This is a genomic window from Rubripirellula tenax (assembly GCF_007860125.1).
Lineage (GTDB): Bacteria > Planctomycetota > Planctomycetia > Pirellulales > Pirellulaceae > Rubripirellula > Rubripirellula tenax.
The window spans coordinates 740509-853177 of record NZ_SJPW01000004.1; the positions used below are offsets into that span (position 1 = coordinate 740509).

Below are 112669 nucleotides of genomic sequence, written 5' to 3' on the forward strand. Positions count from 1 at the left end.
GGCATGATCCAAGCGTTCGCGACGCGATGAAAAGCGAGAGATGTTAGTCATGCGTTATCCAATTCGTTGGTTCCGAATCAAATCACGCAGCACCCGCGCCGAGGCCGCTTCTTCAGGACGAACCTCTTCGAGCCGCTTGGCAAGGTAGTCGGCAAACTCCCTAGCCATTTCTCGTTGGTTCATGTCACCAAACCAATTCGGGACGTTCATCGTCAGGTGGGCCAGCACATCATCGCCCTCTATATCGCCGGTTAATTCCATGACCGCGTATAAGACCGCACGGAGAACCGATTGATGCAGCTCCGATCCTTCGCCCATTTCTGATCGTGCCAATTCGACGGCGCTCTTGAGCCGTGCCGAGTTCGCGCGGCGACTAGCCATGAACGCTTGGAAGTCACGCACCTTGAAAGCTTTGGCAAAGTTCTGGTAGTTGTCCAGCGTCTTGAAGCCGCGAGCCTCCATGTCGATCATCTTCAAGATAAATCGCTCCGCCCCCATCAGTTTGTCCCAGTGCGATTTCGCGACGCCTTGCGGGACCAAGCACTGATTAGCTGTGTTGACTGCGTAGCCGATCAAGTCGTCCACGAACGTGATTTCACCTTTGACGCGGGGGCGGATAGATTCGCTGGCCATGTCGCGTCCGTCGATCGTCGAGTAACGCGTCAGCACACGTAGGGCGGCAGCGTAACCAGCCATCTGAATGTCGGCATCCTCGAACACGTTTTCATCGCGGTATAACCCTTTGGCTTGCTGGTTCAGTCCTGTCAGTGATTCAACTTGCGACTGCACTTCTTCCTCGATTTCCCAAGCCAATTCATCGCGAGTCGTCTTGTGCTTGCCGAGTCGCTTGCGGCAGACCAACAGCACTGTTCCTTTGACGTTATTGCCATCCCGCAACGCGCTTTCTGTCTCGGTTACGACATACCAAGCGGCAGTGACCTGCAACCCAGAGGCCCAGACAATGTTCGCCATGTCGGCCCAGATCGAGCCGGACTGGTGAGTGAACATGATGACTTGAATGCCGTGATCGGGCATGCACTCGGTCATCCGTTTGTAGGCCGCAACCATTCCACGACGAAAGTCCTCGTCTTCGCCTTTGATCGCCATCGACCGCCGACTATCCCAAACCCAATCAGCAAACTCGGCAGGTGGATTCTTTCGCAGCCATGCGATGAAGAATTCGAGAATCTCCTCATATTTTACCGCGTCGCCATACGGCGGGTCAGTGACGTAAATGTCATGCATGCCGTCGATCTGGTCGCACGGGTGAGCATTGACAGTCACTGAAACGCCATCAACGAACGCAAAGTTCTTAAAGTTTTGAGTTAAGAATGGAGCCGCGTACTTGAACCCTCGGCACCCATAATTGGAAAGAGTGTTCAAGGCTTGATTGTCGAAGACGCCCTTGACGATCCCACCGCCTCCGCGAGTGTTGTTCCATCGGCTCAGACGAGAGTTGACGTTCATCATTTGCGAAAAACCAAACGCGAGACGCGCATCTTGCCCAATGCGACTTCGTACCATCATTCCCAGCAGCAACTGACGCGGGTTGAATAAGTGGTGCCAATAAGTCCATCCGCGTGTGCGAATCGGCTCGGAAGTCTTCTCACCGATCTCAATCTTCATATCAGGAATGAAACCTTCGGATTGCCATTCTGTAAGGTGTTTAGCAACCTCAGCCTCGACCACCTTTTCTCGTCGCAAGTCATCTTTTGTAACGCTGCGAAACTCGTAGTAAAAGCTCCGCCCGCTAGCCTTCGGTTTCATCCACTCAATTGCGAATAGCCGTTCTTGATATAGGTCATCTTTGTGCGGAACGAAATCTGAACGATTCCATTTCCGTAGTTTGTTTCCGGACTCTCCGCTGTCGTCACGAAAGTCACCGCGAAGAGTTGACAGTTTTGTGCGATGTTCGACTCCGTCGACGGAATGAGATAGATAGGGATCTGCTCCGCGCCCATCCGAGCGAACAGTCCCGATGGCTGCATCCTTCATGTCTTCGGCGTCACGTATAGCGCGAACCTCAATTTCATATCGCTTGTTTTTCGGATCGGGGATCAAATCAACTCGTGAATGGTATCCAACGCTTACAACCAGTGTCGGCAAAAGTGGCACCATCCATCCGGTCTGCGGACAACGCACTTCAAAGCAATACAAAAAGACCTTGGCACTCCATCCGTCACCGTCAGATTCAATTCCAAGCTGATCAATTTCACGTTGCACATCTTTAACGAGAGTTTTTTGATTCGACGCGAGATCGCGTATCCCTTCGGACTTGGAGCCAACAATGTTGAAATTCCCCCACGTCAGCATGCACGCAATAGGGTTGATATCCGATGCGTACGAATTGCAGCCGATTCTCGCTGCTTCAAACGGTATCTGTCCCGAACCGGCGAACGTATCGGCAAAATTAGCTCGATGGCCAAATCGCATGACTCCGAGTTGCTCAACAACTTCTTGAAAGCTGTTCGCATTAGTCCCGAGGTGAGAATTGACCGAAGCCCAAATGTGGTCATTGACGATCTCCGCCACTTCCTCTGGGCGGCTAACCTGGGCCACCAACTCACGGTAGGTTTCATCAGGTAGCATTTTAACCAAGAGCTTCCGTTGGTCTAACTTAGAGAGGTCGTCTCGCCATTGAACGGCTACACCTTCATACGCTTCATCACTCCAGTCGATCGGTGAGGACTCCGGTAGCGAGCCATCAGGTTCAACGATAAAAAAATCGCGAATGTTTTTGATTGATAGCTTCTCCAATATCTCTTTGGGTCGATGGTCTCGCTTCCAACGCGCGGCGAGCGATTCAATGTCCATCGCCATGAGCTGCTCGAAAACAATCAGGTCTTGAGAGGGATTATCTGTTGCCGGCATCAAACATCCCAAGATGCAAGCTCGATTCAGAATCAGCGGCTTTCGACCTTTCCAGTAAGATCCCAGCGACGTCAAGGTTTTTCCAATATGAGCCATTTGCTCCTTGTACGACTCCGCCGACAGCTTCTGCACAGGGAACAATTTTTCAATCAACGATGGTGCGTCTTTCAACGAAAAGGGGACGATCTTGTTGCTCATTCGGCTTCCTTGAACAATGGCATCAGAGTGCGTTCGACAGGGCGACGACGCTTCTTGGCTGGGTTGGGTTTTTCTCCATCAGAGAGCGCGTGGTAGAGCGCTCGTCGCCAACCACGCTGAGTGTCCTCGGGCAGTCCTGCTTCGGCGACCGTCATCGCAAATAACCACCAGCGTTCTTCCGGCCGCAAGGCGGCCCACTTGCCACAGATCACGGGCAGTTGTTCCGCGGTTGCTGTTTCGGCGGCCCAGGCCAACACACAGAGTTCCTTGCCGAGCAAGCGGTCGACCAGGTTTGTCCCCGAATGCCAGCGGCCCGTCGTCACCTTTGCAGCTTTGAGGCGCGTATTGAACTCGGCTCGCGATGCCGCAGTGATCGCGGACCAAGTTGGTCGTTTGAGACGAACGCGGTCTTCGTCTTGCGGCGATCCGTTCTCCATCCCGCCATAACCATAGTCCTCGACAATCAAAATCGACTCGTTGCGTGACGACGGAATCTCGACACGAAACAAGTGTGCCCCGAAAGTATCGGGGGCGCCAAAATCAACAGTTTTGGTTTTCTTACTCATCCTTGCTCAACGTCTTCAGTTTTCAATTCAATCCCTAACTTGCCGGCAAATTCCTTCAAATCATGGCCCGATGAAAAATGACCTTTGCGGAATGACATCGTCACTGGCGTCTCGGGAGTGAACTTCGTTAATACTTGAGTCAAAAGCGCCTCGATAAAGTCAGCTTCTACAGCGACCTCGCCGATGTTGACACCGATGACTTGGTTGCCTTGCCCAATCGTCAACTGGACGCCCTCAAACGTGACTTTCTTTTCGGCGGCCCGCGTCAGACCATCGAACACTTTGTTACGCGAGTCAAGCTTGCGACCGGTTTTGGAAATCATGACGCCGGGCTTAACGTCATCAATCTGTACGCCCGTTTTGCCAACAGCGGGAAACTTGAAATCTTTCTTGACCGATATGTCCTTGAATTCATCGACTTCGGCAAAGGCGCGTACCAACACATCCCCGTCCTCGATGGCAAACGGTTCGGTGTACGGTGTCCCTTCCCGTGGCTCGCTACCGTTGGTGGTGTAACGGATCGTTCCACGCGGTGCGACGTACAAGGCGATCTTGCGCCCCGGACCCGATCCGATTTCTTCGGTTCGCAACACAAGCTGGTTGGGCCATTCAACGGGGTCACCGGTTTCGTACAGCCCGGACGGGTCGGCAACGAGCAAGTTCAGCTTCAACGCCTTGGTCTCGAAATAGGCATCGCTCAGTACGGGACTCTTCTCGGTCACTGGGCCGTCTTCGGCATAGTGAATGCGAGCGGCGGGACCAGCATTGAGAGCCGAAATACGCAACCTGACTTTGCCTTCGTCATCGGGTCCGCTCTCGGGCGTGACTTGCGCGGACGTGCGTTTCTTCTTTGGGGATTTGGTCACATAACCATTGCCCAAGTCTTCCCACAGGCCGCGGTTACACGCGATCATCTTGAGGCTTTCAAGCCCCTTGGGAACGAGCCAGCACATCCCGGACTTCTCCGCTGACCGTTCGACGACGTCGGCCCAACGTGCTTCGTCTTGACCGTCGTTCCACAGCAGGTCTTGGGCCTTATCTCGGACGGTATCAAAGTCGGCTTCGACATCAAGGAACAGTTTGATCGGGTTGGACGTGAGCGTCTTTTCGATTTGCTCTTCGCCATCGAACGGCTTGCTGGTGTCGCGGGCAGACTCGAGTGGCTTGTGGACGAGTTTTGGCTGCTGGCCACTACGCTGGATCGGAAACAGCACCTTGTCGAATAGGTTCAAAATGGTGCTGTTGAAATCTTGCTCGTAAGACTGCTGCTTTTCTTCGAGATCTTTTCTTTGCGGGTGACCCTCAGGGATACGTTTGTCGGCGACGCCGGTGGCATAAAATTGGCGTGCAGCTTTGTCGATGCTTCCCATCGCCGATTTATCGCCGGTGAGGATGCATAGATTGTTCTTCCGAGTAAGTCCGTCAAAGAACTTTTGAACTTCCTCGGGCGGGATTTTTGAGTCTGGACTAACGATCAACAGGACACGTCCTTTGCGAACACGATCAGCGACGTCTTCAAGTTTTGGCAACGGCAAAACATCGTCGTAAACGGTCTTTCGGGTTGGTGCGAACATCTCCTTGAGTCGTTTGTCGATCAGGGCATCAATTTGATTTTGTGGTGCCTTTTCAGCGAGACTCTGCAATAGCTTGGTCAGGTTCTCTTGGCGATCGAAGTAAAAGCGACCTTCACCGGTGTGGTGCAGATACCAAGCGATTTTTTCGAGTTCATCAAAGGCGCTGCGAAAGTCGGACGGTTCACGCAGCGGCGAAATCAAGCACTCGACCATTTCCTCCACAGTCAACCCTTTGACGGAATTGACTGCGGTCGAAAGACTGGCCGTCAGCAATAGCGATCCCACTTGCGAAGCCGATTCCTGTCCGCTTTGCAAATCAATGATTTGAGCATGGGCGGATTTTTGCTTGTCCCAAAGATCTTTGGCGATAACATCGCGGAAGCCGGATATCTCGGTCAACTTCTCGCGAACTTCCTTGATCGAAAGATCGAAGTGCTGAGGTCCGATCAGGAAGACGTCATTGGCGTCGCGTTCCCAAACCGATCGCAACAGACGCGAGACCAACTCAATCAGGCCGCGTGTTTGACGAAAGTTTTCGTTCTCTTTGAACAGTGCGATGACGTTCTTGAGTTGCGGATGAAACGGATAGGTCGCGGAAATCTCATCGGCGATCGCTTCCGCTCCGCGATTGACACTCTTGCTCTTGGCGGCTTCTTCAAGTTTGCGTCCGAACGCATCGGCGATATCCTCGATCTCCGCGATGTCGGGTAGCGACGCGAACAGGCGTTTGCGAAGGATGTCGTAGATTTCGTTGTTGGATAAATCGACCGGCGTGATACTGCGTTCCTGTCGCCCCAATTCATTGCGGGCATCGGTGAGCGCTTTTTGGATCAACTTTCCGCCGGTGTCGTATGCGGCATCAAGGTCGGAGACGACGATGCATACGTTCTTCTTTTTGCCAGCCGCAGTCAGCAAATTGGCGAACGCGCGGGTGACAATGTCGGCGACGGTGCCGTTACCGACGCTCTGCGTGTCGTAGTACTGGAAGTACGGTGGCATTTCATCGAGCAGAATCAATACGGGATCGTCGCCATCGAGTAATTCCAGCCAAGCCTTCTCGTCGGGCGCTTTGGGGCCGTTGGTCCAGTACTTATTGAAGGTCTCCGCTTTGTCGAGTTGCTGAGCGATTTCTCCCCAGAAAAAATGGTCCGGGTTGTTACGGCCATTGAACGCCGCAACATTGGCAGACGCGAATGCATTTGCGGCAGACGTGTCGGTGCAATATTTGGCACGCAACTCGGGATTCGTCGCCAATAATCCAAAGCCAACGAGTAAGTGCGTTTTACCGCCGCCCATGGCCTGCTTGAGGTGGAAGATGGCTTCGCTGGACTGGCCAGCCAAGCGAGACATCCCCACGCCGATCAAATCCTGCATCCCCTCGGTGATGAACGTCTTGTCAAAAAACGCGCTGCCGTCGCCTTCGGACTTGATTAGTTCGTCGAGCTGCTCAATTTGGTCGCTCAGTTGGATCTTCAGAGCGTTTGGCTGCAGCTTGCAGGCATCACGGACTGTCTTCATCGAGGTGTATTCTCCAGGTTGCCCTACGGCAGATCAATCAAATGTATGAAGGTGCGTGCTATCTTGGTTTGAGCGGCTTTGCCACTTCCGCCAAAAACTGCTCCAGGTCAGCACGGCGAAACAAGCGGTAGCCATTGGCGGGATTTTTGTGCATCGGGATCTTGCCGTCTTCTGCCCAGGCCCGCAAAGTCGCCTGTGCTACACCGAGAATTTCGGCAGCCTCGGCAACTTTCACGTATTCGCTCAACTTTTCCATGTGCGTTCATCCGGATGGGAAGTTAGCTACACAAACCATGTCAAAGTCTATCGAACCCTGTAGCGAACTGCTAGCAGGGCACATGATGAGTTGGAAAGCTACAAAAGCCTAGGCTGTCCGCGATGAAACCAAAATGTAGTGAGAGAAGATTGGAGATTTGAATAATCAAGGCCGCAATTTTTGCGGCATGAATCGTCAGAGAATGGTAAATACAGAGTTCAGAATCCGAAGCTGGCGGGATTAGTGAAGATTCAAGGCGATCTCATCGACCACCTCAATTCCTAACGCGCTCTTCAAGTCAAAGAGTTCAGTCGGCAGAGCAGACTGAAGAGCAAGAATTACGCGAATATCCGCGGACTCGCTTTGCGTTGACCGCCATGCTTTGAGTACCGCGTCGTATTTCACACACTGGAATAGTCCCCTGGTGAGATCGACGCCATCGGAAATAGACGACTTCACCTCGACCGCGATCCAAACACTTCCCTTGCGAAACATCACGTCGACCACGTCACCCGACGGAAGAGCGAACTCAACCGTGCCTGGGCTAAGCGATGCGGGTAACCCGACAAGCCGTGGGTTCGCGGCAATTGCTTCCTTGAACAACCGATGCTGCTCACTTTCGCCTCCGCCGCCACGACGACGAGCTTCTTCGACAAGCTCGGGAAGGATTGCGGGTGGCGGAGGAAGCTCAAGTTCCGCCAAAACCTTCAGCCAATGTGTGTATGCGAAAACCGTTGCGAGCGTTTCATTGATAAGGGCTTCGCGCTGATGCTTGGTTAACGACTCGAGGCTTTCAGTCAGAAGCGCATCGACGCCCCGACCCGGCATCCCGGTCGACTTGTTAACGACCAACAATGCGATTCGAGGGATGGGTTGTACCCATCGGTCACCCAATTCGGCGAGCGTGACACCGATACTGCCGAGCACATAGTTGAGGTTTCGTGCGTTGGGCATCTCCAATTGCCGAGCGAGCTCCTCATAGGTCACGACACGTTGAGCAAAGGCATATCGCACCAATAAGGGCAGCGCAAGTCGGGCACGCTGCTGATATAGCTTGTCGCCGGACATGTTGTCAGCGACTTCGGCGGTTCGTTCGTCGGCCAATCGAGTCTCACTGGGTGTCAAGATGCGGTCGTACTTGCAAACTTCGGGCTGCGATCCGTTTACGGAAGTCGCTCCAAGACCAAGCGACGATTCACTTGGCCTGCTTCAACCGCAGACTGCGACTCGAAACCGAGAATACAGTCAAGGCATGCGGTTTCGCATCGAGCGTCGTGTTCGGGGGTACCGCGAAGCAACTGCTTCGCAGCTGCAAACCAGTTCTCTCCATCCGCGATCAGCTCTCGAGTGTGCCCTGCACCACCCGGCACATTGTCATAGACCACAATATCGAGTGCTCCAACTTGAGCTGGCACCAAGCTGGCACCTAATTCACGAGGGTCAAGGTGAAGGAGTTCCGCGCCTGCCCGATGGAGTGCCATCTGTAGCGTCGTCAAGAATGTTGGGTCACCGCTAGGAAGGGCTGTTTGAGCAAAACTTAACCGCATCATGTCGGTTGGTTCGGTAGAACCCAAGACCTGTTGCCGAAGTGGTGTTGCTTCGTCGGCTTGAACACAGCCGTAGTCGGCGGCGGCTCCTCCGATCATCCAAAGCGGCAGATGGCGGCGAAACGAATCCGGCAGAGGTTGACCGGCACGTGCACCACGACGTTCACTTTCGGCGTATCCACAGCGAGTGCAGATAATAAATCCGTTCTGGAACTCGCCACTGTTGAGAACAACTAACTTGCTGTCTTCGCGATAGATGGCAAGTAAGCCTGGAATTCCCGCAAAATCCGGAACTCGAATTTCCTCTTCGGTGCGATTCTCACGCGGATCCCAGTCGATTTGTGTCGTGCTCCAACTGAACAACGATGTAATGTTACCCGCCCGTTGCGGTGCATCCCACGCGGCTGTGCTGAATCCGTGTCGAGGTAAAAGAACATGTCGCTTGGGTCCATTCCACGTCGTGGCTTCATTGCAACGATCACATGTCTCGGGGATTTGTGAAAGCTGTCGGAAATGGAAATGACCGTGCTGACATGTGCGTGTCTCTTTGCGTTCACCAAATGACTCGTACTGATCGCCAGCAAAGGGCAATCGGTTGAGTCCTCGGGAACGAACGAATTGGCCACCGACCATTAATGTCGCCCCAGGAACATACTCTCGCATAGCGAGTAATCCGCCTCGTTCAAGACGATACTGCTCTTCTTCACGAACGCGGCGGGCTTCGTCATCCCAGACACGGACCACTAAACGGTGGACGTTGATAGGAAAACCGTATCGAGGCAAGAACTGTCGATTCGATAACGACTCAATTACACTCACGCTTGCCAAGGTCGCTAATTGTCGATTGATCGCGTTGGCTTGACGCAGGTTGTCTCTTGTGCCGTCCTCGATCAATTGCCAAGCGGCCAGGAGGCTGCTGTAGTCTGTGTTCCAGTCCTCCACGGCATCGCTGAATACTTGCTCTAGTTCAGAAACAAGTCCATTCCAATCTTCCATCGCGCGTCGGTGCAGCGGAGTCTGGTCGAGCAGTTCGATCGCTGAGAGTTTCAGTTCATCTGCTGAATCCCGAGCCCAGCCAAGGTAAGCCAAGAAGGCATCCGCGACGGTCTGTTGATTTCGATTCCACGGCGCATCATCCGGGAGTGCTACCATCGACGGTCGAGACGGCTCAGGCTTTCGCTGGTTGGAACGCCACTTGGCTGGCTGCATAACTCGACAGAACTTCCCCATGTGACCGAAAGCGTCCATGGCGCCCGTTCGCTCACCCCGGTCACGAATTTCACTAAAGAACATTCCTAATAGCCAGGCACCGAACTGACGCATCGCCAGCTTGGGACGGTCGACGATCACTCGGGGGCGACGCAAATCTTTGGTCAGATACTGACCGAAGTTGTAGAAGACAGCACGCTCAAAGGGACGACTCTGGCAGAAGGTGATCACCGCCGAAGAACCATCGCTTCGGCGGCCCGCACGACCAGCGCGTTGCAGGTAGTTCGCCTTTCCGGGTGGAACATTTCCCATCATCACCGATGTCAAACCGCCGATGTCGATCCCCAATTCCATCGTGGTTGTGCAGCTGAGTAGATTCCTGGCTCCTTCTCGGAAAAGTGACTGAAGTCGCCTGGTTTCCTGTGGAGCAAGTTGAGCCGAGTGCTCTTCGGCCCAAAGACCTCGTTTGAATACCTCGCGTTCGACATAATCGCGGCGGACTCTATCAAATCGCCGCAAATTGGAATCTCCACCCGCTCCATCACCGAGGAGCTTGATCGGGTGCAATGGACCTGTTCCCTTTTGAGGAACGCAATTTAATGCAGTTCGACTCCAGATCCATCCGTTCAATTCGCACTCGTACGCTCGGTCGATCGCCTTCAACCCGAGACGTGAGAACTTGAACCGAAGAGCCGGAACCTCAGCTCCGCCGTCAGCAGGTCTCTCGGCAGTTTCAAGCCAATCCAGTTGATGACCTGCCGCGGCATGAAGTGACTGGAAGACGGACTCGAGCAGGTCTTTTCCTAATTGTTCAGCGCTGTCTTCACCAATGCCAGCATTGATCAGCACGCGAGCAGCAAAATCAACATTGGTTTGTTGACGTGATTGGCCGATAAGTTTCTCAAGTCCCCGCCCCGACGATGTGCTAGTGAGCCAGCGGCCAACGGGCGTTCGATACCTCGCTATTTCTTGGTTCAGCTCAGCCGACTCAAGATCGACGCATCCCAATGAACGAATCGTGTCACAGATCAGATGGCACAAGTCAGTGTAACAGCCTTCGATTGGTTCAATCGCACAGCTGGGCAACCGACCAAGAAAGCGATCATCAGGCTTCAGTGATTCAATTCCAGGATACGCTACAGCGACTATTCCAATCGTTTCCGCACTCGGCTGCGAACGCGTGGGCCGCGCTAATTCGGCCGCCAGCATGTAAGGCACGCGCATTCGCGCGTGTTCAAGGTTCTTCTCCCAGTCCAATGTTGACCAAGCACGCTGTCCCGATGCATCGTCAATCGTCTCAGGCTGCTCTTTCGCAATCTCAGGATCAAGGAATTGTGCAATCTGCGGATCGTTACTGATCTCTCGCTGCCATTGTGCAATGGTTCCTCCTGCCAGCATGGCTCTCAGCTTGGCTTGCTCGTCGTCAAGTTTGCTTTGGTAATAGTCGCGATCGTCAGCGTCCAATGAATTGTCGGCGAGCTTGCTCTCCAGCTCGGCGATTTCACGTTCAACTCGCTTTTGGTGAGTTCCCTTACTGAGTGATACTTGAGCATGGCGTGCCAGCATTGCCCGAAACATTTGCGTTTCGTGCTGGGTCGCAAGTCGCGGACCTAGTCTCGCAGCAGCCTGCCGAGAGTCACTGAATGTAAGAAGTCGACGCCCTTCTGCCGGCCGATACGTTCGACCTCTGGGGATCGCGGGTAACTCAGAAAGCAGCGTCTCGGTTGCGATGGAAAGGGCCAGTGAATCGACGGTCGACAACCATCGGTACTCGGACACAGGCTCCTCGCAACGCGGACATTGCTGAATCTCCAATAGTCGGCTTCCGCTTGCTACTGCCAGGCTGCCACTTGAAGAATCGACAACATGAAGCACTCCCGGTTGATGTTGACCTTGAATGTTCTCTACCGGAATCATGACGCGATCTGTCATTTGTGGTGATAGGCCTCGGGCCACGGCCGGTCGCAGGCGATTTCGCTCAATCGTTGCACCGATTCCCCAGCATCCACAGTTGGAGCATCTGGCTATCGGAAACGATGGAGACTCGCAGTTCTCGCAAGTGCCGGTCTGATCAGTGGTGACGCTTCCGATCGGTGGCAGTGGGATTGAACCAGGCTGACGGCACCCAGCGAACAAGCACGCTGAGATCGAGGCTGGAGCTCGAACCTGCAAATGCAAACGATGGGGAATGATCGGCAAGCGATCAGACAAGAGGCGAGCAGAGGCAGCCAATCGCAAAATCTGGGTTGTCGCTTTCTTGCATACATCATCCCGTTTGCCCCACACCGCTTCCGAAAGTTCGTCAAGTGTCTGCACGGAAGATCGCGACATTGCCGTGGCAACTTGATGGATCAATTCACATTTTGGCAACACGTTCCAAAGCAGAATCGCGGGCGTATCGGCGGAATTAGATAGGCCATCGCGGATTGTGCCCTGGTCGGCAATCAGGCCTAGTTGCTCTGCAAGCCTTTGATTGGCTTCCTGGTCAACCAGCAGTTCTTGCTCTCCACAATCTATGGTCATGGTCCCACTGGAGAGCCAATTAGTCTCAGCGATCTTCTCCGCATCTACTTCATGTTTGACTGGAACAGGATTATCTAGCTCAAAATCCGCAAACTTACCTTGGATAATCTGCGTCGAGTCTCGTTCCTTCGAGAACAGCATAGAAATGAAGTCTTGTAGATCGTCTTTGTCACCACCGAGTGTTGCACTGGTCGCAATCTGGAGTACTTGATTTGAAGAGACTCGGCAACGCAGCATCATGCGTCGGAGCAGCATCATGATCTCGGCAGCTAATGTCCCCGCATACAGGTGAGCCTCATCGAGAACTACAACTTCCAGTGCTGAACTGAGCAGCACGGCATCTTGCGGACGACACATCATGTACTCGAGCATCGAATAGTTGGTCACTAAGATATCCGGCTGCGGTCCGGTTTCAGTTTTGTTTCCGAGGCCATCCTCCTTGCCTCGAGCCTGCTGACGTGTGCGAAATCGGTGCGGTGCTGACGGAAGTGCTCCCTCATTGTCTGCTTTTCGTGCGTTCTCAGGCGTCTCGCTAGTGAAGTGAAAGAAACTGAGCCGCGATTGTCCTGAAAGCCATCTTTCAAGTCGCTCGACTTGGTCATTTACCAGCGCGTTCATCGGATACAGAATCAACGCGCGGATACCGCTTTGCTCTCGACGCGGATTGGAGACTAGCTGGTTCAGCATTGGTAACAGAAAGCTCTCCGTTTTACCGCCACCCGTTCCGGCGGTCACACCAATTGCAGGCCGTTCTGTATCGCTGGATTCATTCGACGCCTGTATGGATTCAAGTTGGTGCTGGTACAGCTTCATCTTGTCAGTCAACGCTCCCACGTCTGCCAGATGCTCTGCCAATTGACTCTCAAAGTCGCCTTGCGACGCGATGTCACGAAGCGAGCGCCCGCAAGATTTTGACGCTCTAGATGCTTCGATCCAGATGTCGCCAACGAGACCGTCCACACCCGGTTGCTCCCAGACTCGACGCATAGCGTCAGAAAGGTTTGGATCGCTAGTGAAGGCTTGCGAGACGCCAAAGTCGACGAGTCGGTCTCGAAGTTGGTCAACGAGGGAAAGTGCGTCTAGCTGGGCCATTATTTATCACGATTACAGGGGGCATGAACCGTCTGTTGACACCGAGCGTTTTTGGCTGGGTGAACAAGTTGCGCGGCGATCAATCGACAAAGCTCACTTTGATTGTGAGATGCCTCAAAGTTTCCGGCACCGCAACCCGAATAGGTAGGCTGGGATGCGTATGAAATCAGTGTCTCAACATATGCTTCATCAAACGGAAGCCACGGAACCAACGGGTGCGAACCTTCGATCGGGTACTGATCGCAGAAGTCTTCCGCTCGTTTTTTTAACGGATCGCACAACTGCGAACATAGATAACTTCGTAGTTGATCTTCATTGCTCTTAATTGCTTGAGCTTCCATCCAGGCTGAAACAAAATTACCAACAAAGAATGGCATGGTCGTAGACAACCCCATGACCAGACTTTCCAGCGAATGAACACTCTCGGTCTCCATGATGTCTGGAGCGATCTGATTCGCTTCGTCAGGCGTTGGCTGCCAAATGGACAGAAAAGAACGCACAGTTGCTGACCATCCGGGTTCATCTTCATTTTGCCGAAGCAGGTCGAACGCGAAAACGGGATCTGTTTCTCGATGCTCATTGAGCGATGCTGTTGGCCCAACCTGGCTGCTTGGCTGAAACTGACACCACTGATCGAATACCGCCGCTCCAAAATCACTTACCAGTTCATCAACGCATTTTGAGCGTTGACGCAGTGGGAGATAAAACCATCGCAAACAACTTGCAACCATTGCCGCTGCTTCACTGCTGTCCACTGTCGTGATTGGTCGCCACCAGTCGTCGGTCCACCAGCTTCCTAGACGAACGCCCCGATAAGCAACGGCAGCGGCAACGACCAAATCTTCGTAGTCAACGCCGACGCTTGCAGGGTCGACTACCCACGAAAGCTGATCACAGCGAATATCGTCAGCACCGAAATTAATCAAGCGTCCTGACTCAGTCCATAAGACGCAGTGGTGGTCATTGCCTGGATCGATTCGATCAGATAACTCAATCCGGACACATCGCGACCCTGGAAGTTGAGCAGCATCTTGAACGATTCCGCGATCAATGACATTCGCGGCAAGGACTCGCAGGGAACTCGAGTCAACTCGATTGAACTCGTGGTCAGTGACGCGAAGAGGCCATCCACGGCAACCGAGATCGGTCATTCGTTGAGACTTGCAGGGTGATAAAGCGATTCGACGAGAACCCTCGATCAGAGTCCATCCTTCACCACGATTTGTGGTCCCAGGTATAACTACTGATTGAGTACGAGACATTCTTGTCGCATCAATTGCATTTTCAGCTTGATGTGTCTGCCAACGCCCCTTTCGTAAAACCACCAAGCCTTCACGCTCGATGCGTATTACTCGATTGATAACACGCGTGTTTTGACGCTTGGCCAGAATCCTGATTCTTGTAGAACCCTCATAGCCAAGTGATGAAACAGAAATGAGACCACTGACTATCAATCCAACTTGTTGGCTGTAAATTGGGCCTTCGTTGCCGTCGACACGAAGACTAAGTACCTCGACATCGCTATCGCGAACCTGTAGTCGCACCCGAAACTGCGTTCCTCCTGCCAACAATTCAACACTAGACGACACCGATTCAGTCCAGGACGCTACTAGCTCGTCCTTTTCTTGCAAAACAGGCATCGCAACGGGGTCACCAGGCAACTGAACCGTTGCTGTCTGGGACCAACCGGGCCGCAATTGAACCCACCAAGATTCGTTCAACAAGAATCTTGCCTCTAAATCTTCATCTGGCTCAAATTTGGATCCAATCGGCAATCGCAATGTGTAGCCACGCTCAGTCGCCATTTGGCCTACCGAGACGCTCTTGCCATTTGTGCCGAAGGCCTGGAAATCATCTTCGTGTTTAAAGAGTTCCAGCAGTTGAGATGTGACACCCCGGCCACCTCCATCCGAAACGGAAATTAGCACTTGCCGTCTGTCAGTAGGAAGCGAGACCTGGAGCTCCCTCGAAAGGCTGCTGTAAGAACCGTCAGGTTGCTTTCGGAGAACGTCAAATCCCTCATCGTCCAAACTGATGAAATAGCAGTCCTCAGCCAACATCGAAAGAAACTTAGAGTCGTAATTCGCAACCCACGTAACTTGATTGTCACGCCAAACGATCCGCGGTGTTGTCAGCACCTCAGGATCCTGATCTAGATCTTCCGCGGGCCTAGTCCGTTCGTCACTTGTTGGTGAGGCAGATGAAGCAACGGTGACGGAGTTGCCTACCGGTCGCAGTGCTGCGTCAAGCAGTTCGTCTCCCCATGCTGCCAAAGTCCATGGTGATTCTGCGATCACTCGCATCGCGGTCGGTCGACGAACAGCACCTGTTCGGAAGTCTCGAAGCGTCTTCCATAGATCTGCAAATGAATCGGAGCGGACAACGGTTCCTTTTGCTTTTGATGTGGACTCGTTTGAGAGAAGCAGATCGATAGCCTCCGTAGAGACACCGGCTAACCAGTGATTTAGCTGATCTTTTGCACCTAGTAACGTAAAACCGAATTGCAGTTTGATCGTCAGGTACCACGGCTGGTTCGTTTGGGAATCAAAGGCATGCCGAAGTCCGTAAGTTTTGCACGCCTCCTCGATGGACTCACGCACCGATATTTGCGGGTAACCCGTAGGAGTGAATAATCGTTTTCGTGCCAGCTCGTCCCATTCAAACTCATTGAACACGCCATAGATACCTCGTTCGTGTCCGTAACGACGGCACCATTCCGAAGCAAGTGTTAATAGCAAGAGCCCGAGACCAGCCGGCCGCCCATGGTATCGAAGGTTGACGCGGACCTGCTCTTCGTGGAGCGACGCGGCCCACGAACGTAGCCATTCAAGATCGTCCTCGTCGAGCAGCAACTCGCAAATCGACCACGTTCTCCCTGGAGCGATCTTTCTGGCCTGCTTTACAATCGCATCAGTGGCGCGTCGAATTGTAAGAATGTGCTTGTCAGGTGGAACCTCACTTAGAACTCCCATCAGAAAACCCCTTAAGCAAACTCGTTTTTTGGAAGATCAATTAGGATGAGGTGCGACTTTGCCCGAGAAAGAGCAGCGTAAAGAATCCGTCGTCGCTCTGCTTCGTCGGTAGGTAACTGATCCAACTCACCGACAACAACGACTGGTTTCTCTAGACCTTTGAAGTCCTTAACGGAAGCAAGTAGAACGTCTTTCCCGTTAGGTTCCGGGGCAACCCGAAGAGAACGCCCGTCAGCAAGACTTAAATCGGATAGCGTCGACAATGTGGTTTCGAGAGGCGTCAGAACAACTATATCCGACTCTTGAAAACGCTCCGCCTTCAAAAGATCGCTGATGACCTCACGAACTTTTTTCGGAAGATTGCCTTCGCTATTTGCTTGCTCGACATGTCGTCCGGGCGGGCCTTGAGGCCTTTGCTCTTGGTTCCCTTTGTAGAAGCGAGACATGTCCTTGTGAATAGCGCGTGTCGTGCGAACATTGTCTTCCAACTGCACTGGAACCAAATTGGCAGGGAGTTCCGTGTCGCGATTGCTTAGTTGCTGATTGTCATCGTAAAAGACATAGAAGATTCCAGCCTTCTCCGTACCTAACAATGATTCGACGAATGGCCATTCTTCTTTGTTGAAATCCTGACCTTCGTCGACGAATACCGCGTCAAATGCAAGTTCTGGGTGATCGGAAATGAATGACGCTAACGTCCAAGCATACTCGTCGTCAGATATCTGCTCTGAGTCAGGATCTAGCCGACGCAGCAGATCTTTATAGGAGCAAATCGTGAGTTGATCATGCCTGTCGGTTGTCTGCTCTAAGTGCACTGCGAGAGGAATGCTCTTGCACATCAAGAGCACCTTGAATCCTTCATCGGCAAGCTGAACAGCGCGTTTCCGCGCGAGCCAAGTTTTACCAGAACCTGCACCGCCAGCAATTGCAGCTCTTGGGCACCTGGAAATCGCAGCAATCACGGCGAACTGGGAGTCCGTGAGTTTTTCAATTCTCGCTGAATCTTCTTTCGCGGTCTCAGCGAGTGGCAGTGTGAAAGTTCTTGGCTTTCCAAATAGGTCAATCAACAAATCACAGGCGTGAGGGGCTGCAGGATGCTGCCAACTTCCTCCATACCAAAACCTACACGCCTTTAACAATTCATCGACGATGTTTGGCATCCCATCCAGATCCGTCACCATCGCTTGATCATAGTAGGGAGGAAAAACTGCATTGCGAGGTGTCACCGACTCTGGAAAAATGACCCATCTCGCATACTTGTCCTTTTCAGACCCACCATCCCAGCGCTTCATCTGCTCAAATTTCCAGCAGAGTTCATAAGCGTTTCGTCCTACCTGCTGAAAGGGGTCAATCTCGTGGCGTCTTCCCCCTTTGTCACGGGAATACCACTGCTCACCCTCGAATTCAATCTGGCCTCCTTTAACTTCAACGATGACCAGTCCGTGTTCCGGGTGTGCGAGCAGGAAGTCAGTTTCGCCTATCCGAGGTGGCTCGTTCCGATGCCGCTTTGCCATCCAATTAGCAGAATACACCATGACCCAGTCACGCTGCTTGTGATTGAGTTGCTCCAACAGAGCGTCGTAAACTAGAACTTCACCGCGTTTGTGCGGTGCTTCGCGAATGCGGAGCGGAAGTTGATTTGGAATGAAGCGATTCTGCTTCATAGTTGGATGCCCCCAAGCTGCAATAAAACGGTCCGATCGAGTGGTAGTAGGATATTCCCCTGCAGATGTTCGTTCAAGCAGCCGAGCACACTTTGGGAGAGTTTCGAGGCAACTCGAAGCGTCTGTAAGGCCTACGGGAACTTTCATGCAAAAAACAATGCGGATCAACGGAGACATCATTGCTTCTCGCTTGCTTCATGCCATGACGAGATCATCCCGAACGACACGAGGGAATCTCAATCAATCCCAATGATTTCACGGCACTTCGGGTAGTTAGTACACGCCCAGAAGCGTTTGCCGGCGTGTGCTCCTTTGGCTGCTTTGCGCTGGACCATTGCGGTGTGGCATTTTGGGCAGGCGGGTTCGCTTGATTCCGCTGGCAATAGCGGTGGAGCTGACATGGTGGACGCAGTGTCGGGAAGAACGCTCGCGATTTGTTGTTGGGCTTCGGCAATCGAATAGGTGTGTGCGGCTTTGATGTGCAGAATGGACAGGCCAGCGGCGGCGAGGGCTCCGTCGAGGAACGCGTCGCGATCTTGGCGATCCTTGCGGTTGTGGCTGGCGTCGTCGAGCTCGATCGCGAGGACCGGCTGCATCGTGGTGAGATCGCAAAGCAGGAAGTCGATGTGCTTGCTGCTGATCTTGTTTTCGTAAGTGCGGCTGTCGTCCTGTCGTGGGACGTACAACACGTCCCACAGTCGCACTTTGTTGTTGATCGAGTAGGTTTGCCCGACCGCTTGCTCAAGGACGCGATAGAAGGCCAACTCGGCGGCCGACAGGAAGTTGTCTCGTAGTCGGTACGGGAGGTCGTTCTTTCCTCTTCCCGATCCAGCACCTGGACCGATGCCAAACAGTTTCAGAAAGAAACCAAGACAGCCACTTTGCTGCGATTCCGCCATATTTATTTACCCCAACATCACGTAATGAATTTAGCGGAGAAGTCTACCAAATGACGAATTCGGCTGACATGACGGATAAGCACTGAACCTCGATCAACGTATCGACTGTCAGACCATCGCATAGATCCGTATTCTGTGGAACTTGAGCGCCAGTGGGTTCAATACACTGAATTCCATCGAGAAAACTCTACATGAAGATTTGGTTCATTTCTGACACTCACAACGAGCACCTTGGATTGCAGGTTCCTGAAGTGGACTTGGTGATTCATTGCGGCGACGAGTCGACGCATGGCAATGCTTGGATGAATGAACCCGAGGCGAGACGTTTCTTTGATTGGTACTCGGCGCTAGACATCGCAACCAAGGTGTTTGTGCCGGGGAACCACTCGACTGCCGTGGAGCAGGGACTGATCCGCGCCGAGGAATATCCCGGTGTTCGGTTCCTGGTCCATGAGTCGATGCAGTGGAACGGGCTAAAGTTGTTCGGTTCGCCCTACACGCCTCGTTTTCACGATTGGGCATACATGAAGAAGCGAGGACAGCTTGATCTCGTTTGGCAATCCGTTCCCGATGATGTGGACATTCTCATTACGCACGGTCCGCCAAAGGGTGTCTTGGATATTACGCACGACATCGAGTCAAAGGAACTCGTTCAAGTCGGCTGCGCTGCCCTGCGCCGACAAGTCGAAGAACGGATCAAGCCGAAGATTCATGCCTTTGGGCATTTACACGACGAGAAAGGCATCAGCAACTACGGGATGTTCACTCGTGGTGCGACGCAGTACATCAACTGTTCATGCTGCAATCTCGCGGCAAAGTTGAAGAACAATGGGTTTGTTATCGAGATGTAACCAACGTGAAAACGCCCGCGGGGGATTGCTCCTCCGCGGGCGTTTCGGATTTCAGTTCGTCTTTCGACTTACAGTTCGACGGATTCGACTTCGCGGACGAAGCGGGATGCGTCGTTTTCTAGGAACGATGAGACGACGTTGAACACGGCGTCACTGAAGCCGCCGATGTTTAGGATGTCGTCTCGCTCTGGTGCCTGGCTGGTTCCGTAGGGTTGGATGTCCAAGCAGACTAGCTTTGGATCGGCGATGCCGTGTCCGCGCTGGGTCTTCTTGAACTTCTCCCACTGCGTCATCACTCCGGTTGAACCGTTTTGACCGTAGCCACTGTAACCATTGTTGAAGTGGGGACGTCCCGAGGTGATCCAGCTTTCGTTGTCGCTGACCAGCACGATGCCAGCAAAGGCTTGCTTTGCGTAACGCGTGTTGGCTTCGACAAATGGCAACGAGCAATCCGTTCCTCCGCCACCGTACTTCGACAAGCGTGCTGACAGTGACAGGATCGAATCGCTTGGATCGACCTGAGCCTTGTAAGCCTGCGTATCGAATGGAATCACGACGCTGTCTGGGTTGCGACGCAGGATCGCTGCTGCGAACAGTGCCGCAACATCGACGCATCGCATCTTCGACGTTCCGCCCCTTGGACCATTGTTTGGGGCACGGTTACCCGTGACTGGGCATCCCATCGAACCTGACGTGTCGAGTCCGATGATGACTGGTCCAGGCAGCGTTGGTACGTTTCCGCACGCGATCTCGGCAGCGTCATGCAACGCCGTCTTGATCTTGCTTGGAACCTCGTCCGATGCGTTCATGTAAGCCGCCAGGAACTGGTACGGGAACTGACGGCTGCGAGCGATCGCGTCGCGGTCAGCCAGTTGGCCGGCCACGTAGTGGATCATCGCGTTGTCGGTACCCGCGAATCCAAGGATTCCAGGCTTCTTGAATGCGTCGTGACGCAATAGCGTGTTGAGGTTCATACGCAGTGCTTGCGGTCCCATCTGTCGAGCAATTGCCTTCCAGACGAGCGGACCCTTGGCCGCATCGGCCAGCAAGTCCCAACGAACCTGCAGGTCGCCCGCGATCAACGTCTGAGCCTCGGCCGTGTCGGCGCCACGGTACGCGATCAGTGACTGAACCGTTACCGGCAAGTCGGTTTCCGTTGCCGGAGCCCACTTGTCGACGGGCTTGTCGGTCAACCACCCGAAAAGTGCTCGACGCGCGTCATCCTTTGGCGTTGGACGTGCCATTCGCAAGATGTCTCGCAGGCTTGGATCGTTTCCGATCGAAGCTGAGAGCAACTTGCCAACAGACGCGTCGTTCAGCCAACGTTGGAACGCACGTTGCAGCGAAGACGACAGACCCTTGCGACCGAACTGTCCTGAACGAGTCATTTGGAAAACAGTGCGCAGAACGCGGCCGTTGTCGGCGACTCGGTCGAAGACTTGGTGCATGAGCTTGGTGTCTCGCGTCGACAGTACGACCAGCAACGCTGCCGGCATGTCCTTCATGTAAGCACGCTCACGTGAGTAGACGGCCAGCTTTGCCAGGAACTCGTTGTCGTCGATCTCGTCGATCAGCTTTCGCATTGCGTCAAGTTGGTTTTGCGCGGACGCGTAGTAGACGTTGCCGAACGTGCCGGTCGCCGCCATTTGGGCGAGCGCATGCTTCGCTGACAGCTTGTACGCTGGGCCGCCTGCTTCGTTGACGACGGTTGCTCGTGGCAGGATGCTAGTGATGCTTTGGAATAGAGACTTGTTGGCCATGTTTGACCTCCTACGAAAAAGCAGCGGAACCAACACTGAATGGTCCCACGAAGTGAAAAAGCACTCGACGAATTTGTGGACAGAGATCTCGTCCGTTAGTTTCAAAGCGGACGAGGCGGGACTTGAACCCGCTGAACCTTTCGGTCGTTATCCATGTACTCCGTTCCGGCAGTCGAGTGTGTCTTGGTGCCGCAATGCATCCGCCCCACGAAGTTAGGGCAGAGTGCAATGCGGCATTTGGTTTGATTGACAAAAGGTAGTGATGCACGGTGTTCGCATTGAAGAAAAACGCGATCGACGAAGTTGTGACCAGAGAGTTTTACGGTGCTCTACCACTGAGCTACGGCGCTGCGTTCTTGCGAATGCAGCCAGCGCCGGTGGGACTCGAACCCACGACACCCGGCTCCTGAAGCATGTACTCCGAATCGGCAGTCGATCGTGTGCGCTTCCTATTTCGTTTTCTTCTTCGCAGCCTTTCCCATTTGTTTCCAAAGGGAACGGCCGTTGTCTCGGTCGAGCCGGACAAGTTGTTGCTGTCGCGTGTCGAAAGCGATCAGGTTTCCCTTGGGTCGCTTCGCGTAAACGAACGGCAAGCAAACGGCGACGACTTTGTGCGGTTCGCCGGCTGCGCGAGGCAAGTAGCGAAGTCGAACGAGTTCGTCGATGGGTTGCGAGATTCCTGAGCAGTCCCATAAGTAGGACGGAAGCTCGATGATCTCGCTGAGGATGGTGACATAGTCACCTTTGGCGATGTCTTCGCCTGCGATCCTGGCCGCGACGGTGGTCACGGTTTTTGATCGCGTTTCGGTTGTGGTTTTCATGGTTCCGCAATCGTTGAAAGAATAGGTTGTGCATGTGTGTTCTCTGTTGGGCTGCGAGTTGGATCACTTGCGGCCGGTCGTAATGGCGAAACAGGAATGTAAAACACGCATAGTTCAGTCTCTCGAGACGATTGTGGAAAACGCGACTAACGAAGTTGGTTAATCAGACAGTTCGATGCTCTACCAACTGAGCTACGAAGCGAACGCGAGGTTCACTTCGGTGGGACTCGAACCCACGACAGTCGAGGTGATGTAGTCCGATTGGGCAGTCAATCGTGTATTGGTGGCGACGAAGTTTTGGTCAGACGTTATTTACTGAGCTACATGCGAACACTTGTCCGCTGGCGGGGCTCGAACCCGCGACCTCGCCGCATTGCGACGCGCTCTCACCATGTAGTCCGAACCGGCAGTCGCCGTGGTTTGGTTGAAGACGGATCGACGAAGGGACAACTCAGATGGTTCACATTTGCAATGTAATCCGAGTCTGCAGTCGATCAGTCAGAAACGCTGGTGGGAGTCGAACCCACTTAAACCGGGTTGCAGCCGGCCGCCTAGCCATCTGGCTCCAGCGTTAAGATAGGGGTGAGTCTTGAGTAGTGAGTCCTGAGAAAAATGGGTTGAGAAATGCGGGATCATCGAAAGCTACGAGCGTTCGAGTTGGCGGACCATCTTGTTATGTCGGTCTACTCAGCAACGAGGACATTCCCGAAAGAAGAAATGTTCGGGCTAACTTCGCAACTTCGTCGAGCCGCCGTCTCGATCGCATCCAACATCGTTGAAGGTTGCGCCCGGAACTCAGAGGCAGATTTCCTGCGTTTCCTCGACATGGCATTTGGGTCCATTCGAGAGGTCGAGTATCAACTGACGATCGCTCGGCGGCTCGAATACACAAACGGCGAAACCGCCGAACAACTTGCTAGCCAAGCGGATGAAACAGCAAGGGTGCTCGCCGGTCTCATCCGCTCACTTCGCTCGTCTTCATGAACCTCAATGACTCAAGACTCATCCCTCAGGTCTCATTCCCTAAAAGTAGTCGTCACGATTGACGCCATCACAGACGCCCCGATCGTAGGCAACAACGTTTGAACCGCTGGCCGCTGCCGCATGGACACAGGTCGTTGCGGCCGAGCTTTTCCTCGAGTTGCTTGCCTTGGATGATTCGGACTCCGCGTTTGACTTTCGTTTCCGACGGGTAGCCTTTACGACGTTTGCTCATTGGCTCGAAAGCATTGGGCGTTGTCGTCGTCATATTGGTGTTCGTATCGCATCGTTCTGCTCCGGTTTGAGTGCATGACATTCGTTGACAGTAAGTGCTCTCGCCAGGAATCGAACCTGGTCCACGACCTTCGCAAAGTCGCGTGCGAATCCGGCACACTCCGAGAACATTTTGAAAAGCGACTTCGAGTTGAAGTCAAGTAACCCGCCCAGGAATCGAACCTGGTCCGACAGTTTCGAAGACTGTCATGCTCTCCAGCACACCCGCGAGTCATTTGAATGTTTTCCTCATTCATAGTCACAAGAACCGACGACTGGGTTCGCACCAGCATGGGTCGCTTTACAAGAGCGGTGCCTTTCTACATCGAGCCACGTCGGCTTGGTTTGTCGCATCAGTAGCCCGACCAGGAATCGAACCCGGAACTTCTGGTTAGAAGCCAGAGATGATGTCCGTTTCACCATCGAGCCGATTTGAAAGCGAGCGGAAGGCGAGGGAGTCGAACCCTCATGACCCCGAGGGGTCGCACGGTATAGCAAACCGGCCCGGCGAGCCGTATCCGGCTACCTTCCGTAAACGAGAATTGCGAGAGGTCCATCCGGGAATTGAACCCGGTCTTCGTCCATACCACAGACGCGTGCTGCCGCAACACTTACAGACCTTGTCGTTTCAGTGATCGCGGATGGAATCGAACCATCGGTCTCCTGCTTGTCACGCAGGCGTCTTAGCCGCTGGACCACGCGATCGTCGAAGAAGCGATTAACCGTTAGCTTTTTGCCATTGGCTCCTTCATGCTGAGCTAACAGCCAATCGCTATTTGCTAACAGCTTCTTTCAGTAGCGGGTTCGGGGGTCGCACCCGACGGTCCAGGCTTATGAGGCCCGGATGAGCCTGGCTCACCCGCATCGTTGTTCGCATTTGATGAGTGTCGAAGGCGATCGGATTGCTTTTTGGTATCATGAACCAAAACCATTCGGACAAACTCGATGAACACCTCCTTCTTGATTCTGTTTTTCGTCGTAGGTGGCCTTCTCATTGGCTTGAGTCTGCCGTTGATTTACGGCAAAGTCCCACCGAATCTTTGGTACGGGTTTCGCGTGCGTCGTACTTTGGATGACCCCAGCATCTGGTATCCGGCGAACGCCTACGCTGGTTGGCAAATTCTCTGGGTCGGAGTCGTGGGAATGGTTGTTGCCGTTGCCACTTATTTGATTCCCAATGTGGAATTGGGCGTCTACGCTTCCATCGTTGGCGTCACTTACGGAGTTGGCGTGGTTGTCATGCTTGTTCGGTCGTTCGTGTACCTGGGGAAGTTGCCGAAGTAGCGAGTTCGATCCCCAGTAGCTCAGGTGGGACTCGAACCCACAGCATCCCTGGTTCTAAGCCAAGGTGGTCTGCCAATTGCCTACCGAGCCATTTCAAGAGAGTGGAGCACCGGGGAATCGAACCCCGATTTTCTGCGTGCAAAACAGACGTCTTCCCGTTGGACGAGCGCCCCATGAATGAAGTTAGAGGAGTGAAGGGTTAATGGTGAAAATGGTTCGCGTCGGATGTTTCAAACTTCACTCTTCAAACTTCTGCTAGTGCCCAGAGCAGGAGTCGAACCTGCAAACACTCGGGTTACAGCGTGTATTGTCCAAGGGGCTCGGCCGTTTGGCGCATCTAGGCATTGTTGATTGGTGCCTTCGGGAAGGACGCGACCGACCGCGTCCTTCCCTTGGCTGCCAACGTGTTAAGCATTCAGTCGCGGAACGCTATCGCCCGTCGACTTGCGATGGTTGCGGATCGCTCTGCGGTAATCCGGCACGCTATCGCCTTCGACGATAAGGTCACCGACACATTCAACGACCCAGCCATCCACCCAACGGTCGCTGTCATCTCTCAACTTCAGCACTTTGCCGAGTTTTGCGAACGGCATCGGAATGTACGACGTTGTTCGCTCTGATCCGCCGGCGATGATGCGTCTCATCGCACATTGCACGTACTTCACATTTCTGGACATCGTCGTTCTCCTTGGTTAATTGCAGACCAGCGTCACCGTGACGCCGGCAGTAGTCCCGGATGGAGTTGAACCATCGTTTCCTGCGTGTAAAACAGGTGTCGTCGCCGTTGGACCACAGGACCATGTTGTCGATCCGAAGAGCACGTCCCCAAGGATTTGAACCCTGACTAACTGGTTTGGAATCAGCAGTGCTACCATTACACCAGAGACGTGTAGCATTTCAAAAAGTGGGAACGCAAGGAATCGCACCTCTCGCCGACTACCACACAATTAAAGGCAGAAGATTTACAGTCTCCCGTGTGGAAACGCTCCCATGTTGTCGAGCGGAAGCCGTGGGACTCGAACCCACAACGGTTTTTGACCGCAGCTGTTTTCAAGACAGTGTCCTCATCCGGCCGGGTGACTTCCGTAGTGCGTCATCAAACGCAGTGACGTGAGCGGGAATCGAACCCGCGGACTCCTGGATGAAAACCAGACGATTCTGCCAGCAGAATCTACCACGCCGTTTTGTTGCTTCGATCGAAGCGAGTACCGCATAGGAGTTTCGATCTCCTTCCTGCTGCCTGAGAAGCAGCCGACCTAGCCAGTAGTCGAATGCGGCAAAATAGTTCTCAGTCGTCAGTTGAGAGTCGACAGCAAAACAAGCGCTGGTAACGAGGATCGAACTCGCCACGACCTGATCGACAATCAGGCACCACCACCAGGTGGCCTCACCAGCGAAAAACTTCTGCTTCGACTCTTCCTGTCAACTGTCCACTGAAAACTGAACACTGGAGCGAAGCGACTCAGGTGACCGATCGGAATTGAACCGACATGGACTTCGTTCACAGCGAAGTTCCTGAAACCAATACAGGACGGCCACAGCACCGGAGACTGGAATCGAACCAATGAACTCCTCGTTCAGAGCGAGGTGCAGCGTCCAACAACTGCTACTCCGGCGTTTGGTCTTCAATCAATAGCACGGGCGGAAGGAATCGAACCTACATACCACTGCTTCAAAGGCAGCTGGCTTACCGTTAGCCGACGCCCGAGTGACATCGTGGAGGACGTATCTCGAAAGAGTGCCCTGCGGGAATCGAACCCGCCTGATCGGATTGGAAGTCCGACGCCTTTGCCGATCGGCCAAGGACACGAAATATGCGGAAGTCTGAAGGGTGAGGTGTGAAACGAAGCGAGGTATTCCACACTTCTCGCTTCACCCTTCAAACTTCGCGAAGCTCCGGCGGATGGACTCGAACCATCACTCGTCTCCTTAACAGGGAGCCGCCTTACCATTGGGCCACACCGGATTTTGCAAAGCACCCAGTGGGAGTCGAACCCACACTTCCGCCATGGCAAGGCAGCAGGCTACCGCTACATCATGGGCGCAAAAATGCATCACTACCAAATTGTCAAAGATCAATAACGCCGAAGCGTCAAAAGAGCACCGAGCCGGAATCGAACCCGCATTACCTCGTTACGACGGAGGAGTCTTGCCGTTAGACCATCAGTGCTTGCTCTGTTAGTGTCATGGCGAAACGTTCATCGAACGGCTCACCGCGACGTTAAAACTTTTTCATTCAAGTAGGACCGCAGGGATTTGAACCCTGACCATCCGGGTAAGAACCGGACATGCCACCGATAACACTTCAGTCCCATGTGTTGTTGTCGTTCTCGTTTCAGTCGGCGTGGCGGGAATTGAACCCGCGACCGTCGCCTTATAAGGACGCCGCTCTCACCCCTGAGCTACACGCCGATGCGTAGCCAATGGGGCCGAAGGGAGTTGAACCCTCACCGAACGGATTAAAAGTCCGTCATGCTGCCAGTTACACCACAGCCCCGATGTTCGATCGCGGCTATGCGTTTCAATCGCAGTGCAGGCAGCATGTTGGTTTCCTTTTGAGTCGTTGTCGTAAGTGGTAGCCCCGAGGATCGAACTCAGCGCGACCCGCGTATCAGGCGGATTTGGGCGACCAGCCCTCGACTACCGTTGTCGTTTCAAAAGTCGGACACCTCGGAGTCGAACCGAGACCCTCCTGCTCCCAAAGCGGACGTGCTTCCATCTGCACCTGTATCCGATGTTGTTTGTTCCTCTCGCCGCGGTTGATTCCGTCGGCGCATATCTTCCTTGTCAGTGGGCCGGGAGGCGCTCGAATCCTCGTCTGCGGTTCTTCAGACCGCCGCTAGACCGTCTCAGCTACCAGCCCAAATTGGGTTCGTTGTTGGGGTTGCCCGTTCGATGCGGACACGAAAAAAGGCTCGATGTCTTGGTGACACCGAGCCTTCATGAAGAAGTCGTTCGCTAATGATAGCGAGTGTCACATCAGACGCGGATACGCCGGGGCATTATCTGTATTCAACGGTTGCCCGCCGAAGAGACTGCCTTCGTGTATCTGTTCGAGTCGACTGGATTGATTTTTTGATAACATCAGAAAGCTCGTTACTCGCTCGTCTGTGAATGTGACTTGTAGTTCAGGGAGATAGACGCGCTCGCGTCACGATGGTTCGCTTAAAATCTCGCTTTCACAAAAATAGAGATGCGCGAGACCGCGATTCTATTTCCTCAAACGCAGAGTTTTTTCAGAAGTACTCTCGATCAATTGCGAAATCGCCGTAGTCATCGAGCGTGTTGCTTTTCTGCAACCCTGCAATCAGAGCTTCAATTACTTGACCAAAAGACTCTGCTCTTTGTCTTTTGGCTAACGTCGGCGACCGCCAGCACGTTTGAGTCCTTTGGCGACGAAGTCGAATGCTTCAGCCGGTTTGTAGTCTTCGAGGACATCAAAAAAGCACGCCAGCACTCGCTTGGTCTCAGCTACATTGATTTTCACGCCGTCTGTATCTGCTTTCCGGGCGACTTCATTGTAGATGTCGTTGAGCGTTGACGCCTTCTTCTTGGCAGGCGTTTTCTTGACGGCTGCTTTGGTTGCTTTCTTCTTGGCCACTTCGTGTCTCCATGTTGAAATGAAACGTTTTGTTACGAAGTGCTAGTTGTACATTCCCTCCGACAAATCGAATACCGGCGGTGCCAAACGACACAAGCCAGCATGAGGCTGGCTTGTGTGTAAGAAGGTTTGTCGTGACTACGAATTTCAACCGTCGAGGATGTCGGGATAGCTGGGCCAGTCATCTCCCCAATCGCCGGGATAGTCCGGCATGCCAGGATAAGCTTCGCCGGGGTGACCTGGCGGAAGGTTGTCGGGCGCAGAGTAGCCGGGTGGAACGTGATAGGGATGATCCGGCGGCAGTCGCGGCCAGACGTGAATCGGTGGCGGAGACTCGATCACGACAGGTTCTTCATTGGGCGGCGGCCAAGGGTAATCGTCCGGCCACCATGGCGGACGTGGGCCAGGATCGGGAGTGCCTAGCGGATAGTCGTTGGGCCACACTGGCGGAGGCGGCAACGGCGGCGGAGTGAGGATGATCGGACCGTCGTCTTCCTCCTCGGGATCGTATGGCGACTCGCTGCCGGGCGGATCAAATGGTGGGACGAATGGGTACGGTGGCATTTCGGGATAGTCGGAAGGATACGTCATTTCATAGCACTCCGTTGCAGAGGATTGGGATGGGAGAAGGCGGTGCGTTTGCTGGGACACAATCCGCACTGCGGGATGGATTTGGTCTCGAGGAAGGTTTGCAGTTCTTCATCCGTCGCGCTTTCTGAACACGCTTGGTAGTCGCGGAAGAGTTGCCACTGCGGCAAGTCTTGCAGTCGCAGTTTGGATTCGAGCTTGGCGAAGTAGGCCAATGCGGGACATTTCCAAAGCTTGCCCTCGTAGAGCTGCGTGCAGGTTTTCTGCATGCAGACTTTGAATGCGGCGTCGGGCCGGGAGTTGAACGGCATCGGTTTGCCATTGGCCACCTTGTATTGACGCATCCAGCCGCGGTGCGACTGTCGAATTTTGATGCGGACGCCGGGAAACTGTTCTCGCCAATGCCAAACGAGGTGTTTGACTTCGCGAAAGCGTTTGACATATTCGTCGTGCGTTCCGTGCTGGCTGACTTCGAGCCGGCAGTTCGTTTCGATCAGCACTTTCGGCAGCTCGGGAAACCGATGAAGGAAGAACCCGTTGGTGACAAGCATCAAGTCGCTGTCCCAATGCTGCCTAGCAAGCTTGATGTGTTCCAAAATCGCGGGATTCAACAGGGGCTCCCCGCCGAGCAACGCGAATCGAGCCGGCTTCAGACGATGCGACCATTTCTGGTAGTCGGCATCGGCTTGCTCGATCGTGGGCATCGCACCGGGTAAATGATGGTCGCTGTAATGGCTACATTGTTGGCACGACAGATTGCAACCGTGAGCCAGGTGATACTCAAGTGCCGGCAAGTTGTGGCGTTGCATTGGCGTCCTCCATAACGCGAAGTCGGAACCGTCGGGCGTTGATACCAAGCTGCAGCAAAAAACGGGTTAGCACCAAGTGCGACGAACCAGTTTCCGTATGACTGAGCATCCGCCGATCCAATTGGTATGGTTCGTCTGACCACTGGCCTGTGACAATCAAATCTGGATAGATGGCCATAAGATTCGCGGCGAGTTGCGGAGTGAATATCGGGCCGATGTCGTATTCAGCCGGAGGATCATCTCGCCATTGCTGAATCAGTTCTTGCGTTTGCCTCTGGCTTGGAAATGGCAGCTCCGGTGGATCCCGACGTTGCCAACGACAGGAATCAATGTGAGCTTTTGACCGACCAACAAAATGGTAGACGTAAGTTTGCATGACCGGATTGATGGCCCAGGCGGGCGAGTAGACCATGCTGACGTTAAAATCGGGCGGCAAGAATTTGATGTAGCCAGGATGGTCGTTGTAGAGCTGGTTGACGATCAACGACTCGTCGGTCGCTTGGTCGCTGGCACCCCAATTCGGTATCAAATGCTGGATGATGCGAGCGAACATTGGCCCGTACATTTCTGAGCCATACAGATACAGTCCTCCGTTAGGATGCAGCCATGTGGGTGCCGGCCGCACACCGCATCGCCGAGCCCAAATCTCGTGAGCCCGCTGTTGCCAACCGCCATTGTCGATGCGATTGTTTGCAGACTGACGCTCGGCCACCAATCCAAACTGGTTCGGAGTCAGAAAATCAAATGGCGAAGGGCAGTCCGATCGGATCAGCATGTCGTTGTCGAGTTGCAGCACGTGTGCCGGCCCGAACATTCGTTGCACGTGATCGCAGACAAACATCTTCTGCCAGAACGGATGCACAGGTTGTAGGTGCTCGCAAATCCAAAGCACCTCCGCGCCCCATCGTTTCGCGGCAGCCTCATAGCTTTCCCGTACGTTCTGCTCTGCTCGCCTTGGTGGCAAGTCGAGGACCGCAATAACTCGTTTCATTTCCATACGACTTTCTCCAATCCGTGTTTGTGCAATCCAGCTTTCAAGAACTCAGGCCGGCGGCGAACGTAGCCTGGCGGGTCGACGTGTTCGTGCTTGAACGAGTGGTTCAGATCGACCGCGACGTTCATGCCGGCGATCTTCGCTCGCCAGAAGAAGTCCCAGTGTTCTTCGACTTTGAGCGATTCGTCCCAGCGGATCGCTTGAAGGATGTCGCGATAGGCGACGAAGCAATTGCCGACGTAGTGGCACCAGCGAACTGAGCGATGCTTTTTGTAGCTGCCATGGGCGATTCGCAGCACACGGTCCTCGACACGCAGCATTTTCGGACGCTCTTCGTCGTTGCTAAGTGCCGCCAGCAAATCGAGATCGTGATGCTTGTTCAGCGTCCCGATCAACTCAGGCAACCGCGTTTGATTCGTGACGAGATGATCGTCATCAGTGAAGATGACGATCGGAGTGTCGCCGGCGTCGAGCAGTCGATTTCGACCGGCGGACAATCCGATGTCGTAGGGAGTGATGATGACCTTATCGACCATTGTCGCTTCATCGGGGCACACAGCCGAAAATCGCAGCTCGGGTTTTCCATCGTCGAGGACGTGGATCAGCGGGCGGTCGTCGCCGTAGTGGTCGTGAATGCTGCGAACGAGTGCGGCACAGCAATTCGGGCGATGGATCGTCTTAATGCAGAAAGTGGCTTGATTACGCACGGACGATTTGACCTCCTGGATAGCGCATCGAATGGAAACCGTGTTTGCGAAGCCCAATCGCTCGGAACTTCGATCGACCACGCAAATCGCGATAGCCAGTGCCGGCGACATGGGCGTGGACGACCGAACAATCCGTGGCCACTGCGATTTGCAGCTTCGCGAGGTGACTGGCTCGGTAGAAGAACTCCCAATGCTCGTAAGTTTTCAAGGCTTCGTCCCAACGCAACGTTGCGATTGTTTCCTTACGAGCGAGAAACGCGTTGCTGACCATGTCACACCAAGCGACAGCGCCGACTCGCTTATGTTCGCCGCGATGCATCCAGATGCGTTTGCCGTTCATCAGCGGTGAAAGCATCGTCGGCCGACCGCCTCCACCCTGGCGAACGGCCAGAATGTCGAGTTCGTGCTCGGCGAAGTACTCGCAAACGCGGTCGATATGAAAGTCCGCGGTGATTACGTGATCGTCGTCGAGCAGAAAGATGTACTCGGTCTGCGCCGTGTCGATCGCTGCATTGCGTCCGACTCCAACGCCCACATCGTGCCGATCTAGATTGATGACCGTGCAGTACTTGGCGATTTCGGGATACTTCTCACTGAAACGAAGCTCAGGCTGACCGTCGTCGACAACGACAATGTTTGGCTCGGCGATGTGTTCGCGCAGCGACTGGACCAACCGGTGGCACGACCACGGACGGTGTATCGTCTTGATGCAGAATGTGATGTCAGAACTTCGGATAGCCAAAGAGGGTTCCTCCCTTGTTTAACGACATGTTTTTCTACCGGCGACTCATAGCATGCGATTTCAACTGTTGTGGAATCAGCAGAGCTAAGCAGAGGCTCGCTCTTCTAATTCAAGTGTTCAGCCGGATTCGTCCGCATGAGATTGGTGACTGTCGTAATGTTCGATCGACTGGCATAGAGGCGTCGAGCACCTGCCAAAATACGAATAACAGTCCACGCCTCGACGCCCTTTCGGAATCCAGGGCTAGAGTCTTGGTGGAGCGGTGACTCGGTCGCGGAGTACCGTAACTCCGGAAAGATGATTACGTCCGGCTTTCGTTTCTTTACATAGTCGATAAAAGACTGCTGATCCGTCTGTGCTACTAGCGGGCCGTTGGCAGCATCAAGGATTGAGTCGTATCGCTCGAAGGGGACCGGACGTCGCTCGTTCTTTTTGTCCGTGCCGCGAAAATAGATGCAGTCGTACTCAACGCCCTGTCCGATTCGGTAGTTGATTCGTTGTGTAGCAAAGTGATCGACTGCCTCTCGCGGCTGCACGAATGACTGAAAGGTGGACCGCGATTCATAGTAGGTCAAACACGGCACCTTCTGCCTTTTTCCAAAATCAACGGTTAGCTCGGGGCACTCAGCTGCTTCTGCAACGGAATGTTGCTGGTGAAAGAACGTGTCCCAAACGTTCTCACCATCGTAGGTGCGGTACAGTTGCATCGACTTCCGGTGGCGATAGTCGACCACAGGAATCAAACCTGCCTCAAGAATCGCAGCAACGGTGTCAATCGTAGTGAGAAGATAGGATCCAAATCCCGCGTTCGGCCAGCGGCGGACTACTCGGACGAAAGAACTCATTGGCTTGCTCGCAGTTTTAGCGGAGGAAGTTTTTGCGTTTATGTTGTTCACCCAAACTTCCGGAGATCAGGATTGACGTGTTCGATCGCCGACTGGATTTCATCCGGAGTCGGCGTGATGCCAAGGAACTCGATCAGATTGCCGATCACTTCCTCGGGATACGTCACCAACTCGGCGAACTCAATCCGGAACACCGGCACGTTCGGATGGTCCGCGATGAAGTTGTCTCGGTGGTCGCGGAGACTGCGTTGCAGATCCTCGCACTCCTCATCGTTTGCCGCGAACCATTGGCCACGATGTTTTTCGCTGCGATTCCGCAGCGAACGAATGGACGCTTCGATGTCTCGTTCGACGGAGATGATTCGTAGCGAATCGCCGAGCCCGGCGTGCAGATGACTCACGAAGCGACAGAGGTGCGGATACTTCGCTCCCGAAACCGTTTTATCCCGGTTGGCTTCTGATTTGCGACTGACAATCCACGACTTGAGCATTTGGGTCAGTTGGTCGTCGCTGACATTGGGGTCCGTCGCCGGGAAACGCATCACCTTTTCGCATAGCTGTGCCAGCCCGACTGCCTCGCCGCCTCCGGTCGCCTCGTAGCCACCAAGCTGGTTCCCCATGTGGACGCCCAGGTGGTGCATGACCATCGCGACGCATGACGTGCCGGCGCGGTGCGGGCCGAGGACGGCAAAGAACGGTGCGTCGGAGTGATCCGCGTTTTTGGCATCGTTGAAGAACCGCGTTTGACTCCATTTTCGACCGCAGATGTTGGACTTTGTCGGCAGTTGACCAACGAGCCAGCGATCGGGCGTGTAAACCGCGATGGATTCCTTTTGGATGTTCTTTCCTTGCACGAGTGCTTGGTAGCGACGCTGGATCAATCGACCGAGGTGATGGTCGATGTGATGCTTGGTGTGCCAATCGTTCCAAGTGAGATGGCGATACAGTGTCTTCATTGCTTCGCGTCCGCGCACCATGAACGCGTGCGTGCGGTTCACGTTGTACGGACGATAGACGTGTTCGCTGACTTTGTGCGGTGGGTTTTTGCCGGCATAGAGGTGTTGGCCGCCGAGATACGCCATGCCCCAGTCGGCTGGCAACTCAGAGATAAATTCCTGTAACCGCTCGCAGAAGTCGTCGCCGAATCCCGCGTCGTCTTCAAAGACAACATACGAGTCGATGTGTTCGAGTAGGCACTTTTCGAGAATCAACAAGTGTGATCGGTAACACCCCCACGCTCCGTTGCCTGCTCGCCACTGCGGGGGCGTGGCCACGCGGCGGCCGTCGATCGCGGCGAACCGTTCGGGTTCGGGGAACGGCCAGGGATCGGGAAGCTGCCGCATCCACTCTTGCATTCGATCATCGCGGCGATCGAGGTTCATCAGGAAGCAGCGTTCAACGATCGAATTCGTCCTCCGGATCGTCTTGGTCTGGTTCGGGTGCCCCTTCGGGGAACTTTCTCTCGTACTTGCGGATGGCAGTGCTGACGAGACTGCGGGCGACTTTTGCTGTAAACCTTCCATGCGGGAGTCCTCTTGCTTGGGCTTCTTCGAGTAACCAATCGACGATCGTGTCAATGTTTCGGCGGCAACCTTCGGCACCCCAGTCGTTCATCGTGTCGACGCGGGTTTCGCAGTTGCATGTTTCGCTCGGCTTTGCAAACCAAGCGATCATCTTCTTGAGTTCGTTGCCGGGGCCGGGCCGGTAGCTGCTCATTTTCAGCGTCGCCGGCATCGGGTCTTCGTCCGGCAGGTAGTTGCGAAGCAGAGCTTCCAACTCGGTGATGTCTTGTTTGCGTCGCTTCTTGTTGACCAATGCCATGCCGATGGTGACGACGTTGATCGCGCACGGGTTGTCGTTGGTCTGGCACGCGTTACAGGCGGTCGGCGTGGTTTGCACACGACAGCCAGCGAGTTGGCATGCAACCTCGCATTGGTTGTCGGGCGTTAAGTGAGGGCAATGCATCATGCTGTCATCCCCGCTACCGCTCCATCGAACGAACCGGACGAACTAGGTGGATCGCCGGGGTCTTCACAATCGCTGCTCACTAGTTCCCAACCGCACGACCAAATCCAGGTGCTGTTGCAAGGCTCACTCGATCCGCTGCTGTCTTCGGAAGGTTCCTCGGTTGAATCGCTTTCACTCGGACGGTCGGAGCCGTCGCTGCTATCGGACGCACTTTCGCTGGGGCGGTCGGAACCGTCGCTGGGTGGGTCTGGCTCGGATGTTGAGTCGTTGCTTTCGGATGGTTGATTGCTGTCGCTTCCAGATGAATCACCAACACTCGGGTCGTCGCTTTCACTGGGCCGATCGCTATCTGAGCCTTCCGATCCCGAGTTGCTAGTCGACCTTGAAGTTGAATCGGAACCAGAGACACTTGATGACGTCGGAACACTGGTCGAGTCATCGCTTCGCGAGTCACTGCCAGAATCCGATGTGCTCGTTGATCGTGAATCAGAGGCCGATCCGCTTCCGCTATCTGATTCGGATGCACTTACGCTGCCTGATCCTGAATCACTGCCTGAATCTGATCCGCTGCCTGATGCAGAACCACTTTGGCTCCCGCTGGCGGAGGCACTGTCCGAGTACGATGCCGACGCACTCGCTGAGTAGCTTTGCGAGTCCGAACTGCGGTCGATGCTTGATTCACTTTGGGATTCGCTTCCCGATTCGCTGGCTGATGGCGACGTCGAGTCGGATTGCGACTGGGATTCCGATGCGGACTCACTTGATACGGAATCGCTTTCGCTACTCGTTGACGAATTCCAACTAAACGAGGGCACGCTCTCCGAGTCTGACTCGCTTCGTGATTCACTTTCGGATGTGCTCGATTCGGACTGGCTCGATTCTGAAGTCGATGATTCGCTGGTTGATGATTCACTCTCGGACGCCGATGACTGCGAACTGCTGACGGACGGCGTGCTGGTTGATTCGCTTGATTGCGAGGTGGACGAATCGCTCGACGAACCGGAATCGCTCGATTGTGAGTTGCTCGACGACGAATCACTCGCCGACAAACTGGACGCGGACACGCTTGGCAGGCTGATCGACGTACTGGAATCGCTCGATTCGCTTGTCGATGAGTCGCTGGACTGGGAATCGGACGAACTGTCTGACGAATCACTCGATGCGGACGACGATCCTGCGGAGCTTGATGATCCGCTGAGGCTGGGCAGACTGGTCGATGTACTCGAGTCACTGTTGGATGAATCGCTCGATTGTGAGTTTGACGAGCTGTCCGACGAATCACTCGATGCCGACGAGGAACCGTCAGAACTGGATGAACCACTGATGCTCGGTAGACTCTTCGATGTGCTCGACTCGCTGTTGGATGAATCGCTTGACTGAGAATTCGACGAACTGCCTGACGAACCGCTCGATGAAGACGAGGAACCGTCGGAACTGGATGAACTGCTTACGCTCGGCAGACTTGTCGATTTGCTCGAATCGCTGCTGTCCGAGGAATCGCTCGATTGACTACTGCTGACGCTGCTTGATGAGGACGTTGAACTGTCGCTTGAATCGCTGCTGCTGGATGCGGACGAACTAAGAGAAGAACCGCTACTGTCGGATGACGAGGAGTTGGAGGATGAATCGCTACTTGATGATGACTTCGATGACGATGACGAACTGCCGGAACTGCTGCTCGATGACGAACCACTGCTTGATGAGGACGATGGGCTGCCGGACGACGAGGAAGACGACCCGCTACTCGACGAACTAGAACCAGAGGAACTGCTGCTGGATGACGACGGGGAACTGCTGGAACTCGACGACATGCTCGATGAGCTTGAACCGCTCATGCTCGAACTACTCGACGAGCCACTGCTACTTGATGGGCTACCCGATGACGAGGATGAAGATGACGAGGGCGACGACGAAGAACTGCTGGACGATGAATCGCTACTAGAACTGCTGCTGGAACCTGAACTCGACGAACTGCTGGAGCTTGATGAACTGCTCGAACTGCTGCTGCCATCGCAGCAGCGGCAACCGATCGTCAAGTACGCCGACGTGTCTTCGTGGAAATGGCAGACGATCTGTTGGCTGGCCAGCAACGCGTAATCGCACACGTTGTAAACCGAGACGGCAGGGCCAATCGGTTTCCATCCGCCATCAAAACGTAGCTCGCGAGCCGTTCCCCATGACTTTGCTTTGATTCGTTTCGATGGCTTGCATAGAAGCGTTTGTTTTGGCGGGTCGATCACCCAGGATCGCTGGCCGTCGAACTGCACTTCCAAGTATTGTTTCGGCGAATCAGCGATCGGACCGCGAATACGCTGTGCCGAATGATTCCGAGCGGTAATTCGTACTGTGTCGCCAGCCGGATCCGTAACCGCTTCGATCTCGCCGGCTTTGTCGATGTGATGAAGGTCGCAGTCCGCGCTACCCGTCCGCATCCCTCGGCGGCCAGCGATCCCACCAATCGGAACCTCGACAAGGTAAACCGGATCAGCGGGTCGGCCGACCCGAACGACTGCCCATTGGTCACCGAGTTGGTTGAGGTCGCGTCGCCACAGAATCTGTGCCGATCCATCTGGTTTCGATTGCAGCGTGTCACCGGCCGATTCGCCAACGTCTGCAAACTTGTGCCAAGTTTTGACGACGTTGACTCGCGCGGCCACGACGCCATCGAACACCACGCGGCCGACCTTGTCTTCCGCGATCGGTTCGATGGCGACCCCAACGCGACCTGTGTGATCGTCTTCTGTCGGACGCACGCACTCAATTGTCGCATCGCGAACGAAGCGGGCCAGTTCCATTGGGCCGACGGTCGGATCGGTCAGCGGTGACTCGAAGCCGACAATTCCGCCGATCGGAACTGTGTTTGCCGACAGGTTATGAACGCGAACGGTTGCGGCGTTTCGCAAATGCGTGCGAGGGCCACCGCCGCCCGGCAGTCGGTTGCGATGCGCGGCTTCGGCAGCAACAAGCAATCGGTTGTATTCAGCGGCGGTGATCGCAAACTGATCGCCTGGTTTCACGCGTCGGGTCATTAACTGATCCCCAACACGTTGAAGTTTCCTCCGTGATAGACCTGTTCGACGTACGCTGCCTCAGGAACTTGCAGCACACGGTCTCCGACCACCTTCTCGCCGTGTTTGACCCACAAGTAGTCCCAACCCTGCTTGCTGATCCCGGTGATGTTTCCAACCGTCATCGAGAACTCGTTCGGTCGAGCGGCGAAGTGGTAGGTCACGTCGACCCAGTTCTGCTCGTCCTCGCCACCCTCGCCTCCGAGAAACAACGCTTCGCCGGGAGCGAAGATCGACCACGGTGACGAGTTCACTCGGCCGGTCATCGAGACCATCGCAAGCAGATAGCCCGTTGAAACGAACTCAAACTTCTTACGAACCGAGAACTCAAACGCGGGGACCGTGATGTCGACGCCGGAAACTCCAGAATCACTGACTCCGATCGCTCCGTGATAGACGGGGGCTGCGATTCCCGGCGCGGAGTAGATGCCCCGAGTCTGTAGCGATTGATTCAGATGGGTTGTCGCTCCGGTCGTACTGAACGAAACCGGATCGAGCTTGGCTTTGTTGATCGTTACGCTGACCAGAGCGTGCTTCTGGTTGATGAACTCCGAGTCGATTTGCAGATACGGGATCAATTCCTTGTGATTTGCCTTGTAGTATTGATACAGAGCACTCGAAGCAGCAGCCGGATCAACAGCCCCGCCATTCGTCGCGACGTAAGAAGTGAAATCGGAGTGCGATTTCCCACGCGACGCCTTTTCGGTGAGAGCCGCGACCTCGAATGTGTATCCACCAGAGGAGATTGACATCAGCTAAACACCATCCCTCCCGACTGCGAACGCTCAACAAGGCGTCGAGTGTTCTCAGCGGTTTGAATGATTGCCCGTTTCATGTCCTCGCTGAATTCGCCACCTGACATCGCCGGCAGTTGCAACTGCGACGTGCTATTGGCGATCGCGGAGTCAAAGGCTGCTAGGGATCGGCCAACGGAAGCGAACGCTTCGGTGATCGCGGCAACATCCAATGTCGGCGAGGTTTCGAGATCAGTCGAACTGTCCAAATACAGCGGCTCAGACTGACCGCTAGCTTCTGGTAAGTCGACCGTCGCATCGCTTTCCTGAACGACTAGCGGCTCGAACGATTGCGAATCGCTTTGCACCGAGACATTCGGCGGGCCTTGCGCCGGCGACTCGATGTTGATCGGTTGATTGCGGATCGCGACCGAGGGCGAACTGACGTCTGGTACAGCGATCCGTGGCAAGGTGACATCGGGCGTGTCCAACGCAGGAACGTTGACGTCAGGTGACTGAACATTCGGCGAGGCGATAATCGGATCGCTCGCAGCATTCACGACGACATCCGGTGCCGGCACGATCGGTGCGTCCTCCGCCACGACCTCGACGTTCGGAGCATTGACAACAATGTCGGCTACGTCGTTTCCTGGATCGTCGAGCGGTTTTGGTTCGTCAGGTTGTTCGGGCTGCAGCTTCAATTGTGGCGCGACAATGACTTCGATGGGATCATTCTGTGCCGCAATTGGATCAAGTATTTTGAGCGGTTCAGGAGCTTGTTGCGGAATCGTCGACGCTCCACTGCCGAGCCCCAATCCCCTCGCATCAAAATTGCCGGCGACTTCGGTTCGATCAGTTTCGGGACCGTTTGCGAACTGGTCCATCGCCGCTTGCGCGTCAGGGTTCAGCTCGAGACGCAGATCTTTCGCATTGGGCGGTTGCAACTCGGGATCGTCGATTCCGGGGAGATCGACCTTGGGGATATCGACTGCGCCGGGCTCAGGCATCTTGGGCGGAGCGACTGGTGGTTCCGGCGGGGCAGCGTCTTCAGGTTTCGGCTCCGCGTCCGAGGGCGCAGTTGCATTGTTGGCTCGTTCCACCGCAGCATCGAACTCGGCCTGTGCGGTTGCGATTTGCTCGTCTCGTTCCTTATCGCGATCTTCAGCGGTTGGCCGACCTGCTTCGCGCGCCGCTTTCGCTTCCGCTCGCATCTGATCGAGCGTGCGTTGCACTCCGACGGTCGTGTCGTCGATGATTTGTTGACGATTCGACTGCGCCGCATCGTTTTCGCTGAACTGTTGTTCCTTGGATTGGTCGACAACTGCATTCTTCGCATCGGTCTCGTCGTCGATCGCCCGCATGTCGGCGTCGATGTCCGTACCTTCGCGAGCCTTGCGGCGTGCCTCGAGTTGTGAAGCGATGCCTTTCTGCATCTCAACCCGGTTGGCCTCGATCTGCTCCTTTCGTTTGGATCGGCGGCGCTGACGCTCGATGATCGCTTGTTGCCGTTGTTGCTCTTCAGCGGCATCGGCCGCTCGAGTGTCAGCGTCGATCTTCGCCATTTCGACATCGACGTTGATGTCGTCGTCGAACAGAGCTTTGAGTTTGATCCACGCCTTTTTGAGGAACCCCACGGTCGAGTTCCACATCGACTTCACTTGACCAACGAACACGGTCCATGTGTCGGCAAGGTAATCGACGGTTTCAACCCAAGCGTTCTCGACGCCGGCCAATGCGTTGATGAGCACTCCGCCGATCTGTACCGACACGTCGCCCGCAATGTCAACGAGTTCGTGAAGTTTGAGGAATCCTTTCTTGAGAAACCCAATTGTGTTGTTCCAACCTTTCTGTACGGCGGACGTGAGGATCGTCCAACCGTCCGCCATAAAGCCGAGCGTACTGTTCCAAACGCCAGCCAGCCCAGACAAGGCACCAATCAGAACATCCCCGATCGCGTAGGCGGAGTCGGCCCACACGTCAGAGATATACTGAGTGAAGTCCGCCCAGACGCCTTTGATGTAGGTCGTGCCTTTGACCCACTGGAGTTTCAAATACGTCCACAACACATCGGTGGCCGCAGTGATGTCACCAGCGGCGAGTGCATTGGCAATCGCACCGAATGCGGCGAGCGTGTCGGCTTTGAGTGTTTCAAATAGACCTTTGAGATACTCGACCGCCTGGCCGGCGATACCAGTCGAATATAGAAAGTATCCACCGAGCGCGGCGACCGCTGCGACAACAAGGCCAAGCGGGGTGAAAAGCAGTCCGACCGCCGAGACGATGACGCCGATTGCACCGCCGATGAATGAGAAGATCGTTGCAAGGCCGCCAACCGCGAATGATGCAACAGCGGCGAACGAACCGAGAGCGAATAATGCCGCGCCGATCGTGAAGATCGCGATCGCACTCGTAGCGGCAATCTTGACGATCTTCTGGTTCTTGTTGATCCACTCGATCAAGCCGGACGCGGCGCGACTGAAGGCTTGCACCATCGTGGTGACGCTGCCTTCCAGCGATTCACCAATGGCGATCGCGACTCCCTCGATGGAAGACTTCAGGATTCGGAACGCTCCGCCGAGTCCGCCTTCCATTTCCTCAGCAGTCTTGCCGGCGATGCCGCCGGCCTTTTGAAGCTCGGCATACAACTCGCGGGTATCGGCCACGCTCTTGCCGATCGAGCTGGCCGCGGTGATGCCGAGCAGTCCGAACACCTCGTTCAATTTCTCAGCCTTGTCGGCCGTTCCCATTTTCTCGGTCGCAGCGGCGACTTCGCCAAGGATGTCAACGAGCGATCGGGCGTTGCCCTTGGCATCCTTGGTCGTGACGCCGAACGTGGTCTTGAATTTCTCGCTTTCGGCCGCACTGATCGTCAGAAGGCGGCGCATCGCGTTACCGGCCGACGATCCTTGGATGCCCATATTGCCGAGCGTACCAAGGATCGCGAGCGTCTCTTCGAGGCTCATGTTGGCATCGGCGGCGACGGGGCCGGCGTAAGACAAGGCCTCGCCGAGAGATTCCACCGTGTTGAACGACTTGTTGGCTGCAGCGGTCAGGCCGTCGGCCACTCGCGTCGCTTCGCCGGCTTCCATCCCGAACTGGCGAATAGTGGCTGCCATGATGCCGGAGGCCTGTGTGGCATCGGTACCGGTGGCGCGGGCCATGTTCATCACGGCGGCTGTCATCTTCTCGATCTGGTCCGGTTTGAATCCGGCGCGACCGAGTTCGGTCATCAATGACGCGACTTCGCTCGCGGAGTAACTGGTGGTTGCTCCGAGGTGCTTTGCCGTGTTGCGAAGCGACTCAAGCTGCGATCCCGTTGCCTGCGTGATCGCAGCGACGCCACGCATGGCATCGTCGAAGTTGGAGAAGATCGCGACACTGCCGGCCAGTGGTGTGGCCGCGGCCACGCCGAGTCCCATAAGTTTGGTGCCGAGCAAACGCGTTGAAGCACCGAACGATTCCAACCGCTTCTGAGCGGACCGCAGACCTTTTACGAACGCGGAATCCTTGGTCAGCAGTTCGACGTAGGCGGATCCGGCTCGGACTTGGGACATGTGTCAGAAGTTTGAAGTGAGACGGGTGAAGGGTGAAATACTGCGCCGAGCAGATGGGCGACCTGTTCAACAGTGGCTTTCACCGGAACAGAACGAGTGACCGTGTAGGGATTGAAGTCATCCGGTTTGAACGGTTTTCGTCGACGTTTGCGATCGCGATTGATCTCGGCCGTCAGTGCCATCACGCTGCTGGCAATGTGCCAGTCGTGTTGGCGTTTCGCTTCGGCCATCTGGACGAGTTGCCTTAGCGTCAGTGGTCCGGGGTCGACTCCGATGATGCCGGCGAGTCGGATGATGAGTCGCTCGATGTCGGCACTGCGAGCTTGCGTTCCAGGTCCTCCACAATCCGGTCCACCAGATTCGGATCGTCCAGCCGTTTCTCGATCGCTGCCAAGCCCCGCGTCTCGATCATCTTCTGTTTGTCGGCCGCCTTCCGCAGAAGACGGCGACGGGACTCCGGGAAGTAAGCGACCAACGCATCCACCAGTGCCTTGCACGCTTCGTCGATCGAGTCACCCGCTAGACCCTCGGCGAACGCTTCGTCGTCAACGTCCTGTTGGTCGGCTTGTGGTTTGCAGATCGCGAACAACACATCTCCCAGCAGCAACGGATCGCTGGAAAGTCGCGTGACCAAATCTCCGTCGATCGCGTCGAGCAATCGCACGTCGGTGAGTGCTTTTACGCGGCGCAGTGTCGTGTTGTCGATGTCGACGATCCAAACGCGACCGCGGCGATCAATGAATTTCTGCATAAGCTTGCGATTCCGTTCGGAGGATGATTATGGAGTGCCGCCGCCGACGTTCATACCGCCGCCGGTTGACGATTGTGTGGGTTTCAAAGTGACGTCAGCGGAAACGACTTCTTCAAGGTTTTGATTGACATTGAAGTTCATGACCTCACAGGTGAGCGTCAGCGAGCCGCCGGCATCCGTGATGCCAACGTCACAGGGCGTGCCACTGCTCCAAAGTCCTTGCAGCATCGCGAATGAGGTGTCACCGTTCTTGTTCAATACGGTGAACTCGATCGACGCGTCTTTCAACGTACCGACTGTGGCTCGCCAGCCGTTGTTTGCACGCGTGCTTGCGTCGGCTTCGGCCTTTTCGAGATTGACCGTCAGGTCCTTGACGTTCGTGATCTCGGCACCATCGATCGTCAGGACGGCATCGAGACCGAGTTTGACTTCTGCTGACATGTTTCGATTCCATCCGTGGTCGAGAGACTATTTCACCGAGTCACGCCAGAACTTTGGGAGGCGAGCTTGGTTGGCAATGAGGGCAGGTTTCATGAACGGTCGTGCGGGATAGCGGCGTGGTTTGCTGGCACCGCGGCGCTCGTTTTCTTGTTCGATCAGTCGTGTGGCTCGGCTAGCTTGGGCGATGGTGAGCAGTTTGATGCGGGCAAACTTCCCAGGTTGCTTCGCACGGATCGGCCCAAACTCACCGACACGAAACCGATGTCGCTTCAGCTTGCGTCGTTTGGTGACAACGCCACCGAATTCATGGAGGTTCCACAGTCGGCCAGCGATCTCGTTGACCGGGCCAATGATTGCTTCGCCGCGATCGCGATTGACTTCGTAGCGAAGCACACGACGCAGCATTCCGGTCGGCGAACTGGGCGGCGATCCTGGGTTGGATGGTTTTTTGCGTTTGCGTATGGATCGTTTTGCCGTCATTCGGATGGTGCCGGCGGCATGATTCATGCTTTTGAAAGTCGCTTGGTTGACCTTCTTTTTCAGTTGGCCCGGTGTGAATTGCACGCGAGCCCTGATGTGCATCATTTTGCGAGCTCAAACGTCAATGTCAGCAGACTCGTGAATTGATTGAACTGGGTCCAATGCTCAGAAGAGTACAGGACTGAATTCTCGACCTTGACGCAGCGGGCTGCAACGAACGAATTGAGTCGTTTGAGCCGGAAGTAATCGGCCAGTTCCTCGACGAAGAACACCAATGGGTCAATTTCCTTGGCATCGCCCTTGCTGAACTTCTTCTGAACTGCGACGTCGATGGTTGCGTGATACTTGTTCGATGCTCGATCGAGCGGCAAGTACTCAACCTCGCGAGGCACCACGGTGACTCGCAGTTCCTTCATGTCTTCGAGATCGAAGTTGGGAACGTAGAGGCGCTGGGCCGAAAGGTTTGTCTTGCTGAAGTCGCCGGCGTTGATTTCCGCGACGACGCTTTCGGCAATCTGAATGACGGTTGCGGGCGTTGCTGTCATGTGATCGTGTCAACCAGTTTGGTGTGAATGCGGAGTTTGACGCGGAAGGGATCGCTGTATCGCCACGGCGGTTCGTTGCCGATTGACATCAGTTCGTAAACGAATGTCGTGTCGCCATCGGTTTCCAGGATGCGATCGCCGCGGCGAGGCCAGGTGCCGATGGCGGATTGCAGCAAGTCTTTCGTGTTAATCAGAAAGTCGCGGACTTGAGCACGAGTGATGACGCCGTCGCCGTCGTCCTGTTCGTACTCCGATTTGCCAATTGTGGCGGATAACTCGACGGAGACATCGTCACGCTGATACACCACGTCTCGCGAGGCATGCTTGGTCAGTTTCTCCGCTAACCAAGACTGCCCACGGTGCAGCATGTCGGTCACGATTTGCGTGCCGCGGGTTTCGCTGGGGCTTTTAAGAGCGTCGATGCCTTGTCGCTCAACTCGTCTAGCCACGCTTCGTTCGATCGGCGTTGATACTCGCTGGCGATCGCTTCGGATTCCTCCTGCAATTGCTGCTCACGCAGATTGACTGGCTGCGGGGGCGAATGGAACGGATTGATTACGCTGGCTGATTGAGCACCATCCTTGTCGCGTTTCTTCGACGGCAACAAGGCGACGGCGATCAACAGCAGCACAACCACGGTTGCGATTCCGGTTAGTAACGTCATTGGTTCACATGCCTCGCTTGATGAGAATGAATCCGAGTAGAAAGACGGCCAACACGATCATCGCGATCGTTGCCAGTTCGCCTGCCGATGCCCAAAGCAAGGCATTACGAGTTTCGTTTGCCCTGTCGAACAACAGATCGCGAGGACTGTCACGATCTCGGTCGCGATCGAACGGCCGCCAATTGTCGGATGGCTCAACGGGACAGTAACCGTCAGGACAATCCTCGGAGTTGAGTTGCAATTTTGGGGAGATCGCGTCGTCCCACGAATAGCCTCGCGTTTTCAGTGCGCCGGTTTTCTGGGCCTGCCGAGTCTGTTGATAGAGTTGGTATCCCTGGCGAAGATCGGCGTAGAGTTCGGCCGCAGTGGCGGGCAGCATGGCTCGGCCCGCGGCGTGAACGTGTCCGCCAGTGTTGTCTTGAAACAGCACGACGGGAAACTGTTCGACAGGGACGATGCTCGCGAACCTGGTTTGATAGAGTGAATTGCCAGACGTGTAGACTTGGAAATCACAGTCGTTTCGCAGCTTGTATAACTTCGGGTCGCGATTAAACCAATCAAGCAGTTGCTTGCTCTTGGAATCACCGCCGATGAACAAAGCAATTTGATACTTCTTCGTCGTTGGCTGAGGCTGGGGTGCAGCAATCGGCAATGAAGGTTGAGGTGCGATTGCCGGCGAATAAATCGTCGTCGGTTCGCATGTCGGGCAGATCGAAACTGACTGCTGTTTGATTTCGCCTTGAGCACTTAGATTCACTGACTGGGGCTCGTCAAACTTCTCGATCCTGCCAACGCGTGGAGCGGGCGAAACGGCATTGGGTACATTCCATGTGTCGTCTTCCGGTTGCGTGGTCGGACATGGTCGCAATGCCGTGAACACTCCACCAAGCAACAGCGCGTGGATGATTGCCAGCGTGACCAGACCCACGCTCAATCGAATCCGAATTCCATCGTTCATTGAATCACCTCATAACTTCGATAGGGCAAGGAGCTGGCCGGGTCGTCGAGGACCGTGAGTGCGAATCCGCCATAGCCAGCCCAAAGGCGAACGAATTGTTCGCGTGGCGTGAATTCAAACCGGCCGGGATAGTTGTTGTCGAGAATCGCCGCGTATTGCCGGCCGTCGCGATTGACCCAGCCGACGAAGGTGCAACAGTGGGCTGGTTTCCACCACAGAATCGCTCCGCGCCGAGTCGCAGTCGCCCAATCGAGGAATCGCGGATCGGCTTTGACGGTGTAGCTGTAGTCGATGTCGGCAGCGTCGAGTCGGCTTCGCAATCGCGAGTCCCATTCGCCGTCGCTGTAAGTGGCACGCCAGCGTTCCCCGAGTTCATACTCGTTCAGCCAACGCAAGTGATTGACGAGCGAAGCGTGAACGCAGCTGCCCTGATTGAGCCTGCCAGTCCAATTGCGTTGATGCAATTTGTTGGGCAAGTTCGCGGCGGGTTGCTCCGGCGCGGGGGCCGGGAGCGGTCGCACCTGAACAGGTTGCTCGGGCAAACAGCCGCTTGCTAGACACAGGACGCACGCGGCGATGATGGCTCGCAATGTTGCGTTCATGCAGTGAGTGCTCCTTAACTCTAAAAAATGACCCAGAGGATCGGATTGATTTGTTCGACGGTCGAAACGAAGCGAATAGGCAGTCCGCACATCACTTCCGACTTCAGGTACAACGGTTTCGACGGATTGAAAAGTTTGCTGCCCGTTGTGGACGAGCGAACGTAGTAACCGAGCTGGACGACTTCTTCGTCGGGAAGCAACGCTTGCACACGCCATGTCGCTTCGGTCGAGGCGACGGCAATGCAGAAGCACGTTGCGAACGGCGATGCTCGAAGCCACTGGCTCGTCTTGCGATCTTCGGCAAACACCAGACGTTCGATCGCCTTGGCCCGGTCGGCCGTTACTTGGCTGATCGACGCCATAACCATCCTTATTGACTTAGTCGAACACGGACGGTGGGTGTGTTGGTGCCGGCGGAAAGCACGGCTTTGCCGAGCAACTTGTTGCCGGTCGCAGTCGTGACCGATTGGCCAGCGGTCGCGTCCCAGTAAACCTTGGCACCGGCCGAAACCGAGATCGCGGGATCTTTGGCAACATCAAAGACACCTTCGACGCTGATTGCGCCGAGCACATTGGCTTTGATGTCGTGCTTGGTGATGCCGACCAGTTCGCCTTGCACGACGACACTACCGGCGGGGAGATCGGCGTCGGGCGTGTAGTCAACGGCCGCTCCCTCTTGAACGAAATCTGCTGCGGACATGGATTGTTAGACCTGAGGTTTGAGACTTGAGTTTTGAGCGAGAAAGTTAAACGGGGATCACGCTTCACCGGTGACCTTCACGGCGGCACGATGATCTTGCGAGTTCACACCGAAGTCGATGAAGGAGCGGAAACCCATGCCGAGCATGTTCGGTGGCATTTCGACTCGTTCGATCACCGGAGTGCGGCGACCATTGAGGAACACGATCTCGAACGCGGGAAGGATGCTCGGGTTGGCGAACAAATACCAAGCCTTGCCACTCGCGCCGGTGTAGTACGAGTCCGACAAATGCGGCGTGCTGATGACGCGGTACTTGTTGCGGTGTGGGTTGTCGACTGGGATCTTGGTCGGCGAACCCTGGGCGTCGATCATCAACTGAGCCGAACCCATCAACAGTTCCGCTTCGGTTTCCAGCTCGACTGGAACGACCAAGTATTCGGGCCGAATGTTGATCGGCTTTTGATCCTTCGGCTTGTTGCCAGGACCAGCCTTCTGCTTGCGGAACGTCGTCTTGGCAACCGTCAAACTGTCGGGACCGAACTTCGTGTCGGTTCCGGACAACAAGTTGCCATTGCCGCCAGTGAAGAAGCCAGCGTTCTTGAGCAACAAGGTGAAGAACAGATCGTCGATCGACTCGGCACCCGATCGCCCCATTTGACGCGGGATGTCCATGAATGCCGACAGGTCATCGTTGATGATGTCCTGTCAAGTCAGCATCAAGATTTGACCATAGGTGTCGGCCTTGTTGCTATACTTCTGCTCGGACAACTTTCCGTGCTTCAGTTCGCCATCGGGAGCGACTTGTTCAAAGCCGCCGGTACCGAGCAAACGGTAACGCGAGACTTCCTTGAAGTCCGACACGGTGCCGACGCTACAGAGATCAAAGGCAGCGATCGGCGTGTTGGTGTAAGCCGCCAAAAGCGTCTTGTTCATCACGTTTTCGAGGATGCTCGGCAAACTCATCGTCGAGAACCCGGCACGGATCGTCGCGGTTCCGTCACCAAAGACACGCGGAACGTCGATCCCTTCCATGCGAGCGCACTCTGCGACCAGTTCTTTCAAACCGATGTGTCGCATCGGATCCGCCTGGTTCAAAGTGCGTTCACCGTAGCTGGCCAGCAGTGTCTTTTCGTCGATACCGACCGACAAACATGCCGCGGCTTCGAGCACTGCACGAGTGAATCCAGGTTTCGACGTTCCCGATTCAGGAGCCTTTGGTCGTTCACTTCGCAACACAGTCAACTCCGTTTTCGTGACGCTCCATCCTTGTTCGATTGCATCGGCTTCGATCGACGCATGTTTGTTGTCACACACCTTGCGAATGCCGGCGATACGACGAGATTCGCGGGCGGCCTCGGCTCGCATTTCAGCGACAGGAGAATCCGCAGGTTTGGATTGCGTCTTTGGCTTCGTGCTCATGTTCAAACTCGCATTGACGGGTTCGAGGTCGTCGGTATCTTCATCCGTGTCGCTGGGATCATCGCCCTCGGCGTAGTTGCCGGCAGCGACGCGAGCCTCGGTATCGTCGTCAGCACCCAAGGCAACGAACGAAACCTCGCCCAGCGTTGACTTGCGAGCCACATAGACTGGCCCTTTGAACTCGCGTCCGTTGGCGTTTGCCGTTTTGCCTTCAGGGATGAAAACAACCTTGTCGGCACTCGCACCCAGCGAGGCTTGCCAGGGAAAACCGTTCTCACTGGTCGCGATCACTTCCTGAGCCGTCGCACCAACCCCTGAGATCACGCCGGCGACTTCGAGCGATTTGTAGGTGATCGCAATGTCGTCGGTGTGTCCGACAATGCTTCCCCGATCGTGGTCTTTCAGAATCGGACGCGACTTGCGAGTCACTCGCATGCCAGCCAAGTCAACGACAACCGGATAAGGCCAACCGCCAAGCCGCATCGCGCCGCCGGTATATGCGGTCATCGAGAACTTGCGAAGCGACGGCTTGCCTTCTTCCGGCGTTTCGGCCGCGGCGAGCGTAATCGTCGCCGCATCATCACAAACGATTCGCAACGAACTGGGAACGGATTCGGCGTCGGCTTCAAGCGGCGCGTGCTGTGTCTTCGGCATTGTCTTCCGTGACCTTGGTTGAGGTTTGGGGTTGAGTTTCATCGCTGGCCGACAGACCAAGCTCACGCATCAGCGACACTTCTTTGGCACGCTGTTTGAGTTCCGTCTCCCAATCACGCCCCTGCCGCGCAAATTCGATGGCCAGAGTCGTCGTATGATTCGAGAGACGGATCTTTTGGGCGTTGGCTTCTTTGGCGGGATCGACATGCTCATGTCCGTCCCAGAACCATTGGTGCTCGAACGTTGAATCGAGCGTGCGAAGCGAATTGGGCAGATAGCCCTCGATGAGAATGGCTTCGCGAAGCCAAGCAATCAAAATGCGATCCAGAACGACGCGAGCAAGCTGGGTTTGCTCAACACGGATCGACTTGAAGTAGGTTTGGTGGTCGAGTCGCCCACTGGCATAGTTGTAACCGCTAGAATTTCCAGCGGCGACGTTGAATGGCATGTTCAAACAACGAGCGATCTCGTTGAGTATCTCTTTCTTGAACTCCGCATACGTGGTCGATGGTTGCTCTGACCTCATTTGAGCCATCTTCCAACCACCGGGCATCGTGAGCAGCATTCGCTTCTCAAGTTCGATTGGCTCGAATGGCTCCGCAGCGTCCGCTTCGCCATTGGCCGGCGCGTCGGTGTAGAGGATGCCGGCGAAGTCGGCCGCAGTTTCAGCAGCAGCGAGCACCGCGAGCGTGAACCGACGAAGTTGTGCAAATAGAGGCAACGCCGGCGTGATATCGGGAATACCGCGAATCTGACCTGGACGATCGCAGCGGAAGTAGTGCAGCACCGCGGCGGCCGGCACCGTGTCGAACTCTTCGTCGATCGTGAACGTCACATCGCCAGGATGTTCACGCAGCACGTCGTAGCTGAGCGGGTTTCCGTCAGCATCAAACTGAATGCCGTCAAGGTAACGAGAGCGATCCGCAACCAGCGTCGGTGAGGCCACTTGGTCGGCTTCGATCAACCGCAAATCCAGTTTCACTGTCGCGTCGATGCGTTCGTTGCTGGTCAGCAAACCAAACGATTCACCGTCCGAAACGCGGGCAAGCCGCATCGTTCGCAGCTTTTCCGCCAAGCCGACCGCTTCCGCCCAAGCAAAGAATTCCGCTTCAACGAAACGATTTGCAGCATCATCCGGCGTCAGCATTTGCAGTCGCGGCCCAGTACCAACAACGTCATTCGCCAGCGTCAGCGTGATCCCGCGAGCGTAACTATTGTTGGCAACCTCGTATCGTGACCGATTGCGAAGCGTTCGCCGAACATCAGGACTATTCGCGGCGGCGGACGACAAACCATCGGCTCGCGACCAATGCTTCATGTTGTCGAGCGTCGTATTCGCGGCGTCGTACCTCGCACGAAGCCGCGAGAAGAAGGGCTGCCGGGGCGAGCGTCCCGGTGCGGATGAAGAGTGAGAAGCTCCGCCGCGCCATGCTTGCTCGATAATCCCTGACAAACGTTTCAACATCCGTGTTGTAATCCTATTGCCGTCCCCGGCAGCCCTACTGTACTTCGTAAACCAAAAAGAAAGATCAACCAGCTGAGGGTGGAACGATCTTGTTGAAACGCAAACCACGATTGGGTTTGCTAACGGCGTCCTTGCCAGCGAGATGCTTATCTGCAGCAATTTGCTCCGTCAGCTTGTGCTGCTCAACGGAACCGGCGTCGCCCGAAGCCTTCGCAGGCCCAGCAGCGTTCTCACGAATCTCGTCTTCGAGGTTGTCTGCCAAAACTTGATTCCACATTGAGTGATGCAATGTCTCACTGTTAGTAGACCTTCCGACTTTTGAAGCAAAACGGCGACGCTACGAGATATTTTTTAAGAAATAGTTCGCAATCAGCTTCGTTTTCGGTGCTGCATCTCCTTGAAGCTGATTCGTTTCGTGGTTGGCATACGTTCGATATCCGTTCCAAACAACAATGCACCTTGCATCGACGCACCGACGGCGGTGCCAACCAAGCAATCGAGCCAGTGATTGTCGGGCTGCTCTGGGCGGGCTTTCCACTCGTCGACTGTTCGGCCGCGCCCCTCGGTTTTGATGAAATACTCAGCAGTGACTTGCTCGGCGAACATACGGTGTTGTTCCAAGCGATCACCGAAGACAGAAAGGCATCCTCTATCGCCCATTGCGACAGCCAGTCGGGCGTGAGTGAAGGACTTCCACCAGTTTGTGTCGTAGATGATGTGGCGGATCGCTCGCTTGCCGTGGACGCTTGGCACACGCCAATTGAGTCCAACGCGATCTCCGGGGCGGCGTTTGTATTCGCTGAATGGATTGGAGGACGCGCCAACAAAACGTCCATGAGACGGAAGCAGTATCGAGGCATGTGGACTCTGTCGGCAAAATTGATAAACGACGTTTGTCGAGTGTCCCCAGTTCGCGTCGATCAAACACCGACCAATCTTCATCGCGGCTCCATCGTCGCGTAACCATTCACGGCCAAGCAAATCTGTGGTCAACGAATCGAGACCGGCATAGATGCTTCCCTCGAGCCCCGTTCCATCCGACGCAGACGCCAGCGTGTGCCGCGCATCGCGAAGCGTGAAATACGGGCGTTGTTGATCGGGGTACGTTCCATAGTCAACAACGTATCCTGTGAAATCGTCTTCCCAAGCGGCGACAACGTAGAACAGCAACTTGCCTTGGACGTCGATAAATGTCGTGAGATGATTGCCAGCGATCGGAACAGTTCGACGCGGCATATTATTGAACTTGCCAGCCACCTGATCGGCGGTCAATTGATCGGCATCAACTGTTTCTACGGGAAGTGGTTCGTTCTGATACTCGGCGAAAAATGCGGCTTCGTCCTGCAATTTCAGATTCATTGCGTGTTGAATCGCCGAGAGCTCGTCATGATTAAAGCGTTCTTTCCACGAAACGTCCGCTCCCTCGTCCATCGCCGCTTTGTTTTCGCGATAGAACTCAGTGCCAGCCTCTCCACCATCTCCAGCACGCAATCCCTCGGCACGAATTTCGGCATAGCGTTCCCATAGCGTTTCGTTGGTCGGGAAAGAGTTGACCATTCGCGTGCGTTCACCATTCCATTCTGGGTGGCGATCACGATCGAGGATGCTGTCGGCCATGTCGCCTGGACGAATCACGGTGCATGGCATGATGCCAGAGATCTTCCTGCCTGGGCCTGCGAGTCCCAGCACCGCGCCGGCAAGAATCGCTTCGCGATTTGCACATTGCGAGAGCGAACGTGCAGATTCATCCGTTTGAGGATCATCGAGGACGACCAACGAGGGCCGGACCGTTCGGCCGTCAGGACGTTTAAACTTCATCCCTCGGATTCGTCCGGTGAGACCGGCAACTTTGATGATCGCGCCGCTCGCTTTGCTGCCGGCAATCGTTGGCAAGACGACCTCTTTCGCCGTCCAACCTATTTGCGTCCGCTTACCTTGATAGAGCTGCCCGTTGGCGCGGTTTGCGATCCCATCGAGCGATTGAATCGGAAAGCAAACCTCGGGATAGTCGGCCAGGAGCAGTTCGTTGGCATCGAGTTCCGTTTTGATCGAATCAAGCATGTCGCAGGCGTGGCCTTCGTCGCTTCCGATCAAACAAACGAAATCGCGGTAGCCATTGAGCACTGCCCAGATGCACGCGACCTCCGCGAGCGAACTCTTGCCGCTTCCACGTGCCATTGCAAGCGAGAATAGACCACCGCGAACAACTGCCTCTTCGATCTTTCGCATGACCTTCAAATGGTCAGGGGACCACAACAGATGGAAGGTCAATTTGAAATAGGTCTCGCAAAAGTACTGGAAGCTGCCCGTAGCATTAGCTTTTCGATCCGGATCTTCAATCATCGGAAGGTCGCCGATGTCTCGACCGGCGAGTGCAACCGCAGCATTGCGGGCGCGTGCCTTCTCTTTGACCTTCGCATACGGATCTTCGTCGGCCGGCGGCTTTGGCTTATGTCGCTTTTCGATGAGCCACGCATTGAACTGTAAAAGGTTCACGTGCGTTCCGTCACCAATGCGGATGCCCGCTTCGGTTCGATAGCGATAGAGCTGGCGGTCGTTGATGACCGTTCCGAGGGAAGTGCTATTTAGCGTTCGGCAGCACTCGCTCGGCTTCATTTTCAGGACATCAATCGCCACGGTGCTTCTCCTGCAAGAGCCATGCGGTGTAGTCGACGACGTTCACAGTCCCGTCGGCATTAGTCGGCGCGCCGGCATCGATGTCGGCTTGAATTTGCTCGATTGGCACGCGTTGTCGATACGCATTGCTCAACAAACTTGATAGTCGATCGACCGGCATTCTCTTGATGTCGATCTGGATTGGCTTGTCTTCCATGACGGACTCGTTAGTAGGGATCGCGACACGCCGCACACGACGACGACTGTCGCGAAAGCTCGCTTGTTTGGCATGGTCGGCCGCATGTTCGTGCCGGCGACATGGGGCCAAAACTGGCGGCGTGTGGGGGTAAAAAGAAAGCTGGCGATTACTGAAACATTACTGCCGGAACTGAGTTGAGGTGTTCCGAAACGCATGGCTTCATGTGCATTCAACAAACGAATTCACACGCCTTACGGAGACCCAACCATGCACGCAAACAACATCGCCTTCGGTATCGAAATCGAAACCCACATGCCCGGCACCGACACCACGCCGATCGGCGGATACCACAACGGCTTGCCGGTTGCCTGGCTGCCCTCGGGTTGGAAAGCAGAACGCGACGGAAGTATCCGCACGCCGGCCGGACGCAAACCCTGCGAGTTTGTTTCGCCGGTCCTTCGCGGCTACGAAGGACTCGCCAACGTCGAAACCGCGGTCGACGCGATCAAAGAACGCGGCGCACGGATCAACGAATCTTGCGGACTGCACATCACGGTTTCCTGGAACGGCGACGCCGCGGCCCTGGCCCGCCTGATTTCGCTGATCGCGAACCACGAAAGCGCGATCTACGCTTCGACCGGCACCAAACGCCGCGAACGAAACCAATGGGCTAAGCAAATCAAAACGTACGGCAACAAAGACGCCGCGAAGACACGCTGCGAACGAGACCGCTACCACCTTCTCAACCTGACACATTTGGCCGCCGGCCGAAACCGGATTGAGATTCGGGCCTTCGCTGGAACGCTCAACAAAACGAAATTGATCGGATACATCCAAATGATTCTGGGCTTGGTAGAACTCGCCCTCAATACGCGGCGCTGCAGCGGATGGGACTACGCAAAGAAACCCGGCACCAAATCTTGCTGGGACCGACCGGACGCCGGCCACGGCGAAACGGAATTGAATCGGCTCTTCTACCGACTCGGTTGGACGAAGGGTTGGTACAAGGGCAACCTTCGCAACAAACGCTTCGGCGAACTTTCGGTCGGCGAACAAACCTGCGATTGGAAACCGATCAAAAAGAAGCTTCTCGACCTCGCCCGCAAATACGATCAAGCGGTTTAAACGCCGGTTGGATTCCAACAGCGATACGCCGCGAGCCAGACCGCGGCGTTTTCTCGTTTTCTTCCCGCGACGTTCGCCACACGTCGCGTTTTCTCGGAAGGTCAAAGGTAGGCGGGCGACTTTTGCGACAACGCGACTTGCCCCGTTTGTCGGCCTCGTGGGGCATCGCAAAAAACATTGAGAAAGACTGCAAATTGCTGTCGGAATCAACTTGCTGTGCCGCGAAACGCATGGCTCATGTGTGTTAACGCAAGACGTTCTAGCCAACGGAAACACAGGGAAAAACAAATGACGCAACGCAAAGCCCACGAGATCAAACCAGGCGACCGAATCAATGGGGGCGAAGTTTTCGACACCGTTCGACCGACCTTCGGCGGCTTCTATATCCCGATGGTGGATGGCACGCGGATCAACGTCGCAACGATCGATTCGCCAGTCACTACCGAGTAAGCCCAAACACCTTTCACTCTTTTCCAAAACGGAGACACAAACATGACCATTTCCCAACTGATCGAGTTGCTCGAAGACTTCCGCGAACAACACGGTGACGACACCGAGGTGCGTTTGATGACGCAACAAAACTGGCCCTTTGAAAACCGTATCGCCGGCGTGACCAGCGGCGCGGAGATGAACGAGGCGAGCGAAGAAGACCCCTGCGAATATTTCGACGACCAGGACGTTGCCGAAGATGCGATGGTCTACATCGTCGAAGGCGGGCAGATTTGCTACGGCAGCAAGCGGGCATGGGAAACCTGCCGCGATTGCTAATGGCCGTCCAACAAAAGAAGTTCGGAGAACATTCAAAACGTTTTCCGAACTTCGCTTGTTTGATTCGGAACCGCATGGCTGATGTGTGTCACCGAAACGATTCTTTCCCTTTCCGCAAACGGAGACACAACCATGGCCAACCCAAAAAACCGCCAACGAGTCGAAGACGCTTACACCGCCGCACACATCCGGGCGCTGACGTTGCTCGAAGACATGCACCAAACAATCGAGGATATGCCGGCTCCCGACGACGAACATTCGATCAATTGGGAACACGTCGGTTCGCTGCAATACGTCTGCGAGAAGCTCAAGGAATTGAAGGACTTCGTCACACCGGCCGGCGAATAGGTTTCCATTGGCAACACTTCGGCCGCGCCAGCCAGCGCGGCCGTTTTTCGTTGGACCGCCGCCGACGTTCGCCCGTGCCGCGTTCGTTCGCAACCACTCGGCAAACCATGCCGAACTGTTTCGTCGGCCCACAAACGCCAATTTCGGCGGTGTTTGGAAACATCGAGAAAGACTGCGGATTACTTCCGAAATCCGCTTGAGCTGTTTGTAAACGCATGGCTCATGTGTGTTAACGCCGAACGACGGCGAACAACAAACCTTTTCCCCGGAGACAGAAACATGCCGATGAACGAAACCAAAACCGCCCGCGCAAACGCCCTTCGTCCGCTCTTCCGAAACATGGACCCGCACAAGGCCCAAGAGATTCGCCAAGCGTACTACGCCATCTCGGACAACCTCGGATCTTTGTCCGAGGCTCTTGAGATAGCCGACCTCGACAACGGCGGACCAGCCGGCCCGCTGCTCGAAGAGCACTACATCTTTTGCGAACTGTTGCGAAAGTTCGACGAGAGCGTTTTGGGCGCGATCCTCTAACACGCCGGCCGAAAGGCAAACGCCGCGAATGGAATCGCGGTTCGAGACGCAAGGACGAAAGCCGAAACGCAATCGGGCGTTGTCGCGAGTGGTACTCGCGGCCTGACGATGGCAGCCAACCACGAACGAAACCCAAACGGAGAGACGAAGATGAAAAAGACAGACGTAAAGATCGGTGGCGAGTACTTCGCGAAGGTCACCAACAAAAAGGTCACGGTCCGGATCGACGCGGAGAATCGCAGTGGCGGCTGGGACGCGACGAATCTTTCCACCGGAAAGAAGATTCGGATCAGAACGGCCGGCCGGTTGAGCGGACCGTCCGGCAGTACCGCGGAAACAGAAACGCCGGCGACTGAGACGCGTGCTCGCAAACGAGTCTCGAAGAAGAAGGACGCAACGGCGATGCCGACCGGGGAGAAGAAGCTTTCGTGCGTCAATGCAGCGTTGCAGATTTTGGGTGAATCGGCTGAACCGATGAACGCCCAAGAGATGATTACCGCGATGGTCGAAAAAGGTTTGTGGGAAAGCCCTGGCGGTAAGACTCCGCACGCCACGCTGTACTCCGCCATCCTTCGCGACATGAAACGCGGCGACGAAAGCCGGTTTGTGAAAACCGAACGCGGCCGGTTCACGGCGCGGGCATAGGACGTAGCGATGAAATTCATTTGCGACGTCCGCCAGGTCACCGACTTGGCCGAAGGAGAAACCGCACCGCCGGAACCCGACATGGGTTACGAGTTGCGGTCGACCGCCGGCAACAACTTTGAAACCGGCTTGGTGGAGTATGTGGTCCGCCGCGGAGACACGATCTTCGCGCGGACGACGGCCGGCGACGAGTTCGCGGTCACGGGCAAGAACGCCCACGTTTTGGTACCGCTCGGCTTCTAGCCCGAACGCCGCCGACAACGCCCGACGTTTGCAACGTGCGGGCGTTTCGTCGTGACTGGCGTAACGATGCCCCACACATGACGCGCTAAACACGCCGCAACGTCGCGGGCTTACGGCTGCCGGCGAAAAACACCCAAGACTTTTCAAATGTTTTGCGGACTTTGCTTGATGTGTTTTCAAAGTCATGGCTCATGTGTCGTTGTACGAACGGTTTTTCAAACACAAACGGGAAGAACGAAATGGCAAAGATTGAAACGCTGGCCGCGCGACCGGTCGAACCGGCCGCGGCATATGACAACGCCCACCAGATTTCACGCGATCTGTTGCAACACATCGAGTTGCAACTCGACCGAATGATTCGGCCAGACAACAAAGCACTGCGTTGGACGCACGTCCGAGCACTGAACTTGGTCAACGCTCAACTTTCTGAAGTCGCCGCTTTGGTCAACGAAACCAACAACGCTCGCAACTAGGAACACAGCTATGCAAACCAACATCAAGGCGGGCGATCGAGTGCGGTTGCTTTCGATGCCCGACGACCCAGATCCGATTCCCGCCGGCACCACCGGAACGGTGGCCGGCGTTTATCCGCAAAGCGATTGGACGCAAGTCGATGTCGATTGGGACAACGGCCGGTCGCTGATGCTTTCCATTCCACCGGATCGAGTCGCAGTGATTTCGCGGCCGGCCGACAACACGAACTGAGGAACAACGATGTCCACACGAGCCATGATCGCAGTCCGCCGAAAAGATTCGTTCTACGACGCTGCGTACTTACATTTTGACGGATACCCCGAACACACTGGAGAAACCCTAATGCAACATCACAACACTCAAACGGCCGCCGAAACGCTGATTGCCGGCGGCGAACTTCGATGCCTTGATCGTAAGACGGGAACGCCGGAACGTTTCGCCAACACTCGCCCGCCAGCGATCCTGCCGACGCATGATTCGCTAATCGAATTCGCGAAAAACTGTGGGGCTCAATACGTCTATGTCTTTGACGACGGAGCTTGGTCCTGCAAGGAACTCTAGCCATTACCGCATGTTCTCTTCACGCTTGCCCATCGGGATGGGCGATTCTCCAGTCCGTTCGAGAACGGCAGCGTTGCCGGTGAAGCGTTGGTAGCGGTCGACGATCACGTCGCAATACGGCGGATCGAGTTCCATCAAGAACGCTTTTCGGCCGGTCTGCTCCGCGCCGATCAACGTTGAACCGCTGCCGCCGAAGAGATCGAGCACGTTGTCACCCTTGCGTGACGAATACTGCATCGCTTTGACCGCGAGATCCGCCGGCTTGCCAGTGAGATGTTCCAACTGTTGCGGTGGAATCTTCTTGACGTGCCAAAGGTCAGTCGCGTTGTTTGGGCCAAAGTACTTGTGGCCGGCACCTTCACGCCATCCGTAGAACGCCCATTCGTGCGCGCCCATGAAATCCTTGCGCGTCATCACTGGGTGCATCTTGTCCCAGATGATGGCCTGCGAGAAATACAGCCCGCTTGATGCCAACACGCCCGGATAATTTCCGATGTTGGAAAAGCCTCCCCAGATATAAAAGCAACGGCCGGGCTCCAAGACACGAGCGATGTTGCCGAACCAGGCTTTCAATAGCCGGTCGAACTCTTCATCGGAAACGAAGTCGTTGGCCAGCGGACGATCCTTCGCTCGCATCTTTTTTGGCCCGTCTTTCGACTTGCCCTTGCCAGCCTCGAACGAACTATTGCCGGCTGCGATCGCGTTCTTACTTCGAGGCTCGACCTTCACGTTGTACGGCGGATCGGTATTGCAAAGCTGAATCTTCGCGCCGTTCAAAAGCCGATCGAGGTCTTCGACGCTGGTCGAGTCTCCGCACAACAAACGGTGATCGCCGAGGATCCAAAGGTCGCCGGGCTGCGTGATCGCATCGTCGGGCGGTTCAGGGATGTCATCCGGATCCGTCAAACCTTGCGTCACGCCGGGCTCAAGCAAAGCAGCAAGTTCGTCCGAATTGAAACCAAGCAACTCGCAATCGAACCCTGATTCTTGCAACGCACCAATCTCAAGCGGCAGTAGATCGTAGTCCCACTGTGCATTCTCGCCGGTTCGGTTGTCGGCGATCCGGTAGGCACGAATTGCTTCGGGTTCCATGTCCTTTGCGACGTGGACGGGGACTTCCGCAAGGTTCAAAACTTTGGCGGCTTTAAACCGGGTATGGCCGACGATGATGACGCCGGCGGTATCGACAACGATCGGCTGGCGAAACCCGAACTCGTTGATGCTTTGCACGACGTCGGCAACCGCGTCGTCATTGATACGGGGATTGTTTTCGTAAGGCTTGATTCGATCAAGCGACCACATTTCGACCTGCATGGGCAGCGTCCTTTTCCAAAGGGGAGAAACGGAAAAGGGTCGATCGTTGGGTGTTTGGTTGGTTGGCTGGGTGTTTTGTTTGTTAATTGCTTCGGCAAGCCTCTACATCAATTCAAATCAATCGTCGCGGACGTCATCGGGTATTCGGCGCTCAGTGATGGAATTGAATCGAACGGTTGCGCCGTCTCGCCATGTCAAAATAGGTGTTGAAATAGATCGAGCCGTTTCAACGATGGTTCTCGTTGCTTCGTCGGCGGCCGATTCGAGTCGCTGGACGAAGCCGGTCGGTTCGCTTGCGTTCGAAATCGTATGATTGGCGAGCAACGCCGGCGTGTGTTGATTCATTGAAGCGACGGTCGATTCGCGAAAGCAGACAGTTTGCCCCAATTCGCTTGAAACAGACGATTCGCTCGGATACCAAGTGGCGTCGAGAATCGCCCAGCGATCGGCGAGCGATGAGTAGTGATCGGCAAAGTTTCGGATGCCTTGATCGAAACGCCGGCGGATGGTCGGTTCGGGAATGTTATGGCCGCCCTGGCGGACTCGGTTGGCCACTCGCTCGACAGCAAAATCCGCCGTGGGTAGCCAGACAAAGATTAACTCGATGGTGTATCCAAATTGCTCTTTGAGTTTGCGGAGGCGTTGAGCGTGCCCGCGACCAGCAAGAGTCGTTTCGATCGCGAACGTTTCTCGCCGCCGAGCCAGTTCGTCGATCCGGCCGAGCATCAACCGGCCGGCGGCGACGGCTTGGGAATCGGGATTGAACGGAGACAGACCGGCGGCGATCAGGTCGGCGTTGACGAATTCACGGCAACCGGCGAACTCGGGCAGGTACGACATCGCGAACGTCGTTTTGCCGGCACCGTTCGGACCGGCGATGACGTGAATGGTTGGTTTGGCGGAAATTGTCTTGATTCCTTTTGGCCGCACTTTACGAGATTTTGAGTAAGACACCAACGCTGTGGAAATTGTTCGGACAATCGAAACTAACTGTGGCTAATACGGCCGCTGTTCCCGTAGCCCTGACCAGCGACACGATCCGCCGGGAGTACCTACGCTTTGGTTGGGCCGCACGCTGGCGTGATCCTTCCCCCGAATCCTTCCCCAACCCCGTGCGAGGGCTGGCGGACTGAGTTTTGGTCATCGCGGGCATGAGCGGGGGAACAGGGGAAGTATTCATAGAAAGAGAGAGATTGTTCCTATATCTGTTAGTCAAACGTCCTTTGGAATCCTTCTCTAATCCTTCCCCGACGCTGGGGAAGGTTTGGGAAGGATTCATTGCTTTCGGGTCGAATCCTTCTCTATTTGGGGAAGGATTGGGAAGCGTTGGTGAAGGTTTCATTCGGCGACGACTCGCTGGAAGCCGCTCGCGGTTTTGGTCGCGGTCGGCATCGTGACTGGCACGATCTCGCCTTGTTGGACGAGCGTGAGAATGATCTGGTCGAGGTCGGCGGCTTTGCACTTCATATATTTGAGGATGTGCTGTCGTTGCATTCGCTGTTCGGGTTGCTCGCCGAGTCGTTTGAGCAGCTTCAAGCACTCGGCATGAAACGGGTTCTCCGCGACGTGGACGGATGCGAGATACAGTTGCCGGCGGGTTTGATGCATCGCGAACTCGGTCGCCCACTCAACGGCCGGCAGTCCAATGAGCGGTTCGATGTGGTTTTCGCTACACGCATAGATCAACGCCAGCTTCTTGGCGTGTTCACACGTTCGACTCCACGCAGTACGAGCGACCTCATCAACAGCCTCTTCGGCAGCGTCGTATTCGCGTTCGGTCATCAATCGAACGTGGTCGATCGCTTCGGCGGCATCCGGTGTAACTTGAATCACCAGCGGCTTGGGGTGGAAGTTCAGAAAGTTGCCAGAGCCAGGCTCGAAGTCCGCCCACCACTTCGCGGTATCCAGAATGTCCTCGGGCAGGTCACGGGCCGAGCCTGGTGTTTGCCCAGTGCCTCGTTTGCCGACGTCGATGATGTTGAGGCGTGCAAAGAATCCGTTGGTCAACATTCGCTTGGACAACGATTCGTAGAAGTACTGCGGTGTCGCAGTGCCGAATAGCGTCAAATGCGGTTGGTCGATATGGATGGCGTCTTTCTGGTTCGCCTTTACGCGGATGGGATAGACGTCGCCGGCAGAGGTGTAGAGCGTCAGCAGAATGTTCGGAATCGACTCGCGGCTGTTTTCGCGGTCGAGGTTGATCTGACGAAGCACTCCGTCCATCTCGTCATTTTGAAAAAGCATGCGGCCGGTTCGCACCAATGCGTCCTGAATACCTTCACCCGAGGCGAATTTGTCGCCGAGCGATCCGGACATGCCTATTTGAAACAGAATCTGCGAGTTGACTTTGCGCGGAAACTCCTTGCCGGTCCCGCTGCTAGCGAGCGCGAGCAAATACAGATTCGTGCGCAAGTCACCCGACGTGCAGACTTTTCGGCCGGCAAGAAACGATTGCAGCGCCATCGCACCGCAAAATGCGAGACCAATATTCGGATAGGGAGCGTTCGCGAGCGTGAAGTCCATGACTCGGCGAACGAAACCCGGCACGTCAAATAGTCGCTCGGGTAGTTGCCCTGGATCGGGCGTCGATTCGGGTGGCGGAGGTTGGGCAGAAACCGCGGGTTGAGCACTTCCGACCATGAACCGGCTAAGGTCCACATCGTTGTCGATGGGCTCGATCGGACCATCGTCACGAAGCCAGCCGAATGGGCGACCGTGCGGCTTTGTCGCTGCTTGATTAACCTTGTGCTGCAGTTCCTTGTCGGACCAACATGGATTACAGCGAGGGTTGTAGTGGTCGGTCAGAATCGCGAGCGAAATCGCTGGATCGAGACCAAAGCCATGAACGAGCGCCGTCGCGGCGGCATAGGTTTGCGAGTGACCGCCACTGCCGGCGATCGCTGGCGGCATCGCGTTCACGTAGGCGATTGCCCGCGATTCCACGTCGTTGCCCACACTTGGCGACTGTGGCGGCAAAGTGGCGATTTGTTGCGGTGGCTTCGCGGTTCCGCGTCGATGGATGACGGCATCCGCAAGTGCTTTGACACACGCAGACAACATTGGCGAGGGAACAGGTGCCGGCTCTCCATCGAGTGTTTCGTAGGTTTCGCCATCGGGATGCACACTCGGCCCGACGACCGTTTGAGTTCCGGTTGAACGCAATTCGACGATCATCGAGCCATCGCTCGGATCGGTATGCTTTTCAGTGGTCGCACCGATTGCGATGTACCAACGATGCGATCTTGGGGCTGACGGCCGGCCGGTGATTGCTTGCGTTGGGGGCAGATAACTATCAGCCAATTCGATCGCTTCGGGACAATCGAGATCAACGTCGACGAGCCAACCAGACGGCTCGCCAAGGATGATTCCGATATTGCCTTGTTCGGGAAAGACCTCGGGATTCAATCGAAGATTCGTCCAGTCACGTCGTGCCGGTGACTTTGATCGCGGGCGCAGCGGCACGCAGTACCAGCCACGCTGGCGATAGTTCGTGACTTGCTCCCGCACATCGGCCATCAAAAGGGTGCCTCTTCCAATGCTGCGTTTGGAATCTTGCCGAGCGATTGTTTGATGATGCGGTCGTATTTCTGGCCTGCGATCGAGCGGACCGTCAGCGTTTCGGTCAAAGCGAGCAAACCTGATTCGGCGATATCAATCGCTTCTTCAGCATTCGTTGGACAAGGATCGAGGCAACGATCACGCCACCACGCTTCGGCTTTACGACGTGCGTAGCCAGGGTGCTCGATGCAGATGAACTCGCTTTGCCAGCGTTCGAGTCCGATCATGTAGTCGACGCGTAAACAGCGAGGTGCGTCTTCGTCAGCATCGCGTTTGCGATGGATGCGATAGATAATGTCTTGGACGTCGTACTCGGTGTCGGTCACTTCACCAGACAACACGCCGGCCTCGCTAGCCTCGGCATCGTGGGCTTCACGCTGCGGAGGCGGAAACGGATGACCGCACTCGGGACAGTTGGCATAGCCACATGCGACCAACGCGTGACACTTCTCGCATTCTTTCGCCGGCGGACCTTGGTCAGGACGCTTGGCTTTGTCCTTCGGCTTAATCTGGTCGATCGGACCGTGACGCTCGATGTTGCCACCGAAGTCGAGGACCAGACAATTCTGTTTGTCGGGGTGTAAGCGGAAACCGCGGCCGACGCATTGGTAGAGCAATCCCGGCGACATGGTTGGACGCAGCATCACGACACAGTCGACACGGGGTGCATCGAACCCGGTGGTGAGCACGTTCACATTGCAGAGAAAGCGTAGCGTTTCGGTTTCGATTAACGTTGTTGGGGCATCGCCACGAAAGCGGGCCAACAATTCGTCTCGTTCGCCCGCTGGTGTCTCGCCAGTCACGAAACCACACTCGATATCGTGGTTTTCCCGCAACACTTCGACCACACGCCGGCCGTGTGCGACGGACGACGCGAAGATGAGGACCGCCCGGCGATCAGCCGTCAGTTCTACGATCTCGGCGCACGCGGCCGACACAAGGGCGTCGTCGTTAACCAGCGATTCGATTTCTTCGCTGACAAACTCGCCGGCGCGGATATGCAGACTGCCAAAGTCGGCTCGGTGCACGCCGGCTTTGGAAATGAGCGGACTCAGGTATCCGTCACGGATCAGTTCCTTGATGCCGATTTCGTAGCAGACTTCATTCAAAAAGTGGTCCGCCGAGCAGATCATGCCGGAGTCGAGGCGGAACGGAGTGGCTGTCAATCCGATAACGCGAACGTGCGGATTGACAACCTTGCAGTCAGCCAGGAACTGCCGATACATGCCGTCGCCCTTCTTTGAGATCAGATGGGCTTCATCGACAACGACCAGGTCAAACGGATCGAGGTCACACGCTCGCTTGTAGATGCTTTGAATGCCAGCGACCAGAACTGGCGTGTTAGTGTCTCGCTTCTTAAGGCCAGCCGAATACAGACCGACCTTGATGTCCGGACACAAGCGACGCACTTTGTCAGCATTCTGTTCGAGAAGCTCTTTGACGTGAGCCAAGATCAGAACGCGACCGCTCCATTGCGTCACGGCGTCGGATGCGATCTTTGCGAGCACGAGACTCTTGCCGGCACCCGTTGGTAAAACAGCGACGGGATTGTCGTCGCGGTTTCGCAGGTGATCGTAGACCGCATCAACGGCGGCCTGTTGGTAGGCACGCAACTTCATGCTATCCGCGCTCCGTTGCGATATTTGCGACCGCGAGCAATCGGGACGAAACCGGTGAGTCGGCTACGCCAACGCGTGCATTCTTCGCAAAGCCGATTGCCAGGGCCGAGCGAATAAAATTCGTCATCGCAGCGAAGACAAAATCGGTATCCAGGCTCGCCCAGCTTTGCCGGCACGCGACGGACGATGACCTCCGTTCGCGGGCAGTCCGCTTCCGGCTCGAACTTTTCGACTGTCAAACGAACGATCTGACTGTCGTCGTCATACGCTCCGCCAGCTTGCATCGCATCGAGCAACGCCTTGAGCGAGTTGTCCACGTCGCGGCGACGACGATCCACTGGTATCAAGCGAATGTCAACGATCAAGTCGCCGTCGTGCTTCTTCACCTTTTGAAGCTTCATCAGTCCGCGAACCGTTCTGCGGTACTCGCGACCTTCTTTACTGACGAGCACGCGGGTGCCGACGTGTCGCCAATAGCGATTGACTGAGGGAGGAAACGGAAGTTGCAGTCGCAGCATGATGTATCACTTGAATCGGTGTCGGCAGACAAAAAAACAGCCGACCGGAATTGGGAGGCCGGCCGGCTGTCGGGCTTGGAAACTGTGACCGAGATCAACGTTTCCAAGGGGCGTCCGTGCCGCTGACTTGCGAAGCGGCGATCGGCTGAGCGACGACGTCCTTCTTCGAGTAGCCCTTCACTTCGTTTTGCAACTCGCCGGTGTCGTTGCGACGTTTGACTCGCACGTGAATCACGCACGGCAAGTTGTGTAAGTCCGCCGAGTCGGTTGGCACCAAGACGCCAACCGACCGGCAGATCGCAGACAACTCCCGCCGGGCGATTTCCACCGCGGTCGCGTTGGGGTTGTCGAGGTTGAGACGCACCCAGAGAAGACGGTTTGCGTACTCGCCCTCCACGATCTGAAACGTCAACTGCAGGTAGTTGCCCGTGCCAGATTTCGTGGGTTTCATTTCGCTGTCAGTGATGACCGCGACGTACTTGCCGGAGGGGATCGGTTCGAGGTCGTCGGCTGGTTCGACAGTGTTTGCATCAAAGCCGTTGAGGTTGGCCATGGTTAGTTACCTTGGGTTTGAGGAGTGGGTGAGTTGTTGGTCAGTGCATTCACGAACGCCGACCACGAGAGCGGCAATTCTTCAGCGATGCCGTAGCGATTCTTGGCAACGCAACTGGGAGATCCGTAAGCACGCACGACACGTTCACCACCGTCTTTTCCGATGGCATGTGCAATCGTGCGTTTGCGATTGAAGCCACCGTCTTCGCTTTGCGTCCGCATCTTGCGAGTCGCGAACAGCACGGCGTCGCACCATTCCTTCACGAGGGCAGCGGCGTGCTTGTGCAGTCGCGGCGAATAGCGGTCGTAGGGTGAGGATTCAGGATCCTCGAACCGCTCGACCTTGGAATGAGCAATCAGAACGATCACCATGCCGCGAGAACGCAGCACATTGAGCAGGTCGAGCACTTCACGCCACAATGAGAGGGCGTGCATGTAACCGCGAGCGTACCCGCCATCGACTTTTTCGATCGACTCGACAGCGTACTGCTGACAAAGTTTGTCCCAGACGAGACGCTCTAGCCAATCGAGCGAGTCGATCACGACGGATTCGTATCCGTGCTTTTCATTGACGAGCGTTTTCAGAGCGGCGACGACGTCATCGAACTTTGTCGCCAGTGGAAAGCGATCGCATTCGATTTCGTCGAGACCGTCTTCGGTTTGAATGAAGATCGGTTTGGGAGCCTCGCTGCCGAAGGTCGACTTGCCGATGCCTTCGACACCGTAAAGCAAGACTCGCGGCGGCTTCGATTGCCGGCCGGATTGGATGGTTTCGAGGAGGTTGGTCATGGGTTGGATGAATCCTTATTGAATGGTTGAGAAGTTGGTTGTGTTAGAGGGTCGGAATCGCTTCGACATCGAAGTTGCCGTCGCGATCGCTCGTCACGAGGTAGTGTTTGAAATCAACTTGCACGACGAAACGTTGGTCAGCTCCAAGTTGCTTGCGAAGTGATTTGCACGCTCCAGTGAAGTCTCTGGACGACTCGTTGAAGCGGTCGGCCGATCGCAGGTAACGACCGACCGCCAATGAAATGCCAACGCGGCGTTCGATGTCGAGCGAAATTGCGGACATGCTTACCTTTGGGAGTGATTGAGTTTTGAGGGTCGTTTGAGAGTTGCCCCGCTACCTCTAGACCTTCCGAGAAATCAGTCCAAACGGCGACGTCGGCCAAGATTTTTTTCAGGACAGGTAGTCGCGAAGTCCGGCTTCTTCAAAAACCTCGGCGATTCTCGGCACCCACGACTTTGCGGTTGAGCGAGGTACGCCCATCACTTCGGCCGCAGCCGTCAAGGTGTGTTCGCTGCGAAGTCGCAAGAACGTCTGCCACTGCTCAGGCAACGAAGCGATGACAGTTTTTATGTCCTCTTGCAGGTCGAACTGGTCGGTCGCCGGCATCGTCGTAAATTCCAGACGCCGGCGTTGATCGCTTTCACTGATGGTTTGAATCAACTCGCACGAATTTCCGTCACCGTCGCGGACCTGGACATTGAGCGAATGAGTCGCTTCTTTCGCTCGCAGTATCTGTCGGCGATATTCCAACAGGTTGCTTGCTTTCCGCTCGATGACCATCACGATGTATGGATTGCGATGACCGACGTCGTCTCGATGATCCTTCATCGCGCTGTCGAGCTGACTCATCAGCTCTTGCTGCAGGTCCTCATCCTCGTACGGCTCGAACTCGGGGAAAGTCAGAAGCTGCTGAACCTTGCGCTGGATCACGGTCAAGGCAAAAGGGTCTTCGGAGAGCGGGCAGGCTTCGGTGGTGATAGGTGAAGATTGGCTTGGGGACACGATGACTCCGTCGGCGTGTGGGTGAACTCGGTCGGCCGCGTTACAGCAGCGGCCACACCCACCGGCGAAGTTGCACGAAATCGCACTCGGCGTTTTCTGCAACAGTGTTTCGCTTTGCAATTCACGGCGAAAAAACGGCGAAGTTTTTGTTGTTGCAGTTGCACGAAATCGCACTAACTGCAACTGCAACACTCTCTTGCCAACTTCCAGATGAACCAATTCAGGAAATTTTTTGGCCGCTTGGACCAAACGTGTCACGGTCACACAACATGCTGGCGGATTCCCTTCACACGATTCCTACTCTTGGTAGTCACACCGTGAGCGTCAGCTACACCAACCTCGATCCCGTTACACCCAAGCCGATCGGCGTCGACTTGTATCGAGGCGTTGCAATTTGTTCGGTGTGGATCAACGCGTGTTCGATGTCCACTTCATCTATCAGCGCTAATGCAAATTTTAAGTCGTTGCAAAACAGCGACTTGTGGCTTTGCTAGCAAAACTCGACTAGACAGAACAATCGGCACGACTAGATTTACTTGTGCACGAAACAAAGTCTATCAGCGCTAATTCGAGCCACTGGATAACGACCGCAACGGAAGCCCAATCATGAAGCCCAACCAACCCAGCCGAGGACAACCCAAACGTGGCAGACCCAGCCAAGCCGAAATCACCAAAGGTCAATCGCGAGCACTCGACGAACTGTCCGCCGCCATTGACCGCCACGGCATCGCACCAACGATGACAGAACTCGGTGACAAGCTTGGTATTACCGCCGCCAGCGCCCACCAACTGATCCTGCAACTTGAACGCAAAGGCTACGTCGCCCGACAACCACGCAAGGCTCGCAGCCTTCGCGTCTTACGACGTCCAAGCCAAACGATCGAGTCGATGGTCAGCGTGCCGCTTATTGGTGTTGTCAAAGCTGGTCCGGCGATGTTGGCGGAGGAAAACTGCTTGGGCGAAGTGATGGTGGCATCGGACTTGGCTGGTCGCGGGTCATGTTTTGCATTGCAAATCAGTGGCGACAGCATGAAGGGTGCGGACATGCGAGACGGTGATGTTGTGATCGTTCGCCGACAACTGATCGCCGAGAACGGTGAAATCGTTGTCGCGCTGATTGATGACGAGGCCACCGTCAAACGGTTAGAAGTGGAGGACGGAGCGATTCGGTTGCTTCCGGAAAACCGGAAGTACAAGCCGATCGAGGTTCAGCCTGATAGCGACTTTCGTGTGCTTGGAAAGGTCATTGGAGTTTCTCATAAATCGAAAGTTTAGGTTGTCATGCCACGTCGTATTGCCACTTCCACCATGCTCCGCGTGATCCCAAACGCGGTCTTGCAACCCTGGTTTAGTTCCCATGTGCCAGGTGAATTCGACATCCCTTGGGACGGTCTCGCCGAACGCGACATCGACCAAATGCTTGATCACATCAACGACCTGTTGCCGAGTGAACGCAACGGTGTTGAGATTGAATTGCAAGCCATTCGTGCATTCGCTTGCGAATCCGGCATGAGTGCGATTGAGGACGCCGCGAAGTCACTTGGTGATCGAACATTGATGTCACGAATCCCGACTGAACTCAACCTTTACGGTCGAGCGATGTGGGTGCGATTGAACGAGCCAGACACATTTTCAGCGTCGTCAATGTTCCTTGAACTCGACGGCTTGGCCTACTTCCGAAAACGAAATGACCTCCCAGCCGTCGAGAAACAATTCGCTTCCAACGCCAAAGAACGCTTATCCGAAGCCATCTCGAATCTCTTGAAAGAACAAGGCAGAGGGCAGTACTGTACGGTCGAATCGCTCACACGCGGATCGGTCGAGTACTTCGCTGTTCATCCTGATGACTTCGTTCGCTGTGAACAGACACACGATGACAACGGTGTGCTTTCAACACTTGCGATTCGCCCGACTTTGCAGATCGCATTTGCCTATGACCGGCAAGCCGGGTCACTCGAAATGAGCGCAGCACTACCCAAATCAACGAAGGAGGAACTCGAACGGATCTTCGCCGCCTGCGTGCTGGGTTGGGATCTCGGTCCCTTTGATCCGGATCAAGCCTATCACCTCGACCACCTCAAAGATTCCAACTTCGATTTGGCTACCGATCCGTCCGACAACGTTCGGGCTCGGATCGAAGAAATGAAGTTATTCAATCGAACCACCAGCCGACCGCTGACGGTTGTTGTCCGCAAGAATGATCCGGAAGACAACATCCACCGAGCGATCGAGGAGGAAGTGCGAACGCAAAGTGATTCTCTCTGGCACTACCATGTTCGATCGGTGGCGATTCGATTTGATTTTCCGGCGACTCGGTATCGACGCGCCGGCCACCAAACGATTCGCATCATCGCGCCGCGATCCTGCAACCTGCTAAATGCCTCTCCTGAACGTGTCGAACTCATCCAGAAATACCTCAAGCTGTGGAACATTGATTGTGCAACGAATGATGAACAAAGTCTGGTTGCAGTGGGAGCTTGACCCTCCAGCCTTTTCTGTCGACGAAGCGACTCGTGCCTATGCCGAACCACTTGCTGCGTTTCGACACCACCGCTTGCTTCGCGAAGCGATCCCCGCCGGTGCGTGGACCTGTACCGAGTGTGGGGAGACGCGGCAGGTCGTCTTCGTTGCCGATGTGGACGAAATCAAGCAAGGTTATATCGCTTGCCGCGATTGCGGCGTCACTCGCCTTCACCCCGATCAACTCAATCGAGTTGCGTTCGACACTGGGAGAGTCCTGCACTACATCTTTGCCGACACTAAACTCGACGTTAGGCAGATCGTCGCTGATCGACTGTGGCAAATCGGCCGGCGCACGATTGCCACACGCAGCCGCGAACTCTGGTTCATTCGTGGCTTTGGACCGACGTTCCATGCCGACATACTGCGCCAGCTCACCACGCGTCCCAAAACGATTGTGTTTACACCCAGCGAGGCGACCGCCCATTATTGGTCTCGCATCATCCCCAACACCATCATCGCACTGGATAACACGGTTGATCGGGAAGAGTACCAACTGTGGCTCGACTGGAATGCTGTCGATGACCGGGTTCTCGAATCGGAGGAGTCAACGGCACCGGTCCTCAAGCCGGCAGCCAAACGATCGAGTCGTACAGCCAAGATAGAACGTCTCGTCGAGGAAATTAAGAAGCATCTGCGATCCGCCGCCGATCACGCTCAGGCCACGTCGGATCGCGAAGGATGCCCGACGTTGTTACCGCGACCAACGCAAGAACAGCTCGGAAGCCTGGCGGGAATGTCGAAAGTCGACGTAAGCCGATGCTTGAAAGACGATTCGGCCAACGAACTGCGAATTCTCTGGGAAACCGCCGGCGATCTCAACGCCATCCTGGGTTTACCGTTCGAGACATTTCGTTAATTTTTGCCGGCAGCGTCGCCGTTTTGGTCTTGGAGTCGGAAGGTCTACAGGTAGAGGCAGAGTGTTAACTCAGCCGCCACTTTTCGCGACCTTCCCGATTGATCGAACCTATGACGTCAGACGACTACGAAAATCAAACTCGCGATCGCAATGAGATCGCAGAAATCCTCGCCAAGGCCGTTGTTCGGTATCTGACCGAAACGCACACCAAAAACACTCCGCCGAATTCGTCAAACACTTCGCATGTTGGCTTGAGTTCCTCTCGAAACGATCGCTCTCTGTGACCACGCGGTAAACGCACCGCCGAGATTTCTCCCGTCCCATTTCTCAGTCACAGAGAACCCTATGAGTTTGAACATCACCCGCGAGGTTGCCGACATGAAAAAGTTGACGACCGGCGAACTCAAAGACAAGTACGAGACCGTTTGCGGATGCGCGCCCCGCAGCCACAACCGCGATTGGTTGGTCAAAAAAATTGTCTGGCGAATGCAAGCCATCGACGAGGGCGGACTGCCCGAACGAGCACGCCGCCGTGCCCTCGCGATGGCCGACGATGCTGACCTTCGCAAGCGACCGCCACGGTCATTCACTCAACAAGTCGAAGCCGCCGAGGAAACCACCGTCGCGCTGGATCCAGGCCGCGACACACGCCTACCGCCGGCCGGAACCGTACTGGTGAAAACGTACAAAGGCCAGACGATCACGGTCACCGTCAACCAAGATGATTTCGATTTCAATGGCAAACGCTACGAAACGCTCTCCGCGATCGCCAACGAAGTCAGCGGTTCGCACGTCAACGGCTTCGCGTTCTTCAAACTCAATCCGAAGAAGGGAGCCGCCCAATGATCGCTCCCAACAAAGAACAGTCGACGGTGCGTTGCGCCATCTACACACGCAAGTCCACCAGCGAAGGACTCGAACAAGAATTTAATACTCTCGACGCCCAACGCGAAGCCGGGTCGGCATACATCGCCAGCCAGCGTCAGGAAGGTTGGGTCGAGGTCGAGACTCGATACGATGACGGCGGATTCTCCGGCAGCAACATCGACCGGCCCGCGCTGACGCGGTTAATGGAAGACATCAAAGCCGGCAAGATTGACTGTGTGGTTGTCTACAAAGTCGACCGGTTGAGCCGTTCGCTGATGGACTTCGCTCTGATCATGAAAACGTTCGACGATCTGAAAGTCTCATTCGTTTCGGTGACGCAGCAATTCAACACGACGTCCAGCATGGGGCGATTGACGTTGAACATCCTATTCTCGTTCGCCCAATTTGAACGCGAAATCATCAGCGAACGAACGCGTGACAAAATGGCCGCAGCTCGTCGCAAAGGCAAGTATCTCGGGGGCCGACCGATCCTCGGTTACGACCTCGATCGCGAAACCAAAAAGCTGTTCGTGAACGAATCCGAAGCCGAACGGGTCCGCCAAATCTTCGAGCTTTACCTCGAAAGCGAAGGTTTGATCGGCACCATCGAAGGCATGCGGGTCCGCGGTTGGCGAACCAAGTTGTGGATCACCAAATCGGGCAAGTCGATCGGCGGCGGACCGATCTACAAGAACACGCTACACACGTTGCTGACCAATCGGATGTACCTGGGCAAAGTCACCTACCACGACGAGGTCCACGAGGGAGAACACGAAGCGATCGTCGATGAAGAGTTATTCCAATCCGTCCAGAAAAAGCTTCGTGCCAACCGCATCAACATCGGCGATCGGGTTCACGGCCGGACGCAGGGCGTGCTTGCCGGACTGCTTCGCTGCGTCGCCTGCAATTCCGCGATGACGCACACGACCAGCGGCGGCAGCGGAAACGGTAAGCGCTATCGCTACTACGTTTGCGGCAAAGCGACGCGGAGCGGTCACAAAACGTGTCCGCGTCCGTCGCTTCCGGCCGAGCAAGTCGAACAGTTTATCGTCAGCCAACTGCAATCGCTCACGATCGACGAAGACCTTCTCAATCAAACCTGTTTGAAAGTTCGCAAGACGGTGCGCGACAAGGGTGAGCGTCTCGAAAACGAACTCGCGGCCCTCACGCTGACGCTGCAAAACACCGAACGAGCCATCGAAGCGTACGCCACGCCAACCGGCGACGACAAACGCGAACCCAAACGACTCGACACACTCGCGTCGCTCAATGAACAAGTCGCCCGTGATCTTCGCCGTCGTACCGAACTGCAACAAGAACTTAACGGCATCCACACCGCCGCGCCCGATCGGTACACGATCATGTCGGCGATCAAGGATATGCAATCTTTGTGGGAGCACCTCACCAATGGCGAACGCGGACGCCTGATCAGCAAGCTGATCGAACGCATCGAACATGACCCATCCGACAGTACGTTCGCAATCACGCTTAGCCCCACGGGGCTGAATTCATTCAACGCCGCCGACGCCAAAAAGGATCAATTATGAGCCACATCAAAAAAGCATTTGACATCGCAGTCTCAACCCGCGGTCGCCGACGCATCCAAACGAAACGCCCCCGCCGGCAACCCTCACCACCCCAACTGCCGCACATCGCCAAGTTGATGGCCCTCGCCATCCGCCTCGATGATCTACTTGAAACCGGCCAACTCAGGGACCAAGCAGAGATCGCCCGCACCGCCGGCATCACTCGCGCCCGAGTCACGCAAATCCTCAACCTCGCCGGCCTTGCCCCCGACATCCAGCAAGCCCTCCTCGATCTCCAGCCCACCACCGACACCAAGCCCAAATTTAGAGAACGAGAACTCCGCCAGATCGCCGTTGAACCCAACTGGTCAAAACAACGCACCGCGTGGAAACGACTGGTCGCCTCGAAAGCTACCTAATCACGTCCGCCGCTGGATGAACAAAGTCGTGCCACTGCATGCCGTCCGGCAACCTTGACGAGGCCGCGAATTCCAAATGCAAGATTCGCCGATGACGTTTGGTGCCTGGCATCGACGAACCACTGCTATGGCTGATCAGCGGACGCATCGCCAACACATCGCCGGCGGCTGCATGAACATCAACCGCCGAGACAATTCCCAAGCCGTCGCTGTCACTCGAGACATGCGAACCAGGAATCACTCGTAGCGGACCGTTTTCTTCGGTCACTTCATCGAGATGAATCCGAAGCGTCAACATCTGATGCAGCACCTTGTCGCAAGCGATCACATGAGGCACACCAGCTTTCACCGTTGGTCGCGAAAACGAACCCGAAGCGATCGAGTTATCTTTCACCGCGATCGACGTGTCCTTGTGCCAAGCCAACGCCCAAGTCCGATCCGGTGGCTTGTCGAAAAACAACGCTCGCACCAAACCAACCTCATCGCCAAGTTGCTCGCGGAGAAACCGCAGCAACGCATCACTTTGCCAAACCGTCGATACTTGAGGTATCGACTCGATCAAATTCCGAGCCGCGTAAACATGCCCACGACTGGACCGAGCACGCACGTTGTCTGAATCATCTTCAAAGACACTACTGCATACGTCCAACAGATGCGAAACCGTCCCGGCATCAGCCGCCTGCCGCAACAGGCAGAATCCATCACGTCTTAGAATCCGATCATTCACTCGCTTTCTCCAATAAAATCATCTGCCATCGCGTTCGTCTGGTTCGGGATTCGATCTGTGCTTTGACCGAAGGTAGGTATCCAGAGGCGAATCCTCCGCTGGTAGTCGTTGTATGCCTCATCAAAGCGTGATCGCAGGTCCGCTTCTTCGACCGGACGCACTGCGATGTGCCACAGCACAGCACCGGCCAACGAATAGACCAGCACCGAGTAGCTGCCCAAGTACCAGCCAACGGCGAGGCCTTGCACGATGCCCGCGACCGCCATCGGATTTCGCACGAAGCGGTACGGTCCCGCGATCACCAACTGAGGTGCCGTTGCGGTCGGTAGCGGCGTTCCGTTGCCGTGTGTCGCCATCGTGACGCCGCTCCACAGGCCAAGGCACGACGCCATCGCAAACAACCCGATCGCTGCGGGCGTCTGCAACGTATGCTCGAATCCGTCCATGCCGCAGTGGCTTTCCAGTTCAACAACCCCCATCGGCAGCACGAAAAGGAAAACGCCCCAGAATATCACGGTCTGTCCCAGCGTCCAAAATACCGCCTGCCAGCGCCGCATCGCAGTCACACGAATCGTCGCTGGCGATTGATCGGTCTTTCCATGAATCGTCGCCATCGCAAGCGATAACCCCGCCATGGTGACCATCATCGACGACGCAATCCAAGCCTCACCCGTTTGCATACTCGTCGCAATGCAAACCAGCGTCGGATACCAAGTCACCATGGCAACGCCCCACACCACATTGCCAGCCCAATCACGTCGCTGCAAGACTCCGGTCGCCGCGATGATCGAACCGGTAATGATCAAAACAAAATCGGCGAGCCAAAACGACAACAGCGATCCGGTCGGCCAATCGCCCGGTTGAAACCACTTGACGCTCGGAGGGTATGCAATGAGCAACATCCACCACGCGGCCGTGCCGATGGCTTGGATCAAGAAGTAGCTCGCGACGATGGAAGCTGGTCTCATTCGCTTAACTTCGTCTCAATGATTGGCTCCGCGGCCGACCGGATTAACTCAACCAATTCGTCATCCATAAACTGGTAGTCGTCCGGAATGTCCAGCACATGCATCGGTTTGAACTTCGCTTCGCCAGGAAAGTCGGCCAAGATTCGTTGCCGATGATTGTCTTCCATCACCAGAATCACGTCCGCCCAAACGATGTCGTCCGAACGAATCGTCTGCACCGCCGCCTTCGCCGTGCCGCGCGAACGAACAGACACACGATCATCACGTCGGTAAATCGCCACCGCCGTCGGACTCCGCCACTGGTTCTTGCTGCACACGAACAGAACGTTGAGTCGACTCATGGTTAGCTGTCTTGATTCTTGGTCCACGACTGTACAAAGCCTTCTTGCGATTCGTTTTCTGGTGCTTTCCAACTCGCTCGTTCCACGTCTGCTTGACGCAACTGTGTCAGCAAACGCAGTACGTTCTCGGGCGACGCAAGACCATGTCGTTGGAGCCAGCAACAAATCGCCGATCCCGTTCGCCCCATGCCGCCGAAGCAGTGAACATAAACGGGACGATTGGCGGCGAGCGAAAGGTCGATCGCATCCAGAATGCTCCGCATCCGATCGACCGACGTAGTGCCGCCGTCTGGAATCGGAAAACGAAGGTGTGCGATCCGGTCGTTCTGCTCTTTAGCGAGTCGCCGCAGTTCGTCGTCGTAGCGAACGAATGGCACGCCGGAATTGTTCGTCTCGTTTTCTTCTTGCAAATTGATGAACGTTCGCATGCCAGCGTCATATAGCGACTCAATCCGCTGGCGATGATCCGCTGGATCCGGGCGACCTGGATAGGCACCCGCAAGCAGCCGATCGTCGATCACCCAATACGTGCGGTTACACGGCGTCGGCTTGGATGGGTGGGTGAACGTGAGTGGGATACTCAATCGAAGTCTCCAGTGGAACGCGGTAGACTGACAGCTTCACGCGGCCAGTTAGAAAAGGAAAACATCATGACTTGGTTCACAAAGCTTACCGGAATCGAGGAAGAATCGCCTGAGCAGGTTCGCCGCGAATTATCCATCGACGGCGATCAGATCGTCTGCCCCAATGGGAAACGGTTTGCGTTCGGACGTTTGGAGACACCGAAGCTGTCGGAACTTCGCCAAGTAGTCTCGCAGCTTCACGTTCGGGCGCATCCATCGACGATTTGCGAACACGTCGGCGACGTTCGCCAGTTGCACGCGGACTCGGCCAATGCCAACGCGTTGTTCCAGGTCGCGTCACAATTCAACCTGTTGGAAATGACCGGGCCATCGGTCACGCCCGAACGTGGCGTCGGCATCTATGAGAACGACCCAACGCAAGGCCCGGCGTGCGCGATTGCGTGCGGAGCCGGCACGATCTTTCGCAACTACTTCGCACCGGTCGGCGATCGCATCGGCCAATCCGCCGACCATCAAATCGACTGTTCCGCCGACCTCGGACAAGAGCTCGGCAACCAAGACAGCCAGCTTTGGCAGATGCAAAACGGCTACCTCTTCCCGTCCGATTCCGGCCTTCGCCAGATTGCCGATCGACTGCAATCAGCAAGCGAATCGGAACTGGACGAGCTTTGCCGTGAATTGCGGATCGGTCTGCAATGGCAAGCCGACGTGACGCTTCCCGGTGCTGAGCATCGCGTTAGCCAAGCGTACTGCTCCGCGCTGCCAGTCGCCTACGGTCGCCAGCGCGCCGAGTTGTGGACAGACTTCGCCAAGCTGATCCTCGACGCCGCCTACGAAGCAACACTACTGGCGGCCGCCATCAACGCGTCACGCACCGGTGTCAACGTCGTCTATCTCACACTGCTCGGCGGCGACGTGTTTGGCAACGACGACGCATGGATCATCAGCGCGATCGAAAGAGCGTTCGTTGAAACGAAGTCGCATGGACTCGATGTACGAATCGTCTCTTTCCGACATTCCAAACCTGCGGTCGCAGAACTCATCAATCGCGTCAGATAACAGGATCGCATCACCTACAACCAAAGCTGCAAACCGCAGACGACGTTCGCTGGTCTCGAGTCGGAGCCAAGACCGTGCGGTGGAGATGAGCCACTGCATTTTTCATTCGAGAAAGTCTAGGCTTTGGGCGAAGCAAATCGTACCCAACCAAAACTAGCGGAAAGTACCGAAATGAAAGTCATCGTTGATCTGTGTGTCGTCCCGATGGGTGTTGGCGTCTCGGTGGGCAAGTACGTCGCTGAATGCCAAAAGTTGCTGCAAGAGGCTGGGTTGAAACACCAGCTACACGCCTACGGCACGAACATCGAGGGCGAATGGGATGACGTCTTTGCCGCGGTGAAGCGTTGCCACGAACGTGTTCACGAAATGGGCGCTCCGCGAATCACCACGAGCATCAAAGTCGGAACCCGGACGGATCGCGAGCAGTCGATGCAGGACAAAATCGACAGTGTGACCAAGATGGAAACTTAGATGCTCTCCGCCTAACTTTGGGTTAGCCGTCGCATCTGACGAAGGTGACGCTCCGAAGTCGGCCACCGGTGCGCACAAACTAGTCGCCAAAACTTGCATTGGTCTCCACGACCTACAGGAAATCGCAGATCCTGAAATTAGCTTATTCATACGCACTTCGCGAGGCGAGTGGCAAGCAATTGGCTAAGGAAATCCTCGGCGAATTCTAAGTTCGCTGCCCGTACACTATCGTTGTCCGGAGCGTCCAAACGATGCCGTAGCCAGATTCACTATGGTTGTTGGGCCGTAGATGTCACGACCAAACGGAAACGCTAGAATGCAGCGAACTGACCAAGCCTGGAGGTGACTTGCACAGTCCATTGTCTTCTAGGCCAACGAATCTTTGCATCAACTTTTTCGTTTTCTTAACCTCGTGAGGCGACACGCATTGCAGGAATCTGGACACTATTCGATTGCTGGATTCTTTTTCCAGTTGCTCGCTTCAGCGGATGATGCTCTGAAGCTTTATTTCGCGAATACAGATCCAAACGAATTGTCCGCTGTCTTTACCTTGGAGAAACTTGGCCAGGATGGAATCATCTCGTATCCCAACAACCATCGCTTGCGGATGATTCAGTACAAGTACTCAAGTACCGGAAAAGAACTTGAGCCGACTGATCTCCGAGATATTTTGATTGCTTTCCGCCGTAGCATTTTGGCTTCCAAAGTGCCGCCAGCCGATATCGACTGCTATTTGACGACGAATCGACCTTTGTGCGAAGCAGCGAAGAAGTGGTTCGAGGGAAACTCTGCGAAGAAAATGACAGGGCACCAATTCAGAGATCTTTTGCACGATGGAATCAAAGCCAAGACCAAAAAAACGCTTCCGTTCACCAGATTTCATCCTGTATTTAATTGCTTGAAATACGATCGACGCGACTTAAACAAAGTTAAATCCGAAATCGAGTCAGTGGCCAACAGCCACGGGATGAAGGAACACGAGTTAGCGATTGGCATCAACAACCTGATCGGACTGCTAACCGTAATTGCATCCTCCACCACGCGCGACTTAAATCGTCAGCAACTGATTGAAGCTCTCGTTTGCCGCACAGACCCCCTGAGTTTAACCTGCGATCGGTCAGCCGAAATTCAGAAGAAAGGAGTTCTCCTTTTCAAAAAGATGCAAGGTGCAACCGAAACCACACTTCATCGTGGCATTGTGTCAGAGATTGCGAAAGCGGCTGGGCTGCACCCATTCATTCTTGTCAAAGGTGAAGGAGGCTGCGGCAAAACCGTGACGGTCTGTGATTCGGCTATCGAAAATTTGAGAACGAGGGGTGTTCCGCCTGGTTTTGTTCTGATTGTCAAAGCCGACCAACTCAATCGAACCTCCGTGCAAGATGCGGTACGAAGCTGGCGCAACCAGGACGAGAACCCGGATCAACTTGCGTGGGATGAGACGATGAAGCGATTGGAGAAAGCCAATTCACAGCGGCCAGTTTTGACACTGTACATCGACGGAGTCGATGAACGGCATGGTCGGCAAGGGTTGCCAATCAAGGCTCGCAATTTTCTATGCGAACTGATTTTTGCGGCGACAGAGTCGATCCGTGATGGAATGCCCACTTTCAGTGTTGTTGTTAGCTGTCGTAGAGAGAGTGAGTTGAGCGATCTTGGTGTCGGCGGTTTTCCATTTTCGGAAAAGCCATTCCCATTCTCGGTCTCGCAGTTTACCAATGGTGATCTGTCCAGACTCGCAGGTGAACTCAAAAGTTGTCCCCGTGCCGGACGCCGGATCAGGGACCACCTCTCCACACGACAGACGACACACGGCGTAGCTCCCTCAACCGAAAAACCGGTTCATTTAGATCGAATTGACATCATTCGCCACCCCGTATTTTGGCGATGCTTCACCCTAATGAGCGTTCCCGAGCAACACTCATTCTTGGACGGCACTGCCGAATCACGAGACGCGATTGCACTTTCGTACGTCCGTTGGTTCTTCCAAAAAGTATCCGATCGCATTGGAGATCTACCACTCAACGCGGCTCAAGTTGCGATGAAGGAATCGGCTAAACGCTTTCTTACTGGCAACCCATCTCGGGAAGCTGATTTGAATGACGACTGGCTTGCTCCCTGCGATGCCGTCAAGTGTCCTCCGACCCACCAGATGCCGATCTTTGATGAAGCAGTGTCCGCCGGTCTAATTGAGCATGAAAGAGGCGGTAACAATCGAAAGTGGCGGTGGAATCGTCCTTGGCTGTGCGAGTATTTTGCAAGGGAGAGTATCAATGGCTGAGCAAAGCCCCGAAGCGATGGAAGCGCAACATCCTTTCGATCAACGATTGGAATCCGCGAATACATTGAACGAAGTTCGACAACTCTTTCTTGATGTTTTCGAGGCACGAGATGCTGTCGGGTGTGGTTACGCCATCCAATATGCCAACTCGCTTTGCTCTGCGGCGGCCAGTGCGACTCGTACTCATCCCGAAGTCGTCAGCGAGATGATCGACCGGCTAGTTCTACCGTTTGTTGAGTTAAAGAAGGATTCGGATGATATGTCGTTGCGGTTTTCGATCGACCAAGACTATTTGCGAAAGAACATCAGCCAATGGATTTACCAATACTCCTATGACGAGATGTGTCTGGTTCGTGAGTCAGTGTTGACCGTCTTAGAGGAGAAACTGCGAACCAAGCCTCAAGATTGTTTTTTCTGGTGCATCTCCCGGATTGGTTACCGAAATTCATCAGTCGCAACGTTACTTTGGAAGATGGCTAACGGCAGTGGCCAACATGCGGCGATCGCAGCGAGAACGCTGATCGCGACTGGACTCGACGAAGCGGAGCGTGATCTGATACTCGATCGAGTCCAATCCAAAATGGGGAAGGCGCAATTCGTAGAATTAGCCGAGTTGGCGATCCAGGAAATAGTGGGCCCAAAGCGAATGGATATTGCCATGCTTTTCCTTAAGCACTCATTTCGCCAAAAGGAAAGTAAGCGACGCTTGGGACAAGGTTTAGCTATCAGCGTCGTAACGCGGGCAGTCGACCGATGTGACGACGACGCCAAAACCCATGATGAAGTTTGGGCGTTGCTGAGCAAGCGTGGAAAGGAAGTCTCTCAATCCAGCGAGTACGGCTTCCGGTGCAACTCAGCGCAAGTCGTCAATGACTATTTCGTTAGCTTTGCCGCAGAAATGCAACAAGACAATGCGGAGCGTGGTCACCTCAACTACATCTACCTGTCGCGGTTGCAAGAGTTTGTAAAGCCCGCTCATCTGCGAGGGTCGCGAAAATTCAAGAACCAAGAGGTAGCCGAGTGGTTGGAGAAAATCGCAGATCGTGACACAGGTCACCGTGGGCAGTTCACAACGACTAGCTCGGAACTTAAACCTTTAGCGATGGCGGCGTTGCTGGAATTGGGCTTCCAACCGGATCAGGCGTTTATTGCGAACGCGGTAGCCGGTGAGTCTAGCGGTTTCGTTTCACAGGAAGTGGCTAAGCTGCTCGCTTGTAGTCGCATCAGTGAACTACCTCGCGAGATTCTCGACCTTGTTAGCGAACGTCCTGCTGTCAATGTCGAAGTCCAAAGCGACGACACGGCTGACGATAGAGCTGAGGATAGCGAGCACTTCTCCCGGCAGTTGGGCTTAATCGAACTCACTCAGTCTTGTCGTAGTCGCAACGCATTTGAAGCGATGTTGGAATTCGGCTTCACTTATGAAGGCCGGGTGCTAATGGCGACTATTGACGCGCTCAGTGAATTGGCAATCGCGAGGATCGAAGAAGGTGATGATGACGTTGCAGAAGTCCTGCTGGAAAACGCGCAACATGGTGGTGACAGGATCCATCGTGAGACCGCCCTCTCTGTGTTTTGTCGGCTTTGCTGGAGTGGGTATGTACACGGCAGCCAGTTGAGTGATTTGGTTCGGTTTGCTCAAGATGAAGAAATCGAAGCGCATACCCGAGGCGAAGTTCTCGAAGCGATTGCGAGAACGAAGTTCGACGTTTCTGAAAGTAGCAAAACGGAACTCTGGTCATTGACGAATTCGACGGACGAGACTCTCCGTTGGCGTGCCTTCGAGGTCTTTATCATGAGGGACTGGCTGGACGAGAACTCAGAGCGGGTGCTGTTGGATCGAATCCAGTTGGCGTTTACGGAAGGTCAGCTAAATGTTGCCGAACCGGAATCGCTGATGGGTTGGCAGGCTTACTTGCTCGGTGTTCTTTACCAACAGGATTTCCAGCGATTTGCCACCGCAGTCTCGTCCGTGTTCCTTCAGGCAAGAGCGGATGTTTTTTATCAACTCATCCGTCCAGTGCGACGAGTCGGCGATACCAATCCGGCGAAAGTTATCACTGCTTTGGCGTCGAGAATTTTGTCGCTCAACACTTCATACTCGACCGACACAGGTTTATTTTCAGTGTTAGCGGAACTGTCGCCCAATCTTTTATTGGATTTTGTTGGCTCCGCAAGCTGGCAGGACTGGAGGGTCGAAGGCAGGGCTGCTTTGTGCGAAGCCGCAGAGACAGTTCTACGTCAGTTGCGGCCTCGCGACACGCTAGGATGGATGCTCCCCTTCATTAAAGACCCATCGTTTCAGGTTCGTCGATCAGCGTACCGCGTACTGTCAAGGATTGATCACGAACAACTTTTTACGTCCTGTCGGTTGTGGGCTGGCAGCAAAGATCGCGAGTGGGAACGGCGTTCAGCCGAGTCAACGGAGTGGCTCCCCACAAGTCTATTCTCGGATGACGTGCTCCGCTCAATGGAGTTTCAAGGGCACCGAGAACCAGCCGTTCGAGACGCGTTTGATGGCGTACTGCTTCGTCGGCGACAGAGACAATGGACGGAAAGTTATACTGAGAAGCTCTTTTCGCTTTGCCGAAGTGAATCGTTCGATGTTGGCGAAGCACTACGGCTTGCGAGGGCGATCGCGAAACTTGGTGATGACGCAACGTTAACGCAAATCAAACAGTTTGTCGAATCATCAGCACTGTCGATTGGTGCAAGAAACATACTCAAACGAGCCAAAAAACATCTCGAAAAACAGTGGAAACAAACCACGGCAAAGTGGCCCGAACCGTGGTCGCATGAAGAGGGGGAAATCGACTTGGTTGACGGTCTTTTTGTCTTGGAAGATGGCACCAAAATCAGCGGCACAATGACGTTGTGGCGAAACCACCGCTACGACCAATCTGAAAAATACTCATGGGGCGGGGTCGCCGTGGACCTATCGGGCAAGCTTGGGTTTCATCGCAAGAGCAGAGAAGTGCGCCTTGAAATCGCTGGTCGTCCGACCTCGGAGATATTGATTGGGAACGTCCAGTCCAGTTCTTGGAAAGGAACAGCAGTTCAATTCCACGGCCAGTCCGCGTATCCAGATCGCCCTTTAGCAACAACGAGGCAATCGGCCATTTTTGATCAAGTGGTCAAACTCTTTGGAGAAATGGAACTTGGCTTGACGTCGGAACAAACCGATCGCGTCGCGAACCGAATTCAACCGATTTTGGAAGCGTCTGACTTAGCCGCCATGCTGAAGCCCAACGCGAGTCAGTCGGAACGGAGTCTGCTTCATCAGGAAGTTGGCACGATCCTTCATGCGATTGGAAGAGAGCTACGAGACATTCCAATGTGCGGAATCGTCATGTGGCAAATTGCTAGTCGCCTGTTGGCGTTCGAGTCGCTCGAACTGCGGCTAGTACCGTCTGAATTTGACCGGTTTGTGGCCCTGGTGACTGACGAAGATGAGAATCCGCCAGATGAATTGCTGCTTTGGCTACGCCAACATGCGATGCCCAGTGACAGCGCCGAGATCTCTGCCCAAAGCTTGCGCAACGATTGACGCCTACGCGGCTCTTTGGTTGACATTCAGGAACTGATTGCCACGAAGTGCTACTGCTAGTTGCGTTCGCTGAAAATCTGCGACGCAAGCATACCCCGTGTCAAAGCGATTTTGCCAAGTGTGCCTTCGATCCTCTGGAAGTCTCGCCAGTGCAGCATCGAGTTCGCCCTCAGAAACCAAAAGGCTTTCCTTCAAAACATTCGATCTTTCTGGCAACGCAGCGAGAATCGCGTCGCGGTAATCACAGAATCCTGAGTATTCAGTTGACTCAATATCTTGCTGCCGCATTGTGACCGTACTCCCCAGAATTGGTTGGAAACCTATCAGTGAATAGACGATCGCCAAGAGCCACGTCCAGGCCAGTCTTCGGTCTTTTTGCTATCGCGGCATTCGGACTCGATGGATTTGGTTCATCGAGTCGTGTTACATGGCGACACTAACCGAACCATCCCCGAGATCGGATAACGAACGTCCAGTGCCTGGCGACTTCGTCGACACGGGGATTCAATTTACCGTCCCAATTAAGTGCCGAAAATTGTGCAAAAAATGGGACGGGGGTAAGATTCCGGCTTCACGGAGGTAGTCGGCTAACAAACGCGACTCGCACCGGTGGCCGACACCGGAAACTCCGGCTTCATCGACCAGAGCTAAGTTTTACTATTGTTAAGGTCGCCAGCGAATGTCATGCACCGCGAAGGGCTCGATCCCAAACGCTGCCCAAGTCGCTGGCTTCGCTCGCAAAACATGTAGAGAAGCCGGAAATCACTTCGCCCGCTACTCGGAATCCGAATCTTCGCGACTGAAACTCGTAAGCTCACCCCGAGGAAATCGCACTCGGAGTGATTTCCGGACAGACACTAGCTACTTTAACGCGACACTTGCTGCGACAATTGGGCAGTCCGAGACGCTGGCGATGATGGGCGATCGCTTGGCTGGTGTTGACGAAGACAAACTTCACGATCGCGTGATGAAATTCATGTCGAAGTCACGAGGCGGAAAAGAGCCGACGCCAAAGCAAATCGACGCGGCTCGTCGAGAAAAATAGATCGCCTGCTAAGCCAGCTTCGCACCGTTGGGGACTGTTTCGTCAGGCACCGCCAAGATGACTGATCCGTCGTCGCGATAAAATCCCACGATCAGGAACTCGGACATGATCGGACCGATCTGCTTGGGCGGAAAGTTCACTACGCCGATCACTTGCAGGCCAACGAGTTCGGCTTTGCCGTAGTTCGCGGTGATTTGGGCGCTCGTTCGCTTGATACCAGTCTCGGGACCAAAGTCGACGGTGACCTTGTACGCCGGCTTACGAGCCTCCGGGAAATCGTCCACTGACGTGATCGTGCCCGCTCGCATGTCCACGTTTTCAAACTCTTGCCAAGTGATGATGCCTGACTCGTTCACTCGGCGTGCTCCATCAAGGTGTCGATGACTTCTTCGACGCGACGCTCACGTGTCTCAACCATCTTCGCGTTGCCGACTCGGTAGCAGAAGCTGCGACGCTTGCCGGCCGTCCAACTGTCCCACACTTCGCGAGCCGCATCGTTGGCCTCTAGCGCGTATTGCAGTTCCGTTGGCACCGTGATCGCGTCCTGGTCAGCTACCTCGAAAGCGATCGACACGGTGTCGCCCACTGTCACGCCGATCAACTTTTGAAACTTCTTCGACACCATCAAGCACCACTTGCCACGCGTTGGTAGCAGCGCGGCCTCGATGCGAATGCCAGCGATCTCACCGTCGATCCGCAAACGCTTTGACTTTCCAAACGTCAATTGCGACGTGATCGTTTCGGGAACGTACACGACCGAGCTTTTCATTTTGCCAAATTCGTAGATGACGATCTTGGCGTCGAAGTTGTAGGGATAGTCACTCATGGTGCGTCTGCTGCAGTGTTCGTAAAATGATCTTCTCATCTTACCGGCCCGGTCGTCGTCGACGAAGACGGCCAGTATTCGCCGGAACGCTCACAAGAGAACGACCATGGCAGCCACGCAAAAACGAACACTCGACTTTCACACCGGTGATGAAGTGATCGCGGAGATTCAAAACCTTCGATCCAGCGGCTATACGAAAACTAAGAACTGGAACCTCACCCAAGTTTGCGAGCATTTGATTGCAACGATGACCGGCGGCATGGACGGTTTTGGGTTTCGACTTCCGTGGATTCTGCGAGCCACGATCATCAAGTGGATTTTCAATCGCATGTTGAAAACGCGGAAGATGTCGAGCGGACCGACGTTGGATCGTTTAAAGCCCAAGTCAGAACCAGGCTCCGACGACGACGCGATCATCGACGATTGCATCGCGACAATCGAACGAGCCAAAGCGTTTGCTGGCCCAATCGAGGACTACCCGTTCCTGAACGAACTGAAGGTCGAGGATTGGCAGCAGTTCATGTGGATGCACGCCGGCCATCACCTGGGGTTTCTCGTCCCTAACGAGCCGGCCTCATGATTCACGCCACCGTCCACTGGCAAAACTCAGGAGAAAAACTTCGCTCCAACCGCTACAGCCGTGTTCACACATGGACGTTCGATGGCGGAAAGGTGATCGAAGCATCCTCTTCACCCGACATCGTTCCAGTGCCGATGTCTGATGCGAGTGCCGTCGATCCTGAAGAAGCGTTTGTCGCATCGTTGTCGAGTTGCCACATGCTGTGGTTCTTGTCCATCGCTGCGAAAGCGGGTTTTGAAGTGGTAGCGTACCGCGACGAAGCGGTTGGCGAGATGCAAACGAACGAAGCTGGCAAGCAATGGATTGGCAACGTTAGATTGCGTCCGAAGGTCACATGGTCTGGCCAACGCGAACCCTCGGCTGCCGAAATGGCTCAACTACATGAGCGGGCACACGCCGAGTGCTTCATCGCGAATTCCGTCAGAACCGAAATCCGAATCGAGACTTGAATGAGCTCTTCCGACGGCATCCCCATTTGGCAGGTCGACGCGTTCGCCGATCGGCCCTTCACCGGCAACCCGGCTGCCGTTTGCATTTTGGAACGCTATCCGAGTGACGATTGGATGCAGAAAGTCGCAGCGGAGATGAACCTATCGGAAACCGCGTTCGTGGTGCCGACCGATGACGCAGGCAGTTTCCACCTTCGCTGGTTCACGCCCGCCACCGAAGTCGACTTGTGCGGTCACGCAACTCTGGCCGCGGCGCACACGTTGATCGAACAATCGCATGTTGATCCAGGCCAGTCGATTCGTTTTCAAACGCGAAGCGGCGAACTGACCTGCACGCAGTCCGATTCACGGATCACACTCAACTTTCCAGCGACTCCACCCAGGGACGATGTCGATCCGGCAGTCGCCGAGCAAGCACGCGGCGCGTTAGGCATCAGCGAAGCGACCGTCCTGCAAAGCAAGTACGACCTGCTCGTCATTGTCGAAGACGCAAGCACCGTCAAATCAATTCGCCCCAACTTCAACGCACTCGCGGAGTGATGGTGTCGGCCGCCGCCGTAGCAAGCGGTATCGACTTCGTTTCCCGATTCTTCTCGCCTCAATGTGGGATCAACGAAGACCCCGTCACCGGTTCGGCACACTGCTGCTTGGCACCTTAACATTCGCTGAATACCGAGCATCGTCGCAAGATAGACAAACACGGTGGGAGCCGTGATAAGCACCAATCCTGGAACGATGAGTGCCAAGAACCCAAACACGACCAGCATCGGGCAACAGAGGGCCACCGCGGCCGTAACGCCTGTGAGAATTAGAACGATGTTGCGAAATTTACGCATAATGAATTCGATAACATGACGATCGGCGCACACCTTCCGCGGCAACGACCGCAGGTCGATGAACTCTAGGTCACGATTTGAACCCGCCAAAATCAATTGTTGACGGTGACTTTACCGAGCGTCAGTTGCCCAGGCTTCGGCCAAGCTTCTTTGGTGCCTTTGCCGATGGCGACCATGGGTCCCATGACGTGGTCGTCAGTGAGGTTGATCAGCTTGGCGACTTCGTCGATGTCGGTCGCGGCAAAACACGATGCTTGAGTCGCAGGTAGCGTTATGCTACCGTGTAATGATCAGGAGAAAAACCATGGGCCAACCGGTCAAATTATCCGACGAACTTGTTTGTGACGCTCGCGCGACGGCCGAGCTTTCGCAGCGCAGCATTGCTGGCCAAATTGAGTTTTGGGCGGCGATCGGCAAGTCGCTCGAACCGTTGCTACGCGGGGATCGAGCGATGGCGCTTCGGCAAGCCGGTTCGGTTCGGTCGTTATCCGAAGTGATGGCGGCGGTAAATTCGCCGGCCGGCCGGCAACGTGTGAGTGACTATTTGAAGTCGCGACCGTTCCCGCACTACGAGCCGGTGAAGGATCGCCCCGGTTTGCTCCGCAAGATTGACGAGGACGGCACCGAGACGATTGGCCGATTTGTGAATCGAGTCTTTGAACCGGCCGCTGGTTGATGCTGGGTTTCGACTTCCTCGACTCGCGTCCAATCGTGGTCGCTTTGGCCGGTTCCAACGGTGCCGGCAAGTCAACGTTTTTCGAGTCACATCTGTCCGAATGTGGTTTGCGATTCGTCAACGCTGACGAGATCGCCGGCCAACTTGCGATCGGCCCCTACCAGGCGGCAGAGGCCGCAGCAGCGATTCGAGCATCGCTGATTGTGGGCCTCGATGAAGGTGATCAAACGGTCGAAAAGGAAGGCATCTACGATGGGTTAGAAATCGACTTGGTCACACACGACGCATCCAAATTCTTCGCTCTGATGCTGCGTCGCAACGGCTACGTGCTCGAACAGATATTTTCGCCGCTGGTCGTGTTCGCGACCAAGGAGTTCGACGAACTGAAGTCGATCGCGGCCGACTGCGTCACCAAGCACCACGCCCATCACTACCTTGGCTTCGCCGCAACCCAGTGGAAACTGTTCGGCAAAGAGTCACCGCCAAGGGTGAAGCCCTTGCTGTACGTTTACCGTGCGTTGCTGACCGGCATCCAGCCAAATTGACGTCGGCCATCGGCGGATAGAACTCGCAGATGCGTCCCTCAATCTTTCGAACCGGCCTTAAGCTTACCCCGCTCGATTCAAGTACCTCATTGAAGGCTGCCCAGTAGTTCGTCCTTCGTTCTCTAGCCTTGTTTCCGGCGCCAGCGGCCTTTCCTGGCGGCTCGTATTTGACGCCGCTATCGGGTCTGGGCCAGAGTTTGCTCACTTGACTTGCGAGCGACTTGCCCCGTTTCGTGATCTGCTCTTCATCCCAAGCCTCTGTAGACTTAAAGATATTGTTCAACGTTAACCCCATCGGTCAACTTCAGGACAAACTGTCCTTTGTCGACGGATTCCGGAATATGGATCAAATCTTTGATGTAGGTTGTCATTTGTCGTTGGTCATTTGTCGACGGCTTGGAAAATACTCGTCTCCGACTTGGGCCTGGAACGGTATCGAACGAACTTCTGCATCATCTCGATGGAAGGCATTGAATAGGTAACCAACCAGGGCTACGGGCCAACTTTCGCCTCCTTCAGGAAGAAACTCTGCACGTTTCAATGGATCATCCAAATCCGCGGCCCGATCTGGGTACAGCAGCTTCAAGTCTGCAAGAGTCTTGAGTGGACGTTGGTTTGCCAAGATAGTGATGCCGCCATTCCGATAGGCAGAAACGACGAATCCAACACAGCTAAACGACCACAAAGGATTATCAGCACGGGGTTGCAATCGCTCTGGGTGGATCAGATAGCGTGGTTCCGAGGGCAGCATTTCCTGCTGTTTCGCATTCGCTTCCATCTCCTTTCGGAAGCGATCAACAAATCTCTGTATCTTTCGACGCTCGCGCTCCGTAATCGGGAGATGTGAAACTACATCGCAACGGAACCTGCCGGATACGATTGGCGGACACATGTGCGTGACAGCCAAATCGGTTCGATCAGATACATCTGTCCTCGGTTCCGATTCATCACATAGCATTGAATGAACAAGAAAGCCTCGAAGTTCGAGGCCGAGGACGTCCAGCGGACAGACTTCGGCTGCCTTATTTCTTACCGTGCGGAAAGTCGCCATAACGCTCGATCAATTCTCGGCCAAAGCAACTTTTAGATTCTCGTAGACCGCTGGACTATTTTGCTCTACAAAAACCACCGCCTCTTCAAGATTGTCTTCAACCATCTCCTTGAACCAGCTAATCTTAAGTGAGTCAACCTTTTCTAAGAGCTCACTGGTTAATGACGCTGGTGATGTTGAAAGCGATTCCAAGACGGCGACACAAATGAGTGCAAGCATGGCAGTATTTGCGTAGCTCTTTTGAAGAATCAGCGATCTGCGTAGATACCCGAACGCGAGATCGCTTACTATTTCGAGTGCATTCGGAAAGTCTTGCGTCGGATTCAATTCCACGAATTGCAGACGATAACTCAGCGCCTTTACAAACTCCATTTCAACTTCGTGGTGAACCGGAGTTGTTTCGGTAGGCAGCAGCCAATCGCAGTAGGCCTCAAACTGATCTTGCCCCATGTTCATCGCGTATTTGCGAATCGCAGAGCAAACGTAAACCATTCGGTCTGCGTCCTCCGTAAGTCGATTTCGATCGATGAAGGCGTGCAACACTCGCAACAACCGATCTCGTTCCGCATTCTCAAACGATTTCGTTTCTGCAAAAAGGACTGCGGCAAATTGATCTTTCTCAGTTGCTGATAAATCTTCGAGCTTTTCAAGAATCTCAAGGGAATCATGAATCCATGAATCGACCTTTGCTGTTCTATCAAGCTCTTCCGATGGAGACGTTCTTGGGACAAAGACAGTTTTTGAGGAAGGTGTTGCTGTCTCGGGCAACAACAGATTCGAGCTTCGTGGCTCCACCCATCTAACCTGGCCCTGAGAACGTAATCTCTCACTTATCTCGTCGACTCGATCTTCAGGGCAATCGATGCCGAATCCTCTTCGCCATTTCCCGCTACGCTTTTCCAATAAGTTGTATTGCAAAACGCCAGGCATGACTTCTTCAATGCGGTGATTCTCAAGCTCAACGTGTTCGTCATCGTCACTCCAATGTGACAATTGCGTCAAAAGGTATTCGTTGAGTTGCTTGATCGTGTCTGACATCATGTCTCCTCCTGATTAGGGTTTGGAACGACCAGGTTTTTCTTTATCGATTTGAGAACGCTGACTTTCTCTAAAGCCGTGCCAATATCATCACGTAAGCGTGTGAGTTCATCTTCTGTCAACGCTAGCTCGAATGCACTATTGTCGCCACCTTGCGTTACATAGTGGATCCTTAAGTGCGTCAAGATAACAAACGCATCTACATGCTCTTTTGAATCATCGAAGACAGGCCGTAAATCGCAAACAAATTTCACGTCACGAAATTCGTTACCGACATCTCGCAGCAATCGCTCGGCTTTGCGAATAAGTTTCCCGTAGCTGTTCTCCGTGATTAGGACATTCAGATTCTCTCGCAGTCGAGTGAGGTTCTCAGGTGAAAAGAACTGCTCTCGTTCCTTTCGGTCACTGTCCACCCACTTGTCCAAAGAGTCCAGCACCTTGGGGAGGTTGCTAGATCGCAAGCTGTTGATCGTCCGACGAATGGACTTCGCTACGTCTTTGTTAGTGTCGGCACCGAGCGCTTTCAGAATCAGGTGTTCCAGAGCTGATTGATTTCCGAGGCCATCGAGATTGCCCAGCGACTGCACCACTTGAGCAAGTCCAGCAGTCTCCAATCGAGATATCGCAAAGAAGTCCCGCAACATTTCGGGTGGCATCGCGCTTCCGGAGATTACCTCGTTTAATGAAGGCTCTGGAAATTTTGGGGATTGATCGCTCATAGGAAAATCATTTTCTTTGACTTGTTCGCTGTCGCTCATTGTTTTCTGTGTATTATCGCAGGTTTTAGGTGCTTCGGGGAGAGTAGGGAAAGGTCATTTTTGGCGGCTCATTCTACGTCTCCTTGGATTTTTTCTTCTTTGCTGCCCGCTTCTTCTTCGGCTTCTGAGGTGGTTCCCAGGCTTGGATGTCTTCGGGGGTGAGGCTTAGGTTGCGGGCTTCGGTGGCGATGAATTCTTCAAAGTAGTCGCCTAGGGCGTAGCCGTATTCGTTGTCGGTGTCGTTGTGCCATTGCTTGACCCAGGGAATTTGTTGGTCCATGGCGGCGAGCAGTGGGACCAGGCGTGGGTCGTCCCAATCACCATCATCCCGATGCTGCCGCCCATCACAGCGAAGACTGGAGCCGGCTAATGAAGCTGATCCGTGTCGCGATGCCACAAGTCGAGCAAACGATTCTGTCCTCGGAAAAGCCCGTGTTGATGATCTATCCCGGGCTGTTAGCTCGCTATGAGCAAATGGACGTACTCAGTCGCATTCGTGAACGAGTCGGCCGCAAGGGACAGATGTTTACAACAGAATTAGCGGTCGTCTCCCAGCATTGACCGAACCATTTCGTCCAGAACCATTTCGCTTCGACCAACAATACTTGTCAGCACCATGAGCCTTTCAGATACGCGAAATGGTAGCGGGCTCGGAACAAACTCTCCGGCCGTCAATTCGTAGAACTTGTTGTTCTCGACACTGGCGAAGAAGTCTTTTTCCGAAGGAGATTCCCCCGCCCACAGCCTTGTATCCTCTCCTTTGTGAGGTACGTCAGCAACGCTTGGCCGTGCTTCGTTGACGCAACGTATCTGTCCAGAGGCGAAGAACTTCCAAAGAGAAACGAGATCATAAAAATAGACGCCCCAATGAAGTCCCGGCAGGGAAAATGGCATTCCGTTTAAAACAACAGGCACAACGCGTTCCCACTGAACGTCGCGATGAAGTTCTTCGCGCACGAGTTGTGGGTTTTGTTCAAGGATTGCAACCTGTCTGACCAATTGCGCCGCGGCTTCCTTCTGATTGATCCAGAACGTGTGTTTGCTTTGCACGGTTTCACTGGGCAACGCATAATTCTTGCACTCAACGATAAACAGGATATTTTCCCAAACGAAAAGACAGTCGATTTGCAAATCGTGGCCGTCAATACGCCGCTTTAGCTCAACCGCCTGGATTCCATTTTTCTCGAAGACTTCACGAACTTTCACTTCGAGACACGCACCTTTTTCGTCAAACTGGTGACCGAATCGACCGCATTGAGAAAGCACCAAGCGGACGGCATCGTGCGCGCAAGCAGAGAAAATGGATAGGCAGACATTGTCTTTCCCGATTTTCACGAGCGGGCAATCGTACAGGTCAACGCTTTCCTTCCCGAAAGTGCAATGCTCTATAAACTGACTCGCTGATCCACTATCCAATCCGCATTTCGCAAGCAAGTCTTCGATTTTTACGAGGGGTACAACGCACGGTGCCTCCATCCAATCGAAAGACTTGGTGTAGTCCAATGCTATCGCACGAAGTGCAGAGTAACCGCGAAGCCAAGCATGCCGGTATTCAGTTCATCGAATTGCCGCAGCAGTGGGACGAGATCGAGACTGCACCCGGAACTTACGCGAGTGAGTTTGCTACGATCGCAAATCAAGTCTATCCGGCGCTCGACACCGCGATCGTGCTGTCGCTCAATCCGATCGACACGAACGCGCTGCGAGTTCCAAAGCACTTGCGAGAATCAACGTGGGAATCGGACGAGCGAATCAAAGCGTTCTGCGATTGGGTCGATTGGACGCTGGCACAGCTTCCGGATGCCAGCATCCAAGCCATCGCGGTTGGTAATGAAGTCGACGGCTGGTTCGCTCAGCATCCTGATGAGCTTGCTGGCTACAAAGCATTCTTCGATGCCGTCGCCCGCCACATTCACACCAAGCATCCGAACATCCCTGTCGGAGTAAAAGTTACCTTCGGAGGACGAACCGGCAAACTCGCGTCGGAATTTGACAAGCTTGAGTCTTCCGCAGACGCTTGCATGTTGACGTACTACCCATTGGACGAAACTTTCCAAGTACGACCGCCATCGAGCATCGAAGCCGACTTCGTCAAGATGATTGAGGTTGCGTCGGGAAAGCCCATTCATCTGCTCGAAGCCGGCTATCCGAGCGGCGCCGCTTGCGGTAGTTCGCTGGATCAGCAAGCAGAGTTTATCGACGTGATATTCGTTGCCTGGGACAAACACGTCGAAGCGTTTCCCGTAATCAATTTCGTCTGGATATGCGACATGTCTAAGGCCAAGGTGAGCGCGATGACGAGATACTATGGCGTCGAATTACCGGCATTCGCCGAGTACCTCGGCACGCTTGGTCTGCAAACGCACGACGGCAAGCCCAAGCCAGCATGGAATCGCGTGCGGGAGAACGTCGCAAAACGAGCTCGGTGAGCCGCTACTCGATGTTGATCGAGTCAACCAATATCTCGAACGGCCCTGGCTTCTTGTCACCGAGCAAGATGCCGACGGAATGAACTTGGCTGGGCGTCAGCTTCATGTTGGGCATGGGTCGGCCGTAGGAATGAGCGACGAACTTATCGACGGGGAGTTTGACTTCGGTCCACTGACCTGCTTTCGTGTCGAAATCCAGTTGGTACGAGAACGCGGTGCGGCGATCGGGTGTGTAGAGATTGAATGTGTAGCGTCGTCCGTCACCTTTGACTCGCAAGACGATTGTCTCGCCGGGATCGAGGCCGAGTGAGCCGTTGGGTCGGGACCGCACCGAAGCAAACCCGCCGTTGTTCTCAAGCGACAGATTGCCGGTGAACCGCATCACACTGGTTTCACCTTTCGATTCGCCGCCAGCGTCCACGCTCACGATCGAGGCTTGGCTACTCGATCGACCGCCCATGACACCGTCGTTGACGATCTGCCATTTATCCGTGTCACTGGACTGACTGAAATCGAACAGGCTAGTCATGGTTTGGGCATGAACGGAGGTGGATAGCGCTGCGACGATCGCGCCAAAGCAACAGAGGCGGAGGAATGGGGGCATGGTTTTGGCTCGGTTTGCGGGGACGAAGGTTTGTCGAACTGTAGTCGGATAACAAGCGCCGCCTCCCGTTATCCGCGAATCGCCAGCTCAATCACTGCTGCGATTGCTGTTTCCGTTTCCACTCGTCAGTCAGCATTCCGGCATATCCCCAATTTTCGTCGTCCACTTCCTGGATGACGATATGAATGTGTTCAGGTTTCTTGCCGAGTTCTTCGACCAAAGCGTCGGTCATGCGGCGAACCAATCGCGATTTCTGGTCGCGAGTCGCACCTTTGGTGATTTGAACGTTGATGTATGGCATGGGAGAAATTGGCCCGGCTAGAGTTTGATAGCGGCTTTACAGAAACGCTTGACGACCTTCGCATCGACATCGTTCAAACGCCTGCCATGGCGTCACGCCGGTTTGCATTCCCAGTTCGGCTAAACACAAAGCAATCACTTCTTCCGCACGACGCTCACGAGTCTCCACCCTCTTCGCCGACGAGACGCGATGGCATTGAGCACGGCGTTTGCCAGCGGTCCACTTCTCCCAGGCCGACATCGCAGCATCGTTCGCTTCGAGAGCAAACTGCAGTTCCTTCGGCACGACAACCGCTTCGGAATCAGCGATGTCAAAGCTGACACGTGCCGTATCGCCGGGCGAGATACCACACAGCTTTTGCAGTTTCTTCGACACCATGAAGCAACACTTGCCCTTGTCGGGCATCAAGCCGCATTCGATGCGAATGCCGTTGATTTCGCCGTCGATCCGCAGACGCTTCGATTTGCCGAAGTCCAACTGCGAAACAATGTGCTTCGGCAAGTAGACCAACGTCTCAGTGATCTTGACGTCGAAGTTGTAGGGATAGTCACTCATGGTGCATAAAAACCGCAGGCAATAAACTGTTTAACGGTGATTCTAGTCAACGCACACAGTTTGAATAATCCCCACAGTGAACCAGCAAGCGATCAACTCAGTCACATGTAGTTTGAAGCACACGCCGAATGCTTCATCGCCAATTACGTCAAAACCGAAATCCGAATCGAGACTTGAATGAACTCTTCCGACGGCATCCCCATCTGGCAAGTCGACGCGTTTGCCGATCGGCCCTTCACCGGCAACCCGGCTGCCGTTTGCATTTTGGAACGCTATCCGAGCGATGAGTGGATGCAAAACGTCGCCATGGAAATGAACTTATCGGAAACCGCGTTCGTGGTGCCGACCGATGACGCAGGCAGTTTCCACCTTCGCTGGTTCACGCCCGCTACCGAAGTCGACTTGTGCGGTCACGCGACCCTCGCCGCGGCACACACGCTAATCGAACAAGCATGTGTCGAAGCTGGTCAGCAGATTCGTTTTCAAACGCGAAGCGGCGAACTGGTCTGCACACCGTCCGATTCGCGGATCACACTCAACTTTCCAGCGACTCCGCCCAGCGACAATGTCGATCCGACAGTTGCCGAGCAACTGCGCAACGCGTTGGGAATACGCAAAGCGACCGTTTTGCAAAGCAAGTACGACCTGCTGGTGATTGTCGAAGATGCGAGCATCGTCGAATCGCTTCGGCCGAATTTCAACGCGATTGCAGACATCGAAACACGCGGGGTGATGGTGTCGACCGCTGGCGGAGCGAGTGGCATCGACTTCGTTTCGCGTTTCTTCTCGCCTCAATGCGGGATCAATGAAGACCCCGTCACCGGTTCGGCCCACTGCTGCTTGGCACCGTACTGGGCGGCTCGACTTGGGAAGACGTCGTTGGTTGGCTACCAAGCCTCATCTCGCGGCGGCACGGTGAACTGCGAGGTCGCCGGCGATCGCGTGCACCTAACGGGCACGGCAGTGACGGTTCTCGAAGGTCGACTGCTGAGCGAACCGGCTGAAGGATGAGGGCTGAATGAATGATTCGCCGGGTCAATACAATGCAGAATCGAATTCATCCTTCAGCCCACGTCCTTCATTCTTTCGATGACCGATTCCCAAGACAACGAACTTACGCGAGCCGAGATCGACCGGATCATCATGATGGCTTGGGAGGACCGTACGAGCTTCGACGCGATCCGTACCCAGTTCGGCCTTTCACCCGGAGACGTCATCAAGCTGATGCGATCTGAGATGACCGCGAACTCTTTCAAAATGTGGCGAAAGCGAACGCAAGGTCGCACAACCAAGCACGAAGCCAGATTCGCCGAAACCGACGCACGCGACGAGCCACGTCGTTTCCGCGCCAGATCGCAGCGTGGCTAGCACGATGGCGAAGATCAAACGCGTCCGCACCAAGCCGTGCACCCGCTGCGAAGAAACCTGCGACGTTCTCTACCGCGTTCGCATCGACGAAGACGGCCGGTGGATATTCGTCTGCCCTGCGTGCCTCGAAAAAGTCAAACCGGGCAACTCGCACTACCAATACGGCGGCACGTGGAAGAGCAAGAAGCGTCACTGACGCGGTGTCAGGATGCCTCTCCGCACTCAAGCAGAAACTGATTCAAAAAAGTTCGCATGAATGCTTCTCGATCTTCAGCCATCCGTCGTCCCGCGTCGGTGTTCATCAACGACTTCAGTTTGAACAGCTTTTCGTGGAAATGCCCAACGCCCGTTTTCGCGTCACCGGCGTCGGGCAAATGGAACGGCTGGTCAAACGCAGCACCGTACTCGATCGTCCGCACGATCCCGATCGCTCCCAGTGCGTCCAGGCGATCCGCGTCTTGCACGATCTTGCCTTCGAGTGATAGCGGTTTGGCCGATTCCCCTTTGCGAAATGAAATGTTGTCGACGATGTGAGCGACATGCTCGATCAAATCTTCGTCCGCACCCAGGCCGTTCAGAATCTCACGAGCAAACTCGGCGCTCCGCTCCACGCCGTCGTGGAACTTTGCATCGCCGACGTCGTGCAGCAAAGCCGCCAATTCAATGATCTGCAAATCGCCGCCGACTTCTGATTGAATCGCACGCGCAGACACCAGCACCCGAACCACATGATCCATGCCATGCCCCGCAGCCTGCCCCTCCATGCGTTCGCGCACGATGGCTTCGACTTTCTCAACAAGCTCCTGGATCACTGGTTCATCCATTTCGTTCGGTCTTCCCTGGACAATTTTTCAATTGAGTAACGAAGCATCGTTCGCGGCATCGTCTTGGCATGCTTCTTCAAGAACTTTTCCAATCGAGACTGATCGCGTTTGCCCATTTCGCGAAGCATCCATCCGATTGCCTTGTTCATCAAGTCGTGTCCGTCGTCCATCAGGCGCTCGGAAAGCTCGATGATTTCCTCGAACTCGTCATTCTTGATGAGCGAGAGAGTAGCCAATACAGCGACGCGCCGCTCCCACAACACCTCGCTCGCCGCTAGCCGATCGAGAACGCTTCGTTCATCGTAGTTTTCAACCAACCAAGCCCCGAGAATCTTTGGGGAGGTAGTGTCAACGATGTCCCAATTGTTCACCGCATCGAGGTTCGCCAAGTAGAAGTCCACAATCTCGCGGCATTCAAATTCACGATGAGGATTTTTCGGCTTCGCCGCCTGCTCATACTGATCTACCAGAATCAGCATTCCCGTCAGCCGACACTCATGCCACGGCGAAGCAAACAGTTTTACAAGCTCATCCCGCGACAAATCACGAAACTGCCGAGCCACCTTCCGCTGGTCCGGCACCACGCAACCGAGAAACCGATCGCCCTCGCCGTACCCACCCGGCACCGCCTGAAAGAACCCAGGCAGAAACGCAGCCTTATCCTCGCGAGCCACCTCACGAAGCGCCGAAAGAACCTGCTTCGCCGTCATCTTAGCGACGCCGAGTACCTGCACGCTTCAGACCTTTGGCAACGAAGTCGAACGCGTCGGCCGGTTTGTAGTCTTCGAGAACGTCGAAAAAGCAAGCCAGCACTCGCTTGGTCTCAGCGACATTGATTTTCACGCCGTCTGTATCTGCTTTCCGAGCGACTTCATTGTAGATGTCGTTGAGCGTTGACGCCTTCTTCTTGGCAGGCGTTTTCTTCACGGCTGCTTTGGTTGCTTTCTTCTTGGCCACTTCGTGTCTCCATGTTGAAATGAAACATTTTGTTACGAAGTGCTAGTTGTACATTCCCTCCGACAAATCGAATACCGGCGGTGCCAAACGACACAAGCCAGCATGATGCTGGCTTGTGTGTAAGAAGGTTTGTCGTGACTACGAATTTCAATCGTCGAGGATGCCGGGATAGCTGGGCCAGTCATCTCCCCAATCGCCGGGATGAACGACGGGATAGTCGGGCATACCCGGATAGGCTTCGCCGGGGTGACCTGGTGGTAAATTGTCGGGAGCCGAGTAGCCGGGCGGGACGTGATAGGGATGGTCCGGCGGTAGTCGCGGCCAGACGTGAATCGGTGGCGGTGACTCGATCACGACCGGTTCTTCAGGTGGCGGCGGCCAAGGGTAGTCGTCCGGCCACCATGGCGGGCGTGGGCCGGGATCGGGCGTGCCTGGCGGATAGTCGTCGGGCCACACTGGCGGAGGCGGTAACGGCGGCGGTGTGAGAATGATCGGGCCGTCGTCGTCTTCCTCTGGATCGTATGGCGACTCGCTGCCGGGCGGATCAAACGGTGGGACGAATGGATAGGGCGGCATTTCGGGATAGTCGGAAGGATACGTCATTGCAGGGCACTCCGTTGCAGAGGATTGGGATGGGAGAACGCGGTGCGTTTGCTGGGGCACAAGCCGCACTGCGGGATAGATTCGGTCTCAATAAAGGTTCGCAGTTCTTCATCCGTCGCGCTTTCTGAACACGCTTGGTAGTCGCGGAAGAGTTGCCACTGTGGCAAATCTTGCAGTCGCAGTTTGAATTCGAGCTTGGCGAAATAGGCCAATGCGGGGCATTTCCAAAGTTTGCCTTCATAGAGCTGCGTGCAAATTTTCTGCATGCAGACTTTGAACGCGGCGTTGGGCCTGGAGTTGAACGGCATCGGTTTGCCATTGGCCACCTTGTATTGCCGCATCCAGCCGCGGTGCGACTGTCGAATTTTGATGCGGACGCCGGGGAACTGCTCTCGCCAACGCCAAACGAGGTGTTTAATTTCGCGAAAGCGTTTGACATAATCGTCGTGCGTGCCGTGCTGACTGACTTCGAGACGGCAGTTCGTTTCAACGAGTACTTTCGGCAGCTCGGGAAACCGATGCAGGAAGAATCCGTTGGTGACGAGCATCAAGTCGCTGTCCCAATGCTGCCTAGCCATCTTGATGTGTTGCAAAATCGTGGGATTCAACAGCGGCTCGCCGCCGAGCAACGCGAACCGAGCCGGCCTTAGACGATGCGACCATTTCTGGTAGTCGGCATCGGCTTGCTCGATCGTGGGCATAGCACCGGGCAAATGATGGTCGCTGTAGTGGCTGCATTGCTGGCACGACAGATTGCAACCGTGGGCCAAGTGATACTCAAGTGCAGGTAGGCACGCACAACGCGTTCGCCACCGTCTTTGCCAATGGCGTGAGCAATCGTACGTTTGCGGTTGAAGCCGCCGTCCTCGCTCTGCGTTCGCATCTTACGCGTCGCGAACAGCACGGCGTCGCACCATTCCTTCACGAGGGCAGCGGCGTGCTTGTGAAGTCGCGGCGAGTAGCGGTCGTAAGGTGAGGATTCAGGATCCTCGAACCGTTCGACCTTGGAATGGGCAATCAGAACGATCACCATGCCGCGAGAACGCAGCACGTTGAGCAGGTCGAGCACTTCACGCCACAGGGAGAGGGCGTGCATGTAACCACGAGCGTACCCGCCATCGACCTTCTCGATCGACTCGACGGCGTACTGCTGACAGAGTTTGTCCCAGACGAGACGTTCCAGCCAATCGAGCGAGTCGATCACGACAGATTCGTAATCGTGCTTCTCATTGACGAGTGTTTTCAGGGCTGCGACGACGTCATCGAACTTCGTCGCCAGCGGAAAGCGATCGCATTCGATTTCGTCGAGACCGTCTTCGGTTTGAATGAAGATCGGCTTGGGGGCTTCGCTGCCGAATGTCGACTTTCCGATGCCTTCGACACCGTAGAGCAAGACACGAGGCGGCTTCGATTGCCGGCCCGATTGGATGGTTTCGAGTAGGTTGGTCACTGGATTGGTAACTCCTTGGTGGATGGTTGAAACGGTTGGTTGTTAAAGGGTCTGGATTTGCTCGACATCGAAGTTTCCGTGGCGATCGCTGGTCACCAGAAAATGCTTGAAGTCGCTCTGCACGACGAAACGCTGATCGGTGCCGAGTTGATTGCGGAGCGATTTGCAGGCTCCGGTGAATTCGCGTGAGGCATCGTTGAAGCGTTCGGCGGATCGCAAGTAACGGCCGACGGCGAGCGAGAGTGCGACGCGGCGTTCGATATCGAGTTGTTTCATGAGTTCTCGTTTGGTGGTGTTGATTGGTGTTTGAAAGACACGTCCCCTCCTGGGTTACTTAGGCGAACGAGGCGGGGGTATGACCAGAAAATGCAGAGCGACTTTCAGAACGCCGTTATTTCCAGCGTTTGTCGCGCGGCGGTGTGATGCCAGCGTCGATGAACCGCTGCTGGATGTCCTGCAACATCGAGTGGAAGGCGCGTCGCGTCATGCCGGACTGCTTTTGCGTTGCAATGCGTCCGTGTTCCATCACTTGCTGACAGAGCTCCCGCTGATGTTCGGGCAACTCAGCGAAGACAACGCGAAACGCTTCGACTTCCTCGAAGACCGCTTCTTCACTGCGAGTCTCTCTGCCGATGGCGCGGTCGCGATCTTCCAGCGAAAGTGCCGAAGCCAATTCAACCGGCGGGCCACCGTCGGGATCGTCGACCATCGTTGTGAGTGAAACGACAGGTCCGCCGGGCGGAGTGCGAAACGCGGTTTTGCGAGAATCAAGGATCCTGGCGAGTGCCCGCGAGACGATCATGTCGATGTACGTTTTGAACGTCGCACGCTCGGGCGTAAAATCTTCGAGATACCGCTCGACCATCGTCCACAACGATTGTTCGATGTCGCGGAGTTCTTGCCGAGCGTACGCACCGGCCTTGTAGCCACGCCATGCTTGACAGCGGATATTGGCCTGGATGTACTTCCAGTCGATGTCGCTGACTTTTGAGACTTCCTGAGTTTTCAAACGAATATCCTCCGGCTGGAGGTTCGTTCGACGACTCCGGCCAGCGAATACCGTGCTGCAAACGGACGATCGTTCACAGAGAAACACGGGCCAGCGGGATCAGCTCGAAGGCGAATCTCTCAGCTGGAGTCACGGCGACTCATGACGTGAGTCTTTGGCACATGGCGTGAGTCGTTCGGAATTTTGTTGTTTTTTGAAAAGGCGCAGTGGCAGAGCCGAAACGGGCTCTCGAAGAAGTATGGAAATTTCCAAACTGGCATCGCGAGTTCCGATCTTCCCGCTTTTCAGCGCGGTGAGCTTGCTCGTCGGCTGGTTTCTTCCAGGGTTCTATGCCTGGACCGACTCCGACCAAAGCCGCCCGTCGCCGCTGCTGTGGAAGGTTCCGCTGTGGTCGGCGATTGCTTCCGCAGTCTTTTGCGTTGCTCTGCCTTGGTTGCCCATCGGGACCAAAACGCCAATAGACGCCCCACCAAAGACAATGCGATTCTCCGTTCGCTCATTGCTGATGATCACCGCCGGTGTTGCAGTGGCGATTCCGCTGTTTGCAAAGTTCCCACTCGTGTTGAGTGGGATAGCGTGCGTCGGAGCGTACGCATACTTAATTTGGTTCTGCGTAAGAAACCCACCGCATTGCATGGCCGCATCGGCACTGATCGCGTGTTTGATCCTGCCATACGCCTGGGTCGTCGGGTACGACGAACTCGACCGCCTACTGCCAACACTGGCAGTTATGATCGCCGGAATGCCAGCCTTTCTTCCGGCGGCGTTCCTAAGTCAACTGTTCGGCCAACACTTCCAAGAATCACAATGGCTGGCGTTTCTACTGACCGCAGTCGAGCTTCTGATCGGCATCTGGATGATTCGCCTGGGTCCGAAACGAACGATCGCGTACCTACTGCTTGTCATGCTGAACTCTGCCGTAGGCTCGCTGGGTTTCTATATGATGTGCATCGCCTAAAATGCAAATGAAGAAATCGTCCCTATCAATCATTATCTTGCTCGGAGACGAAGCCCTTCAGGAATTCGTGATCTGAGATAAGTTGCGTACGGATCATGAATACTTGACCAGTGCCGGAGTCGCTGTTGGTATCGTCCTCATCAGACTCACTCGAATACGGTTTGGGCGAGAACACTAGCAACGCTTCCGACTTTTTCAGCATGCTTTCCACGGCGATTGAATCCGACTTAACCGTTGGCACTTGGATAGTCACTCGTTGGTTCGGATCATTACTACGCGAATTCGGTAGGCTCGCGAGCTTGACTCCTTCAACACTCGCTTGAGTTAAAACCATCTGCAACTTCACTTCCTCATCCGGCGAAACGGTCGTTTTCAACAAAAATTTCCAACCGTCCTCAAAGACAGAAATCTTTGGCTGCATCGCCGTCGCTTTGTCACCAGCAATCTCCCACACATCGGTGACGAATGGTCGTTGGGACACATCGCTGATGACGGCACATTGGCCGTTGAACATCGTGACCTTGGGAGCTTGCATGAGGTTCGACCGACTGTCGAGTTGCAGTTGACGAATGAATCGTTCGCTTTGCAGCCGGCTGATCTTGGCGGCGCGTATCGGCATCGAAGCTGATTGTTCAATCTGGTAGTCTTCGTTTGTACTTGGCTGCAAACCCAACGCATCGAGTGAGAGCGTCGCTTCCGCCCAGCCTTCTGGATCGTCTAAGACCGGTGAATGATCAAGCCGGGCGAAGCGTGCTGTCGCTTCCGAAGTTGTCCAGTCGAATTGATCAAGCAGCTCTATGTTTGTGTCGATTACCCGGAGCTCAGTGATAATCTGCCAAAGCCCCGACTGCTCGAATGCCGAAAGCATTTGCCTCATCAGCGTTTCTTGCTGTTTCGTTACTTCGACTGTCATCACGCCGTCAGTGATTCTTGCTTCGGCACGCTGATCTGCAGTCACCGGGTACATCGCGAAGTAATGCAGCACAAATCGCTCGGCATCAATCCCCGGCTCAAGCTCCTTCGCTTTACGTATCGCATTTTCGACATTGATGGAAACGACTCGGGTGTCTTGGGGAGTAGGGGACTGATTTGAGCCGTCAGTACGTTTCCATTCGACTCCAGACAACGCAACCTCGAAATTCGGAACGGGTCGTGGCTTTATAGCGGGCGTTTCGATCGGTTTGGCGTCGGTCAATCCACAGATGGCAACCATGCCGATCGCAGGAATTGCCACCAATCCTCGAAGCCAACTTCTTCTATGAACTGGCGTTCCCAACGATTCGATTCGCCGCCCGAGACCTTTCGGTGCCGCCATCGCGAGAAGACCAATTGTCGGCTGTCCGGATGTCAAATAACCGCGCGGCGATGGCCCGCCAGTTGCAAATTGAAGCAGAAGTTCGCCGTACTCGCGAATCTGTGTCTCATTCAAATGCAGCGTCGCGAGTTCATCAGCGGATCGTTCCATACTCTGTTGCAGCTTGGAGACGGCGATCCAAGACAACGGGTTGAACCATTGAATCGCCTTTGCCACGGTTGCCAGTGAAAGCCACAGTCCATCGCGACCCTTGACGTGAGCGACTTCGTGACGAAACACCCATTCGATTTGTTCGGTTGTCAGCTCCTCTCGCCATTTTCGAGGAAGGCACACGGTAGGCCGAAACAATCCAAACATCGCAGGGGCATGCAGCGTCGGAACCTCTTTCAGTTTCGGACGTCGTCCGACACCAAGCTCATCGCAAACCCGCAACATGCAATCGACAGTCGACCGATCCGTGACGAGCGGGTGCGACCGCAGTGCCCAAGCGAAGCGAGCATGTGACACGAAGTGGCGAAGAAGCAGCACGATGCCGATGACTGGCAAACCTAAGATGATTGTGTAGCCCATCAGATTGAATACTGTCGCCAGCACTCCATAGTAGGACTCACCTTCATCCACCTGATTGAACTCCTGCCCGGCTACGGCCGACTCACGCAGGGCGACTTCTTCCGCGGTGATCTGCGCAACGACAGCATCGGCTGCTGCCTGTTCCTCTGCCGTGGCACCGGGTGGAAGAAGAGCAACCGTGACCGATTTCCCGTCGTCGTCTTCGTAGGTGAAAGTATCGAATCCACTCGATTCCGATTGGACTTCTTGCTCACCTGATACCAGCGTTTGCATTGGTTTGTCAGCAATGGCACTGATCGCCACCCGTGATTCCACCGAGACGGGAAGCAATAACCTTGCGACCACAATCAGCCAGAGCCAGCACGAGTAGCGTGCGGGCACTTGTTTGCGGAGAACCATCGCCAAAACAGCGACGATCGCAAAAACAGGTAACGCACGCCAACTGGCAAGAAACGCGAAGTAAATCACTTCAGAACACGGTTCAGCAATTCGTTCGATCATTCCTTTGATCCCTTGTTTTTGAAGTTCTTTGTTTTGGAGTCCAACATTTCACGCAGTTGAGTCAATTCGTCTTCGCTCAACTTGGACGTTTTCACGAGGTGCAGAAGAGCCGGCGTGGCATCGCCACCGAAGACAACGTCTAAGAACGAGCGACTTGCTTTACGAACACAGGCGCTGCGACGCACCGCGACGGTGTAGCGGTATTTCTTGCCGATTTGTTCGGTCGTCAATGCACCCTTCTTCACCAGTCGGTGAAGCATGGTTTTGACCGTCGCGTCGGACCAACCGTTGTCAGATCCGAGCGCCGCGATGACGTCGCTTGCTTCTGTTGGACCTGAATCCCAAATGAGATTCATGACGATCCATTCCGCGTCTGATAGCTGCATGAGTTTTCCTTTTTCGATGACAGATGTAAACAGTTTACGACCGTAATCGGAAATAGCACAAGATCAGTTACCGAGATCTTACTATTGGATGCTTAGCCTTCCCAAGCGGGGACATCATCGGGAGAGTAACACATCGCGTTTCCTTTGAACGCGCGTGTCAAGTGCTCAGCCAGATCAACATGGTGCTCGGCGATGCGTTTGATGTCACGGTTAACGGCTTGCCTTACATTCTTGCGTGACTTGGATTCGTCGGTGAAGACTCGGGCTTTGCCGTTCCTACCAGTGTCCTTTTGAAGTTGCGAGAGAATCTCGTATTGCTCAGTTTGCAGCGTTTCTAGCGTACCTGCATCGTTGTTGCGTTCTGCTTCCGCGATGCGGGCACTGATATCGGCCAACGTCCGCTTGTACTCACGGCGAGCGTCTTCGTCGAATGCCTCGCCCATACCGCTGGTGGAAGACCGAGCCGCGATCCCAGTGCGAGCGTTCTCGAGTTCGACGGGATTCAGTGCTTTCCCTGGGCGAGACAAAAACTCTGCGAGATACCACATGCCAATCGCATCGGAGAGCACGAACCGATTCTTCTCGAAACAGATCTCCCAGTGGTCGCCGGTCATGCGGAACGAGTTTAGAGGAGAATCTTCGCCCAGTCCGAGTCGGTAGCGAAGCTCGTCCAACGCCGCGGTACTCACAATGATCGCCCCCTCTTGGATGAAGAACAGATCATCGGCGGCGATGACCGTGACCTCGAACGTTCGCTCGATTGAGTCAAGGTCGATGCAAGTCCCAGCGAGCGACGGGACCAGCAGTACCGTCCTCGCACCAACACTCATTGCCGTTTCGATAAGCGACGTCTGATCTGTACGAGCGCAAAAATGAACGGTCGTCGACGCGAAGCGAGGCGGTAGCCGGCCCAGTTTCTGAACAGATCCATTCGGAATAGCTGACAAACTCTCGGCGCGCCCACCAAGCAACGGCATCAACGTTTTGCCGAGTTTTGGAACGCTGAACGTACAAATCGTCAACGCATTCCGATCAACGTCGAACACCTCGCCTTGAAGACGATTGATGCCGACGAAGGTTCCGTCATCGTGCTCGATGACGTCGCATGCGGTGACAACATCACTGGCCAGCGTCCATGCAGCCAGGTCTGGCGTCGCGGAAAGGAACTGGTGGCACAGTTCCCAATGTTCACCCAGCTCGACCTGCCACGCTCGCCGTGGTGCTCGCAGGCTTGGAATCCGAGAGAGCGTTTGCCAAAGTCGTAGGTGTTGCAGGGTCACGAGGTAGTCCGGTAGTCTTGATTCCGTGGTGAGTCATCCAGGCTTCGATCAGTTCGACGCCGACTTGTCGCGAGTACGAAATAGTGTTGCCCGAGTGAATCGTCGCCGTGACTTCGGGGTAGTCCCGCAAAGTGAATCGAAATTTCGCTTTCGTGATCCGGGTACCGAGAGTGAGTTGCTGCTGGTGTTCACGCAGTTGGACGAAGATGCGTCGCCCACGAAAGGTCTTGGTTAGGTTCTGACTCCCCATGAACACTTCAGTGACTTCATCGAGCTGAACGGATTCGATTCCGTCGATGAAAGCTGGCGATTCAATGTCTTCACCGAGTTCATGAATCGGCGATAGGTCAAACAACTCCGACGTTGGAAAAAAGTCCTCGTCACCGAACAGTTGTTCGCCGATCAAACGGCAGTATTCACGGTGCTCACTGATCAACGAAGCGTGAACGTGCAACTCGCCAAGCTGCTTTTGAACGAGGATGGTGTCGTAGCCGGCCGGTCGTTGGACTTGATAGCGACTCTTTTCGCCCTCGATGTATTCGCCGCGTTTCAGGTTTTCGCCACGACGGACAACGAATGCCAGAACGTCGCCCACGTCATGCATCCACAACGCTGTCCCACCACCACGGTGCCGATCGCGGTTAAATGTCGACAAGCGTTTCTCCATCGCATTGATGACGACCGTGGTCGGCAACTGAAACGGCATCGGTTTCTCGTGCCGATTCATGTAGTGCCGAAAGGAACGCTGGCCGGTCGCGATACGCTCGTAGTTCGATCGTCGCAGCAATTCGGGATGAATCATCCAGGTTCGCATCGCCAGGTCCGCCGGCGTTAGTTCGTCGTTCGTTGGCAGCGGAATGCCGGCTTTGGAATAGGCCAAGATCAAGGACTCCATTCCTCGATCGTTGGCGACTTCGTCGATGTGAAATTGAGCTTCGATCAGTTCGCTGGGAGCGGACCGCGTCGGTGTCCTCAGCAGACGTGCGAGCTTTTTGAATTGGTCTTCGTCGAAACTGGTGTCGGCTGAGATCGTGAAGTTCCGCGCGACGAAGTAGTCGGAGAACGGCAGCAGAAAGTCGCGAAGTAGATCGAGGTCGACAGATCCGAAGTCATTGTTGAGGAAACTCGGTGATCGGAAAGCAGGCATTTGGGACTCATGAAAAATCAGCTTTGGCGATGAACATCCTTGGGGAATGGCGAGGCGGCTAGCGCTTGCTAGCAAACTCCGTGCTCCTGTTTATCAGACACATGTCCCGTGACACGTTTGGTCCATCGTCGCCAGAAAATTCTTCGCAGCCCTTACGACCGGTCCGGTTTTGACGGTGGGCCAGACCGCAATTCAGCCCACAAAACACCTTGCTTTTTCCAGTCCATTTCCATCGTCAGCGGGCGCAGAAGTTTTTCCGAGATCTGCGGCTTGCCCTTCTTCATCCGAGGCAGGAACAGCAGCTCTTCCTGAATGTCGGGAGCCAGCAACGTCAGACTGAGGATCTGCGAAACGCGAGGCTGCGACACATGACCGATCTCCGCAATGTGCTGCAGTCCCGTCGCCCGACCGGACCGGAGCAGCTCGTCAAACCGAATCGCCAATGCCATCAGCCGCGTGATTCGCGGCAGCGTGCCCGGAACAGCTTCCTTCTCGTCGACGATTTTGTGGCGACGCGATGTCGTCACCGCGATCGTCTTGCGAACCGTGATCATGCGACCGACTCCTCGCACTCTTCGACAAGCGCGGTGATCGCCGTCGGGTGGTACGAGATCGCCATCGAACCAGCGTCAGGATCGTAGACGACTCTCGCAACGAGCAGCTCGACGAGATGCACACGTTCTTTCGCCGTCAGCGAAGCCCAAACCACTTTGAAGTCCGACATCGCAATGTCGATGTCGAGCCGCGAGAGTTGGCGGGCCGCGACTTGTTTCAATTTTTCCGTCGCGACAACAACATCGGCTTCCGCCTTCGCAATCCGGGCTTTCAAGTCCTCGACTCGGATATCGTTCAGGTTCTCGAACACTTCGTGCTTCAGTATTCGTTGAACCTCCGGGTGTGGTCTCTTCAGGGCGCAGTTTGACGGTTGATTGAGGTGCGTCGGTTTCGCGGCATTGCGTAACCTCGGATTGGTGTTTCAGAACAAGGGCGTCCCGCGTCACACTGATGTTGCAAAACAAAAAAACGTGGGAGTCAACCTATGGCGCGGTCTTGAAGGCTAATGAGGCGTCGATACGACCTTACGCACCCAAAGCTACCACGAACCATCAATTGGCCGCGTAAACTCGCGCCCTGGCGAGACGACACCCGAACCTCCTCGGTGTCCCGGTTGACTTGAGCTTTTAACTGAGCCAATAGCGTTTCAACTTCGGCTTGCTCTTTATCAAGCAATGCCTTCGATCCTTGGAACACCGCGTCACGCAAGCCTTGGTCATCAACAACCACTCGGAGTTCATCGACGACCGCGGCTTCGATCATTGCGGCTGAGACCGACCCCATCTCACAAGCATCGGCCCCACTCTTCACCGTCGTTTGGCAAGCGTAATACCGATACACGCTCGACTTCTTCCTGGTCGTTCGGTGAACCATTCGGCAGTCGCAGTACGGACAAACAAGGATGCCCTTCAACAGTGCCGAGTACTTGTTGACCAGCCGCTGTGCCCTCCCTTTCTGGTGGGCTTTCAGCATCTTGCCGACCGCGTCGAACGTTTCTTGGTCGATGATTGCGTCGTGCTCACCCTCGTAAACATGTTCCTTGTAGGCGATCTTACCCACATAGAGCGGACTCGTAAGCAGTGAGTGAACTGCTGGCTTGTCGAACACTCTGCCGCCGCGCGTCCGCCCAGTACGGGTCCGCCAGATCTTGTTCGGCCAGCCGAATTCTTGAAGGCGTTTCACCACCGGCAACAGCGAACGGTACTCCAGGTACATCTCGAAGATTTTGCGAACCTGCTTCGCTTCGTTTGCGTTTACGACGAGCTTGGGACTCGTCCCACTGCGGTCAACGTCGAATCCGAGCACCGGCATCCCGCCCGACCATTTGCCCTTGGCTCGCATCGCGGCGATCTTGTCGCGAATCCGATCGCCAATGATTTCACGCTCGAATTGGGCAAACGACAGCAGAATATTCAACGTCAGCCGGCCCATCGAATGCGTCGTGTTGAACTGCTGCGTCACCGAAACAAACGAAACTCCGAATTTGTCGAACGTCTCCATCACTCGGGAAAAGTCCATCAGCGATCGACTCAGTCGGTCAACCTTGTAGACCACCACGCAGTCGACTTTGCCGGCCTCGATGTCCTCCATCAGCCGTTTCATTGCTGGCCGTTCGAGGTTGCCGCCCGAGAAACCTCCGTCGTCATACATCTCCGGCAAGCAACGCCAGCCCTCGGCTTTCTGACTGGCGATGAACGCTTCGCCCGCTTCACGCTGTGCGTCCAGCGAGTTGAATTCCTGTTGCAAACCTTCTTCAGTCGACTTGCGAGTGTAAATCGCACATCGGATCGTTTTCACTTGCTGCGTTTCTGGTTTCTTGCTCATGCGTGTTCTCCCAACTTGAAAAATCGGAAGCCGCTCAAGTGGTTTCCTGTGATGGATTTGGCGACCGCCGACAGAGAGTCGAAACGTTCGTCCTCGTATTCAAAACCGTCGGTCAGAATCAGCACGCGCCGAATCTTGCCCTTGTATCGCCGCTCGACAAAGCTGCCCGGTGGCGGAATCCGAGGATCCCAATTCGGTGGCATCTTGGTTCGCACCACGTCGCCACCGACTTTCGGCTTCGGCGGAGTCACTCGGATCACCGATTCGTCGGCGATCGGTCCGGCTCGAAGCAATGCTCGTTCGCTGAGTCCGCCTTCTTCGTTCGCCTGGATCCGCCAAGCGATGCGGCGGACGATGAAGTTGCGATTTCGGGAACGACATTTCTCTTGATGAACGACCTCGAACTTCGCCACCAGTTGGTCAATCGTCAGATCGGACAACTCGGCGATTTCAAATGCTGCACTAGGACTCATCAGCTACCTCCGGTTGGCTCGGGGGTTGAGATTTGTCTTGCGTGCTTTTGGCTGCCGCCTTGTCCAGGGTTCGTCGGATCGCCCGCGCCAAAATGGTCGCGATCTCTTCGCGTTGTTGTTCGCTCAATTGGAGCACCGTTACTGTTCGAGAGTTCATCGCGGACCGTCTTGCCCGTTGCAAAACAGTCACCGCGAGACACAGTGATCACTGACGGCGGAGAGATCTCAAGTCCCGTTTCCTCAATCTCGCGAGAACTTTCCAAAGTCTCTGGAATCTCGCCGCGTTTGACCCGAATCGTCACCAACTCCAGCAATTTCGCCACTTTCCGCACCTGAACAACAGGCTGGATATAGTCCAACGCCATATAACCCTTCCTCCTAAAACCAATCCCTAGCGAACCGAACGAAACGGTCCCGCCCTCAGGGTTATGTAGGAGAGAACTCGGTAGGGTTAACCAGAAACTGCGAAGCAACCCGCCATCGGCGGGCTCTTTTGAAGGATGATAAAGAGCACAATGAAAACAGCAGTTCAAATCGCATCGGGGACAATGTTGGCGACAACCATTGGATTGTTGGCCATGCTATTGGTCGGGCTGATGTCATGGCCACTGGCTAGAGGCGTGAGCGGAATCGCGATCGGCTTGATCACATCGACCATGTTTGCATTGCTGTTGCGTAAGAAGCTTGGCCAGCCAATTTCGATCGTCGCCAGCGGAATCGGAGCGATCGTCGCGTGCTTCTTCGCGATTTCGACCGCAGAGATCCTTCCGCCAGGAAGCTTGCAGTCGTTTTTCCAAGGCGGCCTCTACGGCGCTGCCTTCGGTGTCCCCGTTGCCGCGATACTGTCGCCGCTGGCATTGATGGAACATCGCCGCGTCAATGACGATTCAGTTTCAAACTGAAGTGTGAACGTTCACTGGAGAAGGCGTCTGCATACCAACGGTCGCTTCTTCGCTCGTTCGAGTGTCTGACTGTGCGATGGCGAAGCTGGCGGCTTGCGGATCCGGTGGCTGAACCCAGTTAAGCACTACGAACGTTTCCAATGGCGATTGATCTCGGCGAAGATGGAGTCGGCACTTTGATCGACGCAGTTAAGTTCGACGACAAGAAGCTTCGACCAGTGGTAGCGTCCGCCTGGTCGCGAGTGGCGATTCCATTCTCGGAGCAGCTTGGACGTCGCTCGCTTATGGATCAAAAGACGATTTCCTGACTGGCGTACGTGCGAAACATCACACCACTTGAATGAGCGACGAAGCCATGCGTGATAGCCTTGAACGCCTTCATCAGTGATCACGATTGCGGTGGGGTCGACGGCCAGCCTGACTGCGCTGAGTAATGCCTCAGCCAGAGACATTCCGAACAACGCGAGCAAAATGTAGCTCATTACACTTCGTTCCCATGGTCCTGGAATGGTACCTCCCTTTCCGAGTGGAAAGTTGAACCACACGGCAAAGATCTGTATTATCAGTGCGGAGGATACGGAAGTCGCGCCAAACCAACGCCCAATCGTTCGATCGCCACTCGCTTTGGAATCATCGTCCTGTGGCGAACGGGATTCCGAAGTTGGCAGCGAGAC

General features: G+C 55.0%; 121 protein-coding genes, 22 tRNA genes, 1 other RNA gene and 3 pseudogenes (1 of these 147 cut by a window edge). 42 read left to right on the forward strand and 105 right to left on the reverse strand.

The genetic code is table 11. The features are described 5' to 3' along the window. The 10 genes from Poly51_RS17425 to Poly51_RS17470 form a co-directional block, all read right to left on the reverse strand. On the reverse strand, nt 1–51 hold the 5' portion of the coding sequence (locus tag Poly51_RS17425; RefSeq protein ID WP_146459047.1) for a phospholipase D-like domain-containing anti-phage protein. The gene continues 2664 nt to the left of window position 1, outside the view; the window shows 51 of its 2715 coding nt (coding positions 1–51); the start codon lies at nt 49–51; its stop codon lies beyond the left edge, outside the window. 3 nt (nt 52–54) lie between these two features. Further along, nucleotides 55–3069, reverse strand: coding sequence for an anti-phage-associated DUF1156 domain-containing protein (locus Poly51_RS17430; protein WP_146459048.1), 3015 nt, complete (start codon nt 3067–3069; stop codon nt 55–57). Then, a complete protein-coding gene (locus tag Poly51_RS17435) occupies nt 3066–3635 on the reverse strand; it encodes an anti-phage-associated DUF3780 domain-containing protein (RefSeq protein WP_146459049.1) in 570 nt (189 codons plus the stop codon). Before Poly51_RS17435 ends, Poly51_RS17430 begins: the two co-directional genes overlap by 4 nt. Next, entirely contained in the window at nt 3632–6727 is a 3096-nt protein-coding gene (locus tag Poly51_RS17440; RefSeq protein ID WP_146459050.1) for an anti-phage-associated DUF499 domain-containing protein, read from the reverse strand. Before Poly51_RS17440 ends, Poly51_RS17435 begins: the two co-directional genes overlap by 4 nt. A 58-nt stretch (nt 6728–6785) precedes the next feature. Next, nucleotides 6786–6983 (reverse strand): MerR family transcriptional regulator, encoded by a 198-nt coding sequence (locus tag Poly51_RS17445; RefSeq protein WP_146459051.1) that lies wholly within the window; start codon nt 6981–6983, stop codon nt 6786–6788. Nucleotides 6984–7223: 240 nt separating this feature from the next. Next, complete coding sequence (locus tag Poly51_RS17450) at nt 7224–8087, reverse strand: hypothetical protein (RefSeq protein ID WP_222435881.1); 864 nt, start codon at nt 8085–8087, stop codon at nt 7224–7226. A gap of 59 nt (nt 8088–8146) precedes the next feature. Further along, nucleotides 8147–13354, reverse strand: coding sequence for a DEAD/DEAH box helicase (locus Poly51_RS17455; protein ID WP_146459052.1), 5208 nt, complete (start codon nt 13352–13354; stop codon nt 8147–8149). Then, nucleotides 13354–16326 carry a hypothetical protein gene (locus Poly51_RS17460; protein ID WP_146459053.1) on the reverse strand — a complete coding sequence of 991 codons (2973 nt, stop codon included), beginning with the start codon at nt 16324–16326 and terminating at the stop codon, nt 13354–13356. Before Poly51_RS17460 ends, Poly51_RS17455 begins: the two co-directional genes overlap by 1 nt. Nucleotides 16327–16337: 11 nt before the next feature. Then, nucleotides 16338–17990 (reverse strand): nuclease-related domain-containing DEAD/DEAH box helicase, encoded by a 1653-nt coding sequence (locus tag Poly51_RS17465; RefSeq protein ID WP_186775629.1) that lies wholly within the window; start codon nt 17988–17990, stop codon nt 16338–16340. A 236-nt stretch (nt 17991–18226) separates the two neighbouring features. Continuing rightward, nucleotides 18227–18889, reverse strand: a complete 663-nt coding sequence (locus Poly51_RS17470; protein ID WP_146459055.1) for a DUF2726 domain-containing protein — start codon at nt 18887–18889, stop codon at nt 18227–18229. 191 nt (nt 18890–19080) lie between these two features. Here Poly51_RS17470 and Poly51_RS17475 point away from each other — a divergent pair, with 191 nt between their 5' ends. After that, nucleotides 19081–19740: a metallophosphoesterase family protein gene (locus tag Poly51_RS17475; protein ID WP_146459056.1), complete on the forward strand. Its 660-nt coding sequence runs from the start codon at nt 19081–19083 to the stop codon at nt 19738–19740. A 68-nt stretch (nt 19741–19808) separates the two neighbouring features. Here the strand turns inward: Poly51_RS17475 and Poly51_RS17480 are convergent, their stop codons facing one another. From Poly51_RS17480 to Poly51_RS30515, 3 genes are all read right to left on the reverse strand, one after another. Beyond that, nucleotides 19809–21500: a TROVE domain-containing protein gene (locus Poly51_RS17480; protein WP_146459057.1), complete on the reverse strand. Its 1692-nt coding sequence runs from the start codon at nt 21498–21500 to the stop codon at nt 19809–19811. A 449-nt stretch (nt 21501–21949) separates the two neighbouring features. Beyond that, a complete protein-coding gene (locus Poly51_RS17485; protein WP_146459058.1) occupies nt 21950–22321 on the reverse strand; it encodes a hypothetical protein in 372 nt (123 codons plus the stop codon). A gap of 502 nt (nt 22322–22823) precedes the next feature. Further along, nucleotides 22824–22894, reverse strand: a tRNA-Cys gene (locus Poly51_RS30515). Nucleotides 22895–22996: 102 nt separating this feature from the next. Here Poly51_RS30515 and Poly51_RS17490 point away from each other — a divergent pair. Continuing rightward, complete coding sequence (locus Poly51_RS17490; protein ID WP_246114575.1) at nt 22997–23305, forward strand: four helix bundle protein; 309 nt, start codon at nt 22997–22999, stop codon at nt 23303–23305. Between the two features lie 67 nt (nt 23306–23372). On the opposite strand, the gene Poly51_RS17495 is transcribed toward Poly51_RS17490, so the two are convergent. The 4 genes from Poly51_RS17495 to Poly51_RS17505 form a co-directional block, all read right to left on the reverse strand. Further along, nucleotides 23373–23618 (reverse strand): SEC-C metal-binding domain-containing protein, encoded by a 246-nt coding sequence (locus tag Poly51_RS17495; protein WP_222435882.1) that lies wholly within the window; start codon nt 23616–23618, stop codon nt 23373–23375. Between the two features lie 119 nt (nt 23619–23737). Further along, nucleotides 23738–23809, reverse strand: a tRNA-Arg gene (locus Poly51_RS30520). Between the two features lie 123 nt (nt 23810–23932). Beyond that, nucleotides 23933–24004, reverse strand: a tRNA-Arg gene (locus tag Poly51_RS17500). Nucleotides 24005–24207: 203 nt separating this feature from the next. Continuing rightward, nucleotides 24208–24280: transfer RNA gene (locus Poly51_RS17505), tRNA-Val, on the reverse strand. A gap of 240 nt (nt 24281–24520) precedes the next feature. On the opposite strand from Poly51_RS17505, the gene Poly51_RS17510 reads away from it, so the two are divergent. After that, a complete protein-coding gene (locus tag Poly51_RS17510; RefSeq protein ID WP_146459060.1) occupies nt 24521–24859 on the forward strand; it encodes an SdpI family protein in 339 nt (112 codons plus the stop codon). Nucleotides 24860–24875: 16 nt separating this feature from the next. Here the strand turns inward: Poly51_RS17510 and Poly51_RS17515 are convergent. The 28 genes from Poly51_RS17515 to Poly51_RS17645 all read right to left on the reverse strand — a co-directional run bounded on the left by Poly51_RS17515 (nt 24876) and on the right by Poly51_RS17645 (nt 35113). Continuing rightward, nucleotides 24876–24949: transfer RNA gene (locus Poly51_RS17515), tRNA-Leu, on the reverse strand. 12 nt (nt 24950–24961) lie between these two features. After that, nucleotides 24962–25032: transfer RNA gene (locus Poly51_RS17520), tRNA-Ala, on the reverse strand. Nucleotides 25033–25266: 234 nt separating this feature from the next. Continuing rightward, nucleotides 25267–25536: a hypothetical protein gene (locus Poly51_RS17525; RefSeq protein WP_246114576.1), complete on the reverse strand. Its 270-nt coding sequence runs from the start codon at nt 25534–25536 to the stop codon at nt 25267–25269. Between the two features lie 50 nt (nt 25537–25586). After that, nucleotides 25587–25658, reverse strand: a tRNA-Val gene (locus Poly51_RS17530). A gap of 19 nt (nt 25659–25677) precedes the next feature. Next, a tRNA-Trp gene (locus tag Poly51_RS17535) sits at nt 25678–25748 on the reverse strand. A gap of 112 nt (nt 25749–25860) precedes the next feature. Continuing rightward, nucleotides 25861–25944: transfer RNA gene (locus Poly51_RS30525), tRNA-Ser, on the reverse strand. Nucleotides 25945–25965: 21 nt separating this feature from the next. Continuing rightward, nucleotides 25966–26040 (reverse strand) — tRNA-Glu (locus Poly51_RS17540). Between the two features lie 141 nt (nt 26041–26181). After that, a tRNA-Asp gene (locus Poly51_RS17545) sits at nt 26182–26254 on the reverse strand. Nucleotides 26255–26400: 146 nt separating this feature from the next. Beyond that, nucleotides 26401–26475, reverse strand: a tRNA-Gln gene (locus Poly51_RS17550). A 20-nt stretch (nt 26476–26495) separates the two neighbouring features. Then, nucleotides 26496–26566 (reverse strand) — tRNA-Gln (locus Poly51_RS17555). Between the two features lie 30 nt (nt 26567–26596). Beyond that, nucleotides 26597–26668, reverse strand: a tRNA-Gly gene (locus Poly51_RS17560). Nucleotides 26669–26753: 85 nt separating this feature from the next. Continuing rightward, nucleotides 26754–26825, reverse strand: a tRNA-Asn gene (locus Poly51_RS17565). Between the two features lie 8 nt (nt 26826–26833). Beyond that, nucleotides 26834–26904 (reverse strand) — tRNA-Gly (locus Poly51_RS17570). A gap of 54 nt (nt 26905–26958) precedes the next feature. After that, nucleotides 26959–27029, reverse strand: a tRNA-Thr gene (locus Poly51_RS17575). Between the two features lie 71 nt (nt 27030–27100). Next, a tRNA-Lys gene (locus Poly51_RS17580) sits at nt 27101–27172 on the reverse strand. Between the two features lie 26 nt (nt 27173–27198). Then, a tRNA-Ile gene (locus tag Poly51_RS17585) sits at nt 27199–27271 on the reverse strand. Between the two features lie 12 nt (nt 27272–27283). Then, nucleotides 27284–27356: transfer RNA gene (locus Poly51_RS17590), tRNA-Lys, on the reverse strand. Nucleotides 27357–27520: 164 nt separating this feature from the next. After that, nucleotides 27521–27593 (reverse strand) — tRNA-Pro (locus Poly51_RS17595). Between the two features lie 57 nt (nt 27594–27650). Then, a tRNA-Phe gene (locus tag Poly51_RS17600) sits at nt 27651–27722 on the reverse strand. Nucleotides 27723–28214: 492 nt separating this feature from the next. Continuing rightward, nucleotides 28215–28460 carry a hypothetical protein gene (locus Poly51_RS17605; RefSeq protein WP_146459061.1) on the reverse strand — a complete coding sequence of 82 codons (246 nt, stop codon included), beginning with the start codon at nt 28458–28460 and terminating at the stop codon, nt 28215–28217. A gap of 147 nt (nt 28461–28607) precedes the next feature. After that, nucleotides 28608–29051, reverse strand: coding sequence for a hypothetical protein (locus tag Poly51_RS17610; protein ID WP_146459062.1), 444 nt, complete (start codon nt 29049–29051; stop codon nt 28608–28610). Beyond that, nucleotides 29048–29857, reverse strand: coding sequence for a radical SAM protein (locus Poly51_RS17615; RefSeq protein ID WP_246114577.1), 810 nt, complete (start codon nt 29855–29857; stop codon nt 29048–29050). Before Poly51_RS17615 ends, Poly51_RS17610 begins: the two co-directional genes overlap by 4 nt. Continuing rightward, on the reverse strand, nt 29829–30848 hold the full coding sequence (locus Poly51_RS17620) for a hypothetical protein (RefSeq protein WP_246114578.1): 1020 nt from the start codon (nt 30846–30848) through the stop codon (nt 29829–29831). The genes Poly51_RS17615 and Poly51_RS17620 overlap by 29 nt, the downstream gene beginning before the upstream one ends. Then, nucleotides 30845–31558 (reverse strand): glycosyltransferase, encoded by a 714-nt coding sequence (locus Poly51_RS17625; RefSeq protein ID WP_146459065.1) that lies wholly within the window; start codon nt 31556–31558, stop codon nt 30845–30847. The genes Poly51_RS17620 and Poly51_RS17625 overlap by 4 nt, the downstream gene beginning before the upstream one ends. Further along, nucleotides 31551–32300, reverse strand: a complete 750-nt coding sequence (locus Poly51_RS17630; RefSeq protein WP_146459066.1) for a glycosyltransferase family 2 protein — start codon at nt 32298–32300, stop codon at nt 31551–31553. Before Poly51_RS17630 ends, Poly51_RS17625 begins: the two co-directional genes overlap by 8 nt. Nucleotides 32301–32404: 104 nt before the next feature. Continuing rightward, nucleotides 32405–33145: a hypothetical protein gene (locus Poly51_RS17635; RefSeq protein ID WP_146459067.1), complete on the reverse strand. Its 741-nt coding sequence runs from the start codon at nt 33143–33145 to the stop codon at nt 32405–32407. Between the two features lie 47 nt (nt 33146–33192). Next, nucleotides 33193–34527, reverse strand: coding sequence for a glycosyltransferase family 25 protein (locus Poly51_RS17640; RefSeq protein ID WP_146459068.1), 1335 nt, complete (start codon nt 34525–34527; stop codon nt 33193–33195). A 13-nt stretch (nt 34528–34540) separates the two neighbouring features. Beyond that, a complete protein-coding gene (locus Poly51_RS17645; RefSeq protein WP_146459069.1) occupies nt 34541–35113 on the reverse strand; it encodes a hypothetical protein in 573 nt (190 codons plus the stop codon). Here Poly51_RS17645 and Poly51_RS17650 point away from each other — a divergent pair. The 5 genes from Poly51_RS17650 (at nt 35105) to Poly51_RS17670 (ending at nt 37938) form a co-directional block, all read left to right on the forward strand. Then, nucleotides 35105–35398, forward strand: a complete 294-nt coding sequence (locus Poly51_RS17650; protein ID WP_146459070.1) for a hypothetical protein — start codon at nt 35105–35107, stop codon at nt 35396–35398. The two genes, Poly51_RS17645 and Poly51_RS17650, sit on opposite strands and share 9 nt — an antisense overlap. Next, on the forward strand, nt 35399–35758 hold the full coding sequence (locus Poly51_RS17655) for a hypothetical protein (protein ID WP_146459071.1): 360 nt from the start codon (nt 35399–35401) through the stop codon (nt 35756–35758). It begins immediately after the preceding gene. A gap of 24 nt (nt 35759–35782) precedes the next feature. After that, nucleotides 35783–36493, forward strand: coding sequence for a hypothetical protein (locus tag Poly51_RS17660; RefSeq protein ID WP_146459072.1), 711 nt, complete (start codon nt 35783–35785; stop codon nt 36491–36493). Between the two features lie 234 nt (nt 36494–36727). Beyond that, nucleotides 36728–37210 (forward strand): hypothetical protein, encoded by a 483-nt coding sequence (locus tag Poly51_RS17665; protein ID WP_146459073.1) that lies wholly within the window; start codon nt 36728–36730, stop codon nt 37208–37210. A 122-nt stretch (nt 37211–37332) separates the two neighbouring features. Continuing rightward, nucleotides 37333–37938: a hypothetical protein gene (locus tag Poly51_RS17670; protein WP_146459074.1), complete on the forward strand. Its 606-nt coding sequence runs from the start codon at nt 37333–37335 to the stop codon at nt 37936–37938. 203 nt (nt 37939–38141) lie between these two features. Here Poly51_RS17670 and Poly51_RS17675 read toward each other — a convergent pair whose 3' ends face one another. The 18 genes from Poly51_RS17675 to Poly51_RS17760 all read right to left on the reverse strand — a co-directional run bounded on the left by Poly51_RS17675 (nt 38142) and on the right by Poly51_RS17760 (nt 53981). Continuing rightward, nucleotides 38142–38933: a hypothetical protein gene (locus tag Poly51_RS17675; protein ID WP_146459075.1), complete on the reverse strand. Its 792-nt coding sequence runs from the start codon at nt 38931–38933 to the stop codon at nt 38142–38144. Then, nucleotides 38933–42469, reverse strand: coding sequence for a phage tail tape measure protein (locus Poly51_RS17680; protein ID WP_146459076.1), 3537 nt, complete (start codon nt 42467–42469; stop codon nt 38933–38935). Before Poly51_RS17680 ends, Poly51_RS17675 begins: the two co-directional genes overlap by 1 nt. A 250-nt stretch (nt 42470–42719) precedes the next feature. Then, nucleotides 42720–43220: a hypothetical protein gene (locus Poly51_RS17685; protein ID WP_146459077.1), complete on the reverse strand. Its 501-nt coding sequence runs from the start codon at nt 43218–43220 to the stop codon at nt 42720–42722. 27 nt (nt 43221–43247) lie between these two features. Further along, on the reverse strand, nt 43248–43661 hold the full coding sequence (locus tag Poly51_RS17690; protein WP_146459078.1) for a hypothetical protein: 414 nt from the start codon (nt 43659–43661) through the stop codon (nt 43248–43250). Nucleotides 43662–43688: 27 nt separating this feature from the next. Continuing rightward, nucleotides 43689–44246 carry a hypothetical protein gene (locus Poly51_RS17695; RefSeq protein ID WP_146459079.1) on the reverse strand — a complete coding sequence of 186 codons (558 nt, stop codon included), beginning with the start codon at nt 44244–44246 and terminating at the stop codon, nt 43689–43691. After that, nucleotides 44243–44686, reverse strand: coding sequence for a hypothetical protein (locus tag Poly51_RS17700; protein WP_146406574.1), 444 nt, complete (start codon nt 44684–44686; stop codon nt 44243–44245). Before Poly51_RS17700 ends, Poly51_RS17695 begins: the two co-directional genes overlap by 4 nt. Further along, on the reverse strand, nt 44683–45135 hold the full coding sequence (locus tag Poly51_RS17705) for a hypothetical protein (protein WP_186775630.1): 453 nt from the start codon (nt 45133–45135) through the stop codon (nt 44683–44685). The genes Poly51_RS17700 and Poly51_RS17705 overlap by 4 nt, the downstream gene beginning before the upstream one ends. Beyond that, nucleotides 45060–45350 carry a hypothetical protein gene (locus tag Poly51_RS17710; RefSeq protein WP_146459081.1) on the reverse strand — a complete coding sequence of 97 codons (291 nt, stop codon included), beginning with the start codon at nt 45348–45350 and terminating at the stop codon, nt 45060–45062. Before Poly51_RS17710 ends, Poly51_RS17705 begins: the two co-directional genes overlap by 76 nt. A gap of 4 nt (nt 45351–45354) precedes the next feature. After that, a complete protein-coding gene (locus Poly51_RS17715; RefSeq protein ID WP_146459082.1) occupies nt 45355–46308 on the reverse strand; it encodes a hypothetical protein in 954 nt (317 codons plus the stop codon). After that, on the reverse strand, nt 46305–46910 hold the full coding sequence (locus Poly51_RS17720) for a hypothetical protein (RefSeq protein WP_146459083.1): 606 nt from the start codon (nt 46908–46910) through the stop codon (nt 46305–46307). Before Poly51_RS17720 ends, Poly51_RS17715 begins: the two co-directional genes overlap by 4 nt. Nucleotides 46911–46930: 20 nt before the next feature. Further along, the gene (locus Poly51_RS17725; RefSeq protein ID WP_146459084.1) at nt 46931–47278 is read right to left on the reverse strand and encodes a hypothetical protein; all 348 of its coding nucleotides are present in this window, start codon (nt 47276–47278) and stop codon (nt 46931–46933) included. Nucleotides 47279–47280: 2 nt separating this feature from the next. Then, nucleotides 47281–47610 (reverse strand): DUF2190 family protein, encoded by a 330-nt coding sequence (locus Poly51_RS17730; protein ID WP_146459085.1) that lies wholly within the window; start codon nt 47608–47610, stop codon nt 47281–47283. Between the two features lie 57 nt (nt 47611–47667). After that, nucleotides 47668–48309 (reverse strand): phage major capsid protein, encoded by a 642-nt coding sequence (locus Poly51_RS17735; protein WP_449314219.1) that lies wholly within the window; start codon nt 48307–48309, stop codon nt 47668–47670. Between the two features lie 6 nt (nt 48310–48315). Next, the gene (locus Poly51_RS17740; protein ID WP_146459087.1) at nt 48316–49683 is read right to left on the reverse strand and encodes a hypothetical protein; all 1368 of its coding nucleotides are present in this window, start codon (nt 49681–49683) and stop codon (nt 48316–48318) included. After that, nucleotides 49655–51148, reverse strand: a complete 1494-nt coding sequence (locus Poly51_RS17745) for a phage portal protein (RefSeq protein ID WP_146459088.1) — start codon at nt 51146–51148, stop codon at nt 49655–49657. Before Poly51_RS17745 ends, Poly51_RS17740 begins: the two co-directional genes overlap by 29 nt. Before the next feature lie 64 nt (nt 51149–51212). Then, the gene (locus Poly51_RS17750) at nt 51213–51410 is read right to left on the reverse strand and encodes a hypothetical protein (RefSeq protein WP_146459221.1); all 198 of its coding nucleotides are present in this window, start codon (nt 51408–51410) and stop codon (nt 51213–51215) included. Between the two features lie 107 nt (nt 51411–51517). Beyond that, complete coding sequence (locus tag Poly51_RS17755; RefSeq protein ID WP_146459089.1) at nt 51518–53785, reverse strand: terminase gpA endonuclease subunit; 2268 nt, start codon at nt 53783–53785, stop codon at nt 51518–51520. Continuing rightward, on the reverse strand, nt 53775–53981 hold the full coding sequence (locus tag Poly51_RS17760; protein WP_146459090.1) for a hypothetical protein: 207 nt from the start codon (nt 53979–53981) through the stop codon (nt 53775–53777). Before Poly51_RS17760 ends, Poly51_RS17755 begins: the two co-directional genes overlap by 11 nt. A 249-nt stretch (nt 53982–54230) precedes the next feature. Between Poly51_RS17760 and Poly51_RS17765 the strand changes: the two genes are divergently transcribed. The 11 genes from Poly51_RS17765 to Poly51_RS17810 all read left to right on the forward strand — a co-directional run bounded on the left by Poly51_RS17765 (nt 54231) and on the right by Poly51_RS17810 (nt 58661). Then, entirely contained in the window at nt 54231–55088 is an 858-nt protein-coding gene (locus tag Poly51_RS17765; protein WP_186775631.1) for an amidoligase family protein, read from the forward strand. A gap of 288 nt (nt 55089–55376) precedes the next feature. Then, a complete protein-coding gene (locus tag Poly51_RS30530; protein WP_186775632.1) occupies nt 55377–55538 on the forward strand; it encodes a hypothetical protein in 162 nt (53 codons plus the stop codon). A 42-nt stretch (nt 55539–55580) separates the two neighbouring features. Then, nucleotides 55581–55856 carry a hypothetical protein gene (locus Poly51_RS17770; protein WP_146459092.1) on the forward strand — a complete coding sequence of 92 codons (276 nt, stop codon included), beginning with the start codon at nt 55581–55583 and terminating at the stop codon, nt 55854–55856. A 132-nt stretch (nt 55857–55988) separates the two neighbouring features. Then, entirely contained in the window at nt 55989–56204 is a 216-nt protein-coding gene (locus Poly51_RS17775; RefSeq protein WP_146459093.1) for a hypothetical protein, read from the forward strand. A 285-nt stretch (nt 56205–56489) separates the two neighbouring features. After that, the gene (locus Poly51_RS17780) at nt 56490–56738 is read left to right on the forward strand and encodes a hypothetical protein (protein ID WP_222435883.1); all 249 of its coding nucleotides are present in this window, start codon (nt 56490–56492) and stop codon (nt 56736–56738) included. Between the two features lie 59 nt (nt 56739–56797). Next, nucleotides 56798–56859: hammerhead ribozyme type II (locus Poly51_RS17785), an RNA gene on the forward strand. 29 nt (nt 56860–56888) lie between these two features. Beyond that, a complete protein-coding gene (locus tag Poly51_RS17790; protein WP_186775633.1) occupies nt 56889–57383 on the forward strand; it encodes a winged helix-turn-helix domain-containing protein in 495 nt (164 codons plus the stop codon). Between the two features lie 9 nt (nt 57384–57392). Further along, complete coding sequence (locus Poly51_RS17795; RefSeq protein ID WP_146459096.1) at nt 57393–57626, forward strand: hypothetical protein; 234 nt, start codon at nt 57393–57395, stop codon at nt 57624–57626. Nucleotides 57627–57865: 239 nt separating this feature from the next. Beyond that, the gene (locus Poly51_RS17800; RefSeq protein ID WP_146459097.1) at nt 57866–58099 is read left to right on the forward strand and encodes a hypothetical protein; all 234 of its coding nucleotides are present in this window, start codon (nt 57866–57868) and stop codon (nt 58097–58099) included. 10 nt (nt 58100–58109) lie between these two features. Further along, nucleotides 58110–58331: a DUF4314 domain-containing protein gene (locus Poly51_RS17805; RefSeq protein ID WP_146459098.1), complete on the forward strand. Its 222-nt coding sequence runs from the start codon at nt 58110–58112 to the stop codon at nt 58329–58331. Nucleotides 58332–58340: 9 nt separating this feature from the next. Beyond that, nucleotides 58341–58661 (forward strand): hypothetical protein, encoded by a 321-nt coding sequence (locus tag Poly51_RS17810; protein ID WP_146459099.1) that lies wholly within the window; start codon nt 58341–58343, stop codon nt 58659–58661. A 3-nt stretch (nt 58662–58664) separates the two neighbouring features. On the opposite strand, the gene Poly51_RS17815 is transcribed toward Poly51_RS17810, so the two are convergent. The 9 genes from Poly51_RS17815 to Poly51_RS17855 form a co-directional block, all read right to left on the reverse strand. Next, nucleotides 58665–59975 carry a DNA modification methylase gene (locus Poly51_RS17815; protein WP_146459100.1) on the reverse strand — a complete coding sequence of 437 codons (1311 nt, stop codon included), beginning with the start codon at nt 59973–59975 and terminating at the stop codon, nt 58665–58667. A 117-nt stretch (nt 59976–60092) separates the two neighbouring features. Continuing rightward, on the reverse strand, nt 60093–60905 hold the full coding sequence (locus Poly51_RS17820; protein ID WP_222435884.1) for an AAA family ATPase: 813 nt from the start codon (nt 60903–60905) through the stop codon (nt 60093–60095). A 408-nt stretch (nt 60906–61313) separates the two neighbouring features. Next, nucleotides 61314–63491 (reverse strand): bifunctional DNA primase/polymerase, encoded by a 2178-nt coding sequence (locus tag Poly51_RS17825; RefSeq protein ID WP_146459101.1) that lies wholly within the window; start codon nt 63489–63491, stop codon nt 61314–61316. Further along, nucleotides 63491–65152: a DEAD/DEAH box helicase gene (locus tag Poly51_RS17830; RefSeq protein ID WP_146459102.1), complete on the reverse strand. Its 1662-nt coding sequence runs from the start codon at nt 65150–65152 to the stop codon at nt 63491–63493. The genes Poly51_RS17825 and Poly51_RS17830 overlap by 1 nt, the downstream gene beginning before the upstream one ends. Beyond that, nucleotides 65149–65670: a RusA family crossover junction endodeoxyribonuclease gene (locus Poly51_RS17835; protein ID WP_146459103.1), complete on the reverse strand. Its 522-nt coding sequence runs from the start codon at nt 65668–65670 to the stop codon at nt 65149–65151. The genes Poly51_RS17830 and Poly51_RS17835 overlap by 4 nt, the downstream gene beginning before the upstream one ends. A gap of 94 nt (nt 65671–65764) precedes the next feature. Further along, nucleotides 65765–66223 (reverse strand): DUF669 domain-containing protein, encoded by a 459-nt coding sequence (locus Poly51_RS17840; RefSeq protein WP_146459104.1) that lies wholly within the window; start codon nt 66221–66223, stop codon nt 65765–65767. Between the two features lie 2 nt (nt 66224–66225). Continuing rightward, entirely contained in the window at nt 66226–67011 is a 786-nt protein-coding gene (locus Poly51_RS17845) for an ATP-binding protein (protein ID WP_146459105.1), read from the reverse strand. 43 nt (nt 67012–67054) lie between these two features. Beyond that, nucleotides 67055–67294: a hypothetical protein gene (locus Poly51_RS17850; RefSeq protein WP_146459106.1), complete on the reverse strand. Its 240-nt coding sequence runs from the start codon at nt 67292–67294 to the stop codon at nt 67055–67057. Between the two features lie 108 nt (nt 67295–67402). Continuing rightward, nucleotides 67403–68272: a sigma-70 family RNA polymerase sigma factor gene (locus tag Poly51_RS17855; RefSeq protein WP_146459107.1), complete on the reverse strand. Its 870-nt coding sequence runs from the start codon at nt 68270–68272 to the stop codon at nt 67403–67405. A gap of 348 nt (nt 68273–68620) precedes the next feature. Between Poly51_RS17855 and lexA the strand changes: the two genes are divergently transcribed. From lexA to Poly51_RS17885, 6 genes are all read left to right on the forward strand, one after another. Next, nucleotides 68621–69289, forward strand: a complete 669-nt coding sequence (gene lexA, locus Poly51_RS17860; RefSeq protein ID WP_146459108.1) for a transcriptional repressor LexA — start codon at nt 68621–68623, stop codon at nt 69287–69289. A gap of 6 nt (nt 69290–69295) precedes the next feature. Beyond that, on the forward strand, nt 69296–70495 hold the full coding sequence (locus Poly51_RS17865) for a hypothetical protein (protein WP_146459109.1): 1200 nt from the start codon (nt 69296–69298) through the stop codon (nt 70493–70495). Next, entirely contained in the window at nt 70461–71393 is a 933-nt protein-coding gene (locus Poly51_RS17870; RefSeq protein ID WP_146459110.1) for a hypothetical protein, read from the forward strand. Before Poly51_RS17865 ends, Poly51_RS17870 begins: the two co-directional genes overlap by 35 nt. 345 nt (nt 71394–71738) lie before the next feature. After that, a complete protein-coding gene (locus Poly51_RS17875) occupies nt 71739–72239 on the forward strand; it encodes a DUF2924 domain-containing protein (RefSeq protein ID WP_146459111.1) in 501 nt (166 codons plus the stop codon). Further along, nucleotides 72236–73807, forward strand: a complete 1572-nt coding sequence (locus Poly51_RS17880) for a recombinase family protein (protein ID WP_146459112.1) — start codon at nt 72236–72238, stop codon at nt 73805–73807. Before Poly51_RS17875 ends, Poly51_RS17880 begins: the two co-directional genes overlap by 4 nt. 116 nt (nt 73808–73923) lie before the next feature. After that, complete coding sequence (locus tag Poly51_RS17885) at nt 73924–74205, forward strand: hypothetical protein (protein WP_146459113.1); 282 nt, start codon at nt 73924–73926, stop codon at nt 74203–74205. On the opposite strand, the gene Poly51_RS17890 is transcribed toward Poly51_RS17885, so the two are convergent. Genes Poly51_RS17890 through Poly51_RS17905 form a run of 4 tightly spaced genes read right to left on the reverse strand, consistent with a single transcriptional unit; the run spans nt 74198 to nt 76825 of the window. Continuing rightward, on the reverse strand, nt 74198–74932 hold the full coding sequence (locus tag Poly51_RS17890; protein ID WP_146459114.1) for a phytanoyl-CoA dioxygenase family protein: 735 nt from the start codon (nt 74930–74932) through the stop codon (nt 74198–74200). The two genes, Poly51_RS17885 and Poly51_RS17890, sit on opposite strands and share 8 nt — an antisense overlap. Further along, nucleotides 74929–75900 carry a methyltransferase family protein gene (locus tag Poly51_RS17895; RefSeq protein WP_146459115.1) on the reverse strand — a complete coding sequence of 324 codons (972 nt, stop codon included), beginning with the start codon at nt 75898–75900 and terminating at the stop codon, nt 74929–74931. The genes Poly51_RS17890 and Poly51_RS17895 overlap by 4 nt, the downstream gene beginning before the upstream one ends. Continuing rightward, nucleotides 75897–76241: a low molecular weight protein tyrosine phosphatase family protein gene (locus Poly51_RS17900; protein ID WP_146459116.1), complete on the reverse strand. Its 345-nt coding sequence runs from the start codon at nt 76239–76241 to the stop codon at nt 75897–75899. Before Poly51_RS17900 ends, Poly51_RS17895 begins: the two co-directional genes overlap by 4 nt. 2 nt (nt 76242–76243) lie before the next feature. Further along, the gene (locus tag Poly51_RS17905) at nt 76244–76825 is read right to left on the reverse strand and encodes a protein-tyrosine phosphatase family protein (protein ID WP_246114579.1); all 582 of its coding nucleotides are present in this window, start codon (nt 76823–76825) and stop codon (nt 76244–76246) included. Between the two features lie 66 nt (nt 76826–76891). Here Poly51_RS17905 and Poly51_RS17910 point away from each other — a divergent pair, with 66 nt between their 5' ends. The 4 genes from Poly51_RS17910 (at nt 76892) to Poly51_RS17925 (ending at nt 84180) form a co-directional block, all read left to right on the forward strand. Next, the gene (locus tag Poly51_RS17910; RefSeq protein WP_146459117.1) at nt 76892–77884 is read left to right on the forward strand and encodes a hypothetical protein; all 993 of its coding nucleotides are present in this window, start codon (nt 76892–76894) and stop codon (nt 77882–77884) included. Nucleotides 77885–78055: 171 nt separating this feature from the next. Continuing rightward, on the forward strand, nt 78056–78355 hold the full coding sequence (locus Poly51_RS17915; RefSeq protein WP_146459118.1) for an MTH1187 family thiamine-binding protein: 300 nt from the start codon (nt 78056–78058) through the stop codon (nt 78353–78355). Nucleotides 78356–78737: 382 nt separating this feature from the next. Then, nucleotides 78738–80633, forward strand: a complete 1896-nt coding sequence (locus Poly51_RS17920; RefSeq protein ID WP_146459119.1) for a hypothetical protein — start codon at nt 78738–78740, stop codon at nt 80631–80633. Continuing rightward, nucleotides 80626–84180 carry a hypothetical protein gene (locus Poly51_RS17925; protein ID WP_146459120.1) on the forward strand — a complete coding sequence of 1185 codons (3555 nt, stop codon included), beginning with the start codon at nt 80626–80628 and terminating at the stop codon, nt 84178–84180. The genes Poly51_RS17920 and Poly51_RS17925 overlap by 8 nt, the downstream gene beginning before the upstream one ends. 3 nt (nt 84181–84183) lie before the next feature. Here Poly51_RS17925 and Poly51_RS17930 read toward each other — a convergent pair whose 3' ends face one another. Then, nucleotides 84184–84525, reverse strand: coding sequence for a hypothetical protein (locus Poly51_RS17930; protein WP_146459121.1), 342 nt, complete (start codon nt 84523–84525; stop codon nt 84184–84186). 334 nt (nt 84526–84859) lie between these two features. On the opposite strand from Poly51_RS17930, the gene Poly51_RS31040 reads away from it, so the two are divergent. After that, the gene (locus tag Poly51_RS31040) at nt 84860–85225 is read left to right on the forward strand and encodes a hypothetical protein (protein WP_222435885.1); all 366 of its coding nucleotides are present in this window, start codon (nt 84860–84862) and stop codon (nt 85223–85225) included. Between the two features lie 8 nt (nt 85226–85233). Here Poly51_RS31040 and Poly51_RS17935 read toward each other — a convergent pair whose 3' ends face one another. Next, nucleotides 85234–85581: a tRNA-binding protein gene (locus Poly51_RS17935; RefSeq protein WP_246114580.1), complete on the reverse strand. Its 348-nt coding sequence runs from the start codon at nt 85579–85581 to the stop codon at nt 85234–85236. Then, the gene (locus Poly51_RS17940) at nt 85578–86051 is read right to left on the reverse strand and encodes a YdeI/OmpD-associated family protein (RefSeq protein WP_186775634.1); all 474 of its coding nucleotides are present in this window, start codon (nt 86049–86051) and stop codon (nt 85578–85580) included. Before Poly51_RS17940 ends, Poly51_RS17935 begins: the two co-directional genes overlap by 4 nt. Before the next feature lie 106 nt (nt 86052–86157). Between Poly51_RS17940 and Poly51_RS17945 the strand changes: the two genes are divergently transcribed. From Poly51_RS17945 to Poly51_RS17975, 5 genes and pseudogenes are all read left to right on the forward strand, one after another. Beyond that, entirely contained in the window at nt 86158–86631 is a 474-nt protein-coding gene (locus Poly51_RS17945; protein WP_146459123.1) for a DUF1569 domain-containing protein, read from the forward strand. Further along, nucleotides 86628–87080, forward strand: a complete 453-nt coding sequence (locus Poly51_RS17950; RefSeq protein WP_146459124.1) for an OsmC family protein — start codon at nt 86628–86630, stop codon at nt 87078–87080. The genes Poly51_RS17945 and Poly51_RS17950 overlap by 4 nt, the downstream gene beginning before the upstream one ends. After that, nucleotides 87081–87739: pseudogene (locus Poly51_RS17955) on the forward strand (PhzF family phenazine biosynthesis protein). It begins immediately after the preceding gene. Nucleotides 87740–88220: 481 nt separating this feature from the next. After that, on the forward strand, nt 88221–88592 hold the full coding sequence (locus Poly51_RS17970; RefSeq protein WP_146459125.1) for a TA system antitoxin ParD family protein: 372 nt from the start codon (nt 88221–88223) through the stop codon (nt 88590–88592). A gap of 200 nt (nt 88593–88792) precedes the next feature. After that, nucleotides 88793–89125, forward strand: a pseudogene (locus Poly51_RS17975) (nucleotidyltransferase domain-containing protein); the annotation flags it as partial. Between the two features lie 379 nt (nt 89126–89504). Here the strand turns inward: Poly51_RS17975 and Poly51_RS17980 are convergent. The 4 genes from Poly51_RS17980 to Poly51_RS31840 form a co-directional block, all read right to left on the reverse strand. Next, on the reverse strand, nt 89505–89915 hold the full coding sequence (locus Poly51_RS17980; protein ID WP_146459126.1) for a hypothetical protein: 411 nt from the start codon (nt 89913–89915) through the stop codon (nt 89505–89507). Nucleotides 89916–90197: 282 nt separating this feature from the next. Beyond that, nucleotides 90198–91226, reverse strand: a complete 1029-nt coding sequence (locus Poly51_RS17985; protein ID WP_146459127.1) for a hypothetical protein — start codon at nt 91224–91226, stop codon at nt 90198–90200. Further along, nucleotides 91226–91984: a hypothetical protein gene (locus Poly51_RS17990; protein ID WP_146459128.1), complete on the reverse strand. Its 759-nt coding sequence runs from the start codon at nt 91982–91984 to the stop codon at nt 91226–91228. The genes Poly51_RS17985 and Poly51_RS17990 overlap by 1 nt, the downstream gene beginning before the upstream one ends. Before the next feature lie 73 nt (nt 91985–92057). Beyond that, nucleotides 92058–92381: a DUF7008 domain-containing protein gene (locus Poly51_RS31840; RefSeq protein ID WP_390621792.1), complete on the reverse strand. Its 324-nt coding sequence runs from the start codon at nt 92379–92381 to the stop codon at nt 92058–92060. Here Poly51_RS31840 and Poly51_RS18000 point away from each other — a divergent pair. Next, nucleotides 92354–92545, forward strand: a complete 192-nt coding sequence (locus Poly51_RS18000) for a hypothetical protein (RefSeq protein WP_222435886.1) — start codon at nt 92354–92356, stop codon at nt 92543–92545. The two genes, Poly51_RS31840 and Poly51_RS18000, sit on opposite strands and share 28 nt — an antisense overlap. On the opposite strand, the gene Poly51_RS18005 is transcribed toward Poly51_RS18000, so the two are convergent. Continuing rightward, nucleotides 92522–93319, reverse strand: coding sequence for an NERD domain-containing protein (locus Poly51_RS18005; RefSeq protein WP_186775635.1), 798 nt, complete (start codon nt 93317–93319; stop codon nt 92522–92524). The two genes, Poly51_RS18000 and Poly51_RS18005, sit on opposite strands and share 24 nt — an antisense overlap. Nucleotides 93320–93486: 167 nt before the next feature. Between Poly51_RS18005 and Poly51_RS18010 the strand changes: the two genes are divergently transcribed. Further along, nucleotides 93487–94413: a hypothetical protein gene (locus tag Poly51_RS18010; RefSeq protein ID WP_146459132.1), complete on the forward strand. Its 927-nt coding sequence runs from the start codon at nt 93487–93489 to the stop codon at nt 94411–94413. Nucleotides 94414–94417: 4 nt separating this feature from the next. Here the strand turns inward: Poly51_RS18010 and Poly51_RS18015 are convergent, their stop codons facing one another. From Poly51_RS18015 to Poly51_RS18025, 3 genes and pseudogenes are all read right to left on the reverse strand, one after another. Further along, nucleotides 94418–94942 carry a CIA30 family protein gene (locus Poly51_RS18015; protein WP_246114581.1) on the reverse strand — a complete coding sequence of 175 codons (525 nt, stop codon included), beginning with the start codon at nt 94940–94942 and terminating at the stop codon, nt 94418–94420. A 166-nt stretch (nt 94943–95108) separates the two neighbouring features. Next, entirely contained in the window at nt 95109–95318 is a 210-nt protein-coding gene (locus Poly51_RS18020; protein ID WP_146459134.1) for a tautomerase family protein, read from the reverse strand. A gap of 135 nt (nt 95319–95453) precedes the next feature. Further along, nucleotides 95454–95873: pseudogene (locus Poly51_RS18025) on the reverse strand (YdeI/OmpD-associated family protein); the annotation flags it as partial. Between the two features lie 177 nt (nt 95874–96050). Between Poly51_RS18025 and Poly51_RS18030 the strand changes: the two are divergent. The 3 genes from Poly51_RS18030 to Poly51_RS18040 all read left to right on the forward strand — a co-directional run bounded on the left by Poly51_RS18030 (nt 96051) and on the right by Poly51_RS18040 (nt 97437). Beyond that, the gene (locus Poly51_RS18030; RefSeq protein ID WP_146459135.1) at nt 96051–96884 is read left to right on the forward strand and encodes a PhzF family phenazine biosynthesis protein; all 834 of its coding nucleotides are present in this window, start codon (nt 96051–96053) and stop codon (nt 96882–96884) included. Between the two features lie 78 nt (nt 96885–96962). Next, a complete protein-coding gene (locus Poly51_RS18035) occupies nt 96963–97241 on the forward strand; it encodes a TIGR03643 family protein (RefSeq protein ID WP_146459136.1) in 279 nt (92 codons plus the stop codon). A 4-nt stretch (nt 97242–97245) separates the two neighbouring features. After that, nucleotides 97246–97437 carry a hypothetical protein gene (locus Poly51_RS18040; protein WP_146459137.1) on the forward strand — a complete coding sequence of 64 codons (192 nt, stop codon included), beginning with the start codon at nt 97246–97248 and terminating at the stop codon, nt 97435–97437. 7 nt (nt 97438–97444) lie between these two features. Here Poly51_RS18040 and Poly51_RS18045 read toward each other — a convergent pair whose 3' ends face one another. The 8 genes from Poly51_RS18045 to Poly51_RS18080 all read right to left on the reverse strand — a co-directional run bounded on the left by Poly51_RS18045 (nt 97445) and on the right by Poly51_RS18080 (nt 102084). Further along, nucleotides 97445–98065 (reverse strand): HD domain-containing protein, encoded by a 621-nt coding sequence (locus tag Poly51_RS18045; protein ID WP_146459138.1) that lies wholly within the window; start codon nt 98063–98065, stop codon nt 97445–97447. Then, nucleotides 98050–98799 carry a DNA alkylation repair protein gene (locus Poly51_RS18050; RefSeq protein WP_222435887.1) on the reverse strand — a complete coding sequence of 250 codons (750 nt, stop codon included), beginning with the start codon at nt 98797–98799 and terminating at the stop codon, nt 98050–98052. The genes Poly51_RS18045 and Poly51_RS18050 overlap by 16 nt, the downstream gene beginning before the upstream one ends. After that, a complete protein-coding gene (locus tag Poly51_RS18055) occupies nt 98777–99022 on the reverse strand; it encodes a hypothetical protein (protein WP_011123305.1) in 246 nt (81 codons plus the stop codon). Before Poly51_RS18055 ends, Poly51_RS18050 begins: the two co-directional genes overlap by 23 nt. Before the next feature lie 147 nt (nt 99023–99169). Then, nucleotides 99170–99625, reverse strand: coding sequence for a hypothetical protein (locus tag Poly51_RS18060; RefSeq protein WP_146459139.1), 456 nt, complete (start codon nt 99623–99625; stop codon nt 99170–99172). Next, nucleotides 99622–100377 (reverse strand): radical SAM protein, encoded by a 756-nt coding sequence (locus tag Poly51_RS18065; protein WP_246114593.1) that lies wholly within the window; start codon nt 100375–100377, stop codon nt 99622–99624. The genes Poly51_RS18060 and Poly51_RS18065 overlap by 4 nt, the downstream gene beginning before the upstream one ends. Beyond that, entirely contained in the window at nt 100272–101075 is an 804-nt protein-coding gene (locus Poly51_RS31355; protein ID WP_146459141.1) for an ATP-binding protein, read from the reverse strand. The genes Poly51_RS18065 and Poly51_RS31355 overlap by 106 nt, the downstream gene beginning before the upstream one ends. A gap of 42 nt (nt 101076–101117) precedes the next feature. Next, nucleotides 101118–101351: a hypothetical protein gene (locus Poly51_RS18075; RefSeq protein ID WP_146459142.1), complete on the reverse strand. Its 234-nt coding sequence runs from the start codon at nt 101349–101351 to the stop codon at nt 101118–101120. Nucleotides 101352–101466: 115 nt separating this feature from the next. Beyond that, the gene (locus Poly51_RS18080) at nt 101467–102084 is read right to left on the reverse strand and encodes a hypothetical protein (RefSeq protein WP_146459143.1); all 618 of its coding nucleotides are present in this window, start codon (nt 102082–102084) and stop codon (nt 101467–101469) included. Between the two features lie 238 nt (nt 102085–102322). Between Poly51_RS18080 and Poly51_RS18085 the strand changes: the two genes are divergently transcribed. Next, nucleotides 102323–103042, forward strand: a complete 720-nt coding sequence (locus Poly51_RS18085) for a hypothetical protein (protein ID WP_146459144.1) — start codon at nt 102323–102325, stop codon at nt 103040–103042. Between the two features lie 25 nt (nt 103043–103067). On the opposite strand, the gene Poly51_RS18090 is transcribed toward Poly51_RS18085, so the two are convergent. The 9 genes from Poly51_RS18090 to Poly51_RS30535 all read right to left on the reverse strand — a co-directional run bounded on the left by Poly51_RS18090 (nt 103068) and on the right by Poly51_RS30535 (nt 111250). Beyond that, nucleotides 103068–105428 carry a M56 family metallopeptidase gene (locus Poly51_RS18090; protein ID WP_146459145.1) on the reverse strand — a complete coding sequence of 787 codons (2361 nt, stop codon included), beginning with the start codon at nt 105426–105428 and terminating at the stop codon, nt 103068–103070. After that, nucleotides 105425–105814 carry a BlaI/MecI/CopY family transcriptional regulator gene (locus tag Poly51_RS18095; RefSeq protein WP_146459146.1) on the reverse strand — a complete coding sequence of 130 codons (390 nt, stop codon included), beginning with the start codon at nt 105812–105814 and terminating at the stop codon, nt 105425–105427. Before Poly51_RS18095 ends, Poly51_RS18090 begins: the two co-directional genes overlap by 4 nt. A gap of 92 nt (nt 105815–105906) precedes the next feature. Continuing rightward, on the reverse strand, nt 105907–107094 hold the full coding sequence (locus Poly51_RS18100; RefSeq protein ID WP_146459147.1) for a hypothetical protein: 1188 nt from the start codon (nt 107092–107094) through the stop codon (nt 105907–105909). After that, on the reverse strand, nt 107003–108241 hold the full coding sequence (locus Poly51_RS18105; protein WP_146459148.1) for a hypothetical protein: 1239 nt from the start codon (nt 108239–108241) through the stop codon (nt 107003–107005). The genes Poly51_RS18100 and Poly51_RS18105 overlap by 92 nt, the downstream gene beginning before the upstream one ends. A 152-nt stretch (nt 108242–108393) precedes the next feature. After that, a complete protein-coding gene (locus tag Poly51_RS18110; protein ID WP_146459149.1) occupies nt 108394–108795 on the reverse strand; it encodes a hypothetical protein in 402 nt (133 codons plus the stop codon). Then, a complete protein-coding gene (locus Poly51_RS18115; RefSeq protein WP_146459150.1) occupies nt 108792–109106 on the reverse strand; it encodes a hypothetical protein in 315 nt (104 codons plus the stop codon). The genes Poly51_RS18110 and Poly51_RS18115 overlap by 4 nt, the downstream gene beginning before the upstream one ends. Before the next feature lie 167 nt (nt 109107–109273). Next, entirely contained in the window at nt 109274–110620 is a 1347-nt protein-coding gene (locus Poly51_RS18120) for a recombinase family protein (RefSeq protein WP_146459151.1), read from the reverse strand. Continuing rightward, nucleotides 110617–111093, reverse strand: coding sequence for a DUF2924 domain-containing protein (locus Poly51_RS18125; protein ID WP_146459152.1), 477 nt, complete (start codon nt 111091–111093; stop codon nt 110617–110619). The genes Poly51_RS18120 and Poly51_RS18125 overlap by 4 nt, the downstream gene beginning before the upstream one ends. Continuing rightward, a complete protein-coding gene (locus Poly51_RS30535) occupies nt 111083–111250 on the reverse strand; it encodes a hypothetical protein (protein WP_186775636.1) in 168 nt (55 codons plus the stop codon). Before Poly51_RS30535 ends, Poly51_RS18125 begins: the two co-directional genes overlap by 11 nt. A gap of 358 nt (nt 111251–111608) precedes the next feature. On the opposite strand from Poly51_RS30535, the gene Poly51_RS18135 reads away from it, so the two are divergent. After that, a complete protein-coding gene (locus Poly51_RS18135; RefSeq protein ID WP_246114584.1) occupies nt 111609–111995 on the forward strand; it encodes a hypothetical protein in 387 nt (128 codons plus the stop codon). A 125-nt stretch (nt 111996–112120) separates the two neighbouring features. Here the strand turns inward: Poly51_RS18135 and Poly51_RS18140 are convergent, their stop codons facing one another. Then, nucleotides 112121–112477 (reverse strand): hypothetical protein, encoded by a 357-nt coding sequence (locus Poly51_RS18140; RefSeq protein ID WP_146459154.1) that lies wholly within the window; start codon nt 112475–112477, stop codon nt 112121–112123. Nucleotides 112478–112669: the final 192 nt, after the last annotated feature.

Bases quoted from the DNA above. Each gene is read 5' to 3' on its own strand.
- Poly51_RS17430 (WP_146459048.1), bottom strand. From the start codon at position 3,069: ATGAGCAACAAGATCGTCCCCTTTTCGTTGAAAGACGCACCATCGTTG.
- Poly51_RS17435 (WP_146459049.1), bottom strand. From the start codon at position 3,635: ATGAGTAAGAAAACCAAAACTGTTGATTTTGGCGCCCCCGATACTTTC.
- Poly51_RS17440 (WP_146459050.1), bottom strand. From the start codon at position 6,727: ATGAAGACAGTCCGTGATGCCTGCAAGCTGCAGCCAAACGCTCTGAAG.
- Poly51_RS17445 (WP_146459051.1), bottom strand. From the start codon at position 6,983: ATGGAAAAGTTGAGCGAATACGTGAAAGTTGCCGAGGCTGCCGAAATT.
- Poly51_RS17455 (WP_146459052.1), bottom strand. From the start codon at position 13,354: ATGGCCCAGCTAGACGCACTTTCCCTCGTTGACCAACTTCGAGACCGA.
- Poly51_RS17460 (WP_146459053.1), bottom strand. From the start codon at position 16,326: ATGGGAGTTCTAAGTGAGGTTCCACCTGACAAGCACATTCTTACAATT.
- Poly51_RS17465 (WP_186775629.1), bottom strand. From the start codon at position 17,990: ATGAAGCAGAATCGCTTCATTCCAAATCAACTTCCGCTCCGCATTCGC.
- Poly51_RS17470 (WP_146459055.1), bottom strand. From the start codon at position 18,889: ATGGCGGAATCGCAGCAAAGTGGCTGTCTTGGTTTCTTTCTGAAACTG.
- Poly51_RS17475 (WP_146459056.1), top strand. From the start codon at position 19,081: ATGAAGATTTGGTTCATTTCTGACACTCACAACGAGCACCTTGGATTG.
- Poly51_RS17480 (WP_146459057.1), bottom strand. From the start codon at position 21,500: ATGGCCAACAAGTCTCTATTCCAAAGCATCACTAGCATCCTGCCACGA.
- Poly51_RS17485 (WP_146459058.1), bottom strand. From the start codon at position 22,321: ATGAAAACCACAACCGAAACGCGATCAAAAACCGTGACCACCGTCGCG.
- Poly51_RS17490 (WP_246114575.1), top strand. From the start codon at position 22,997: ATGTCGGTCTACTCAGCAACGAGGACATTCCCGAAAGAAGAAATGTTC.
- Poly51_RS17495 (WP_222435882.1), bottom strand. From the start codon at position 23,618: ATGTCATGCACTCAAACCGGAGCAGAACGATGCGATACGAACACCAAT.
- Poly51_RS17510 (WP_146459060.1), top strand. From the start codon at position 24,521: ATGAACACCTCCTTCTTGATTCTGTTTTTCGTCGTAGGTGGCCTTCTC.
- Poly51_RS17525 (WP_246114576.1), bottom strand. From the start codon at position 25,536: ATGTCCAGAAATGTGAAGTACGTGCAATGTGCGATGAGACGCATCATC.
- Poly51_RS17610 (WP_146459062.1), bottom strand. From the start codon at position 29,051: ATGACGTATCCTTCCGACTATCCCGAAATGCCACCGTACCCATTCGTC.
- Poly51_RS17615 (WP_246114577.1), bottom strand. From the start codon at position 29,857: ATGCAACGCCACAACTTGCCGGCACTTGAGTATCACCTGGCTCACGGT.
- Poly51_RS17620 (WP_246114578.1), bottom strand. From the start codon at position 30,848: ATGAAACGAGTTATTGCGGTCCTCGACTTGCCACCAAGGCGAGCAGAG.
- Poly51_RS17635 (WP_146459067.1), bottom strand. From the start codon at position 33,145: ATGAGTTCTTTCGTCCGAGTAGTCCGCCGCTGGCCGAACGCGGGATTT.
- Poly51_RS17640 (WP_146459068.1), bottom strand. From the start codon at position 34,527: ATGAACCTCGATCGCCGCGATGATCGAATGCAAGAGTGGATGCGGCAG.
- Poly51_RS17650 (WP_146459070.1), top strand. From the start codon at position 35,105: ATGCATCATGCTGTCATCCCCGCTACCGCTCCATCGAACGAACCGGAC.
- Poly51_RS17645 (WP_146459069.1), bottom strand. From the start codon at position 35,113: ATGATGCATTGCCCTCACTTAACGCCCGACAACCAATGCGAGGTTGCA.
- Poly51_RS17660 (WP_146459072.1), top strand. From the start codon at position 35,783: ATGCTTGATTCACTTTGGGATTCGCTTCCCGATTCGCTGGCTGATGGC.
- Poly51_RS17675 (WP_146459075.1), bottom strand. From the start codon at position 38,933: ATGTCAATCTCCTCTGGTGGATACACATTCGAGGTCGCGGCTCTCACC.
- Poly51_RS17680 (WP_146459076.1), bottom strand. From the start codon at position 42,469: ATGTCCCAAGTCCGAGCCGGATCCGCCTACGTCGAACTGCTGACCAAG.
- Poly51_RS17685 (WP_146459077.1), bottom strand. From the start codon at position 43,220: ATGCAGAAATTCATTGATCGCCGCGGTCGCGTTTGGATCGTCGACATC.
- Poly51_RS17690 (WP_146459078.1), bottom strand. From the start codon at position 43,661: ATGTCAGCAGAAGTCAAACTCGGTCTCGATGCCGTCCTGACGATCGAT.
- Poly51_RS17695 (WP_146459079.1), bottom strand. From the start codon at position 44,246: ATGATGCACATCAGGGCTCGCGTGCAATTCACACCGGGCCAACTGAAA.
- Poly51_RS17700 (WP_146406574.1), bottom strand. From the start codon at position 44,686: ATGACAGCAACGCCCGCAACCGTCATTCAGATTGCCGAAAGCGTCGTC.
- Poly51_RS17710 (WP_146459081.1), bottom strand. From the start codon at position 45,350: ATGACGTTACTAACCGGAATCGCAACCGTGGTTGTGCTGCTGTTGATC.
- Poly51_RS17715 (WP_146459082.1), bottom strand. From the start codon at position 46,308: ATGAACGATGGAATTCGGATTCGATTGAGCGTGGGTCTGGTCACGCTG.
- Poly51_RS17720 (WP_146459083.1), bottom strand. From the start codon at position 46,910: ATGAACGCAACATTGCGAGCCATCATCGCCGCGTGCGTCCTGTGTCTA.
- Poly51_RS17725 (WP_146459084.1), bottom strand. From the start codon at position 47,278: ATGGTTATGGCGTCGATCAGCCAAGTAACGGCCGACCGGGCCAAGGCG.
- Poly51_RS17730 (WP_146459085.1), bottom strand. From the start codon at position 47,610: ATGTCCGCAGCAGATTTCGTTCAAGAGGGAGCGGCCGTTGACTACACG.
- Poly51_RS17740 (WP_146459087.1), bottom strand. From the start codon at position 49,683: ATGCCGAAGACACAGCACGCGCCGCTTGAAGCCGACGCCGAATCCGTT.
- Poly51_RS17745 (WP_146459088.1), bottom strand. From the start codon at position 51,148: ATGTTGAAACGTTTGTCAGGGATTATCGAGCAAGCATGGCGCGGCGGA.
- Poly51_RS17760 (WP_146459090.1), bottom strand. From the start codon at position 53,981: ATGGAAGACAAGCCAATCCAGATCGACATCAAGAGAATGCCGGTCGAT.
- Poly51_RS17765 (WP_186775631.1), top strand. From the start codon at position 54,231: ATGCACGCAAACAACATCGCCTTCGGTATCGAAATCGAAACCCACATG.
- Poly51_RS30530 (WP_186775632.1), top strand. From the start codon at position 55,377: ATGACGCAACGCAAAGCCCACGAGATCAAACCAGGCGACCGAATCAAT.
- Poly51_RS17770 (WP_146459092.1), top strand. From the start codon at position 55,581: ATGACCATTTCCCAACTGATCGAGTTGCTCGAAGACTTCCGCGAACAA.
- Poly51_RS17775 (WP_146459093.1), top strand. From the start codon at position 55,989: ATGGCCAACCCAAAAAACCGCCAACGAGTCGAAGACGCTTACACCGCC.
- Poly51_RS17780 (WP_222435883.1), top strand. From the start codon at position 56,490: ATGAACGAAACCAAAACCGCCCGCGCAAACGCCCTTCGTCCGCTCTTC.
- Poly51_RS17790 (WP_186775633.1), top strand. From the start codon at position 56,889: ATGAAAAAGACAGACGTAAAGATCGGTGGCGAGTACTTCGCGAAGGTC.
- Poly51_RS17795 (WP_146459096.1), top strand. From the start codon at position 57,393: ATGAAATTCATTTGCGACGTCCGCCAGGTCACCGACTTGGCCGAAGGA.
- Poly51_RS17800 (WP_146459097.1), top strand. From the start codon at position 57,866: ATGGCAAAGATTGAAACGCTGGCCGCGCGACCGGTCGAACCGGCCGCG.
- Poly51_RS17805 (WP_146459098.1), top strand. From the start codon at position 58,110: ATGCAAACCAACATCAAGGCGGGCGATCGAGTGCGGTTGCTTTCGATG.
- Poly51_RS17810 (WP_146459099.1), top strand. From the start codon at position 58,341: ATGTCCACACGAGCCATGATCGCAGTCCGCCGAAAAGATTCGTTCTAC.
- Poly51_RS17815 (WP_146459100.1), bottom strand. From the start codon at position 59,975: ATGCAGGTCGAAATGTGGTCGCTTGATCGAATCAAGCCTTACGAAAAC.
- Poly51_RS17825 (WP_146459101.1), bottom strand. From the start codon at position 63,491: ATGGCCGATGTGCGGGAGCAAGTCACGAACTATCGCCAGCGTGGCTGG.
- Poly51_RS17830 (WP_146459102.1), bottom strand. From the start codon at position 65,152: ATGAAGTTGCGTGCCTACCAACAGGCCGCCGTTGATGCGGTCTACGAT.
- Poly51_RS17835 (WP_146459103.1), bottom strand. From the start codon at position 65,670: ATGCTGCGACTGCAACTTCCGTTTCCTCCCTCAGTCAATCGCTATTGG.
- Poly51_RS17840 (WP_146459104.1), bottom strand. From the start codon at position 66,223: ATGGCCAACCTCAACGGCTTTGATGCAAACACTGTCGAACCAGCCGAC.
- Poly51_RS17845 (WP_146459105.1), bottom strand. From the start codon at position 67,011: ATGACCAACCTCCTCGAAACCATCCAATCCGGCCGGCAATCGAAGCCG.
- Poly51_RS17850 (WP_146459106.1), bottom strand. From the start codon at position 67,294: ATGTCCGCAATTTCGCTCGACATCGAACGCCGCGTTGGCATTTCATTG.
- lexA (WP_146459108.1), top strand. From the start codon at position 68,621: ATGAAGCCCAACCAACCCAGCCGAGGACAACCCAAACGTGGCAGACCC.
- Poly51_RS17865 (WP_146459109.1), top strand. From the start codon at position 69,296: ATGCCACGTCGTATTGCCACTTCCACCATGCTCCGCGTGATCCCAAAC.
- Poly51_RS17870 (WP_146459110.1), top strand. From the start codon at position 70,461: ATGATGAACAAAGTCTGGTTGCAGTGGGAGCTTGACCCTCCAGCCTTT.
- Poly51_RS17875 (WP_146459111.1), top strand. From the start codon at position 71,739: ATGAGTTTGAACATCACCCGCGAGGTTGCCGACATGAAAAAGTTGACG.
- Poly51_RS17880 (WP_146459112.1), top strand. From the start codon at position 72,236: ATGATCGCTCCCAACAAAGAACAGTCGACGGTGCGTTGCGCCATCTAC.
- Poly51_RS17885 (WP_146459113.1), top strand. From the start codon at position 73,924: ATGGCCCTCGCCATCCGCCTCGATGATCTACTTGAAACCGGCCAACTC.
- Poly51_RS17895 (WP_146459115.1), bottom strand. From the start codon at position 75,900: ATGAGACCAGCTTCCATCGTCGCGAGCTACTTCTTGATCCAAGCCATC.
- Poly51_RS17900 (WP_146459116.1), bottom strand. From the start codon at position 76,241: ATGAGTCGACTCAACGTTCTGTTCGTGTGCAGCAAGAACCAGTGGCGG.
- Poly51_RS17910 (WP_146459117.1), top strand. From the start codon at position 76,892: ATGACTTGGTTCACAAAGCTTACCGGAATCGAGGAAGAATCGCCTGAG.
- Poly51_RS17915 (WP_146459118.1), top strand. From the start codon at position 78,056: ATGAAAGTCATCGTTGATCTGTGTGTCGTCCCGATGGGTGTTGGCGTC.
- Poly51_RS17925 (WP_146459120.1), top strand. From the start codon at position 80,626: ATGGCTGAGCAAAGCCCCGAAGCGATGGAAGCGCAACATCCTTTCGAT.
- Poly51_RS31040 (WP_222435885.1), top strand. From the start codon at position 84,860: ATGTCATGCACCGCGAAGGGCTCGATCCCAAACGCTGCCCAAGTCGCT.
- Poly51_RS17940 (WP_186775634.1), bottom strand. From the start codon at position 86,051: ATGAGTGACTATCCCTACAACTTCGACGCCAAGATCGTCATCTACGAA.
- Poly51_RS17945 (WP_146459123.1), top strand. From the start codon at position 86,158: ATGGCAGCCACGCAAAAACGAACACTCGACTTTCACACCGGTGATGAA.
- Poly51_RS17950 (WP_146459124.1), top strand. From the start codon at position 86,628: ATGATTCACGCCACCGTCCACTGGCAAAACTCAGGAGAAAAACTTCGC.
- Poly51_RS17970 (WP_146459125.1), top strand. From the start codon at position 88,221: ATGGGCCAACCGGTCAAATTATCCGACGAACTTGTTTGTGACGCTCGC.
- Poly51_RS17980 (WP_146459126.1), bottom strand. From the start codon at position 89,915: ATGGAAGCGAATGCGAAACAGCAGGAAATGCTGCCCTCGGAACCACGC.
- Poly51_RS17985 (WP_146459127.1), bottom strand. From the start codon at position 91,226: ATGTCAGACACGATCAAGCAACTCAACGAATACCTTTTGACGCAATTG.
- Poly51_RS17990 (WP_146459128.1), bottom strand. From the start codon at position 91,984: ATGAGCGACAGCGAACAAGTCAAAGAAAATGATTTTCCTATGAGCGAT.
- Poly51_RS18000 (WP_222435886.1), top strand. From the start codon at position 92,354: ATGAAGCTGATCCGTGTCGCGATGCCACAAGTCGAGCAAACGATTCTG.
- Poly51_RS18010 (WP_146459132.1), top strand. From the start codon at position 93,487: ATGCTATCGCACGAAGTGCAGAGTAACCGCGAAGCCAAGCATGCCGGT.
- Poly51_RS18015 (WP_246114581.1), bottom strand. From the start codon at position 94,942: ATGACTAGCCTGTTCGATTTCAGTCAGTCCAGTGACACGGATAAATGG.
- Poly51_RS18020 (WP_146459134.1), bottom strand. From the start codon at position 95,318: ATGCCATACATCAACGTTCAAATCACCAAAGGTGCGACTCGCGACCAG.
- Poly51_RS18030 (WP_146459135.1), top strand. From the start codon at position 96,051: ATGAACTCTTCCGACGGCATCCCCATCTGGCAAGTCGACGCGTTTGCC.
- Poly51_RS18035 (WP_146459136.1), top strand. From the start codon at position 96,963: ATGACCGATTCCCAAGACAACGAACTTACGCGAGCCGAGATCGACCGG.
- Poly51_RS18040 (WP_146459137.1), top strand. From the start codon at position 97,246: ATGGCGAAGATCAAACGCGTCCGCACCAAGCCGTGCACCCGCTGCGAA.
- Poly51_RS18045 (WP_146459138.1), bottom strand. From the start codon at position 98,065: ATGGATGAACCAGTGATCCAGGAGCTTGTTGAGAAAGTCGAAGCCATC.
- Poly51_RS18060 (WP_146459139.1), bottom strand. From the start codon at position 99,625: ATGACGTATCCTTCCGACTATCCCGAAATGCCGCCCTATCCATTCGTC.
- Poly51_RS18075 (WP_146459142.1), bottom strand. From the start codon at position 101,351: ATGAAACAACTCGATATCGAACGCCGCGTCGCACTCTCGCTCGCCGTC.
- Poly51_RS18085 (WP_146459144.1), top strand. From the start codon at position 102,323: ATGGAAATTTCCAAACTGGCATCGCGAGTTCCGATCTTCCCGCTTTTC.
- Poly51_RS18090 (WP_146459145.1), bottom strand. From the start codon at position 105,428: ATGATCGAACGAATTGCTGAACCGTGTTCTGAAGTGATTTACTTCGCG.
- Poly51_RS18095 (WP_146459146.1), bottom strand. From the start codon at position 105,814: ATGCAGCTATCAGACGCGGAATGGATCGTCATGAATCTCATTTGGGAT.
- Poly51_RS18105 (WP_146459148.1), bottom strand. From the start codon at position 108,241: ATGCCTGCTTTCCGATCACCGAGTTTCCTCAACAATGACTTCGGATCT.
- Poly51_RS18110 (WP_146459149.1), bottom strand. From the start codon at position 108,795: ATGATCACGGTTCGCAAGACGATCGCGGTGACGACATCGCGTCGCCAC.
- Poly51_RS18120 (WP_146459151.1), bottom strand. From the start codon at position 110,620: ATGAGCAAGAAACCAGAAACGCAGCAAGTGAAAACGATCCGATGTGCG.
- Poly51_RS18125 (WP_146459152.1), bottom strand. From the start codon at position 111,093: ATGAGTCCTAGTGCAGCATTTGAAATCGCCGAGTTGTCCGATCTGACG.
- Poly51_RS30535 (WP_186775636.1), bottom strand. From the start codon at position 111,250: ATGAACTCTCGAACAGTAACGGTGCTCCAATTGAGCGAACAACAACGC.
- Poly51_RS18135 (WP_246114584.1), top strand. From the start codon at position 111,609: ATGAAAACAGCAGTTCAAATCGCATCGGGGACAATGTTGGCGACAACC.
- Poly51_RS18140 (WP_146459154.1), bottom strand. From the start codon at position 112,477: ATGAGCTACATTTTGCTCGCGTTGTTCGGAATGTCTCTGGCTGAGGCA.